74 protein-coding genes and 1 pseudogene (1 of these 75 running past the window's edge) are annotated in these 115,343 nt (G+C 41.5%); 25 read left to right on the top strand and 50 right to left on the bottom strand.

The genetic code is table 11. The features are described from left to right. On the top strand, positions 1-182 hold the 3' end of the coding sequence (locus tag ACW689_RS16145; RefSeq protein WP_476292977.1) for a lytic murein transglycosylase. It extends 835 nt beyond the left edge of the window; the window shows 182 of its 1,017 coding nt (coding positions 836-1,017); its start codon lies off the left edge, out of view; it ends in the stop codon at positions 180-182. A gap of 378 nt (positions 183-560) precedes the next feature. On the opposite strand, the gene ACW689_RS16140 is transcribed toward ACW689_RS16145, so the two are convergent. Further along, entirely contained in the window at positions 561-836 is a 276-nt protein-coding gene (locus ACW689_RS16140) for a hypothetical protein (protein ID WP_476292976.1), read from the bottom strand. Between the two features lie 135 nt (positions 837-971). On the opposite strand from ACW689_RS16140, the gene ACW689_RS16135 reads away from it, so the two are divergent. Both ACW689_RS16135 and ACW689_RS16130 read left to right on the top strand, forming a co-directional pair. Beyond that, on the top strand, positions 972-1,805 hold the full coding sequence (locus ACW689_RS16135) for a hypothetical protein (RefSeq protein WP_476292975.1): 834 nt from the start codon (positions 972-974) through the stop codon (positions 1,803-1,805). 71 nt (positions 1,806-1,876) lie between these two features. After that, positions 1,877-2,239 (top strand): annotated as a pseudogene (locus tag ACW689_RS16130) (transposase); the annotation flags it as partial. 126 nt (positions 2,240-2,365) lie between these two features. Here ACW689_RS16130 and ACW689_RS16125 read toward each other — a convergent pair. The 6 genes from ACW689_RS16125 to ACW689_RS16100 all read right to left on the bottom strand — a co-directional run bounded on the left by ACW689_RS16125 (position 2,366) and on the right by ACW689_RS16100 (position 9,184). After that, positions 2,366-3,703: a hypothetical protein gene (locus ACW689_RS16125; RefSeq protein ID WP_476292974.1), complete on the bottom strand. Its 1,338-nt coding sequence runs from the start codon at positions 3,701-3,703 to the stop codon at positions 2,366-2,368. A 255-nt stretch (positions 3,704-3,958) separates the two neighbouring features. Beyond that, positions 3,959-4,957, bottom strand: coding sequence for a cytochrome d ubiquinol oxidase subunit II (locus ACW689_RS16120; protein ID WP_476292973.1), 999 nt, complete (start codon positions 4,955-4,957; stop codon positions 3,959-3,961). Then, positions 4,950-6,293, bottom strand: a complete 1,344-nt coding sequence (locus ACW689_RS16115) for a cytochrome ubiquinol oxidase subunit I (protein WP_476292972.1) — start codon at positions 6,291-6,293, stop codon at positions 4,950-4,952. The genes ACW689_RS16120 and ACW689_RS16115 overlap by 8 nt, the downstream gene beginning before the upstream one ends. 15 nt (positions 6,294-6,308) lie before the next feature. After that, on the bottom strand, positions 6,309-6,854 hold the full coding sequence (locus tag ACW689_RS16110) for a GbsR/MarR family transcriptional regulator (RefSeq protein ID WP_476292971.1): 546 nt from the start codon (positions 6,852-6,854) through the stop codon (positions 6,309-6,311). A 110-nt stretch (positions 6,855-6,964) separates the two neighbouring features. Further along, positions 6,965-7,903: an acetoacetate decarboxylase family protein gene (locus ACW689_RS16105; protein ID WP_476292970.1), complete on the bottom strand. Its 939-nt coding sequence runs from the start codon at positions 7,901-7,903 to the stop codon at positions 6,965-6,967. 144 nt (positions 7,904-8,047) lie between these two features. Next, on the bottom strand, positions 8,048-9,184 hold the full coding sequence (locus ACW689_RS16100; protein WP_476292969.1) for a Na/Pi symporter: 1,137 nt from the start codon (positions 9,182-9,184) through the stop codon (positions 8,048-8,050). A 334-nt stretch (positions 9,185-9,518) separates the two neighbouring features. Between ACW689_RS16100 and ACW689_RS16095 the strand changes: the two genes are divergently transcribed. From ACW689_RS16095 to ACW689_RS16030, 14 genes are all read left to right on the top strand, one after another. After that, positions 9,519-11,465: a sensor histidine kinase gene (locus ACW689_RS16095; RefSeq protein ID WP_476292968.1), complete on the top strand. Its 1,947-nt coding sequence runs from the start codon at positions 9,519-9,521 to the stop codon at positions 11,463-11,465. Positions 11,466-11,529: 64 nt separating this feature from the next. Then, positions 11,530-12,036, top strand: coding sequence for a YcgN family cysteine cluster protein (locus tag ACW689_RS16090; protein ID WP_476292967.1), 507 nt, complete (start codon positions 11,530-11,532; stop codon positions 12,034-12,036). A 243-nt stretch (positions 12,037-12,279) separates the two neighbouring features. Continuing rightward, complete coding sequence (locus tag ACW689_RS16085) at positions 12,280-13,548, top strand: sugar MFS transporter (RefSeq protein WP_476292966.1); 1,269 nt, start codon at positions 12,280-12,282, stop codon at positions 13,546-13,548. Between the two features lie 389 nt (positions 13,549-13,937). Further along, entirely contained in the window at positions 13,938-15,827 is a 1,890-nt protein-coding gene (locus tag ACW689_RS16080; protein ID WP_476292965.1) for a methyl-accepting chemotaxis protein, read from the top strand. Positions 15,828-16,052: 225 nt separating this feature from the next. Continuing rightward, a complete protein-coding gene (locus ACW689_RS16075) occupies positions 16,053-16,805 on the top strand; it encodes a DUF3450 domain-containing protein (RefSeq protein WP_476292964.1) in 753 nt (250 codons plus the stop codon). 10 nt (positions 16,806-16,815) lie between these two features. Then, positions 16,816-18,183, top strand: a complete 1,368-nt coding sequence (locus ACW689_RS16070; RefSeq protein WP_476292963.1) for a MotA/TolQ/ExbB proton channel family protein — start codon at positions 16,816-16,818, stop codon at positions 18,181-18,183. A 2-nt stretch (positions 18,184-18,185) separates the two neighbouring features. Beyond that, positions 18,186-18,713, top strand: a complete 528-nt coding sequence (locus ACW689_RS16065; RefSeq protein ID WP_476292962.1) for a MotA/TolQ/ExbB proton channel family protein — start codon at positions 18,186-18,188, stop codon at positions 18,711-18,713. Positions 18,714-18,736: 23 nt separating this feature from the next. Next, positions 18,737-19,147, top strand: a complete 411-nt coding sequence (locus tag ACW689_RS16060) for an ExbD/TolR family protein (protein ID WP_152087685.1) — start codon at positions 18,737-18,739, stop codon at positions 19,145-19,147. A 9-nt stretch (positions 19,148-19,156) separates the two neighbouring features. Further along, entirely contained in the window at positions 19,157-19,762 is a 606-nt protein-coding gene (locus ACW689_RS16055; RefSeq protein WP_476292961.1) for an energy transducer TonB, read from the top strand. Positions 19,763-19,783: 21 nt separating this feature from the next. Further along, a complete protein-coding gene (locus ACW689_RS16050) occupies positions 19,784-21,088 on the top strand; it encodes a tetratricopeptide repeat protein (RefSeq protein WP_476292960.1) in 1,305 nt (434 codons plus the stop codon). 167 nt (positions 21,089-21,255) lie between these two features. Continuing rightward, positions 21,256-22,938, top strand: a complete 1,683-nt coding sequence (locus ACW689_RS16045; protein ID WP_476292959.1) for a hypothetical protein — start codon at positions 21,256-21,258, stop codon at positions 22,936-22,938. Between the two features lie 81 nt (positions 22,939-23,019). Then, positions 23,020-25,704: a TonB-dependent receptor domain-containing protein gene (locus tag ACW689_RS16040; RefSeq protein ID WP_476292958.1), complete on the top strand. Its 2,685-nt coding sequence runs from the start codon at positions 23,020-23,022 to the stop codon at positions 25,702-25,704. A 629-nt stretch (positions 25,705-26,333) separates the two neighbouring features. Then, positions 26,334-27,452: an aspartate-semialdehyde dehydrogenase gene (gene asd / locus ACW689_RS16035; protein WP_476292957.1), complete on the top strand. Its 1,119-nt coding sequence runs from the start codon at positions 26,334-26,336 to the stop codon at positions 27,450-27,452. A gap of 96 nt (positions 27,453-27,548) precedes the next feature. Beyond that, positions 27,549-27,905, top strand: coding sequence for a hypothetical protein (locus tag ACW689_RS16030; protein ID WP_476292956.1), 357 nt, complete (start codon positions 27,549-27,551; stop codon positions 27,903-27,905). A gap of 35 nt (positions 27,906-27,940) precedes the next feature. On the opposite strand, the gene ACW689_RS16025 is transcribed toward ACW689_RS16030, so the two are convergent. Beyond that, positions 27,941-28,447 carry a DUF4240 domain-containing protein gene (locus ACW689_RS16025; RefSeq protein ID WP_476292955.1) on the bottom strand — a complete coding sequence of 169 codons (507 nt, stop codon included), beginning with the start codon at positions 28,445-28,447 and terminating at the stop codon, positions 27,941-27,943. Between the two features lie 126 nt (positions 28,448-28,573). On the opposite strand from ACW689_RS16025, the gene ACW689_RS16020 reads away from it, so the two are divergent. Beyond that, the gene (locus ACW689_RS16020) at positions 28,574-29,098 is read left to right on the top strand and encodes an RNA methyltransferase (RefSeq protein WP_476292954.1); all 525 of its coding nucleotides are present in this window, start codon (positions 28,574-28,576) and stop codon (positions 29,096-29,098) included. A gap of 8 nt (positions 29,099-29,106) precedes the next feature. On the opposite strand, the gene ACW689_RS16015 is transcribed toward ACW689_RS16020, so the two are convergent. Further along, positions 29,107-30,015, bottom strand: coding sequence for a tetratricopeptide repeat protein (locus ACW689_RS16015; RefSeq protein ID WP_476292953.1), 909 nt, complete (start codon positions 30,013-30,015; stop codon positions 29,107-29,109). A gap of 377 nt (positions 30,016-30,392) precedes the next feature. Between ACW689_RS16015 and ACW689_RS16010 the strand changes: the two genes are divergently transcribed. Further along, positions 30,393-31,604, top strand: coding sequence for a tyrosine-type recombinase/integrase (locus tag ACW689_RS16010; protein ID WP_476292952.1), 1,212 nt, complete (start codon positions 30,393-30,395; stop codon positions 31,602-31,604). 91 nt (positions 31,605-31,695) lie between these two features. Here ACW689_RS16010 and ydiJ read toward each other — a convergent pair whose 3' ends face one another. After that, positions 31,696-34,743 (bottom strand): D-2-hydroxyglutarate dehydrogenase YdiJ, encoded by a 3,048-nt coding sequence (ydiJ, locus tag ACW689_RS16005; protein WP_476292951.1) that lies wholly within the window; start codon positions 34,741-34,743, stop codon positions 31,696-31,698. A gap of 106 nt (positions 34,744-34,849) precedes the next feature. Between ydiJ and ACW689_RS16000 the strand changes: the two genes are divergently transcribed. Further along, positions 34,850-35,104: a PGPGW domain-containing protein gene (locus tag ACW689_RS16000; RefSeq protein WP_476292950.1), complete on the top strand. Its 255-nt coding sequence runs from the start codon at positions 34,850-34,852 to the stop codon at positions 35,102-35,104. 123 nt (positions 35,105-35,227) lie between these two features. Here the strand turns inward: ACW689_RS16000 and ppsA are convergent, their stop codons facing one another. Then, entirely contained in the window at positions 35,228-37,603 is a 2,376-nt protein-coding gene (gene ppsA / locus ACW689_RS15995; RefSeq protein WP_476292949.1) for a phosphoenolpyruvate synthase, read from the bottom strand. Positions 37,604-37,747: 144 nt separating this feature from the next. On the opposite strand from ppsA, the gene ppsR reads away from it, so the two are divergent. Next, positions 37,748-38,557 (top strand): posphoenolpyruvate synthetase regulatory kinase/phosphorylase PpsR, encoded by an 810-nt coding sequence (gene ppsR, locus ACW689_RS15990; RefSeq protein ID WP_476292948.1) that lies wholly within the window; start codon positions 37,748-37,750, stop codon positions 38,555-38,557. Positions 38,558-38,585: 28 nt separating this feature from the next. Here ppsR and ACW689_RS15985 read toward each other — a convergent pair whose 3' ends face one another. The 14 genes from ACW689_RS15985 to ACW689_RS15920 form a co-directional block, all read right to left on the bottom strand. Beyond that, a complete protein-coding gene (locus ACW689_RS15985; RefSeq protein WP_476292947.1) occupies positions 38,586-39,941 on the bottom strand; it encodes a class II 3-deoxy-7-phosphoheptulonate synthase in 1,356 nt (451 codons plus the stop codon). A gap of 1,225 nt (positions 39,942-41,166) precedes the next feature. Next, a complete protein-coding gene (locus ACW689_RS15980; protein ID WP_476292946.1) occupies positions 41,167-41,946 on the bottom strand; it encodes an aldolase in 780 nt (259 codons plus the stop codon). Positions 41,947-41,964: 18 nt separating this feature from the next. After that, positions 41,965-42,678 (bottom strand): TenA family transcriptional regulator, encoded by a 714-nt coding sequence (locus ACW689_RS15975; RefSeq protein WP_476292945.1) that lies wholly within the window; start codon positions 42,676-42,678, stop codon positions 41,965-41,967. 140 nt (positions 42,679-42,818) lie between these two features. Continuing rightward, the gene (locus ACW689_RS15970) at positions 42,819-45,266 is read right to left on the bottom strand and encodes an AMP-binding protein (RefSeq protein ID WP_476292944.1); all 2,448 of its coding nucleotides are present in this window, start codon (positions 45,264-45,266) and stop codon (positions 42,819-42,821) included. Beyond that, complete coding sequence (pabB, locus tag ACW689_RS15965; protein ID WP_476292943.1) at positions 45,263-47,494, bottom strand: aminodeoxychorismate synthase component I; 2,232 nt, start codon at positions 47,492-47,494, stop codon at positions 45,263-45,265. The genes ACW689_RS15970 and pabB overlap by 4 nt, the downstream gene beginning before the upstream one ends. A gap of 69 nt (positions 47,495-47,563) precedes the next feature. Then, positions 47,564-50,221 (bottom strand): aminotransferase class III-fold pyridoxal phosphate-dependent enzyme, encoded by a 2,658-nt coding sequence (locus tag ACW689_RS15960; protein ID WP_476292942.1) that lies wholly within the window; start codon positions 50,219-50,221, stop codon positions 47,564-47,566. A gap of 123 nt (positions 50,222-50,344) precedes the next feature. Further along, positions 50,345-51,490, bottom strand: coding sequence for a hypothetical protein (locus ACW689_RS15955; RefSeq protein WP_476292941.1), 1,146 nt, complete (start codon positions 51,488-51,490; stop codon positions 50,345-50,347). 157 nt (positions 51,491-51,647) lie between these two features. Further along, complete coding sequence (locus ACW689_RS15950; protein ID WP_476292940.1) at positions 51,648-51,977, bottom strand: DMT family transporter; 330 nt, start codon at positions 51,975-51,977, stop codon at positions 51,648-51,650. Between the two features lie 60 nt (positions 51,978-52,037). After that, a complete protein-coding gene (locus tag ACW689_RS15945; RefSeq protein WP_476292939.1) occupies positions 52,038-53,414 on the bottom strand; it encodes a condensation domain-containing protein in 1,377 nt (458 codons plus the stop codon). 39 nt (positions 53,415-53,453) lie between these two features. Then, on the bottom strand, positions 53,454-55,130 hold the full coding sequence (locus ACW689_RS15940) for a class I adenylate-forming enzyme family protein (RefSeq protein ID WP_476292938.1): 1,677 nt from the start codon (positions 55,128-55,130) through the stop codon (positions 53,454-53,456). A 227-nt stretch (positions 55,131-55,357) separates the two neighbouring features. Continuing rightward, positions 55,358-56,173 carry an aminodeoxychorismate lyase gene (gene pabC / locus ACW689_RS15935; RefSeq protein ID WP_476292937.1) on the bottom strand — a complete coding sequence of 272 codons (816 nt, stop codon included), beginning with the start codon at positions 56,171-56,173 and terminating at the stop codon, positions 55,358-55,360. Between the two features lie 671 nt (positions 56,174-56,844). Beyond that, on the bottom strand, positions 56,845-57,645 hold the full coding sequence (locus tag ACW689_RS15930; RefSeq protein WP_476292936.1) for an outer membrane lipoprotein-sorting protein: 801 nt from the start codon (positions 57,643-57,645) through the stop codon (positions 56,845-56,847). A gap of 12 nt (positions 57,646-57,657) precedes the next feature. Further along, positions 57,658-59,991: an efflux RND transporter permease subunit gene (locus tag ACW689_RS15925; protein ID WP_476292935.1), complete on the bottom strand. Its 2,334-nt coding sequence runs from the start codon at positions 59,989-59,991 to the stop codon at positions 57,658-57,660. A 99-nt stretch (positions 59,992-60,090) separates the two neighbouring features. Next, the gene (locus tag ACW689_RS15920; RefSeq protein ID WP_476292934.1) at positions 60,091-60,528 is read right to left on the bottom strand and encodes a hypothetical protein; all 438 of its coding nucleotides are present in this window, start codon (positions 60,526-60,528) and stop codon (positions 60,091-60,093) included. A 673-nt stretch (positions 60,529-61,201) separates the two neighbouring features. Here ACW689_RS15920 and ACW689_RS15915 point away from each other — a divergent pair. Further along, positions 61,202-62,380 (top strand): hypothetical protein, encoded by a 1,179-nt coding sequence (locus ACW689_RS15915; protein ID WP_476292933.1) that lies wholly within the window; start codon positions 61,202-61,204, stop codon positions 62,378-62,380. A 205-nt stretch (positions 62,381-62,585) separates the two neighbouring features. Here the strand turns inward: ACW689_RS15915 and ACW689_RS15910 are convergent, their stop codons facing one another. After that, a complete protein-coding gene (locus ACW689_RS15910; RefSeq protein ID WP_476292932.1) occupies positions 62,586-62,831 on the bottom strand; it encodes a hypothetical protein in 246 nt (81 codons plus the stop codon). A 426-nt stretch (positions 62,832-63,257) separates the two neighbouring features. Here ACW689_RS15910 and ACW689_RS15905 point away from each other — a divergent pair, with 426 nt between their 5' ends. The 3 genes from ACW689_RS15905 (at position 63,258) to ACW689_RS15895 (ending at position 66,284) form a co-directional block, all read left to right on the top strand. Further along, on the top strand, positions 63,258-64,007 hold the full coding sequence (locus tag ACW689_RS15905; RefSeq protein ID WP_476292931.1) for a hypothetical protein: 750 nt from the start codon (positions 63,258-63,260) through the stop codon (positions 64,005-64,007). 185 nt (positions 64,008-64,192) lie between these two features. After that, positions 64,193-65,164, top strand: a complete 972-nt coding sequence (locus ACW689_RS15900) for a transposase (RefSeq protein WP_476292930.1) — start codon at positions 64,193-64,195, stop codon at positions 65,162-65,164. Between the two features lie 628 nt (positions 65,165-65,792). Then, on the top strand, positions 65,793-66,284 hold the full coding sequence (locus ACW689_RS15895) for a hypothetical protein (protein WP_476292929.1): 492 nt from the start codon (positions 65,793-65,795) through the stop codon (positions 66,282-66,284). A gap of 112 nt (positions 66,285-66,396) precedes the next feature. On the opposite strand, the gene rsgA is transcribed toward ACW689_RS15895, so the two are convergent. From rsgA to ACW689_RS15775, 24 genes are all read right to left on the bottom strand, one after another. Then, positions 66,397-67,437: a ribosome small subunit-dependent GTPase A gene (gene rsgA / locus ACW689_RS15890; RefSeq protein WP_476292928.1), complete on the bottom strand. Its 1,041-nt coding sequence runs from the start codon at positions 67,435-67,437 to the stop codon at positions 66,397-66,399. A gap of 392 nt (positions 67,438-67,829) precedes the next feature. Then, the gene (locus ACW689_RS15885) at positions 67,830-68,339 is read right to left on the bottom strand and encodes a GNAT family N-acetyltransferase (protein ID WP_476292927.1); all 510 of its coding nucleotides are present in this window, start codon (positions 68,337-68,339) and stop codon (positions 67,830-67,832) included. Between the two features lie 3 nt (positions 68,340-68,342). Next, complete coding sequence (locus ACW689_RS15880; RefSeq protein ID WP_476292926.1) at positions 68,343-69,515, bottom strand: MerR family transcriptional regulator; 1,173 nt, start codon at positions 69,513-69,515, stop codon at positions 68,343-68,345. A gap of 544 nt (positions 69,516-70,059) precedes the next feature. Beyond that, a complete protein-coding gene (locus ACW689_RS15875; protein WP_476292925.1) occupies positions 70,060-71,178 on the bottom strand; it encodes an alpha/beta hydrolase in 1,119 nt (372 codons plus the stop codon). A 199-nt stretch (positions 71,179-71,377) separates the two neighbouring features. Beyond that, positions 71,378-71,917 (bottom strand): hypothetical protein, encoded by a 540-nt coding sequence (locus tag ACW689_RS15870; protein WP_476292924.1) that lies wholly within the window; start codon positions 71,915-71,917, stop codon positions 71,378-71,380. A 101-nt stretch (positions 71,918-72,018) separates the two neighbouring features. Then, entirely contained in the window at positions 72,019-73,011 is a 993-nt protein-coding gene (locus ACW689_RS15865; RefSeq protein WP_476292923.1) for an AraC family transcriptional regulator, read from the bottom strand. Further along, on the bottom strand, positions 73,008-73,793 hold the full coding sequence (locus ACW689_RS15860; protein WP_476292922.1) for an SDR family NAD(P)-dependent oxidoreductase: 786 nt from the start codon (positions 73,791-73,793) through the stop codon (positions 73,008-73,010). Before ACW689_RS15860 ends, ACW689_RS15865 begins: the two co-directional genes overlap by 4 nt. Positions 73,794-74,043: 250 nt before the next feature. Then, the gene (locus ACW689_RS15855; protein WP_476292921.1) at positions 74,044-74,661 is read right to left on the bottom strand and encodes an acyl carrier protein phosphodiesterase; all 618 of its coding nucleotides are present in this window, start codon (positions 74,659-74,661) and stop codon (positions 74,044-74,046) included. 323 nt (positions 74,662-74,984) lie between these two features. Next, positions 74,985-75,722: a LytR/AlgR family response regulator transcription factor gene (locus ACW689_RS15850; RefSeq protein WP_476292920.1), complete on the bottom strand. Its 738-nt coding sequence runs from the start codon at positions 75,720-75,722 to the stop codon at positions 74,985-74,987. 2 nt (positions 75,723-75,724) lie between these two features. Next, on the bottom strand, positions 75,725-76,750 hold the full coding sequence (locus ACW689_RS15845; protein ID WP_476292919.1) for a sensor histidine kinase: 1,026 nt from the start codon (positions 76,748-76,750) through the stop codon (positions 75,725-75,727). Between the two features lie 78 nt (positions 76,751-76,828). Then, entirely contained in the window at positions 76,829-77,551 is a 723-nt protein-coding gene (locus ACW689_RS15840; protein WP_476292918.1) for a hypothetical protein, read from the bottom strand. A 290-nt stretch (positions 77,552-77,841) separates the two neighbouring features. Next, positions 77,842-79,593: an FAD-binding oxidoreductase gene (locus ACW689_RS15835; RefSeq protein ID WP_476292917.1), complete on the bottom strand. Its 1,752-nt coding sequence runs from the start codon at positions 79,591-79,593 to the stop codon at positions 77,842-77,844. 14 nt (positions 79,594-79,607) lie between these two features. Then, complete coding sequence (locus ACW689_RS15830; protein ID WP_476292916.1) at positions 79,608-81,365, bottom strand: alpha-keto acid decarboxylase family protein; 1,758 nt, start codon at positions 81,363-81,365, stop codon at positions 79,608-79,610. Next, complete coding sequence (locus ACW689_RS15825) at positions 81,352-83,208, bottom strand: flavin monoamine oxidase family protein (RefSeq protein ID WP_476292915.1); 1,857 nt, start codon at positions 83,206-83,208, stop codon at positions 81,352-81,354. Before ACW689_RS15825 ends, ACW689_RS15830 begins: the two co-directional genes overlap by 14 nt. Positions 83,209-83,605: 397 nt before the next feature. Further along, positions 83,606-86,035 (bottom strand): ABC transporter permease, encoded by a 2,430-nt coding sequence (locus tag ACW689_RS15820; RefSeq protein WP_476292914.1) that lies wholly within the window; start codon positions 86,033-86,035, stop codon positions 83,606-83,608. Between the two features lies 1 nt (position 86,036). After that, a complete protein-coding gene (locus ACW689_RS15815) occupies positions 86,037-86,786 on the bottom strand; it encodes an ABC transporter ATP-binding protein (protein WP_476292913.1) in 750 nt (249 codons plus the stop codon). 26 nt (positions 86,787-86,812) lie between these two features. Then, positions 86,813-88,069, bottom strand: coding sequence for an efflux RND transporter periplasmic adaptor subunit (locus tag ACW689_RS15810; RefSeq protein ID WP_476292912.1), 1,257 nt, complete (start codon positions 88,067-88,069; stop codon positions 86,813-86,815). Between the two features lie 69 nt (positions 88,070-88,138). Beyond that, a complete protein-coding gene (locus ACW689_RS15805; protein ID WP_476292911.1) occupies positions 88,139-89,353 on the bottom strand; it encodes an aminotransferase class V-fold PLP-dependent enzyme in 1,215 nt (404 codons plus the stop codon). After that, a complete protein-coding gene (locus ACW689_RS15800; RefSeq protein WP_476292910.1) occupies positions 89,347-90,603 on the bottom strand; it encodes a phenylacetate--CoA ligase family protein in 1,257 nt (418 codons plus the stop codon). The genes ACW689_RS15805 and ACW689_RS15800 overlap by 7 nt, the downstream gene beginning before the upstream one ends. Positions 90,604-90,627: 24 nt before the next feature. Further along, positions 90,628-91,599: a TauD/TfdA family dioxygenase gene (locus tag ACW689_RS15795; RefSeq protein ID WP_476292909.1), complete on the bottom strand. Its 972-nt coding sequence runs from the start codon at positions 91,597-91,599 to the stop codon at positions 90,628-90,630. Next, on the bottom strand, positions 91,583-103,234 hold the full coding sequence (locus ACW689_RS15790; protein ID WP_476292908.1) for an amino acid adenylation domain-containing protein: 11,652 nt from the start codon (positions 103,232-103,234) through the stop codon (positions 91,583-91,585). The genes ACW689_RS15795 and ACW689_RS15790 overlap by 17 nt, the downstream gene beginning before the upstream one ends. Further along, on the bottom strand, positions 103,234-106,722 hold the full coding sequence (locus tag ACW689_RS15785) for a non-ribosomal peptide synthetase (RefSeq protein WP_476292986.1): 3,489 nt from the start codon (positions 106,720-106,722) through the stop codon (positions 103,234-103,236). The genes ACW689_RS15790 and ACW689_RS15785 overlap by 1 nt, the downstream gene beginning before the upstream one ends. Continuing rightward, on the bottom strand, positions 106,722-113,369 hold the full coding sequence (locus ACW689_RS15780; protein WP_476292907.1) for an amino acid adenylation domain-containing protein: 6,648 nt from the start codon (positions 113,367-113,369) through the stop codon (positions 106,722-106,724). The genes ACW689_RS15785 and ACW689_RS15780 overlap by 1 nt, the downstream gene beginning before the upstream one ends. After that, a partial coding sequence (locus ACW689_RS15775; protein ID WP_476292906.1) for a non-ribosomal peptide synthetase occupies positions 113,366-115,343 on the bottom strand: 1,978 nt, incomplete at its 5' end. The genes ACW689_RS15775 and ACW689_RS15780, both read right to left, overlap by 4 nt.

Here is a 115,343-nt window from a genome sequence, read left to right as displayed (position 1 = left end):
CGGATGGCAGTGATCTACCTAAAGTGAATGTCACTGCGGCGCTCGTTATGCCTGATGATGAAAATGGCAGAATGTATTTAGCGTACGATAACTACAAAGCATTGATGCACTGGAACCGTTCATACTATTTTGCAACGAGCGTAGGCTATTTGTCTGATAGGATAGGGTATCCGAAGATTTAAATATTGCTGCGAATGCTTACAGCCAAATACAGTGAATTGGCAACATACTGAAGATAGCCCTTGCTTTTAGCTGGGCTATTTTTTTAGCTTCATTTTAGCTCTGTCACTTTTCAAGTTCTGATACCAGTGTAAATTACATTTTTTAGTTTTGGTGCATATCAATCTAACTATTCATGTCGACAAAGTTTAATTTGACTGAATGAAGTAATTAAGCTTGTAAGTCAGATAAATAGGGGCCCCATTGAGGAAAATCAGCTGGACACGGTGCTAGTTTATGGTGGAAGAGCAAACTCTAGGAGCAAAAGGCGTAAACAAGCACATAGTGTGTCAAGCCGCTCAACTACACATTGAATTCGCTAAAGTCGGCTACTGTGCAATTCAATTGAAGCTATTTTTATAGATATCCAACAGAACAGAATTGGTTTCGTTTGCAAAGTCATCTTCTTCTGGATGGCTGTCTTCTCTACTATCGCCTTTTGGTTCGGTTAAAAGGGTGATCACATTTTTCATATTGCTATTTAATGCCACATTCTCGGTATTCAATGCGATCCCTTCTTGTAAAAGTTGAATAGCTTCAACAGGTTGATCGTTAAGTATATAAGTGAGCGCTTTGGTAAACACATACAAATAGGCGTGGTTTGGTAGTTCTAGCAAAGGGCCGAAATAGTAGTTAAATGTATCAAAATCGTTATTGATTATTGCGAGGAAACAGAGTTGAAAACGTGCAATGTCAAACTGTGCGTTTAACTCAAGACAGGGTATTTAACGTGGACACCCACCTCAATTTGCATGGGTGAAGTGATTGGCGATACCACGCCAGCGATGCCTTATGTGCCACCCCCGCCACAGGCTGGGTGTAATGCGGTGGCGTCGATTGTGATGATAGCGGTTGCTGTGGTTGCAACAATTTATACAGCGGGTGCTGCGGCAAACTTGATGGTAGGAGCTGGTAGTTCGGGCTTAGGCTTTGGTGCTGCGATGTCGTCGGGTGTGACTGCTCTGGCTGGAGGCACAGTAGCTGGTGCCACTTTAGCAACGACAGCAATAGGTTCTATGGTAGCAGCAGGTGTTGGTGGCTTTGTTGGCTCTGTGGCATCACAAGTTGTGGGTAAAGCAATGGGCGCGGTTGATAGTTTCTCATTGAAAAATGCTTTTTCCTCAGGGTTAACAGCAGGTGCAACTGCGGGGATGGGCAGTGCACTAGGTGCAGCCAAAGAAGGAGCATCGGCTTGGAACCTGGCAGGGCGCGCAGCGATAAAAGGCGCAACGGCAGCAGGCAGCTCGGTGGTGGCAAACAAGCTTGTTGGTAACCAAGCAAGCTTTAGATGGGGCGATGTAGCTGCATCGGCACTGACTTCGGCGATTGCGCCGGGGGATTATGGCGCGATTGGTAAAGGGACATTGAATCCAATCAATGGTATTATTCAATCAGGTATCCGTTATGGTGCGGATAAGCTCTTTGGCAATGAGGCAAGCTGGGACTTTGGTAATGTCGCGGTTGATGCATTTGGCAATGCGTTAGGGAACTCGATTGTAAGTCATCATGTTGAATCAGCAGCCCGCCAGAAATACATCAATGAGACAGGCCAAAGACAACTTAGCTGGACAGTCACTCAAACTTGAAACTTTTGGTGGCTTGCCTAAGCTTTAGTTTCTTCAAAATCATTTCAAATTCTCAGTTCAAGGAGTGAACGATGGGATTAGCAAGGAAGCGGCAAATCAGTTTGTCGGATACACCATATTATCATTGTGTTTCACGCTGTGTTCGCCGCGCGTTTTTGTGCGGAGAAGATAAGCTAACGGGTAAGTCGTACGAGCATCGTCGAGGGTGGGTGGAAGAACGTTTACTGTTCTTAGCCCAAGTGTTTTGCATTGACGTGTGTGCTTATGCCGTAATGAGTAACCATACTCACGTTGTGCTGTATATTGATGATAAAAAAGCACAAAGACTAAGTGATAGAGCGGTATTAATACGCTGGTGCAAACTGTTTAAAGGCTCGCTATTTGCCAATATGTATTTAAAAGGCGAACGTCTCGATAATGGCCAGCGTTTCTTTTTAAGGGGAATTTAATACGGACAACTACGGGACAGTCACTCAAGCTTAATTCGTCACTCAAGCTTAATTTGATATTTTCTGGCCATACATTACTGCATGGCCATATATAGCTTAAAAAGGGCTTATTTAGTTCACATTAAAGTCTATCGTAAGCCTAGCGCCTCCATCATACAAGCCACTCGCTATTCGCTGTTCATAGCTCTGGCGCTTAAAGGTGTTCATAAAATCAATGTAACTACCTTCATGGTTGTAGTCGTAGATGCGAAATGACACGTGCATTGAGCTTTCATCCATTGTATCGTCAGTAAGAATGCTGCCAAACTCCAAGTCTGGAATGGTTGCCTTGGCTTCAGAGTTTATATACCACTCAACGCTACCATGTTTGAAGTCATTAAATGCCATCATATATTCCACTCTATCGGCGCTTGGTACAGCATTGGTATAGTCGTAAGACATTGTATTGCCATTTTGCGACATGAATGCATTAACAAAGCTATTTGAAAACTCATAGCCCACATCAAATGCTGATAAGTGCGTAGGTTGTGCAAAGTTGCCATTTTCATCAATGGTTTTATATGCAACAGACAAAGCTTCTAAGCTACCTTGATCAAGATTGATTCTTTCAAAATCAGCAAGTGATGCGTGGTTAGTTGTGGCCAATGTAGGGAATATATAAAGGTTATCAGGGGTCCTTCTTGATACTTGATGAAAAACATCACGGTTATCGATAGCGCCACGGATATTGACAGTCCCCATTAATTGCTCATCGATGTGAGAATAGTCCACTTTAACACCCTGATGCGTAAAGTCTGCATCTTTTAAGTAAACTTGCCCTGAGGACAAATCAACCTTTGCGGCTCTAACGTCACCTAAGGAATTATCCTTAATTGACAAGTATGCATGCTGATATTGGCTGCACATTTGCACTGTGTCTCCCGCAATGTAAAGCTCAATCGGCCGTGAATTTATGCCCTCTAAAGTGTAGAAGGGCGAGGCGTCTATCAACTCGGAAATATTGACTTGCGCTTCATATTTGCATGTACATGTGTCGTCATAATCATAAAAACTAAGGTTATCCAGAGCTAAACCATTTGCGACATCTAAATAGGTATCAACGAAGGTTGACTTGTTTCCGTTCTTATCGGTTGAAGACATAATCACAGAGATATGCTGAGTACCTTGAGGAATATTCGCGTCAATTTTACCTGAATTATCAGACTTTGTTGTGCTAACAACTTTGCCGTTTGCGTTGTGAAAAACGACATCCGATTGAGTTGAAACAATGTCACTACATGAACTTGTAACGCTTGTTACAGTAGTAAATTTAGGTAAAACGGTTCCTTTTCCTGCGCCCCCGCCACTATTTGCGTTCGTATTGTCACTTCCTTTACTACTGCCACCACAAGCTGTGAGTAACGAAATCATGGCGAATGATATTAGAGTGTGTTTTGTGTTTATATTCATTTATTTGATCCTTTATAAATTCGTAGAAATTTTACACTAAATCAGGAACAAATTGTAGAAGTGCAGGGCGCAAGGTTTGATTGTTTTCAGTTCAAAATATGAAAACCTGACCTTGAGTACCCCAAGATTTGAACGATGAAAGAGCACTTGAAAAATAAAAAAGGCAGCATTCCAACATGCTGCCTTTTTGGTTTGGGCTATATTGCCTACAAGTGTGTAATGAATTCTTAGCTATTGTTTTACTTAATTAAAATGTCAGTAGTATGAAAGAGGCTGTACTTTCCCCCAAAACACGCGATACGAAAATGCGGTATATGCCATAATTGTAGGTACAACCACTACAACGCCATAAAATAAAAAGCTGAGTGATTCAGGCGCTGCCAGCGCATCAAATATGGTGAGTTTTCCCGGCACTATGTATGGATAAAAGCTGTAAACAATGCCAAAAAAACACAATATAAATATGGTTGCGGCGATGACAAAAGGTAGCCACACTCCAGCATCTGGCTTCTTTTTTAAGTGAATGAGCACTCTGTCTAGTACCACAAATAGCGCAAAGCAAATAACTGGCAAAGGTAGTATCAATACAAAGATATTCGATTCGAACCAGCGCTCATAAACACTGTGGTTGATCAGCGGATTGATAGCAGATACTGCAATAACGCCTAAAAATGCTATTCGGGCAAATACTTGATTCCACGCTATCGCTTTTTGTTGCAGTTCGCCCTCGGTTTTTAACACAAGCCAAGCTGCGCCGATTAGGGCATAAGCCGCGCAAACTCCAATGCCACTTAAACACGCAAATAATATCGACGTTGCGCTGTGTTCAAACGACATAACGTACAACCCCAGCATATAACCTTGCATAAACGAGGTAATAATTGAACCGAGCTTAAATAACTTGTTCCACATCGACTTTCTGTTGGTTTTAACTTTGGCTCTAAAGTCAAAAGACACCCCTCGGATGATTAAGCCAACCAACATCAAAGTAATAGGAAGGTACAAAGCTTGTAATATCACACTATGTGCTACCGGAAAGGCGATTAACGCTAAGCCGACAGCTAATACCAGCCAAGTCTCATTGGCATCCCAAAAAGGACCAATGGAGGCTATCATGGTATCGGCGTGTTGTTCGTTATCAATTGGCAACAAAATGCCTACACCAAGATCATAGCCATCTAGTATGGCGTAAATGAGTACCGCTAACGCCATTAATGATGCGTAAACATAAGAGAGTGTGGTGGGTTCAAGCATGTGATAGTTCCTTCACTTTTAGCGGTTCAAACTCTTCCACTTCTACTGATTTGTTAGCGGTGTAAAACACAGTGCGTATGTAGGCAATTAAAAGCAGCACATAAACACAGAGGTAAATAGTCAAAGAGATGGCAACATTCTGCGGTGGCACGTTGGTAACCACGTCCGATACTTGCAACACACCTGAAACAATAAAGGGCTGTCGTCCAATTTCAGTCACGTACCAGCCAGCAAGCGTGGCTATCCATCCTGAAAAACTCATTGCAACAAGTACTTTTAATTGCCAGTCGGTAAGATAACTGTGACGCCACAAAGCAAATCTAAAATATACAGCGACAAAGATCATGAGTAGCCCCATACCAACCATTACCCTAAACCCGAAAAATACTGGTTTTACAGGAGGGTGCTCGTTTTTAAACGCGTTGAGTCCTTTTATTTCTCCCTCTTTTTCATGGGTTAGAATAATACTGGCGAGATTGGGAATAGCTATTTCGTAGTCGTTTGAACGCGTTTGTTCGTTAGGAATTGCAAACAATAAAAGCGGCACGCCTTTTTGCGTTTCCCATGCGCCTTCCATTGCTGCTACTTTTTGTGGCTGATGTTCTAAAGTATTTAGGCCATGCAAGTCGCCCACAAATATTTGCAGTGGCGCCAATATCGCTGCAACGGTTAACGCTACCTTGAGTGTGAGCTGTGGCGCACGTTTATCGTCTCCTTTCAACAGTCGATAGCTACTCACACCCGCAATTAGAAAAGCGGCTGTCAGTCCACTTGCCAGTAACATATGTGTTAGGCGATAGGGGAAAGAGGGATTAAAAATAACTTCAAACCAATTGGTTGGAAATACCACACCATCTCTTATTTCAAATCCAGTAGGTGTTTGCATCCATGAGTTTAACGATAAAATCCAAAATGCCGACAAGGTGGTGCCAATTGCTACTATCAGCGTTGCAGCAGTGTGGATCTTTGGTGGAACCCGCTTCATACCAAAAAGCATCACGCCTAGGAAGGTTGCTTCCATGAAAAAGGCCGTAAGCACCTCATAGCCTAATAAAGGCCCGGCAATATTACCGACCTTTTCCAAAAACCCTGGCCAGTTAGTGCCAAATTGAAAGGACATTGTGATGCCGCTAACGACACCGAGCGCGAATGTTAGCGCAAATATTTTAACCCAGAATCGATAGGCGCGAAGCCAAATTGGGTGTTCGGTTAAGTCATATTTTATTTTGAAGAACACTAAAAACCATGCCAGAGCAATGGTAATAGTAGGAAACAATATATGAAAACTAATGTTGGCAGCGAACTGAATTCGTGACAACAGCAAGGTATCAAGCATGACGCACCTCGACGACTATGACTTCTTCAATAATTTATCCTTCAAATCAATCACTTTGCTAACAGACGAACCTAATTTCATTAGTGTTTGCAATTGTTCTGGGGATAGGCGTTGTAACTCTGCAGACCATTTGGTTACGGTCTCTAATAAATCATGAATTGACTGGATTTGTTGAAGGGCATACTCCTCTTTTTTAGACTCTTCGCCGTCTAAAATTAAATCGCGCAGCAATGAGAGTGTTGGGTCAATTTCTCTTTTTCGACGTTCTTCAAAAACGCGATTAGCAAGATCCCAAATGCTACCACTTGGCGCGTAATATTCTTTTCTGTCACCTGGAATATGCGTTACCTTGACGAGCTGCCAGGATTGCAATTCTTTGATCCCCATGCTCACATTACCACGACTGATCTTCAAAGAATCTGCTATTTCATTGGCTGTGAGTGGTTGTTCGTGGATCACAAGTAAACCGACCATTTGGCCTATAGTACGGTTAAAGCCCCAGCGACTGCCCATTTCTCCGCAGTGGAGTACAAAGTTTTCAATTTTTGGTGAAAGAATCATAGTTATAAAGTTTCAATAATTACTGAAACTTTAATATATAGCGCTCTGAATTTGAGATCAAGCGCTATTTTTGCGCTCAAATATTGGCGTCTGAGAGTTCTGGCAAATATTTATTGCGTATATAAAGGTAATGCAACGCCCTTCACCTGTGTGTACTCTACAACAGCAACTGGCTCAAACTGCGTTTTGCGAAGTGCCAGCGAAGTTTTACTGGTTGATAGGCCGGCCCAAAAATAGCCAACAAATGGTTGTATCCAGCCTTTATCTGAGGTCAAAATACCTTTTAGTTGTGCTTGTGTGTTAGAACTTGGGTTGAGTTTTTGTGGTAGCACATTGTCGCCTTCACTATGTAAGGGCGTTTGTGTGCCAATTTTTCGCAAGTAGCTAAACTCCACTACAGGCGTGTAGCTGGGCAGGTCTCTAACTTGTAAATCAACATAATGTTCATCGACCCTGTAATTCATTTGGGCTTTTGATTTTGGGTAACCCCATATCTCTATACCCGCTTTTATGGCTCGGTCATTATTCAATTTGAGGTCTTGGTTGTACATGGCATAGTCTAAAGGTATACCTAATGAACTATTGTTGGTATTGGCCTGTGCCATTATCTGCTGCGCCGTAAGCAGGTATGTCATTTTTTCAAACTTTGTGGCGTATGGTGCTAAACAAGAGAGCTCTAAAGGCGGCGCCGATTTGCGTTTTACACCAATTGTGTTGATTGTCTCAACATAGGCGCCAACCGGATTGGTCACTATATCTTGAAAGTACAGTACGCCAATACCTTGATGGGTATTTTTACCATCACACATTATTTCAATCGGTTCGAAATCATTGTGATCTATAAATTGTGCTGCATGTTTGGTATTGATCACGGCTAAAAGTGCGGTTGTAAGGTTACCTGAAATATGGAATGGTATTGTCACAGTTGAGCCATCGCTTAACTGAACTTGTTCTACAATTGGAAAACGATCTTCAAGCATATTACCATGTGCTGATAGCGTGCATAGCGACAAAGTTACCGCGAGTGTAGAGCGACTAAATGCAAACATACATTTCCTTATTTGTTAGTATTTGTTCCTTTTTGTGGGATGTTTAAGCTAGCATGGTTTTTAACCACTTTTAAGTCACCATTTGTAATGAAAAACGCCGCGATGGTACGCGGCGTTTAATACAAATGAATGATGAGCTTGTAGCTATCGAACTGCCATCATGATTAATCCTGGTAGTATGAAGAATGAACCGAGTACATAACCAAGTGCAGCAGGTTTATTATTAGCACCAACTTGAGCTAGTTTTTCAGCACAGATGAGCGGTAATTCACGCAGCATTGGCAGTCCATATATTAATGTTACTGCTAATACATTAAACAATACATGAACGAGTGCAATCGTCAGCGCGACCTCCGCGGCTGGGCCTGTGATAGAGGTTGCAGCAAGCAATGCGGTAATGGTTGTACCAATGTTCGCGCCTAGTGTGAAAGGATAGATCTGTCTTGTTGTAAATACACCACTTCCTGCAAGTGGGATCATTAGGCTCGTTGTTGTTGACGATGATTGAACCATCACTGTCACTAATGCACCTGAGCCAATGCCAGCCAATGGACCTTTACCAAGAGCACTGTGAAGTACGTCTTTTGCTTTTCCTACAAGCGCCTTTTTAAGCAATTTGCCAAGTGCGGTTACTGCAAATAATATAAGCCCGATACCCGCTAGCACCATTGCGATACCAAGCGCTTTACCATCGAAGAAGCTCAACCCATCTTTAATTAAACCAACAGTTGGTTTTACCAGAGGTTTTATAAAGTTATAGCTTTTTAATGACAAATCGGCATCACCCACAAAAAGGTGTGACATGCTAGAAGCAACTTTCTCTAATAAACCAAACAGTAATTCTAGAGGTAAGAAAATAGCAACGGCAATAAGGTTAAAAAAGTCGTGTACTGTAGACGCTGCAAACGCGCGTTGAAACTCTTCTTTGGAACGGATGTGTCCAATTGAAACCAGTGTATTGGTGATAGTTGTGCCTATGTTTGCTCCCATTATCATGGGGATAGCGATACTGATTGGTAAACCACCCGCGACTAGGCCAACAATGACTGATGTAACTGTTGAAGAAGATTGTACCAGTGCTGTTGCTAAAGCTCCCAGTAAAAGCGCAACAAATGGATTAGTAGCAAAAGCAAAAATTTCTTTTGCACCTTCGCTTCCTCCTGAAGCAAGTTTAAAACCGCCACTAACGGTGCCTACGGCAACAAGTACCATATAAACTAATAGAGCAATAGCGGCCCAATTTAGAACTTTATTGAAAGGGGAAGTTGCGGTATCACGCATATACATTCTCTTATTTTCACTGATCAAATATGACAATTTGATGATGTTTTTATTTCAGGGGCGATGATTAGACCATTAGTTTATTACAGAAATATTTCAGTGATTCGCTTTTTTAACCGCTTGTTTGTTTATTGCGCACTTGGGGATAAAAATGATTTGTTAACGCCGAAAAAACCTAAGGTTTTCTTTGTAACGCTTCAACTCATCTAAGATAAAACTACAACTTTAGTGTTGTTTATCCGGGCGGGATTACGAAATAAATGTAATCTCTCCACAATTACTACATTTTCCTCTCATACAATTTTTGGCAATTGCTATTCGTTACTCATGCGGTATGAAACTACTTCAATATTTAATGCTATTTTTTTGTGTTTGCTATCATTCTTACAATGAAGCACGAACAATTGAACTATCAAATGATCAAGGCGTATATGAAGTAAATAGTCTTGGAGCGTTTTTTTTCGATTACGAGCGCGAAATATCAAGTCTGAGTCAATTACAAGCTTTACAGCATGTGCTTAAGCCATACACCGCTCAAAAGCCTAATGTTAAAGGATATTGGAAATGGGCCAAGTTAACGTTGAAAAACAATACACAACAGCCCAAATGGTATGTGTCTTTCGGTTTTGCAAGACTACCAATTTTAGAAATGTATTGGGGCGAAACAAGGCAAACCATACTTAAGTTAGACGAATCAAGTAACTTTTCCGATAGACCCATAATACACCCGCAAATGTATGTACCCCTTGAAATAGGAATAGGTGAGACTAAAACGCTCTATATCAAGTATCAAACGTTCGCCAACGCGCCTGCAAACATTCGTTTATACAACCAAGATAGATTCATTCAAGCGTCGCAAAATAGTTTAATAAACAATGCGGCAATAGCGGGTGTCGTGATAGCAATATTATTAATCGTACTCGTCAATTTATACTTCAACCCGAATTGGACGAATGCTTTATACGCTATTTGGACGAGCCTGTTTTTCTTAATTGTTATTGATATGGCTGGATTAACGTTTCAATACCTATGGCCTGACTCTGGTGACGTTTCAAATAACTTTTCAATTTTACTAATGGCAATAGTGCCTATTTTTCACCTTCTTTTTGTTAGGCGGTTTTTGCACTTACAACTCTTTCATGTTCGTTTAGACAGCATATATAAAGGCTGTATCGCGCTATACATTTGCTTGGTGCCAGTGGCTTTAACAATCGGGTCAGTTTTTTACAACCTGCTTGCAAGCTCTCTTATCATCCCAATTTTTCTTTATACTTGCCGTTGGTCTTTACAACAAAAAGCACCAGGTATAGGTGTGTTCTCAATCAGCCTGTTTAATCACGTTTTATTTGTAAACGTGCTCACAATTGTAGGGGCAAGTTTTGGTGATGCATTTGGCTTTTTCGATATAGCGACGTATATAAAAATAGGGTACTTGATAGAGGTATGTTTATTCACGGTTGCAATGGCTATCCAGCATAAATCAGTTCAAAGGCAATTGGTGTTCCATTTACAAAGTCAAGTTGACTCTTTGAATCAATCTGTTATCGAAGGACAAAACTACACAAAGGTGCAGTCTGAGCAAATCAAAAAGAATGAACAGCGTTTGTTTACTGACTTATCGCATGAATTAAGAACACCGCTGACAGTGATGAAGATACAGGTTGAGTCACTTGAGCATAATATTGTTGAAAACGTGCAAGACTCATATAAAAAGCTGCACGAAAAAATAGATGAGCTCAATGAGTTTATTAATGGCTTAATGCAGGTGAGTGATGCTGCCGACATCGGAAAAAATTTAAAAATTAGCGAAACCCAGCTTAAGCCCTATATCAACGAGGTGTATCATCAGTGTCTTCAGTTAATTGATTTAAAGAAGCAAAAACTGAACTTAAACTGTCAGCTATATGACGTGGATGCGATAAACATTGATACGCAAGCTATGACTAAGGTGATTAAAGAAATTGTGAGTAACTCTCTCAAATATGCTGGCAGTTGCGTTGAAATAGCGATGAGCTTTATAGAGAACGAAGAAAACTTAGTTATTCGCATTGAGGATAATGGTAAACCATTAACTTATGACGCGCATCAAATGTTGTTTGAGCCTCTTTATCGGGAAGAGCCGTCAAGAGTGCGTAACGGTAATGCGAAAGGCATGGGCTTAGCTATATGCAAAAAAATCATTTCGGCGCACGGTGGTCACATGACATCACACAATGGCTTATTAGGTGGGTTGTGTATTGATATTGTCATGCCCAAAACAAAAAGCCTTGAATACGCCTGATCTTTGCTTCATGCCCGGTATTTGAGTAGACTTTACTGCATTGAAGAGCCGTAAAGCAGTAAAAATGAACGAGCAACAGTTTTGGCAAACAAAAAGCCTAGAGCAGATGACCCAACAAGAATGGGAGGCAATTTGTGATGGATGTGGTAAATGCTGCTTGCATAGTTTTATCGATAGCGACTATGAAGAAGACGACGACTTTGCCAGTACCGATTTCCTTCGAGAGGGGGAAACTCTGATATACACGAGCTTAATTTGCCAGTATATCGATGAGCAGACGTGCGGTTGTACGCGTTATAGCGAGCGACAGCAGTTAGTGCCTTCATGTGTTAAGCTCACAAAGGAAAACCTGAAAGATATTTTCTTTATGCCACAAAGTTGCAGTTATAGACGACTGCATGAAGGCAGAGGCTTAGCAAGTTGGCACCCTTTACTTAATGACGGAAGTAAAGAAAAAATGCATCAATTAGGGATCAGCGTTAAAGGTCGGGTTACTAAAGATAATCAAGTATCTTTAGAGCAAGATTTTGAAGACTATGTTACCCAATGGCCGGAATTTGATTGCGATTAATCTCAATGCTGGATCACACTTAGCTAGACTATCGACAATACAGAGTTAGCCTAGCTACATACATTCGTTTATATCATCTCAGTTGCGCTTTATTTAGGGAACTAAGCACTGTTTGAAAACGGCTTTAAAAGGCCATTAAACACGCAAAAATTGAAAAAACAATAGGAACGTTCCATTTTGTGGGTCGTGTATTTCTTTTCATAGCATGTAAAATCATAAAACCCGAATATTGGAGATTTACTTGTGAGTGAGATCAACACAAATCAAAATTATGTTGCTCAAGGTGATGACGAAAATAAAAACTATCTATTACCTTTATCAGCAATGACGACCCTGTTCTTTCTATGGGGCTTTATTACCGTATTAAACGATGTATTAATTCCAAGACTCAAAAGTGTCTTTGACCTAAATTACACAGAAGCGATGATGATCCAGTTCTGTTTTTTTAGTGCATATTTTATCGTTTCATTACCTGCTGGCGCTTTGGTAAAAAGGCTAGGTTACAAAAATGGTATTCTTACCGGCTTGATAGTAGCGTCGATAGGCTGCCTTTTGTTTTACCCTGCGGTGGTTGTACACGAGTACTGGCTATTTTTAGGCGCGCTATTTGTATTAGCTTCGGGTATCACGGTGCTACAAGTTTCAGCTAACCCTTACGTTGCCGCGCTTGGTCCTGATAAAACGGCATCAAGTCGTTTAAACCTCGCACAAGCTCTAAATTCTCTAGGTACAACCGTGGGCCCTTATGTGGGTGGTCTATTGTTTTTTGGCACAGCAGGGGCTCTTGCTGCTGAAGCGGGCGCAGAGTCAGTTAAAGTGCCTTATCTTATGCTTGCTGGTGCACTACTGACTATTGCGATAGTTTTTGCATTCCTTAAGTTACCTACAATTGAATCTCATACTCAAGAGCAAGACTGTAAAGCGAAAGCGCATAACCTAGTTGAAGCGAAGCATCTTGTAATGGGGGTTGGAGCAATATTTTGTTATGTAGGCGCAGAAGTTGCGATAGGCAGCTTCTTAGTGAATTATTTTGCGCAACCAAATATCGCAGGATTGGAAGAGCATGCCGCAGCTAAATTGATTAGCTATTATTGGGGCGGTGCGATGGTAGGACGCTTTATTGGATCTGCGGTTTTACAAAAGATTGCACCTTCTAAGGCGCTGACCTTTAACGCACTTTGTATTGTTGCATTGCTGACTATTACCATGATATCCGAGGGCGCGGTAGCGATGTGGGCAGTTTTGGCCATTGGTCTATTCAACTCAATTATGTTCCCAACCATTTTCTCCGTAGCGATTGAAGGCCTAGGCTCACTAACAAGCAAGGGTTCAGGTTGGTTATGTCTAGCGATTGTTGGCGGCGCGCTAGTGCCGTTGCTGCAAGGCGTATTTGCTGATAACTTTAATATTCAAAACAGCTTCATTGTGCCACTGGTTTGTTATTTATATATTGCATGGTATGGGCTCAATGTCGTTAATTGGTCTGCGCTTTGGCAGAAAAAAGTGAAATAGACCTTTATTTCGAGCAAAAAAGGCAAGCCTTGGCTTGCTTTTTTTGTGCCTGTTGAAAATTAATTGGCCTGTGAATACGTATTCATACTTCTTAAAGTATGTAAATTTATAGAACGTTCCATTTTTATCTCGTTTACAAAGTTTTCTGACAAAAACAAACATGTCATTTTGCAGCTATACTATGGGTGAAATTAACATCTTGAAGTTTGTTCTTTTTTTATTCGATTAATCGTGTTTTTTCATTTTTTCCTAAAAAATCTCAGATACTGACCGATAGCAAAAGACAAACCTGTTTAATTTTGTTAAATATGAGTAAAGCCCATCGATGTCAGCGTGTATTGCAATAAACATAATGGGTAATGCAGAAAAGAAATAATAATAGGCGCAGAATGTTCAAATCGTTTAAGTTTACAACCAAGGTAACCATTGCAGCTTCATTAGTGCTGGTATTAGTGTTGGGGTTATTTACTGTTAATAACTTCACCGTCATGCGCAGTCAGACGCAACAGCAACTCACTCTTGTATTGCAAGAAATCTCCCAATCTGTTTCTCAAAACATCGCAAACTGGCTTAATGATAGACTGGCGATAGTCAGCTCGGTTGCCATAGGGCATCGCGCTTCCGATTCAAAAGAACAGATCTTAAGGCGCTTAACAACTGCTGATGCTGCTGGTGATTTTAAAAATGTATATATAGGTATGAAAGACGGTACCTTCATTTTGGATGATCCCAGTATCGTGCTACCAGCGGATTACGATGCAACCACTCGTCCTTGGTATCAACTAGCAAAAGAGAAAAACGGCACGGCATTTACCAATCCATATATAGATGTGACAACAAATGAGTTAACTATCTCCGCTGTTGTTCCTGTGTCAAATGGTAGCCAGTTAATGGGGGTTGCGGGTGGTGATATTGATATGGCCACTATTACTGAAATAATCAATGAGATGGATTTTTTGGGTTTTGGTTACGGTTTTTTGCTAGATTCGCAGGGGCGTATTCTTTCTCACCCAAACACGAAGTTAAATGATAAACCAATGTCTGATCTCTTTGGCAAGAACCTCGAACTCAAGGCGGACTTTGTTGAAGAAGAGATTGATGGCACAGAGCGTTTGATTTCATTTGTGAAAATGAAGGGGATCAAAAATGTGGATTGGTATCTGGGTGTGGTGATCAACGAGGAAATTGCTTACGCATCTGTGTCTTCATTTAGAAATATGGCGGCCATTTACATGTTAGTTGGTGTTGTGGTTATCGTATTTATGCTTCAATTTTTGCTTAAGTACCTTATGCGCCCAGTTGATCACCTGAATGAAGCAATTAAAGATATTGCACAAGGTGAGGGTGATTTAACGCGTCGTCTTCAGGTAGAAAATGATGATGAGTTTGGCGAATTGTCTAACTACTTCAACCTGTTTATCGAAAAAATACATGTGTCCATTGCACAGGTGAAAGATACAACAATCACCTTGGAACATTCAGTAGAAAGTTTAATTGCTCAAACTCAGTCAACTTTAAGCATGTATAGTGACCAAACTAAGCGCACTGATAATGTAGCAACGGCGATTAATGAATTGTCATCGAGTGCGGTAGAGATCTCTAATAATGCAACGCATGCATCAGAGCTTGCAACGGAAGCCAATCGCTTAAGTATAGATAGCCAAACTTCGCTCAATGCCAATATCTCAGAGATCGCATCACTGAGCGACAAAATGGCGCAGGCACAATCGACGGTTGATAGCTTAGATAAGCATTCAGCCAGTATCGGTCAGGTACTTGAAGTTATAAAAGGCGTCAGTGAGCAAACAAATTTGCTCGCGTTGAATGCAGCAATTGAAGCAGCACGTGCCGGAGAGGCTGGCAGAGGTTTCGCGGTAGTGGCAGACGAAGTAAGACAACTTGCACAAAGAACACAAGAGTCTACTCAAGAGATTCAAAATACCATCAGCGAATTACAACAAGGGTCGGCATCAGCTGTTGCTGTTATGAAGTCGTCTTTAGAAGATTCAGCAAAGAGCGCCTCACAAGCGAGCCAAGCAGGAGAGAAAATGCATGAAGTGAGCAACGCAATTGATTCAATCGATGGCGTCAACCATGCTGTGGCCAGTGCAACGCAAGAGCAAAATACAGTGATCCAATCATTGGACAGTGATATTCATCACATCAGTGACCTATCAGTTCAGGGATCTGAGAATTTAAATGCAACACTGGGTGAGTGTAGGCAGTTGCAAGCCCAATTTGATGAGTTAGAAAAGATGGTAATGAAATTTAAAGTGTAATATCAACCCACCTACTACCAAGAAAGGCCAGCAAAATTTAGCTGGTCTTTTTGTTTTTTAAATAGGTAAATTGTTGTTTCTTACGAAACAAAAGGCTTGCAACTTAGTTTATGTACCTTTTATGGCTATTGTCATCTTACTGTATTATTCGCGCAACACTTCTGTCATCAAACGCCCTTAAACTGCTCCCAATTTAATTACTAGCAAAAACTTAAGGTGTATGCGATGAAGTGCGTTAACCCCCTGTTGTTAGCAGGTTTGCTTGCAACTGCGTCAAGCGTTCAAGCGAGTGACTTAAATCAAGTCGTAGAAAAAAGTAGTGCGATTAATGAATCTGCACAAAAGACTCAAACTAAAATAGATTCTATTGCTGACACGATGCAATCGCGTTTGCAAAAGTTCAAAACACTCAATAAAGAAATTGATGGACTTGCAGTTTACAACGCGCAATTAGACAAACAAATTAAAAACCAACTTGATGAAATGAACGCAATCAACGCGTCAATGGATCAGGTGTCGGTTATCGAACGTCAAATTACACCTTTAATGCTTCGCATGATCACAGGCCTTGAACAGTTCGTTCAACTTGATGTGCCTTTTTTAGAGGAAGAGCGTAACGAGCGTATTGCAACGCTTAAAACAATGATGGATAGAGCGGATGTTACTTCAAGTGAAAAATTCCGCCGCGTTTTGGAAGCATATCAAGTAGAGGTTGATTACGGTCGCACAATCGAAGCGTACACAGCACTGCTGAATGTTGACGGACAAGAGCGTGAAGTAGACTTTTTACGTATAGGTCGTATGGAACTACTGTATGTAACAAAAGATGGCTCTCTTGCTGGAAGCTGGGATCAATCTGCAAAGAAATTTGTAGCGCTTGAAGATACAAGCATTAGCCAGATCAAAAAAGGCATACGCATAGCGCGTAAGCAACTTGCCCCAGATATGTTATCGCTTCCAGTTCACGCGTCAGAATAAGAGGTTCATCATGAAATTTATCAAGCAATTTAGCAAACACGCTGTTCTGGCAGCAACTCTAGCGCTTTCAACATCTGCGGTAGCAGAAGAAGCATTAAACTTAGACTCGCTGCTTAAAACACTTGAGCAAGGTCAAATTGCTCAGAGCCAGCAAAACCAAGCGCGTGAAGCAGAATTTAAAGCAAAGCAAGACCAGCAGGTTGCAATGCTTAACCAATTAACACAAAAGCGTAATGGTGAATTAGCTCGCTCTGAGCGTTTAGAAACGCAATTTGAAGAGAACGAGATTAAACTACAAAACTTGACTGATACCTTGTCTAAGCGCATGGGCTCTTTAAAAGAACTATTCGGTGTACTTCAGCAAGTTGCAGGTGACTCAAGTAATAAATTCCAAACTTCAGTGGTTTCAGCGCAAATACCTGGTCGTAGTGAGTTTATGGATGACATGGCGAAGAAGATGGGTTCTACATCTCGTCTAGCATCAATCGAAGACATCGAAAAAGTTTGGTTTGAATTACAACGTGAAATGACCGAACAAGGTAAAGTAACCCGTTTCAACAATGAAGTCATTGTTGCTGGTGGTGCTAAAGAGAACAAAGAGGTTATGCGTGTTGGTGCATTTAACCTTATCGCGGATGGTAAGTACCTAACTTATAATCCAGTGACGAACACTATTTCAGAGTTGACGCGTCAGCCGGTCGCGCGCTTCACTGAGACTGCGGCGGACTTGCAAGCAGCTAAATCAGGTGTTGTTGAGTTTGCACTTGACCCAACAGGCGGTTCAATCCTAGGGCTTCTAGTTCAAGCACCTAATACTGAGGAACAAGTACATCAAGGTGGCGCAGTGGGTTATGTCATTTTGGGTGTAGGCGTACTTGCGTTACTTATTGCTCTTGAACGTTTCATCTCATTAATGCTAATGGGTGCTAAAATCAACCGTCAGCTTAAAGACACGACGCCTCGTGATGATAACCCGCTGGGTCGCGTAATGAAGGTGAAAGACCAATACCCTGACGTTGCTTACGATACGCTTGAGCTTAAATTAAGCGAAGCAATTTTACGCGAGATGCCAAAAATTACACGTAACCTAACGCTGATTAAGATAATCTCTGTTGTTGCGCCACTACTAGGTCTACTTGGTACGGTTACGGGTATGATTAACACTTTCCAAGCAATCACATTGTTCGGTACAGGTGACCCGAAACTGATGGCAGGTGGTATCTCTCAAGCACTTGTTACAACAGTACTAGGTCTTGTTGTCGCAATTCCAACAGTATTCCTATACACGTTACTTAACACACGTTCACGTAACTTGCTTCTTATTCTTCAAGAGCAAAGTGCGGGGATCATTGCTGAGCGAAGCGAAAAAGGAGCGTAATCGTGGTCCTATTGGTTGAAGCAATCAATGCGCTACGAGAGTTTTTAGATACAGGTGGCCAGGTTCTCCTGGTCATCGGCCTAATCATCTTCGCCATGTGGTTGCTAATTTTAGAGCGCTTTATGTTTGTGTTCGGACGTTACAGAACATATAAGAATGAACTTCTTACAGCTTGGAAGTCACGTAGCGAGCGAAACAGCTGGAATGCAGAGCAAATTCGCCAAGCGCAAATTTCACGTGCAGGAATTCGCTTAAATGCCAACTTGCCGTACATCAACGTGATGGTTGCATTATGCCCGTTACTCGGTCTTTTAGGGACAGTGACTGGGATGATCGAAGTATTCGATGTCATGGCAATCACTGGCACAGGTAGTGCTCGTTCGATGGCATCGGGTGTTTCAAAAGCCACCATTCCAACAATGGCTGGGATGGTCGGCGCGCTATCTGGTGTATTTGCATCAACTTACTTACAGCGCAAAGCAAAACGTGAAGTTGAACTGTTAGAAGACAAAATGCTGCTTGACCACTAAACCGAGCAGCAAGAGGAAAAATTATGAGAGCTCCATTAGCTAAAGTATTTCAAGAAGAAGAAGCAGAAGAAATTAACATGACCCCTATGCTTGATGTTGTATTCATCATGCTTATTTTCTTCATTGTAACTGCGTCTTTTGTAAAAGAAGCGGGTATTGACGTAAACCGCCCAGAAGCGGCAACGGCTGTGAAAAAGCAACGTGCAAATATCCTAGTGGCTATTTCAGACAAAGGCGAGATTTGGATCAACAAACGCCAAGTAGATATTCGTGCGGTACAAGCAAACATTGAACGCCTAAAGGCCGAAAATCCACAGGGTAGTGTGGTAATTCAGGCTGATAAAAAGGCGACAACAGATATGTTAATCAAAGTAATGGATGCCTCTCGCGCTGCTGGTGCGTTTGACGTGTCGATTGCTGCACAGGAATCATAGGTTACGATTATGCGTTATTTAATAGCACTGATAATCGCAGGTGTTATTACGTTCTTCTTGTTCTTGGGTATGCAAGCGCTTATCCAAGGCGGAGAAGGCGCAATGACTGAGCCTGTAAAAGGAAATGTGCTTGATTTTGTTCGTTTGAAAAAAGAAGAAACGGTACAAAAGAAAGAGCGTAAACCACAAAAGCCACCAACACCAAAAGAGCCACCACCACCAATGGATGCACCGCAAATGCAAAGCAATGATCTCGATGCCGCGGGTGCTGACTTTGACTTTAGTGCAAATGTAGAAGCGGATGTGGATTTAGCTGGCGGCTTGGCGTTGGAGTCAAGTGATGGTGAGTACTTGCCAATCGTAAAAGTTGCGCCGGTATATCCGCGTCGCGCATTGTCTCGCGGGATAGAAGGATATGTGATTGTTGAGTTTGTGGTAACAAAACAAGGTACAGTACGTGACCCTAAAGTAGTAAGTGCAGAACCAGAAGCAATTTTCGACAGAGCAGCATTGGATGCGGCACTTAAGTTTAAGTACAAGCCACGCGTTGTAAACGGAGAAGCCGTTGAAGTTGCAGGTGTACAAAACAAAATTTCATTCCAGATCAATGGATAATGAAAGCTTAGAGGTGCGATTATGAAAAATTTTAAGCATTTAGCGTTATATAGTGCGCTATTTATTTCGGGTTCGTTTGGACCCTCACTTGTGTCAGTTTTTCCTGCATTTGATGTCAATACGGCGCATGCTGAAACCAAAACTAAACGAGTACCGGCACTAAGAGAAAAGGTTTACAGCCAATTAGCAAGAGCACAAAAACTGGCAGATGACGGCGATGTAAAAGCAGGTTTGGAAGCACTAGATAGTATCAAGGATAGAGCATCTAGTATGAACTCGTATGAAATTGCCATGATGTACAATTTTTATGGGTTTATTTATTACAACGAAAATCAACTTGATAAAGCAATCGCAGCTTTTGAAAAAGTGGTCGCTGAGGAAGGTATTCCCGAAACACTGAGATTATCGACGACCTTTAGTCTTGCGCAGTTAGCGATGGCGAACTCTGATTACGAAAAAGTAATTAAGTATTTAGACAAATGGGAAGCAATAAATACTAAGGTTACGCCAGATAATTATTATGTGTTACGTGCGCAAGCTAATTATCAAATAAAAGAATATGCAGAAGCTGTTAAGTATATTAATACAGCAATTGGTTTGTCTGAATCTAAAGGTGACGTGCCAAAAGAGAACTGGCTTGTTCTTCAACGTGCGCTTTATTATTCACTAAATCAGCCCAAAAAAGTGACCGAAGTACTTGAAAAAATGGTCAAGCTATATAATAAGCCAAACTATTGGGTTCAATTAGCTGGTATGTACGGTGAAATTGGTGATGAGAAAAAACAATTAGCGATTTTTGAAGCAGCCGAACAACAAGGATTTGTTAAATCTCGTTCAGAAATTATGCAGCTTGCGCAGGTTTATATGTACAACGGTTTATCGTTTAAAGCTGCTAAAGTGATGGAGCGTGGTATCGCATCGGGTGTAGTAGAAGATAATGCTAAAAATCAGGTGTTTATTGCTGAATCACTAGTTCAAGCTAAAGAAGACAGTAAAGCAATTCCTTATTTTGCTAAAGCAAGTACTCAAGTTGACCATGGCAACTATGATCAACGCATGGCAGAAATATACATTAACCTTGAAAAGTTTGATGAAGCTGCCGACTCTGCTAGAAAAGCATTAGATAAAGGACAGCTAACGTTCGAATCTAATGCATATGTAGCACTTGGTATGGCGCAATATAACTTAAAGAATTTTGATGCTTCAATATTGGCGTTTGAGCAGGCTGAGAAACATAAAAAGTCTGCAAATCTTGCCAAGCAGTGGATTAAGTACGTTAAAAAAGAAAAGCTACATAACGAATCACTTAAACAAGCATTGTTATGATTTTATAATCGCAACACCAAAGCCGCCTTCGGGCGGTTTTTTTATTTCTTAAATATGAATTGTCATTTTTGTTTCCATAAAGTGTAACTCTTTTGTAATACAGTGAATGTAATTTATGTCCAAGCTTTTTATGCGCTTATAATTATTACATTTTTTTGGAGATACAAATGAAAATTTCTGGGTTATTCAAAGTAAGCCTTGTTGCTTCTGCTTTAGTTCTAGCTGGTTGTGGTGGTGACATCGAAATTACACCAACGGTCAATGATACGAGTGTTACTAACTCTAATAATACAACCACTACTAATAATGGTGGCGACAACACTGGTGGTGATACAGGTGGCGACACTGGCGGCGATAAAGTTGAAAACCCATGTACGGCTCGCACTGTAGCTGGTAATGAAATTCAGGGTGAATTTCAAGCACCACACTGTGTATACAGCACTAGCTTTGCTGGTAAGACTTTAGAAATTGAAGAAGACATTACATTTAAAGCGCTTGAAAATGGTGGTGCACACGTATTTGATGGTGCTATCCAAATGGGTAAAAACTGTAACACTACTTTAGGCTGTACAGTTGAAGCAAATGGCCCAACACTGAACGTTGAAGCGGGCGCAACCTTAGCATTCAAATCGGGTGAAGCTATCATCCGTATCGGCCGAGGCGCTAAAATCAACGCTATCGGTACAGCTGAAGCACCAATTACATTTACTTCAGCAAATGTATTCCCAGAGTTTGATATTGCAGAAACAGGCCCACAGTTCGCAGACTGGGGCGGTATCATCATTAACGGCTTCGGTTTAACTAACCAATGTACCAATGCCGAGCGTGCAGCAAATACTTGTAATGCTGAGTCTGAAGGTATTACTAGCCACTTTGGCGGTAACAACAATGCAGACAGCAGCGGTAACATTAAGTTCGCTAACATCTGGTACGCAGGTTCAGGCCCTCGTGAAGGTGGTGACGGTGATGACTTGAACTCACTAACACTTAACGCGGTTGGTTCAGGTTCTACTTTCGATTACTTACACATTCACCAAGGTTTCGATGACGGTATCGAGTTCTTTGGTGGTGCTGCTAACATCAAGCACATTGTTGTAACTGATACTCAGGATGATGCTATCGATATCGATGCTGGTTGGAAAGGTAATGCACAGTTTATCTACGTACAGCACGGTACAATCACGACTAAGAAAGACGTTACTTACTCTGATGAAGGTGAGCAGAAGACAATTCCTGCTGGTTCAGTAGGTTATATGGGTAATAACGGTTTTGAGACCGATGGTGAAAAGAACAAAGGTGACGATTACTCAGAAGTACCTGCTTCAAACCCAACTATTGCTAACGTGACTGTTGTAACTACTGACGGTAAATCAATTCGTGATAACAGTGCATCACAAGGTGCTAAATTCGACGACGCTATCAGAGGCATGTACTACAACGCGCTCTTCGTTAAGACAGAAGGTGCAAATGGTACAGATTGTTTAGAGTTTAAAGATGCTGATGCAGCAGCAAATGCAGAAGCTGATTTACTTAACTTCAACAACTCAGTGCTTGCATGTGTGAATAACTTCAAAAACGATGGTGAAACATTACCTGGCGGTGAAGTCAAAGAAGAATGGTTCCGTAATGGTGGTTCTAGCCTAGTCCTAAACACAGGTGAAGGTGTTTTGGCTGCGAATGGCTTTGCAACTAATACAGGTGCAGACGCGATTACTATCGAAGCAAACAACCTAACTGGTTTAGATAGCTTCTTCGAGCAAGTAGATTACATTGGTGCTGTATCTGATAAAGATACAAGCAGCGACTGGTACAAATGGGTACAAAAATCTCTAGCTGCAATTGCTAACTAATAATCTTTTGAGATTTTAATTGTTATCTCGAAGTAGGCGCAGCTAACTGCGCCTTTTTTATGATTTTTGGCAGGATTGCAAATGAATACTCAAATGAAATTAAAAAAAATTGCTTTAGCAGTCAGTTCCGCGATGGTAGTAGGGGTGTCAATGCCAAGCATCGCAGCGGAAGAGCAAGCAATTGAAGAAGTTGTAGCGGTAGGCACGCGCTTACAAGGCAGTGCAGCCGCTGTAATTGAAGAGCGTAAGAATCAGGCCTTCGTTGCAGATATTATGGGTGCTGAACAATTGTCACGCACCGGTGATAGTGATGCGGCCTCAGCTTTACGTCGTGTTACAGGTTTGACATTGGTTGATGGCAAATTCGTTTATGTACGTGGTTTAGGTGAGCGTTACTCAAGTGCGCGACTTAATGGTGCATCTGTACCGAGCCCTGACTTGACTCGTAATGTTGTGCCACTGGATATATTCCCATCAAGTATTATTGAAAGCTTGGCTGTACAAAAAGCTTATTCACCTTCAATGCCTGCGGCATTTGGTGGTGGTAACATCGATATTCGCACCAAATCTGTTCCAACTGAATTCACAGCTGGAATAGAAGTAGGTGTTGGTATGAATTCAAATTCTGATGAAGGCTATACTTACAGTCGTCCAAAATCAGGTCATCCGCAATCACTGCGCACCGCCGTACTTCGTTATAAAGGCGACTTTGGATTGAGTTCAATTGTTGATAGAGACTTTATTCAGAGCACTGAAACGCAAACACGAGCGGAGCAAGCCGCGCAAATCAATAAGGCATTGACGCTTTCTTTACCAAGAGACCTTAAGGTAACTAAAGAATCACTTGACCCGAATTACGATATCAAAGCGAATATTGGTAACAGCTTTGATGAAGATTACTTTGGTGGCACCATCGGGTTTATGCTTGCTGGATCGTATGACAGTGATTGGAACTATTCTGAGCGTAAAACAGCGGTGACCGATGACCAGCCAGCTGAAGGGTGCACAACCTCTCTTGCAACAGCTGAAGATTCTTTAAATAACTGCTATATCACGGTTAAAGATTCTAAAGTGACGACCGAGAACGAGCGTATTAGCGGTGTGTTTAACCTAGGTTACAAGCTTGACCAACATAGTGTTAGTTATTCGAAGATTTATTTGGAAGATAACGAAGACGAAGTGAGTTTGTCGGTATTGCAGAGCCCAAATGGCAGTACGGTTAGAACAATCGCGGGAACAGGACAAGCGCAGCGAACGCATAATTTCAACTATGAAGAGCGCTCGCTAGATGTCGACCAATTTATAGGTCAGCACACATTCCTTGATTACTGGGGAATTGGCGCAGATTGGCAGTATACTGAGTCAACAGCTGAAACTCGCATTCCAACTAATATCGATTATAAATTTATCGATACATTTAAAGACGGCATTTACGATACATCAGTTGTTACAGGTGATGATAACCGTGCTACATATTCATTTACGGATATGGTAGACAGCGTAAAGTCTTATAATGGCAACGTTACTTTACCGCTTAGTTTCGATGGCGTCGAAGTGACGCTTAAAGCCGGTTACGACTTTTTAGACAGAGCGCGTGTTTATAATACTTCTAGCTTTGCCGTGAACAACGATACGGGCATTCCAATCCCGATTAACAGTGACGTAAATAGCGTATTGAATTTAACTAGCTACTTAACCGATAGTTTTGTTAATGACAACGACTTTTTCCTTACGTTCAATGAACCAACAGCACCGAGTGCTGATGATTACATCGCGGCACAAAAAATAGATGCTGGTTACTTTGAGTTCGATGCATTTTTTAACAATGAATGGCGTATAAGTGGCGGTTTACGTTACGAAGATTTCAAACAAGTCACTATTGGTACATCTAGCTTAATCTTCGATAAGATCACTCAGGGTATTTACTACTCAGAAGAGAGAATTCAAGAAGGTACAGTCAATCAGGACGATGTTTTCAGTTCATTGGCGTTAACTTATCTGGCTGAAAACAACTATCAGGTTCGCTTTAGTTATGGTGAAACCACTGTTAGGCCAGACTTACGTGAACTTGTCGCTGTGGCCTACTTTGACCCACTAACTGACATCAAAACATTTGGTACACCGGGCTTGAAGAGCAGTGATTTGAAAAACTATGATGCTCGTTTCGAATACTATATGGATAATGGAGATAATTTCTCTGTAGGTGCGTTCTACAAAGACATTGAAAATCCAATTGAAACGGTGCTTCGTGTTGGTGATGAAGATTACAGTGCGTCTTTCGTTAACGGTATCGATGGTGAAGTCTACGGTATTGAAGCTGAATGGTTGTATGACCTATCTTCGCTAGTAAGTGGTACATTTACTTCTGGTAACATCACGCTCAGCGACTCGGAAGTATCAATTGATCCGGCATTCGCAGGTAACTTGACTAATCCGACTAAACGTATGACAGGCCACTCCAAGTATGTTGTTAACTTGCAAATGGGCTTTGACTCTGCGGATGGTCAACACAGTGGTTCATTAGTGTATAACGTATTCGGTGAACGCATTTTGGCATCAGGTATCGGTGGTCGACAAGATGCTTTCGAACAGCCGTTCCACTCACTAGACCTTGTATACACCTGGTACCCTGACTTTAACTCAAAGGTTAAGTTTAAAGTTAAAAACTTACTAGATGAGGAGCAAGAAGTAACACAGTCGGACTTGATTGTTAGACAAAAAGAAGTTGGTACTTCTGTAAGTGTTAGTTATAGCTACGAATTTTAAGTTTTAACAAATCTCATAACTAAAAAGCCAAGATGAAAATCTTGGCTTTTTAGTATCTAATAAAAAATGACTAGCTAACATTGCGAATTCATGACATCTAGCGTACTATTACCTCACTGAACTTATTGAGTTTTGTATTTAGTTGCCAAATAAAAGTATAAATCTCATGACTTTAATATATTTGTCATTTTTATACTCTAAAGTTACACGCATTCAAACGGCTATAACTAATAAGTATAAGCAAGCCTAAACCGAGTTCTGAATTGATGTCGTGAACATCAGATTAGGACAACCTTTACATGTTGTATCCAAACCCCGCATTGCGGGGTTTTTTATTTATATGCCGATTTTTCAATAAGTTATATATCAAAATTGAAACTGTCTGAATCAATGTTTTTGATGCCATGTCTGTTGGCTTTTCTATAACCTAACCTTTCTAATCAAAATCTACTACCTATTAGGACTTAAATTGTAAACCGAGATTTATCTTGTGCGCCTTGTTCAACATGCATGAATCATATTTATCAGAAATTTCCGTAATTTCTCTAGTAGGAACAAATGATATTTGTTATTTTGGACGTCTAGACTCACGCAATGTCTATTTTAAATTAACTGTAAGGTATAAGCATATGAAAAAAGTAGGACTCGTAGGTTGGCGTGGTATGGTGGGCTCTGTATTGATGCAGAGAATGACGGAAGAAAATGATTTTGCACACATAGATGCCTATTTCTTTACCACCTCACAAACTGGTCAGTTAGGACCTGAATTAGCGGGCACCGCTAAGCCTCTACTAGATGCTACGAATATAGACGCGTTATCTGACATGGATATTGTTATCTCATGTCAAGGTGGCGATTACACAAAGTCTGTTTATCCAGCATTGCGTGATTCAGGTTGGAGTGGATATTGGATAGATGCAGCTTCAGCATTAAGAATGAACTCTGACAGCATCATAGTTCTAGACCCTGTTAATAGCAATGTGATCACGCAAGGGATAGAGCAGGGCGTAAAGACATTTGTTGGCGGAAATTGTACTGTTTCTCTTATGCTATTAGCGCTCGGCGGGTTGTTTGAAAAAGATTTGGTTGAATGGGTAAGCCCTATGACTTACCAAGCTGCATCAGGTGCTGGAGCCCGTAATATGCGTGAGCTTATTACGCAAATGGGTGAGATTCATTCATCGGTTGCGCAACAGCTTGATAAACCAGGTTCAGCTATTTTAGAAATTGATAAGATAGTTGCTGATAAAATTAAATCTGATTCGCTGCCTACAGACCAATTTGGCGTACCTTTAGCTGGGAGTTTAATTCCTTGGATCGATGTACCTATGGAGTCAGGACAATCAAAAGAGGAATGGAAAGCGCAAGTTGAAGCAAATAAAATTCTAGGCTCATCGAAAACGCCGGTCCCCATCGACGGGCTGTGTGTAAGAATTGGCGCAATGCGCTGCCACTCACAAGCGATGACGATTAAACTAAAAGCTGATTTACCTATTGACGAAATAGAGCGAATCATCGCCTCACACAATGATTGGGTAAAAGTTATTCCTAATGATAGAGAGTTAACAGCCAGAGAACTAACACCGGTTAATGTGACAGGTACATTGGATATTCCTGTTGGCCGTATTAGAAAACTGAGTATGGGCCCTGAATACATCAGTGCTTTTACTGTTGGAGATCAACTTCTTTGGGGAGCTGCTGAGCCACTTCGTCGCATTTTACGAATAATTCTTACTAACCAAAAATAAAGATTTAATAAAATTAGAGCTAATTTGTCACTTTTATATTTTAGATTAAATCGTCCCCAATAAAGGGGCGATTTAATCTAATTTTAAGGAAGATAAATGATGAATTTTATGAAAGCTATTGGTGTAATCGCGCTATTATTCGCTGCACAATCTCAAGCGTCTGTCATATTTGGCTGTTCTGGTTATCTAAAAGACGTTTATGCGATAGGAAACAACTCCTACGAGGTCCGTTATGATAGATATTCAGACGGCGGTTTTGACTTGGAGCCAGTGATTATCTATCCGGAGCATGTGCATTTACTAGGGCCAGTTTTAAACGCAATACGTGACAGTAAGTTAAACCAAACAAAATATACACTTGTTGTTGAAAATAGGCACGGCGGCAATACCAAATGCCATGATGGCGAAAGCAATAACGCACTATTGTCTATACATGTTTCTAAGTACCAATAGATTTTTATAAGTTAAAAGGCGCATCAAGCGCCTTTTTAGTTTTGTTGCCAATATCTACCAAACAACTTTGGATATTTTTGCTTTAATAACTTAGGCTTATTTTTAAACTTTTTTCCTTGAGGTGGGAAATTGACCACATTGTGGTAGGGGAGTTCTTGGCCTTCCTTTTCTTCATAGAGCAAACCAGCAACAAGATCTAATTCATCACAATAAGGAGCAGGTAAGCTGTCTTTGAAAGGCATATATTCGTAGTCAAATAGTATTTCAGGGTCGGCTAGTATCTCAGTAAGATTTTTATTACCTTGAGTTATCAGCCAGTTACAGAAGTCTAAAAAGTCATATTCGCTATTGCAACCACAAATGATATAAGCAAATTCCCAATTATCCCAATGCCAAAGGTGGCGCAATTGAGATGTAAATAGTTTATCGAATTCGGCAATTTCAACCAGTTCTTTTGTTGCTAGAATTTCTCGTAATGCACTGTTTTTGTCATTGCTATCTTTAATATTTTCAATTATTTGCCAAAAAGCTTGTTCATTCATTGCTTATTGTCTTTTGACTTAAGTAAATTTCAATAATACCACATCATGTTTCTTCTATGTAACACCCTAGACGACGTCCGCCGATTACTGTACATTCTCGTCTTGATTTTTGATTAGGGTAGTAAAATGTTCGATAAAGGTTTTGCTTGTATTGGCCTGACTAATCCAAAGAGCCCAAGCAATGTTGGTGCTGTAATGCGTGCGGCAGGATGCTATGGAGTCAATTCAGTTTTTTATACAGGTAAACGATTTGAAAACGCGCGCAAGTTTACTACGGATACAAAAAAAGTTTATCAGAATATACCGTTGATTGGCGCCGACTCACTATCGTCTGTTATTCCGTTAGGTGCAACGCCCGTGGCAATTGAATTGATAGAAGGAGCCAAGCCTCTTACCGAGTATAAGCATCCCAAAAGTGCATTTTATCTTTTTGGTCCTGAAGACGGTTCTTTAGATAAAGAAACACTAAAACAATGCCAGGATGTTATTTACGTACCAACACAAGGTTGCATGAACTTAGCTGCAACAGTGAATGTCGTTCTATATGATAGGTTACTCAAATCTGGTCTTAAATTTGATAATGACGAAATTATCAGAACTAGCCGAGACAACAACAATAATATTATCTTGTCAGATCTACTGGACAAATAACTTAGATGTTACCAATTGCAACTTAGTACTTTTTCATACCATACATGTTTTGCGAGTTGTTTAGTGGGGGCAGGGTCGATGTTTTTTACATCAACTCCCATGGGATCAGCCAAGTATTTTTTGATGAGTAACTGGAGCTGAGGCCCTGCCAACTCCTCAAATGCACTGGTTAGCTCTTTTCGCGCAGCAGCATCTAGCTTAGCGCCTTGGAAGTGATAATAACCAGCATTCACCCAAAGTAGATATGCTTTTTTAGAAGCATCTGAGTATTCTTCTGACAGCTCTGATATACGCGGATATAACCTTTGATAATTGACATATTGCTCTTGAATCACAAAGGTGAGAAGTAGGTTGATACCTGAGTTAATGTGTCCTGAATGATTGTTTGATACTTGAAAGCCTGCAAGTGCAGAGCGGAAATATTCATTCGCTTGTGAAAAGTTTGCTTGATCTATGGCAATGGTACCTAAATTGTTATCAACCGTTGCCATTGCTCGTCGGTTAGACACACGAAGTGCAACTTCTTTTGCTTCTTTATATGTAGAAATAGCCAATTTGTAGTCGTGCTGATAGCGAGCAACGATAGCACTACTAATGAGTAAAGATACTCGTTGAGAAGCTGTACTTGCATGTTTTAAAGCGCAAGAGAAGGTGTGGCGCGCTGAATCTAAATCGTTAATCTTACGAAGCCAAATCCCAACACCACTTAAGATAGCTACAAGCTGTTCTCTAAACTCGGGTTTATTATCTAGTTTGAACAATGCTTCGACAATAGGTTCAACATTATCTAGTTTGTTCAAGGTAAGCGACAAGCGCATTTTTAAAATATGATATGAAACTTTTTGTTCGTCATTAAGTAAACTCAAATCGTAGATCCCAGCCAAGGTATTTTCAGCTAACACTGGATTTGAGCGCATAAAGTATTGTGCACGATCAAGTTTGTAAGCGTAATCTTTATTGGATGCGAAACCGGATTTGCTGACCAAAAAAAGAAGTAACGATATGATTATATGAACAAACTTATACGACAAAATGACTCGAGAACAAGAACTGCTACATATTTAATATTATAGAATGCGCAATAATTAGTTCAAGCGAAAACCATGCCGTGAATATATTCTCAATATTCCAAACACGCTTATACCTATAATTTATATTATGTTAAATATGATGGGCTGTTATTTTAAATAATTGTAAGTCGCTTTTGTTATTTAAGTGTAAGGAATTCTTTACTTTCTATTACTTGAAATCGCTGTATAATGTCCAATACTAGACAATATCGGACATAGTAAGCATGTTAGTGCCATTGGCAGATACCCTCAAGCAGTTTCGTTATCAAATCGCACATATTGAAGATAATACACTGAGTCAGGAATACCCAGAATTAAATAAATTCTTAAATAAACTGATGAATCCCTCCCTGAATGTTAAAGCCGATGTGTCGTTTTTATATCAATTTCTTTATGTATACGGTCGAAAATCGGAAGCGACTTATAATCGCTTTCGAAACGAATTAGAACGCTTTTATTTATGGTCTTGGCTTATCAAAGAGCAATCTGTATTTGATCTCAAGCGCGATGATATTGAAGCATATGTTGATTTTATGGTTGAGCCAGAAGCTAATTGGTGTTCTTCGTCTGTACAGTGGCGGTATAAAGATAACAATGGTGTGCGATCTGTAAATCCCAAGTGGCGCCCTTTTGTTGCAAAAGAATCGAGCGTGAGTCAACAAACTCTTGCTGCTATGTTTACCGCCTTAAATGTGTTCTATAAGTTTGCAATTTTGGAAGAAAAAACAACCACTAACTTTGTACCAGTAGTTAAAAAGAACAGTCCTTACCTTGTCGTTCAGTCACAAATAAAATTACCGGATACGCTCAGTAACTTACAGTGGGAATATGTATTTGGTGTTACTAAAGATAAATGCGAGCACCACCCTGAATTAGAGCGCAATTTGTTTACTTTAGCTTGTTTAAAGGGGTTATATTTGAGAATTTCAGAGCTATCAGATAGACCTCAATGGTCACCTGTTATGAGCCATTTTTGGCAAGACCCTGATGGCTTTTGGTATCTGCGTATTATGGGCAAAGGTAATAAACTACGTGATGTTACATTAAGTGAAGACTTTGTTGGGTATTTAAAAAGGTATCGTACTTATCGTGGCCTTTCTCCCCTTCCCCGTGTTGACGAGCCCCATCCTTTAGTCCATAAATTGCGCGGTCAAGGGGGTATGAACGTTCGCCAATTACGCCGTATTGTTCAGCAAAGTTTCGATTTGGCCATTGAATCACTAAACAAAGATGGCTTTAGCGACGAAGCTGAGCAGTTAAAAGCTGCGACAACACATTGGTTAAGGCATACCGGCGCAACTCATGATGCACAACACCGCCCGCTCAAACATCTATCCGAAGATTTGGGACATGCAAAAATAGCAACCACGGACCAAATTTACATTCAGACTAATATTAAAGATAGGGCTAAGTCTGGTTCGAAAAGAAGGCTTTAGACTTTTGTGCGTTTTTATAACTACCTTTTACTAACGATTAGTTATGTTAAATTGGCTTGTAAATATATTTTACAAGCCAAAGGGACGTAAATCATATCGATCTAGCAATAAACTCTATTGGGTGTAAAGGTTTTTGATTTTCAAACCGTTTAACCTGGCTTCTACATGAGAAACCCGTTGCTAATAACTTTCCAGATTCTGTCGCCTTAACATGACTTTGCCATGATATTTCATAAAGTGATTTGGAGTTTTCTTGGTTTTGAACTTCGTGACCGTACGTGCCCGCCATGCCACAACACCCCGTTGCAGGCGTATTCAATTTTAAACCAAGCTGTGCGAAAATATTTTTCCAAACATTTGTTGTGCTCGGCAAAGCGGTGCTTTCCGTACAATGTGACAACAATGTATATTCTTCAGCGTGCTTGACGTTTAACACAACTTTTGACCAATCTTGATCTTTAAGCCATTCGTGGGCCAAATCGACATAAAAACCAAGTTCATCAGTGTTTAAGATTTGCTTGTACTCGTCGCGATAGACCATGACAAGTGAAGCATCTACGCCAATCATTGGAATGTCGTATTGTGCAACATTGGATAAGAATTCGCTGGCGTGCTTGGCCGTTTTCGAAAATTCTTTTAGAAAACCTTTTACGTGCTGAGCCTTACCATTAGGTACAAAAGGTAGCAAGATTGGGTTTTTACCTAAAGCCTGAACTACATCAACCAAAGAAGCAACGAGTTCTGCTTCATAATAAGTCGTAAATGGGTCTTGAACTATAAACACACTATTAGCGCGTTCATCATCACTCATTTTACTTATTCTTGATTCATCAAAATCAAACTCTGATTTAAGTCTTGCTTGTAGGCTTGGCACACTTAGCCGCGGGGTATCGACGTAGCCAAACACTTTTTCAATGATGCCTGCAACCAGCTTATTATTGGTAACAGGATTGATGATTGATGCAAATCGAGACAATAACGGCGCCATTGACTCAACATTGGCGACTAAATAGTCTTTTAAAGGTCGATTGTAACGGCTGTGATAATAGTTTAAAAAACGAGCTCTAAAGCTAGGCACGTCAACTTTTATAGGACAAGCGGTCGTACATGCTTTACATGCTAAGCATTCGTCCATTGATGCTTTCACTTCATGAGAAAAATCATACTCACCTTTGTTCTTAGCTTGAGTATTACGAAAGCGCTCCCACCACGTTGTGTCATTTTCAGCTTTGACCAATTGCTTTTCGGTTGCCAGTAGATCCGTACCAGCATTATTTTGTAGCCTTAACCATTCTCTGATTAAACTTGCTCTACCTTTAGGTGAGTGCCGTCTATCTTTTGTAACTTTGTAAGATGGACACATTGGTGATGATTCATCGTAATTAAAACACAGTCCATTGCCGTTGCAGTTCATTGCATTTTCAAAACTGTCTTTAACCTGAATATCAATAGCTTTGTCGAACCAAGCGCGTTTTTGGTCATCGACTGATACTAAGCTCGCTTCACTTTCAAGTGGTGTGCAGATTTTACCGGGGTTGAGTCGATTATCTCTATCAAACACAGATTTAATTTTGCGAAGTTCAGTGAACAGTTTATCGCCAAAAAACTCAGGCCCATACTCACTTCGGTAACCCTTACCATGCTCACCCCACATCAATCCACCATATTTAGCTGTTAATGCAACGACTTGATCCGAAATTTTTCTAAGCAGTTTTTCCTGTTCAGGATCACACATGTCTAATGCTGGTCGAACGTGTAACACGCCAGCGTCAACGTGGCCAAACATACCGTAATGTAATTCATGTGAATCTAGCAATTTTCTAAACTCAGCAATAAAGTCGGCTAGGTTTTCCGGTGGGACGGCGGTATCTTCTGCAAATGCAAGTGGCTTTTGCTTACCCTTTGTATTGCCGAGCAAGCCAACCGATTTCTTACGCATAGCGTAAATTTTGAGAATATCTTCTTTGTTATTGGTTAGCTGATACCCTATCACACCTGCCTGTTTATTTTTTATTAAGTCATCTAGCTTGTTGCAAAGCGTCGTTATTTTGTCGTCCATTTCATCGGCGGTTTCACCGTTGAACTCGACCATGTTGAGACCCTGCATATCAATTCCAGGCACGTCGGCTATTAAGTCCGATACTGAATGCCAAATGATATCTTCTTTTGCAAGGTTAAGTACTTTGCTGTCTACCGTTTCTACTGAGGTTGCTTGCGCTTCTACTAAAAATGGAGAGTTTCTAAGTGCAGAATCAAAGCTATCATATTTGATATTGATTAACGTTTTGAATGGCGCAATAGGCGTAATATTTAATTTTGCTTCAGCGACCACACCTAGAGAGCCTTCAGACCCTGTGATAACCCGCGATAGATCAAAGTGTTTAAGGTCATTATCGAAAACATTTTCTAGATCATACCCGGTTAAAAAACGGTTTAAACGTGGGAATTTCTCTAGGATTAGTGTGCGATTGCTTTCGCATGACTCAAGTACTTGCTTATAAATATGTGCAGTTCTGTTGTCTTGTTCCGCAACTAATCTTGCCTTTTCAGTTGCAATTTTACTGGTGTTTAACTCAGTACCGTCTACTAGATAAGTTTTTAAGCCTAAAACATGATCACTTGTTTTGCCGTAAACTAAAGAGCCTTGCCCTGAAGCATCGGTATTTACCATACCGCCAATGGTTGCTCGGTTACTGGTCGATAAATCAGGCGCAAAGAAAAAGCCATATGATTTTAAAAAATCATTAAGTTGGTCTTTAATAACACCAGCTTGTACTCTCACCCATTTCTCTTCAACATTTATTTCAATGATTTCTCGCATGTAGCGAGACAAATCGATAACAATACCAGGTGTGAGCGACTGACCGTTAGTCCCTGTACCGCCACCTCGCGGTCCAAAGCTCAAAGATAAAAATGGATCTTGAGAAGCGCACTGTAAAGCAGTTTGAATATCTTTATTATTCTTTGGAAAAATCACTGCTTGTGGGACTTCTTGGTAAACGCTGTTGTCCGTTGCTGTGACTAAGCGAGTTGCATAGCTTGCATCGGTATCACCGAGAAACCCCGCATCTTTAATTGTTGTTAGATAATCATTGATTAGTTGATTTGCTGTATCTTGCTGACTTATTTTGGCAATCATGACGGTTTACTATTTTTGCTTTGTGCATATTGTAACATGCTGTGCAATTTAAAAAATTGAGAAATTTAATCTTTGTTACATATTAAACAAGTTTTGACATACCCTTTTGTCTATAGTTAAAAGTATTCGAAATATCTATGGATATAAAGCGTTGAAAAAACTACTTACACTCCTCGTTGGCGTCATTTTTATCTTACTGGCCATGGTGTTTTTTGTAATACCGGGACCGTCAATTGTATTTCTTTTGGCAGCGCTAGTATGCTTTTCTATTTACTACCCTAAAGCGCGCAACCTTTTAAGAAAGGTGCAAAAAATTTTTACAAAAGCGTGCTACAAGCTTGATGGTATAAAGCATCGATAAAGTAATATTGAGGGAGGAATTTACATTATTGATTGAGTGTTTGTGACCGAGCTAAACGTTTTTGAGCGTTGTTGAAATTAAAAAAAGCCGGCTACTGCCGGCTTTATTATTTAACTAGTCAACTCAGTTTTTTAGTTTATCAGCTAAGTACAACCAAGTTTCTAGCACAGTATCCGGGTTTAGCGATACAGAATCAATACCTTGCTCTACTAGCCAAGCTGCAAAGTCTTCGTGGTCAGATGGACCTTGACCACAAATACCTACGTACTTACCTTTTGCTTTCGCTGTTTGAATTGCCATTGAAAGTAACTTCTTGATTGCTGGGTTACGTTCGTCGAACAAGTGCGCGATTAGGCCTGAGTCACGGTCAAGACCAAGGGTAAGCTGAGTTAAGTCGTTTGAACCGATAGAGAAACCATCGAAATACTCTAGGAATTCGTCAGCTAAAAGTGCGTTTGAAGGTAATTCACACATCATAATCACTTTAAGACCATTTTCGCCACGTTTAAGACCGTGCTGTTCAAGAAGTTCAATAACCTGAGCTGCTTCTTCAAGTGTACGAACAAATGGGATCATGATCTCAACGTTGGTTAAGCCCATGCCATTTCTTACGCGCTTTATTGCTTCACACTCTAGAGCAAAGCACTCGCGGAAATCTTCCGAAATGTAGCGAGACGCGCCGCGGAAACCAATCATTGGATTTTCTTCTTCCGGCTCATACTGCTGGCCACCAACTAGGTTAGCGTATTCATTCGATTTGAAGTCTGACATACGTACGATCACACGCTCAGGTGCAAATGCACATCCTAGTGTAGAGATACCTTCTACTAATTTCTCAATGTAGAATTCTACTGGTGACTCGTAACCCGCGATGATGTCTTTAATTTCAGCTTGCAAATCAGCTGGTTGAGCATCAAAGTTAATAAGTGCTTTAGGGTGTACACCAATCATACGGTTGATGATGAACTCTAAACGCGCAAGGCCAATACCTGCATGAGGTAATCTTGCAAAGTCAAATGCTCTGTCAGGGTTGCCAACGTTCATCATTATCTTCATTGGCAAGTCAGGCATTTCGTCAACACGTGATGAAATTACTTCGTATTCTAACTCACCTTCGTAAATGTAACCTGTGTCACCTTCTGCGCAAGAAACCGTTACACTTTGGTTATTGGTAATTAAATCGGTTGCGTTACCACAGCCAACAACCGCTGGAATACCTAGCTCACGAGCAATGATAGCTGCGTGGCAAGTACGGCCGCCACGGTTAGTTACGATTGCAGCAGCACGTTTCATGATAGGTTCCCAATCAGGGTCAGTCATGTCAGTTACAAGCACGTCACCTTGCTGTACTTTATCCATCTCATCAATAGAGTTAAGAACACGTACGACACCCGAGCCAATTTTGTGACCAATCGCACGACCTTTGGCAACAACATTTGATTGTGCTTTTAATTGGAAACGCTCCATTACATTCGCATCTTCATTTGAGCGAACTGTCTCAGGGCGTGCTTGTACAATATAAAGCTTGCCATCGTTACCGTCTTTAGCCCACTCGATGTCCATTGGACGACCGTAGTGCTTTTCAATAATAACTGCTTGCTTAGCAAGTTCTTGAACTTCAGCATCTGTGATGGAAAACTGTGCTGACTTAGCTGGGTCCATATCAACAATTTCAACCTGCTTACCGTGCGACTCATCGCTTGAGTAAATCATTTGAATTGCTTTAGAACCGATGTTGCGACGAACAACAGATGGTAAGCCTTTTGCTAATGTTGGCTTGTGTACATAAAATTCGTCAGGGTTTACGGCTCCCTGAACAACCATCTCACCAAGACCATAGCTTGATGTGACAAACACGACGTCTTCAAAGCCTGATTCAGTATCAATACTGAACATTACACCAGAAGAGGCTTTATCTGAACGAACCATGCGCTGGATACCAGCTGACAATGCAACGCCTCTGTGGTCATACCCTTGGTGAACGCGATATGAAATAGCTCGGTCGTTAAATAGCGAAGCAAATACATGCTTAATTGCGACCATTACTGCGTCAATGCCACGTACGTTTAAGAATGTTTCTTGTTGACCTGCGAAAGAGGCATCTGGCATATCTTCAGCAGTTGCTGATGAACGTACAGCGAAAGAAACATCAGAATTGGTGTCACCGTGGAGAGTGTTGTAAGCGTCGCGAATTGCTTTGTCGAGGGCTGGTTGGAATGGAGTATCAATGATCCATTGTCTTATATCGGCGCCAACCTTGGCTAGTGTGTTGACGTCATCGACATCAAGGGTATCTAAAATGGTGTGGATTTTTTCGTTTAAACCAGATTGGTCAAGAAATTCATTGAAAGCTTCAGCAGTAGTTGCGAATCCTCCTGGCACTTGCACACCAGCGTTTGATAGATTAGATATCATTTCCCCAAGTGATGCATTTTTGCCACCAACTCGAGGCACGTCTTGCATACCTAACTCTTGATACCAGAGAACGTAGTCTTGCACGGAACTGTCTCCAAAAACAAATTGTATTAAATGTGAGAGATTGTTTGACCTTTAGTAAAGGTCGAGGGCATTCTACACTGGTATACGCACCTACGTAAACCGCGATAGGGAAAATTCGTCTAATTTATCAGTACAAAGGTAACCATGAGAACGGCATTTTATATTTCAGACGGCACAGCAATTACTTCCGAGGTTTTTGGTCATGCAACATTATCGATGTTTCCCGTTGAATTTAATCATCAGACGATTCCTTTTGTTGAAACAACTCAAAAAGCTCAAGAAATCAAAGCATTAATAGATCTAACGGCAGAAAACAGTGGAGAGAAACCTTTGGTGTTTTTCACGTTCGTTAATCATGAATTGTCCGATATTATTTTGTCTTCACAGGGCGTATGCTACGACTTTTTAGCGCTGGCCAGCAAAGTGGTTAAGAAGGAGCTTAATGTTGACCCTGTACCTAAAATTCACCGTACCCACTCCATTCATGAAGCAAGTTATGACTTTCGTATTGAAGCTGTTAACTATGCGTTGGCAAATGATGACGGTGCAAACATCAAAGATTATGAACAAGCGGACATTATACTTGTAGGTGTTAGTCGAAGCGGCAAAACGCCTACAAGTTTGTATTTGGCACTTCAATACGGGATCAAAGCGGCTAACTATCCGATGACTGAGGATGATTTAGAAAAAGGAAATTACCCTAAATGCCTCATCCCATACAAACACAAGCTATTCGGCTTAACAATTAACCCTGAGCGTTTAGCCGCAATACGCGAAGGAAGAATGGCAAATTCTAAATATGCATCGTTACGTCAATGTCGTATCGAAGTACGTGAAGTGGAAATGCTATTTAAGAAGCACAGAACCCCTTACTTGAATTCAACAAGTCATTCGGTTGAAGAAATCTCGGCAAAGATTATTTCCGAAACCGGCCTAAAGCGCCGTAAGTATTAAAAAAGGCCGCGAGTGCGGCCTTAATTATTTATGCTTGTGAGCGAGAATCTTTTAGTAGATCAGCTACAAGGAAGCCAAGCTCAAGTACTTGGTCTGCATTTAAGCGTGGGTCGCACTGGGTGCGGTAACGTTGTGCTAAGTCTTCATCAGATAGACCATATGCACCGCCAGTACACTCAGTTACGTGTTGACCTGTCATTTCAAAATGTACACCGCCTGCGTATGAGCCTTCAGCCTTATGTACTGCGAAGAACTGACTGATTTCTCGTAGAATATCATTAAAGCTACGGGTTTTATAACCCGTACTGGCTTTAACTGTATTGCCGTGCATTGGGTCTGATGACCAAATAACTTTCCGACCTTCTTCTTGTACTTTTCGAACTAGTGCTGGTAATTTTTCAGGTAGAACATCGGCACCCATACGCGTGATTAGGGTCAAACGCCCTGGAATGTTATCTGGGTTTAGCGCGTCAATGAGTTCAATCAATTCGTCTGGCTTCATACCTGGACCAACTTTTACGCCGATCGGGTTTTTGATGCCTCGGAAAAACTCTATGTGTGCATGGTCTAGTTGACGAGTACGCTCTCCAATCCAGACAAAGTGTGCTGAACAGTCGTACCAGTCGCCACTTAAGTGATCACGGCGCGTTAGGGCCTCTTCATAGCCGAGCAAAAGCGCCTCGTGTGAAGTATACAGGTCTGTTTCTTTAAGACTAGGCGCTACTGCTGAGTTGATCCCACAAACTTCCATAAACTCAAGAGCATCTTGGATCTTGTCTGCAAGTTGTTGATACTTGTCACGCAGTGGGTTTGCCGCAACAAAGCTCATATTCCAACGGTTTACTTTATGTAAATCAGCTAAACCGCCTTGTGAGAATGCTCTTAGTAGGTTAAGCGTCGCCGCACTGTGGTGGTAAGCCGTCATTAAGCGGTTTGGATCTGGAATACGAGCTTCTTCTGTGAATTCAAAGCTGTTGATAATATCGCCACGGTAAGATGGCAATGATAAACCATCGATGGTTTCAAAGTCAGAAGAGCGTGGTTTTGCGTATTGGCCAGCCATACGGGCTATTTTAACCACTGGGCATTTGCCGCCGTAGGTTAAGACAACTGCCATTTGTAACAGTGTTTTAAATGTGTCTCTTATGTTTGCTGCGTTGAAGTCTGCGAATGACTCTGCGCAGTCGCCGCCTTGTAATAAGAAAGCCTTACCTTCGCACACGTCAGCAAGCTGTTTATATAAACTTCTCGTTTCTTCAGCAAAAACAAGTGGCGGAGCACTATTTAATTGTTTTTCGACAAGCTTTAATTCAGCTTGATTCGGGTATTCAGGTTGCTGAACAATTGGGAGATCTCTCCAACTGTCAGGGTTCCATGGTTTCATTGTTTTTCCTCATTCCAAGTAGTATTACTTCAAGGGCCAAATTAACGTATAGCGTTGCTCGCATCAAGGGAAATTTATTTTTATTATCCAGAACACATCATACAAAAGTAAATACACGGGCAAATAACCTCAGCAATTGTTTATTATTAAGCCTGATATATCCAAGTCGTCGGTTATTCTCAATATTTCATCTAATGCGTTTATACAAAAACCAATAGTACTTTCCGCAAACATGTGATGGACTTATGTAACAGTCATTCAGACAACTTTTGTTAATCATACAAAGAACACATCTTACATTTAGCTTACCTATAGTAACTCAGCATCCACATATAATTTAAACAAAAATCGCCAGCACGAACTCGTAATATGTACCCAAATAAAAACATACAAGCCACATTAAAAGTTCATGGTTTTAAGTTAAAGGTATTGTCACCTAAAAGAATAATTCAACATCACAATTTGCTAATGCTTACTTCAGATTATTGCTGTAGAGACTTTGTTACCAAAAAATCTCTTTGTCTCAAATTATCAATCTCTCCGGTATTTTACTGAATTACTCATTTTCTAAGTTCAAAAGATGCATTTCTGAGTTTTACACAAACGGAAGCAACACCGCCTAATATCTAGCTTTTGAAAACATAAATTGCCTAAATGATCCGGGCCATACTCACTCTAACTCTTACATGCCCTCGCGGAATCGAACCACCGTAATTGGATGTTAATATAACGACTTGGTGATATTTTTCTTTAAAAAAGATTTTCTCGCTCTTGAACATACATGTTCAAAGCTGATCGTAAGTACACCGACATTTATAATGATTATCTAAAAGACAAAACCGATTTTGACCTGCCCTTTTCAATATTATTTACTTAAAGGAGGGTTAGTTGGTATTATAAAGAAAGAACACATCATACTAGAATAAATTATATAAATTCAACGTAGCAAATGTAGTAATAATCATAAATTTATAACAAACACCATCTTGGTAGTTAGTACTAACTTATATTTTTACTAACTACCTTATATTTATACTGTAAGATGTGTTCTTACAGTATAAATATAACGATATTTGTCCCAAAGTCTCTCTGTTTTCTTTAACTGATACTTTCACGCAGATAGGGAGTATTAACATAAAAGTATAAAAGCCACCTATTTAACATAATATTTAAGATGCTAACCATATGACTTTTATACTTATTTTATACCGTTTCTTAAAGATAATTACACTGTAAATTTGTAGTCTCTTTGCGTCCTTCTAGCATAGTAAGCAAAGCCAGCTTTAGAGCGCTTATCCTGTAAGATCCAGTCATGGGCTTCTCTTGCTAATTCAGGACTCACTTCTTTTATTTCACCAGCGGCTTCCGCTAACAGTTGTAGTTTTGCTGCACGTTCACATTGAATTGCCAACATACATGCCTCTTCAATCGTACGACCTGCAATCACTAATCCATGATGACATAAAAGAGCAGCTCTTTTATCTCCCAATACACCAGAGATAATTTCACCTTCTTCATTACCAACTGGAACACCTGGCCATTTGGCTAAAAACGCAACATCTTCATACAACAAGCAAGCATCCATATGAGAGATTTTTAATGGGCGTTCCAACATAGACAAAGCCGAAACATGAGGTGGATGGGTATGTATAATACACCGCACATCAGGCCTTGCTCTATAAATCCAAGAGTGAAAACGGTTTGCAGGATTGGGCATGCCCTCTCCTTCAATCACTTCCAAATCTTCATTCACTTTAAGCAAGTTATCTGAAGTTATCTCATCAAAGCCATAACCAAATGGTTGAGTATAATATTCGCCAGCGCTTTCACCTCGTGCGGTTATTTGACCAGCCAAACCAGAGTCATGTCCTTGAGCAAAAAGTATTCGGCATGTTAACGCAACTTTCTGCTGCTCACTCCATTCACCTTCAGGTAGTTTTTGAGCAATCTCCTCACGACTCTTAGCCATGATTGATTGCTTATCCATTGTTAGTGTTGTGCTCATACTTACTTCCATATTTTTTTACGAGAACTCGATACTAGCACTTTCTAGTTTAGCTGTGTGACGAACTTGATTTTCAATCGCGTCAAAAAACGCCATGCGAGCATCTATCATCTCCTCACCGGCTTTAATCATATTGTCGAGCTGGAATTCATTTGAGCCAGCTATTTCTAACATGATGTCGTTCAATGTTTCAGCGTGCCCATCATCACATTCGATATGTAATAATAAGAAATGAATTTGTTCATCTGGTACACCATGATGTCTAAACCCAGCAACCAAGCTTGTGTAAAGATCTGGCACTATCGCCTCAGCCCCAATACATAGTGCACCGAGCCCAAACGCAGGATTCAACTCTCGACAGTATTTAAACATGCAATCTATAAGTGCCTGAGTTTCATGAGTAATTTTGCTTGAATCGAGTTCGATACCAAAGCTATCCAGCATGTTTCTATAAATGATATGGTGCGGTGTCGGGCTTCCTGGTTCTAAGCCCAATTCTTCAAATAAGTTTTCAGCCAATTCCATTACCTGATCATTCGATGGCAAGTTTGCCATCATTGCACAAAGGTAGCGCGTAAAGTAAGCACTGTATAAGCCTTGTTGTAACAAAAATGCTTTTAGTTCATCTAATGAGATTGAGCCTTCTCTACATCTTACCAAAAACGAATGCTCATTTAGTTTTGCTGAAAGCGCGGCAATGTTGTTCTCAAGCTTACTTATACTCTGTGTCATTTTCTGTCTCCATCACTAATTTATTTTTACTTCTATCCTTTGAAAGAATAGCGATATATTAAAAGTAATTATTCACTTACGTTAAATGTGCGGCTCCTAATTTCGTTTCAACCGAAGCAGTCGCCGCTATTTATTCATGATTACATCACTGATTCTGGTAGCACATGCTTTAAACGATAGCGCTGCAATTTGCCTGTAACCGTTTTTGGTAATGTGTTTACATACTGAAACAAGTGAGGATATTTCCATCTCTCTAGATTCTGTTTCGCATATTCCTTCAACTCTTTAGTGAGTCGGTCATGGTCTTGGCGATGTGTGACAACAAATGCTTTCGGTCTCGTTGTTGTCTCATGATCACCAACAGCAACAACCGCTATTTCTGCAACATCAGGGTGACCAAGAAGCACATCTTCAATATCCTGAGGAGATACCCATTGACCCGACACCTTAATCACATCGTCTGCACGGCCGATGTAACGGAAATAGCCATCTTTATCACACTTGAACATGTCATTTGTACAATACCAACCGTCTTTAAATCTCGCGTCTGTTTCAGCGGCATTGTTCTCATAGCGACTTGGTAATGTTGGACCCTTTAGCCAAAGTGTTCCCACATCACCGTGCGAGCAGATGATGCCTCGATCATTCATGATCTTTGCATCAAAACCTGGGACTATTTTTCCAGTATCACCAAACGCTCGGTTTGTGCCAGGAATATTGGTTAGATAAGTACTAAACGCCTCTGTTGAGCCCAAACTATCGAGGATCACAGCATTGAACTGTTTCTGCCATTTACGATTAAGCTCGATCGGCATCCGGTCACCCGCTGATACAAAACAACGCACCCTAATAAAGTCATTTGTACTCAGATTTTCGTGAGTCAACAAGAACTGATAGACCGTTGGTACGGCATAAAAAATGGTCGGCTTATAGCGCTTAATTGCATCAACAATGTCATCAATAGACAAATTATGAGGCGACAGTATTGCCGTGGCTCGATTGTACAAAGCGTTAAAGCAGTTATGTAAACCAAACGCAAAGCTCATTCTTGAAACGGAGAAAGTTCGGTCACTACTGTTAATATTCAACACTTGTGCGGCGTAACGTTCAGCAGCCACCACAAAGTCCTGATGACGGTGTAAAATAAGCTTTGGAACACCAGTCGTGCCCGATGTGAACATGCCTATTGCGTAGTCAAACGGACGTGTTCTTGCCGGAGCCCAATTTTTCAACTCTTTTTCATTGGCATCCGTGCAGATTGGCGCGATTTCCATGGTGTTCGCGAGCAATGAAATCATATCTGAATGTAAGTGTTCACTTTCACTCACTACATTGAAAAAATCGTCATCTCCAAACACGATATCAACATGAGCCGACTTCAATGCTTGAGCAATCGTCTGTGCTTTTAGCAAAGGATTAATAATGATGGCTGTGCAGCCTGAGTACATTAATGATAACACTGCGATGGTAAAATAAGCGCTATCGTTTGCAACAATACCTACACGCGTACCCGGTTTTATACCCAAATCAACGATATTAGAAACACAGTTTTGGATTGAATAGTTAAAGTCACCATAGCGCATGTCACTCAGAGAATGATGAATAGCAACTTTATCTTGCTTAACTGTATCCGCGATCTTTAAAAGCTTGTCGGTAAAATTCAGCGATTCGGTATGCTTTTTTTCATGCGCAAACAATATGGCATCAACCGTTATATCATCCTTCCATATCTTTGCATCTCGTACTTGTGTTTCAAGGCTGGCTAGGAATGAATGCACTAAGGTGTCATCTTTTTCTGCACCATCAAACGTTGATAAAGCTAACTCTTCTCGCTCAATAAACTCGATAAGATCAACATCCTGATCGCTACGTGAGCTTACAAAAGTCAGCTCGAGTCCAAGTGCTCTCGCGAGTCGTGTTACTAACTCTTTAACTAGTACCTTGATCCCTTTTGCCGACGACTCTAAAGGTGTTTTTTCGTCCACAATGTGAGCTAAATAGTTTTCAAAAGGCATAAACTGCAACGACAAATTGTCAGGAATATGCACTTTAACTAAACGACCTTTCATTTCACCTGAGTAGTCCAGCATGCTAAAAATAAAGCGATTTAGTGGCGTATCTAATTCATCTTGATAATGCCCAACGGAACCCGACACATTATCTATTTTAATTTCACGCACAACGCGACTGTCGGCATCACCCGGTAAATATTTTAGTACCCTCGCATAGTACTCTTTGTTCTCAGCAGGTTTGTGTAGCGTTTCAACTTCCCAATGTACCGTTTCGTGATGGTATATCCCAAGCGTGGTCAGCCGTTGCTCTATTTCCACCAGCGCTTCATTTACTCCCGTGTTACTGTCATGATTGTAAACGGTTAGCTTTTCGAGCTCTTCGGTACACAGCAACATATTATTTTTAGTTGCAATCTCATTTAGGCTTTTAAATACAACATTTTTACATGCTACTTCATTCGAATTTTGCCGAATGATGAGTGAAATACGTTCACTTGTTTTGTCTGTTGCTAAGGTTAAAATCAAGCGAGCCATCGCATAATTTAACTCACCAAATACTATATGATGTTTGTTCACGCCTCTAACCCTTCTTCCTCTGTGCAAAGCTGCTCTTCAAAACTTTGCGTGTTAATTCCTTTTGATGTTGCATCTGAGTGCTCGTCAGAAGTGACCCCGATCACTTGATAGCGATTCTCGTCACCTGTTGCATATTTTGTTATCGCCCTCATCAAGGCTCGACCTTTAATCAAGATCTCTTCAAACTCTTCTTCTGGGTCAGACAACCAGGTAATCGCACCACCCACACCAATCTCTAGCCCATGCTCGCTAGCAACCAATGTTCGTATCGCAACATTCAATTCTGAGGCGCCATTTAAAGACATATAACCAATTGACCCCGAATAGATACCACGAGCGGATGATTCAAGATGATCTATTATTTCAAGCGTTCTCGTCTTCGGGGCACCGGTCATTGATCCCGGTGGGAAAGCGGCACCGAACAAGCTTGCCAACGTTTCTTGATCCTTCAATCGGCCTCGTACGGTTGACACCAATTGATGCACAGACGCATAGGTCTCAATTTGCATTGGTTTTGGAACCCAAACGGAACCCGCCTCACATACTCGATTTAAATCATTGCGCAACAAATCAACAATCATCAAATTCTCAGCGTGGTCTTTTTCGCTTTCAGCCAAGTCCTTAATAAGTTCTGCGTCTTCTTGCTCCGTAGCACCACGCTTTCGCGTACCTTTGATGGGTTTTGCTTCAACAACTGCATTTCTGCCAACACTCACAAATTTTTCAGGCGATGAGCACAACACTGAAAACTCAGGGCAGTGTAAGTAAGCCGAACGTGGCGCAGGATTCACTTGCCTTAGCACATTGTATAGGGCAAATGGCTCTACCTTCAGATTTGAACGAATTCGATTCGTTAAACATATTTCGTAGCTTTCACCCTGTAAGATGTATTCCTTACAATGCGCAATTTTTTCAATATATTCTTTATCGCCATCTTCTAAAACAAATTCGATATTCTGCTCAGATTGAGTACATTTTTCCGGTGAGTTACTAGTACTCGCTGGTGCGCTAACCTCCTCTTTTTCAACATTTTTAATCGTACTACATGTTGACTTTATCCAGCTCTGTGCCTCACTCTGCGCGTTTTCATTACATGGTTCTTTTTCAATTGCGACAACATAAACAAGCCCGGTTTTGTGATCAAAAGCGATAAATCGGTCTACAAAAATACCCGATGCATCTGGCTGTTTTGAGCTGTATTTGTTGTCTACCGATTCTGTTTCAACCTTCAACTCATAGCCTTGAAAACCAACCAAGCCGCCGCAAAAATCAAATGGTAAGTCCTCTGCGCCAACAATGGTCGTAGCCAAAGTTTCATTCACAAACTCTTGATATGGCTTGGTAAATTCGTTTTTTTTGCCATGAGCATCTACAGTAATATTTTTTGTTTCAACATCATAGGCAAACCAAAATGATTCCAAGCCACCAGCATCACCCATGAACGAAAAACGCGCTTCGGCATTATTTATCGAACTTGAGTCTAACCAAAAGCTGTACTTTGATTTCTCGTAAAATGTTCTGAATATATCAACCGTTTTCACATCAACATCAAGTATATCGAAATGACATTGCCACTGTGTTTTATGCATTTGCCCTTCATTACCAGCCATTTGCGAGACTTTCTCAGCAAGTAATGCCGGCTTTTTACATTGTGCATAGTGTTTGTCGACCAGTTTTTTGAAGTTTTCAACTATTTGTCGACCACAGTTGGTATATACAGATTCAGGGTGGAACTGCACACCCCACATAGGCCGAGTTCGATGCTCAACACCCATGATCATGCCATCTTCCGTAAATGCCGTTGCGATCAGTTCCTCTGGCAAGGGTTGATATGCTATTAAAGAGTGATAACGTACAATTTCCAATGGATTTGGTAAGTTCGCAAAAACACCACTACCACCATGTACGATATCACTTGCTCTACCATGGTACGGTACACCTGAGATCTCAACTTCGCCGCCCATGCAAGCCACAATTGATTGATGACCCAAACAAATACCCAACAAAGGTTTATCTGTTGTTTTTATTATTTCTTGGCAGATCCCAATGTCGCTTTCTCTGTATGGGGTACCAGGACCCGGCGAGATAACGATGGCATCAAATTCTTCAACATTAACTGATTCATCGTTGTTCTTTACAACCACTGGCAGTACACCAAATACTTCACTAATGTACTGATACAGGTTAAACGTAAAACTATCGTAGTTATCTACAATTAAAATTTTCACAGTCTTTCCTTAAACCAAAACACAACCTGAAAAAGGAAGGTTATTTAAAAAAATGAGATGAGGCGCTCTTTATACGAGCGCTTCTGCTTTGCCCTCGATCTCCGCCGATTCAATTGTGTCAGCGTAGTCATTACCAGATGGAGTTGACGAGTAACCTAAAGGCTTAAAGCCTTGATTTCTTGCCACATCAAGAACATAACGAGCTTGTGAATATGCAATAGATTTGCCTTTGCTAAATTGTCCTTCACATCCTTCCATTGCCAAAGCAACAGTTTCCGATAAGCAAGCTAAATTAATGCCCGGAGGTAGACCGACCATATTGATGTCACCATAGCGCACAGCTTCAGGTTGAATAACTAGGCCGCCTTCTAGCACTTCTGCTTTTTGCCCAGGCGTAACAATAAAGTCGAACGGACGTGCTGTATCTACAGCTATCGCACCTTCTTTGAGAAATTCAGTACTTAAGAATGCTTTACCTTCGCTAGTCGCAGATACTACGAAATCAGATTGTTCTAATGTTGACTGATAGTTCTCGCTCGTTCTCAGTCCCGTAGAAAGAATTAGATCGTCAGCCAAAAGCGCGTCTGCCACTTGTGTAACAGCCTCTTCTGGCGCTTCGTTTAACGCGCCAATGTAGCTCGCTAATTCAGGCTTGGATGCGTTTATGTATTCTTGAATATTATCGATAACAGAGCCCGGTTGCGCATTTTGTTCCGCACTAAACGCTAACTTACATAAAATAGGCACCAACTCGACCAGTAAGCGCTTTTCTGTACCTGGGCGCCCCATCAAGATGATACTGTCACACCAATGGGCCAGTTCACTTACCATTAATTTACCAACAGCACCTCGGGCACCGATAATACTAATCGTCGATCCAATTAAATTATGCTTTGCCGCTTCTATGACCGTTTCTGTGGTTGCCAATGCAGTGAGACTATTGCCTGTGGTAAATGATAACCCATCGATACCTTCGAGGTTCTGTTCACCGCCGCGCGTAATAACCGAGGTATACGCCCCTAATCCAAAGAACTCCACACCTTCACGTCTTGCAACAGCAACAAAGTCTTTCATCAAATTTACTTTTTCAGCGGTCGTAAGATTCATCATATCGCGCGCTTGGATAGGGCTCATTATCATTAAGCCATCAGCGTAGGTATGCTCATCTGTGACTGTAAACTCAAGCGCAATTTCGGGCGCATAATCTACCGCGCCAACCTCTAAAATAAGCTCACCTAGCTCTCGGATCTCTTCTTCACTGTAGTTACTGTGTATACTCTTCGGCATCATGCGTATGCAATCTTCAACCACAGTAAAGTGCATAAAGAAAGCAAACTTTTTACCACGCTTTTTGTCACTACCTGCATAATGAGTAGGCGCCGCTTGACCCGCTCGTGCGACCGGATAATACTCGTCAACACTCGGTAATTCAGATAATGGTTTACCAACCAAACCAGCTAATAGAATGTCGTAGCGACCATTTTTCACGATATCACATACGTTTTGTACCGCTTTGAAGAAGTCTTTAATATCTTGCTCACTGGTATTCAATGGTGGTTCAAAACGGATCGAACACTTGTCCGATAACAGCGGCATGACCATCATATTGTGTTCGTTTAACAAGTAACTACAGAACAACCAAGCCAATGAGCCACTATTTTGCATATAGGTAACAAAGTAGTTGGTATCACTTTGCGTGTCTTTAAACTGCAACGCTCTCATTAATCCTGCGCCACGGCAATTAAAAATACCAGGGTATTGTTTAGCTAAACGATCACACGCTTCATCAACTAAGTTGGAGATTTTTCTAACATGGGCAAGTGCTGCGCCATTATCTTTTTGCAACTTTTGGATAACAGCTCTACCAACAGCAGTCGCTAAACCATTGTTTGCGAACGTTGAGCTATGCTTTCTATCAAACTCAGGTGTTGAAACCCAATTAGAATATAGTGCAGCGCCTGTTGGGATCAATCCACCACTTAGCGATTTTGCGAGTAGCAGAATATCTGGTGTAATGCCTAAGTCCATTGCCGCACACATATTGCCTGTACGCCCAAGGCCCGTTTGCACTTCATCAAAAATAAGTGCGGTTCGTGTTTTCGAACATAACTCTCTGGCACGTTCAAGCCAAAGTGGATCTGCAACATTCATGCCTCCTTCACCTTGAATAGGCTCTACAATAAATGCTGCATATTCTTGAGATTTAAGTTCTTTTTCTAATGCTTCAAAATCATTTAGTGTGATTTTGAAGAACGAGTCATCAGCTGCTCGTAAGTGATCAATATTGTGGCGACGAGAGTTTGTCGCCAATAAAGCCGAATAGGTTTTACCGTGAAATGAACGATCTACCGATAGAATTTTCTTCCTGCCCGTTTTAATACGCGCTATTTTAAAACCCACTTCGACGGTTTCGGCACCACTGTTGGCAAAAGTAACATTTTTAGCCCAACCACCGAGTGCATCAACCAGCTCTTGAGCAAACATCTCTGTTTCCTCTTGAAAGATTGGTTGGGTGAATACTGGCGATTTATTCTGCAAATGTTCAGTAACCGCTTTTACGCAAAAATCTGGGTTGTGACCGAAAGGCAATGCGCCGTATTGTGACAAGTAATCACGCACCACTCGACCATCTTGGGTGTAGACCTTATTGTCTTCACACTTGGCGATAGGTATATCCAGTTCAAGTTTGCCCGTTAAAAATTTTCGATAACTGTTAATTAGTGACACTTTTTTTTCCCTTTGCCTATATTAAAATTTAAACGACGATTTGGCATGTGCACTGACGCATATAAGCATGCCTGCTCACCTTTGAACGAGTAACGTAAAGTTACTGAACGTCCACACAGTCACTTATAAGTGACTGTGGCATAATGCTTGGCGAATAAAATCAATACGCTCACCACGAGATAATGGGTGGAAGTTCAGACAATTGGCTACTTGAAGAAGATATCGAACGTCTTCATTACCCAAATACTTCATGCCACCTAAGCTCATCACGGAGAGTTGATTCGCACGTTCAATGCACTGTGACACCATAGTGCGTACTGCCAATGATGAAACAACTAAGGCTTCACTTGGAGTTTGCGTATCAATTTGTGCCGCCATACCTTCAAGTGCTAGTGCTGCAGTTTCAAGCTCGATAGCAATCTGGCTGACGTCTGTTGAATTTGCAGGATTAGCTTCAAAACACAGCGCAGCTAAGCGTGACGCAGCGCCTAGATAAGAGGCAGCAACAATCAACTGGAAACTACTTAAGCCTACTAGCTCAGTTACTTCAATTGCTTGCTTGGTTTTCTCAGGCTCCGCACCAGTTTCCATCAACGCAACGTTCTCTTTGCTCACCTCAAGGCCTCTAAACGCAAGCTCGTTACTACTTGTTGCCGTCAAAATTGAAGCTGGCCAAAAAGGCACTTTCTCGATGTTTTGTGCGTTCATATTATCAACGATGAGTAGGCCTCTTGATTCTGGCTCTTTACCGTTTGGATTTGCGATCCCCACCAATGCTAGATCCGCAAAATCAGTCATAGTGCAAGGTTTTTTGCTCCCCGTGATCACAAATTTATCACCGCTTGTATTTGGCTCGCACATCACTGATGAACTTAAAATATTTGCCCCAGGACGCGCTTCAGCAAAGCCCGAACAAAATACCAAACGGTCACTAGCGACATCGCTTAGTGTCTTTTTTGCCACTGCCAGTGAAGAGTCCATAGCTTTGTTTAATGCATAGGTTGTGTGGTTATGCATCGTCATCATGATTGCCAGCGATGGACTTAAGCTACCAACATAACGGTGCACACGAACCGAAGATACTAAATCCGCTCCCGAGCCTCCCAGGTTTTTATCTATCATCAGACCGGGGTTCGCACAGTTTTTTAAGATTTGATAAAGCTCACGACCATCACTTGCTTCAAACTCAGCCATTGATTTTTGTTCTAACGCGGCTGCCAGCTCAGGAACGAGTTGATCAGCAACAGCTTTTTCCCTATTTAAAAACATAATTTATCCTTACCCATAAGTATTTATTGACCCATTAACGGCTAATTCATGACACAAAAAGCCCCTAGGGTTTTATTTATAAAACCAGTTTTCTTGTTTAAGTTGCATACCGAACAGGACATTCGGTATGCATAATCGTATCTTTTACGACCTAATATTAGTGAGAAGCTGTTTTTGAGAAGAAATGGATAACCATAACTCCAATGATGATCATTAACAGGCCAAGCATCGCCGGAAGATCTGGGATCTCTTTAAAGAACACAGCACCGATAATAGTGATCAATACGATACCAAGACCAGCCCACACACCATAAGCTACACCAACTTGAATCGAAGAAAGCGCAACAGACAGAAAGTAAAATGCAGCGCCATAGCCAAGCACGACCACAATAGATGGACCTAGTTTGGTAAACTCTTCAGACATTTTTAATGCAGAAGTTCCAATTACTTCTGACAAAATTGCAAGACCTAGAAATAAATACGGCATAAGTTTGTTCCTATATTAAGTTTTAAAAGTTTAAGTGAAATCTATCTGGGTAATGGGTACTCACACCGCATCAACCACTTCTGCTTTATTAGAGGATCCCGTCACACTCTTTGGTGGTTCTACTACGCTGCAGATCTCATTCAAAATATCTGTAAATGGCTCTACAACCGCCTCTTTCATCGATTGTGTAAAGCAACGAGAATCGTACACTAACGTCAATTTCAAGCGGTTTCTAAACGTACAGAAGAAAAATCCAAGCCTTAGTGGCCCGCCGACGTTTGGAAAGCTAAAGAAGTCCGTCACTTCTGAATTTCCAAAGTCATATGAGTCAAAGTTGAAAACGCCTAAGTTTGAGATCAACATGTTACTTCTGAGCTTATCGTCTAACACCGTGGTCACGTACTTAGTGCGTAAGAAAGGCGGTAACATCAAGAAAGCGCCAACCCAAAGTTTTTGCTGATACCAGTCCTCAAAGATCTTTCCATTTTTAAGGCCCGTTATGTAATTTGTGACGTCTCTGATAATCTCAGTTTCAGGTTTGTTGGTGTCAAAGTCTTTAAAATGGTTGATACTAAACGCATCGTAAGACATAGATACGGAGGCTTCGTCCGAAAATTGACGCATGGTTAGCACATCTAATAACTGAAACCCTAAGCGCTCAGTGTCATTGTTAAACCTATGCTGATATTTGATCATGCCTAATACAAACAACACATGAACAGACGTGTTGTAATGCTTGGCCGCCTTTTTCAGCTTATCTAACATATCATCAGGTAAAGCATCCGAGTATATCGAACGAGTCGCTTCTTCCTTCGGGTTTGGTAAGTTCAGCCCTGTTACCTTAAAACCAGGTTTAGAAAGAAATGCTTTAATGCCTCGGCAGAATATCTTCACCCTTTCGCTAAACGGCAATTTGTTTAGGTACACGCGACCGACATCACGGCGATTAACAACGTACTCGCTTCTATCTATTGGTTGTGAGTGCGTTAAAGCCGTATAGATTTTGGCAATATCCTTAAACAGGTTATAACCCGATTGCGCATCCGCTGATGCATGATGAGATACACTTTGTAAGTAGTATTTATCATCGCCCGTATAAATCAGGTAAAAGCGTACCAAACGTTCCGCAGTAAAGTCTGCCTTGCGACACCAAGTATGCTCTGCAATTTTATCTTTTATTTCTAATTCGCTAAGGTGGCTATAATCACACCGCTCGATTGATATAGGCGTGCCTTCTGGAAGTGGGACCCAATCAAACCCAAATAGCCTTGGCTTGATGCAGCACTTCAGGATTGGCTGCTTATCGATAGCGATTGCGATCGCTTCTTTTAAACGTGCAAAATCTATGTCTCCAGTGATCTGGATTATCTCTGCTGAGTGGGAATTCATTAACTTCCCCCAAAGCAAATAGTTTATGTTTAAATGAGTGAGTTTCATTTTATTACCTTACTCTAATTATGAGCGAGAAATGCGTCATCAAACCACGCTGATCTCTTTAATTCCCTGGTCTTTATTCTTATCAAAGTGCTCACTGACGTGACTTTTTAAGCTTCTTTTTAATACTTTACCTGTTAAGCCACGCGGGAACTCATTCAAGGTAAATACGAAGTGTTTGATTTCCTTTGCCAAATCAAACTGCTTTATCGCCGTTACAATAGAGTCGTACTCTTCTTCTTTTACATCTGAATGGATCACACATGCCACACTTGGGTTATCATCACCATTGAGATTAAGACCCAATACACATGCATTCAAAACACCATCGGCTTTGATAACTTGCTCTTCCATAGCCAGTGTTGAGATTGGTCCACTATTGGTTTCGATTAAGTTGACTCCCCTATCCATGTGATAAAAGCGGCCACGACGATCTTTGTACACAATGTCTCCGGTCCACCACCAGTCATTGTGGAACACTCCTAACTCTTTCTCGCTATTGTTCCAATAGCCTTTAAACATAGTTGGACCGCTTACCACCAGTCGCCCAGGCTGATTCACAGGCACCTCATTCCCATACTCATCGACAACATTTACTTTTAAACTATTGTTGACTGGGCGACCTAGGTAGCGGCCAAAACGGTTACTATATGACGAAATACTTCTCATCAATGCCGGAACGCCCGTTTCTGATGAACCAAGTAAATCGATAAATAAAGATTTCATGACAACTTTGCCGAATACGCGTAACAATGCTCCTTTTTGTACAAATGCGCGTTGGTGGACTTCGTAACTTACATCGGCAACAGACACCCACATCTTGATGGTATCTAGGCTGTAGTTATCCAAGCCTTCGTTATACATTTTTGCGTAGTTACCTGCAAAAGCGATGAAGTTATTGGTTTTGTGCTTATCAATATTCTCAAGGATAAATTTTGCTGAGAAGTCTTTCACCATCCATCTTGTGGTATCACACGACACTAAGGTCACTAAGAAAGCACAATGCGAAATCCAATGATTGCATGGCATTACGAGCATTGCTTGTTCATCTTTTGATGTAAAGATAGCCTTAGAGTTTGACAGTAAAACCGCTACTAAAGTCGAGTCTGTGTGTGTAACTGGCTTAGGTATGCCTGTTGTGCCTGATGTATGTGGAATAAGAACAACATCATCAGGGCTAAGCTTAATACCATTAAATTCGTCTGATTGCTCTTGCACCTCGTCTTCAACATAACAACCGCGCGCATCTAGATTTTTGTCATCTAAACTAATGTAGTGCTCTACTTGTTGTGTTGGGTAGCTGTCACCCCATATACAAGACTCAGTAACGAGAATTTTCACGCCTGTTTGCGTTAAATACTCATCTAGTTCTGTCTTATCAAAACCACCATTCATTGGCACCGCTATGCCACCGGCTCGCACAATGGCCAAGAACCATATGTGGTATTCCATGCTGTTATCCAGCAAAATACCCACCCTATCGTAGCGATTTATACGGTATTTGTTTTTTAAGATGTTGCTATAAATGTTAGCTCTCTTTCTCAAGTATTGTGCCGATAGTCCTTTACTGTTGTCAGTAGAAGTCTCCGACATTTGAAAAAATATACTCTTGTCGCCGTGCAGTTCACTCGCTACATCAATTAGATTAGAGACACTAAGTCTTTCCCCTTTTTGTGCAAGCATCCTTTTTATCGATGATAAATTGCCATGATAAGACATTTTCGCTCCAAAATATCAACAATGATTGTTTGTGGTTAATTACAGTTAATATCACTAGAGGATGTACCTGACAGGTAGATCAATTAGGTAAGTTTGAGTTGCCCTTCCCTAATCCGTGCAAATACCTATTCCTTTTTGTATTCATCTCTAGTTAAAAATATGATCCATTTAATCTTTTACTCCGTATTTCACGTAAGCATAAAATACACACCAAGTTTTTTGGTTTGTTAGTTACAATCGTGGAGATTTTGGCTAACAATTTCTTTTATCAACGGGCTAACGGTGAACACTTTATCGTCGATTTGTGACAAGGGCATTATGCCCATTAGCGAATTACAAATCACGACAGAATCAGCGCACAATAGCTCATCTTTAGTGATGTTCTTAACGCAAACAGGATTTTTAGCCGCTTCTTGCGCTTCTATTAGCTTGCGCCTAACAACACCACTAACGCCTGATTTATCTAAGTTTGGTGTATATAGCACACCGCCCTTTTCAATAAACAAGTTCGACATTGTCCCTTCAATAACAAAGCCATCACAATCCAACACAATGCCTTCTTTTATCTGAGGGTCGTTCCACTCAGCTCTCGCTATAACCTGCTCTAATCGATTTAAATGCTTCAACCCCGCCAGATTGTGATTATGCGACAACCGAGTTTGGCAAAAAATAGCTTTCACACCATCAATGTAATCATGTTCGTTGGCAACATACTCAGGGCCTGACATAACAATAACCGTTGGTTTTTCATTGCCGCTAAACGCATAGCCCCTATTGCCGATCCCTCGTGTGACGATGATTTTTAAGACTAAATTTGGGCCCGTATTTTCTATTGTTTCGACTACATCCGCTTGTAAACGTTTGAGATCGGGCAACACAATCTTCAACTTATTACAGCTATGGATCAGTCTATCCATATGCATAGCCCATAGCTTTGGCGTACCACCGCTAACCTTGATTGTTTCGAAAACTCCGTCTCCATAAAAAAGCCCTCGATCTTTAACACTGATCTCGTCTTTTTGTCGTCCATTTACAATAATCACAATCTGCTCTACTTAATTATTTTTACGAATGATTACCACTGCACAAAAGCAACTAACATGTAAAAAACTCTTCGCGTTTATGAAATAAAAAGCACTTTACTTACCATAATGCGTTTTGCCGTTATTTGGATCTACAAGATAGTGTTTCAGCTTTAATATTCAATAACTACTAGGAATAGTATATTACATACAACAACTTATTGTATTTTTGCTTTCTTTTTGTTCTAGGTGGACCATACTAGCTAATAAAATAAAGAAGTCAACATTCAAACGAACAAAAAGTTAACAATTCACTTACTTTTAATATTTGTAACTAAACAAAGCTGAGCACTCATGCCGTGAACTTCTTGCTGCACTCAAATTTGAATTTTCATAAGTATGAGACCTACTTTACTACACTCTCAACTCACCTAAAATACCTGTTTTATAGACATTAGTATAATAACTCCGATTATTTAAATTTGTTTGTCTCACGTGTGAGACAAAAGTCTATTGCAAAATACTCGCTTAACACTTTACATTTTGCGTGACTCACGCGTGAGACAAATCATTTGTACACTTTATGCACACATTCATGGGAGGACATGTTAGACAGGAATAACTGCTATCGTCATTTTGTAGCAATAAAAAAGCGCCCAAATGTAGGCGCTTTAGCTGATTAGAAAAGTGAACTATCGCACACGCTTCAACGTATTTTGACTGAAGTCTTGTTCATCTAGTCCAGTTTTAAAGCGGTAATTAGCCATCAACAAAACCGTGCTTTTGCCATTAAGATGATTCGTCATCTCTAATTTATCTGGGCGCCAAAATTTACCCTGATATTTTTTGTAATCGCTTGCTATTAATGTTTTCAATAAGCTGTCTTTACGGTCGTAGTACTCAGTTTTTATCGGCTGATACATCTCTTTATCTAGCCATACAACTTGGCGAGGGTAGCCCGAGTATTTATCTACTGGATAGTACTCTAAAACAAAGCAGGCACGATCATTGACCGTTTCGTCACGCAAATACTTGTACTTGTATTTCTCAACTTCAAACGGAGACATATCTTCGTACGAAAACTCACTGCCCATGAATGGACCAGATTTATTACGTGACGAAATACGCTTAATGCGTTTTAGCGCTGGTAAGTATAACCATTGGTCGTCAGGTTCAATTGGGTGAGAAAAGTTCAAAAAGGCCGTGCCTTTCACATCGCGTGGCTCATCAAAGATGATCAGGCTTTTATCACCTTCACTCTTCACCTCTAAATTTTTGCTACGTATTGCTCGGCGGCTTTCTTGGCCATGCTTATTACGCAAGATCATTTCTACTTCTGACTGAGAATCACCCCAGCCACTGTCTAACTCTTTCGCTTTTTTAGCGATAGTCAAACCTTTTTCTCTCGCGGCGACATCATCGCTTTGTGCGCTGATAGCCTGTCCACTTAAGAGCAATGTAGCGACGAGGACTCGAGATAATATTCTTAGCATGTTTGCTTCTCCTTAATTTTGCGCAACGACGTTGTTAGCTTCTTCCACTGGCTGTGGATCTTTTTTGGTTTTATCTGCGACTATCAATAATGAAGGTAGCAATAAGAAATCAACCACCAAAGCAATCGTGATGGTAATTGCCGTCATGATTCCCATGTCTGCGTTCACACGATAGGTTGATAACGCCATAATCAAGAAACCAGCCACTAAAATCAGCGTTGTGAACCAAAGCGCTGGCCCCACACTTTGGAAAGTGTAGTGAACAGCTTGTTCCGGTGTCATGTTTTTCTCTCTGCGCGCTGTGAGGTACTTACTCATAAAGTGCACCGTATCGTCAACCACAATACCCAACGTCATACCAATAACCACCGATAAGCCAAGGCCAACTTCCGCTGACAACAGGGCCCAAATACCAAATGCAATGCCCGCAGGGACTAAGTTAGGCAATAAGCTAATTGCACCATATTTAAATGACCCCATCACAATGCCTAAGATAGGTGAAATCAGCATCAGTGCTAACACCGATCCTAACAACATGCTATTGATGTTTTTCTTACTGACATGTGCAAACATCAATGAAATACTCGCTGCTTCTAGCTTCAACTCGGGATAGTTTGATGAAAACCAAGCTGTTGTGAGTTCTTCGAGTTCAAGTAGTTCATATGTGGGCATGTTTTTAAGTGTAGCAACAACACGAGTAGCTGACTTATCCACATTGATTTGGTTATTGAGATCTAGGCCAACTGGCAACGACATTTCATACAATAACAAGTATTGCGCTGCCAGTTCTTTATCTTCAGGTAGTTTGTAATAAGCAGGATCATCCCCATGCATATTTTTATTCAAACGCTTGAAAATATCACTGAGCGTGTTGACATGATCTACTTCAGGCAATGTTCTTAACCACTCACTAAAGTGGTCAATCGCCGCAATCACTTTCGGGTCGTTAATACCATTTTCTGTGCCTGTTTCAATTGAGAACTCGATGGTATCTACACCACTGAGCTCATTCCCCATTAATTCGGTTGCCATTCTAAACGGTACTGACTCGTCAAAAAACTCCACGTATCTATCGTTTAATTCATTACGTGGGATCAGTAACAACATCACGAGCATAACAAATAATGTACCCGGTAATAGAATACGGTAGTTCTTAACTACAAAATGGCTAATACTGGCCATAAAATCTGAATGCTCTTTAACGTCTTCTTTAAATGGCTTTATGGGTAAAATCGCAAGTAGTGCGGGGAATAAAGTAACAGAGAACAAGAAGGCCATCATGACCCCAAATGCCACCATATTACCTAAATCTTGAAATGGCGGTACATCGGAGAAGTTCATGCTCAAAAAGCCCAACGCAGTCGTCGCACTGGTTAAAAAAATTGGCTTAAGGTTATGCTCTAGGCTGTTATAAATTGCTTGTCGTTTATCAAACCCTTTTCGCATTTCGTGGAACATATTTGCCAAAATATGCACACAATCAGCCACCACAACCGTTAAGATCATTATAGGTGCTGCGGCAGATGGCGGTGTTAAATAAATGCCCATCCACCCTGTCACACCTAAGGTAACCACAATTGCGACAATCGCTATCAAAAGCGTAGAAATAGTCCCTGTGATAGTGCGTAGAAGTATGCCTATCGCTATCATCACCACTACAAACATCAGTGGTACCAAGGTGTTATTGTCTTCTAACGCTGCTTCAGCAAAAGCCACATCCATCATCACCAAACCAGTTAAATGGATCTCAACATTTGGATACTTTGCTAGCAAGTCATCGCGAATTTGACGCACAAAGGTACTGACATCTGTCAGCGCCTGTTCGGCATTTGTGCTCGGCATTTGCACAGTGATATTCACTAAACTCACATGACCTTCAGTTGAAATTAAACGCTTAACCAGCAAGGGTTCATTCACCGCAATGTGACGAATTTCTTCCATCCGTTGTTTATCAAGAGCTTCAGGGTCAAGGACCAAATCTTCTACAATAAGATCGTCGCCCGTTGCGAAGGTATGCTGATAGTTAGTAATAGAATCAACACGACTTGAATAGGGTGTTTGCCATGCTTGCTCAGTCAAATCGTAAATTAGCGAAAGGTTTTCTTTGGTAAATACATCTGCGTTTTTTGGTACTATTAAAAACGCGACGTTATCGCTTTGAGAATAAACAGCTTCCATTTGGTCGAATGCTTGTAGCTGAAGGTTGTCTTCTCTAAAAAAAACCCGGCTATCACTTTTAAATGTTAAATAGCCGGCTCCCCAGCTAGCAGCAATAATAAACACCAAGCTGGCTAGCAATGTTAAAAAAGGCCGATGGACCCCACTTTTCAGTATTAAGTCGCGCATTGTTACTCTACTCCGTTTAGAATATTACCTTGCGATTTCAAAGTTAAAAAATACAGCGACACAAATAATTAATTGAACTAATTACTTAAATTGAACTAATTACTTATAAAGTGCATTTTCGAATTTTTTAAAGTGTTCATTTTTTTCGACATTGAATGCGACATGAAAAGGACGCATGGTGTTACCAAAAATACCTCTATCGGCCATTAAATGTATCCATGGGGCCAATAACACATAGTCGAAGCCGTAAAAATAAACCCAAGCAACAGTGAACACGATCCAAGTCAGATAGCTGTGTGAAGTGTTATAAATCACATAAAATATTTTGGGTACATTTTTATTCACATACTTGTAATACATCATGCCAGGGTAAAAACCAAAGAGATCAATCCCCCAGAATAGTGCGTTGAATAAGTACCAATTTATGCTTTCGTAATTAATCGCTGCGAGCCCAGCCATAACAATCAGTAATGCGGTGTGCTCCATCCGAACAAGGTTATGAGTTCCGACCGTCTCATATTTATTATTAATATCCATGTAACTTTTCCTTAAACCATTAGTTACTTTTAAATGTTACATCAGTCCCAAGTTGGTTGTAAATACTACAATCTTGCCAACCGGCTGCAAGTCATACCAAAGTCGAACAAGTAAATTTAAAAATAAATTCAATGTGATAGGGCTAGGCATATATCAGTTCATTGCATTTTCTTGCGTACCTATATAAACACAAGCCAGCATTCATGCTTGTTTACTCCGTGACCCATAAATCTATCATGACGAAATAGTCATTGATGATGTGTCCAAGCTACTTACTCCAAAAAGTAAACTCGTGCACATTTAGGCTCTGTTATATCAGTACGATATTGCAGCACTATGAATGAGCAGAGCATTTACTTTAGCAACCCACCTACCCTATCGACCTGACAACCATAGCCTGAAAATACACTAGCACTATGTTCACATAAAAAATTATAATTTTGTGCATTTTTTATGAACTTATTGACAGTTACGTGTGTAACTCTTTATAGCCATTGGGGTAATTGACTCGACTGAGAAAAGGTGCAAAAATCTCGCTGCGTTTTACATCATGATTAAAAAACCAACTAGCAAAAGCTCTGTATTGGCATACAAGCTAAAGGATTGGCTAGTTACATTTTCAATGCGTGAACAAGCTAATAGCTTAACCACTTCAAGGATGTAACATACACATATGAACACGTTAAAAAAAATTTGCATTTGCTCATTACTCGTACTTCCGAGTTTAGCGCAAGCACTTGAAATTTCAGGTAAAGTAGGCGCACAAAGCCGTTTATTTACAGACGATGATAAGCTTCAAAGTTCAGTACTTGCAGAACCAGAGCTTTATTGGAGCGATGAGGACCGGTACAACAGTTTCACGTTCAAATTGTTTGCACGCTATGATGATTTAGACGACGAGCGTACTCACCTTGATATTCGTGAAGCCTTATGGCTACACGTGGGTGATGAATGGGAATTCCGTGCAGGTATAGGTAAAGTATTTTGGGGTGTCACGGAATCAAATCACCTTGTTGATATCATCAACCAAACCGATTTAGTTGAATCGATTGATGGTGAGGAAAAACTCGGCCAGCCCATGTTACAAGGCACTATTTTAAGAGACTGGGGAGTGCTCAGTGCATTTGTACTTCCCGGCTTTCGTGAACGAACTTTTCCCGGTGTTGATGGCCGTTTGAGAGGCCTTTTAGTCGTTGATGCAGACGATGCATTTTATGAAAGCAGCGACAAAAAAGACCATTTCGACTATGCCCTAAGATATAACAATTCAATCGATGTGTTTGACGTAGGCTTGAGCTGGTTTAAAGGCACCAACCGCGATCCGCATATGGTACTAACAGCGCTGCAAGCCGATGCGCGTCTGCCAAATGCCATGCCTTTATATGATCAAATGCAACAATTTGGCGTTGATATACAAGCCACAATTGGCGACTGGTTATGGAAATTAGAAGCCATCCATCGAGATGATTCAACGGGTGACTTTGGTGCATTTAGCGCCGGGTTTGAATACACCATGGTCGGATTTTGGGGCGCAACAGACTTGGGGCTCCTTATAGAATACAACCGCGACTCTCGCAATGAGCGCTCGTCTTCACTATTGCAAGACGATATTTTTGTGGGCGCTCGATTTGCCCTAAACGATGTACAAAGCTCAGAGCTGCTACTGGGTTACACCCAAGATTTAACGGAGTCTAGCTCTCGAACCGCGTTTATTGAAGGTAGCCGCCGCCTTGGCGAGTCATGGAAACTCACCTTAGACGTACGCCTGTTTACCACCGACGACATCACCATGCCACTGTACGGTATTCGCAATGACGACTACGGCTCAGTCACACTTGAGTATTATTTCTAAGCTGTGATTTGGCATCAAGTGTTTGAAATTTTAGCAAATTAAATGAATAAACCAGCCCCAAAGCTGGGTTTGTTTTTTACGATATATGCTGTAAAGCACCTTTACAGCATATACCCGATAGTAGGCACGCTATGTTGGGCCTCCTTACGTAGATAGTTACCCAATACTTTGGGCCATTGCTATCGTACTCAAATTGCTATCGTACTCAATTAGTTAAGGTTGGCTCACTGATATCGTCACTAAGTGCCTTGTTGTTTTGTTTAATTTTTTCTTTTATCGATTCCTGTTTTTTCTCATCAGGCTTTTGAAACACAACATGGGTCTTTTCACTTTCAAGTTGACTCTTTCTTGATTCCGCTTCTGCTTTAGTGAATGGGCCTTCGATTACCTTACTATCCACACATACACTGTAAGTGTCGTCTTCGTTCTTTTTAATTGTTACTACTGACATAATATTCCTATTTTTGAGTGTTATTCCAATGTATTGATTGTTAACCTATATCTATATAGAAGAGACATAAATCTACTAAAAAACCGCCCAAGAAAGCAAACACAAAATTAACCTTTACAACAAAAAAATTAACACATAATCTATAACCTAGAAATTACACAAACAATTAATTCGAATATATTTATTTCAAGCGATATTGACCTGATGGTTTGCCATAATGATTTCAGAAATCGTGGTCGGCAAGCTCATGGAGTTCCTTATAGGGTAGGTTGAGTTAAAAGCAAAGATTTTGAATTCTGGCGGTCTACACAAGCTGGCTTTAATTAGGCAGTCTTTTGCAAGGATCCTTTTGAAGGCAAGTTCTTTTCTTGTGACCCTAACAACTCTCAATTATCGCGCTATTTTAAGGAAAGAGGAGAAAATAAAATGAGATTAAATGGAGTTATTGTTGGCACTTGCTTAGCATTATCGGTATCAGTAAGCGCAAAACCAACGAATACAGTTGAAGGATTTAAAACACAACTGGATAAAGTGGCAGAGGAAATAGGTGTAGAGTCGGACAAATATTTACATGCCGCACAAATTTATCAGAAGCTTAATTCTGGTGCTCTAGAAAGAAAATACAAGCAGCTTAATGAAATGGAATCAATCATTGAATATCAATGGTATCTAAACTCAGGCCAAACAGCCCCACCCGAGCTTAAAGCTAGGTACCTTGAAGAACGTAATTTACAGCAAATGCACTATGCCAATCAGCTTGGTCTTGATGTTACTAAACTAGATAATTTTTTTGAAGTGCACAACAAATTGTCTGGAACAGGCAAGTTTGTAGGGCTTGACTCTCCCTCAGCGTTAAACACCGAAATAAATAATGAATTTTCCACTCTAAATGTGTCAACAGAATATGAGCGTATATTGATTCGCTGTGACGCTGACTGTGCTTCAGGGGGTAAATCATCTGGTATACCTTTCTCACTGGCGATTGCAATTAAGGCAAGCCAAGCAGGTATTCCTGATTCCATCCGTTATGTAAGAGCGAACCCGTTTCCTGTTGAGTTTCAAAACTCCAGTGGCGATACGGTGAAAATGGAGAGTTGGATGCACAATAGCTTCTCTGGAGCTTGGAAAGATAGCAATTTACCTTGCTCCAAGTGCCGAGTCACTAAACCTCAATAGTGCTCTGAACTGACTTGAAAACCCCTAGGGAGTTGGATTACTTTGACTAACTCCCCCCTTTTTCCACTAAATTAAATCACTGACACCCACTAAATTAAATCACTGACACCCACCACAAATTTGTGCAAACCCAAGGCATCGTCTACCATTTAGTTCTGCACTCAAAGGATTGAGGAAAGCAAACTATGGCAACAGCTCGCAAAAGACAAATCAGTTTAACCGATACCAAATACTACCACTGTGTCTCCCGTTGTGTAAGGCGTGCGTTTCTCTGCGGTGAAGATAAATTTACTGGAAAATCATACGAACATCGCCGCGATTGGGTTGAAAAAAAGCTCCTGATGTTGGGGTCTGTGTTTTGTATCGATGTCTGTGCTTATGCTGTGATGAGCAATCATACTCACATTGTTTTATATGTTGACGATAAAAAAGCTAAACGTCTGTCGGATAAAGCGATTGTGTTGCGATGGCATAAATTGTTTAAAGGTAATTGGCTTAGCCATAAACTTATTGGTGGTGAGCCACTCAGTCAATCAGAGCAGTTGATACTTGATGTGCATATTGCCAAGTACAGAGAAAGACTGGCTGACATTAGCTGGTTTATGCGAGTGCTCAACGAAGACATCGCCCGCCGAGCAAATAAAGAAGATAATTGTACTGGCCGATTTTGGGAAGGGCGGTTTAAATCTCAAGCCCTACTAGATGAAGCGGCGCTGGCTGCTTGTTTGGTATATGTAGACTTAAACCCGATTAGAGCCAAAATCGCCGCAACGCCTGAAACCTCAGACTACACCAGCATCAAGAAGCGTATTGACCACGCAAAGCTAGGAAAACAATCAAAGAGCCTACTACGCTTTGCTGGCAGCCCTCGAAAACAGATGCCAAAAGGACTGCCTTTTGAGCTCAAATCCTATATTGAATTGATTGAATTAACAGGCAAAATCATTCGTGCCGATAAATGCGGTTACATCAACGAAGCGCAACCCATTCTCACTCGGCTAAATATAGAGCCAGAAAACTGGATAAAACTCACCACGCAATTTTCCCGGGTATTTCACGGTGCTGTTGGCCGAGAGCGAAAATTAACTGCTTACTGCCAAACGCTTCAAAAACGACGACGGACAAATCTAGCAAACTGCGAACGTTTATTAGCTTAGTAAACAGAACAATCTCAACTCTACATTTCTAACTATTTTATTTACTGTGCGTTGTCATGCGCGATAAACCCGTTTTAGTGATGAGAAAGGCTTAAACTCCAAGACTTATCCGTTTATGCGCACTTTTGATCCTAATGATTGGGTGTTTCCACACTTTTTAAAGCTCATTCTCCCAGCATGTATTCAATGGTGGGTGTCTTTGATTTCGTCATTAGCATGTTGTAGTCATAAGGCATCGCTAGATTGGCGCGATCTACACTGTCACTAAACCACGTGGACTTATCCTTTGTATGTGGATTGCTCGACTTGTCGGCCAGTTACACATTTTAATGCCAATATATGTCAGTTTAGATTTTATCTAAATTTTCTCAGCTTACCTATTGTTTTATCTAAGCTATTAGAGTTATGCTTTAGTATATTGTCTGAGCGTTTGCATTTAGTTTTTGGCTTTTATGATTCCGTTCTTTACGTCATTAGTAATAGTGCGCTGCTCATTACTTTAAGTGTAGGCCCTGTATAATTAAAGGAAAAACCCACCCCGCAATCATTTACATTTAATCACCCAAAAAACTCTGTGAGTAAGTACATAATCGATTAAAACCTAATAAAAGTATAAGGATAATTAATAATGTTTGGTAAAATATTAGCACACCCGTATTGGGTTGGGATCGGCGTTATAGTAGCCATTATTTTCGGAGTGCTTAATTGGCCTCCCGCCCCAACACCTAGACCACCTGAATTCAGAGTGTTAAATTTAACGTATCACATAGAAAATAAAGGCTTTGAAAGAAAAGAAATAACTCTGAGTAATGCTAGTGAGTGGATTAGCCCAGAAAAAGGAAGCGAAGAGCGGCATGTGAAAGTAATAGTTGATAATGTGGGAAATTATCACGCATTCACTTCTTCAAAACATACAGATTACAAATGGTCAAACCAAGTCACGAAAAATGGTTCTGTATCCTCTTCTAGATGCGGTACCGCATTTGCTGATACTTCTGAAGTACAAATAGAGATTACGCCTGCTGATCGGTCTGTATTTTGTAGCGAGCCCTCAATCAAAAGCAAGCTTTTGGCTGGTTTGAACTCATTTATTTCTTACTTTAATCAGCTGTTATCATAGATAACATATTGAAGTACCAGCTTAATATTAAAAAATGTAAATTCTCTTGAAGTGCGTTTTAGCAGAAAACCGTCTGAATAAAGCCGGATGCAATATCCGGCTTTATTACTCGTTACCTTCCTTTATTTAGTTGTCTTTGTTTTATTGCCTGTTTAACCACTTTACCAAACTGTTTGTCTTTATCTCGTTGCTGTTTCAAGCTGGCGTTGTTATGTGCTTGCTCTTTTAACAACTTTTGATAATTAACAAGACGGCGAGCGTCTAGTTGCCCTTCTTCTAGCGCGTGATGAACAGCACAATTGGGTTCATTTTGGTGATGGCAGTCTTTAAATCGACAGTGCTGTGCAAGCATTTCAATATCTGCAAACGTGGTTTGCAGGCTTTGCTCGCTCCCAGCCAATTGCAGTTCACGCATACCTGGGGTATCCATCACCGCCCCATTTTGCTCGCTAATATACAAACAGCGTGCCGTTGTGGTGTGCTTACCCTTGTCATCATCTTCACGTATAACATTGGTTTGGCTGACTTCTTCTCCTAACAAGCGATTGATTAGCGTTGACTTGCCCACGCCTGACGAGCCCATAAACGACACTGTTTTACCACTACCACACCAAGGCGCGAGTAATTGAGCTGCTTGTGTTTGTAAGCCGTTTAGCGCGACAACCATCAATAATGGGTCTAGCGCTTGTACTTGCGCTACTTTGCTTTGCACGTCACCGCAAAGATCACGCTTGCTCAGTACCACCACAGGCTCAACGTCTGCGTCGTGTGCAAGCGTCAAATATCGCTCTAAACGGTTTAAATTAAAGTCTTGATTTAAAGACATCACAATAAACAGCGTATCAACGTTGGCCGCGATCATTTGCTGCTTTACCTCTGAGCCAGCGCTCTTTCTTGCAAATAAAGATTTTCGCTGCAACAGTCGCACAAATTGCAGTTCTTTATCGAGTAAGATCCAATCTCCTACCACCATATTGGGCAAATTATGATTAATGGCTAAGGCAATACTGTGTGTTTCAAGCTGCACAATATACTCACTGCGATGATGCGCCATAATTCGGCCACACACAGTATGTTCATACTCTTCTAAAGATAGTTGTTGTTGAAAAAATGGTTGCCAACCTAATTGGCGTAATGAATAACTTAGATTCATTGAAATATCCCTTCGTCTGTGTGACGTGCACACAATGGAGGATCAATAGGGATAATGGGACACATTAACCCCGTGTTAAAGCAACACCGGGCAGAATTGACAAATTAAGGTTGAGAAGTTTATTAAAACCTAGCGTTGACTCTCTGCCGGGTGGGTTGGTAATACAATCATCAAATACTCCTACTTTCTATTAGTTCGTTATTAGTTAAATACTACACATTTTGCGACGGACTACAAGCCTCTCTTGAAATAAAAACATTATTTACAATGTATTACAGCTCATATTGCTTGGCTTCATTTAAATCCAACTGCCTTATATTTATCAGCGCCATCTCGTAACACTATTTAAACGTTAAATGACGCTGCCTTTATCTCTACCTGCCGCTCAACATTTAGCTGTCGAGAAACGCCCTGTGATAACTCACTTCACCACTGGGCATATGGTTCGTTAACGACAGCGCGAGGAAATACTCAGGCGGAACATTTGGAAATGTCAGGTTTGACTGTGACTCAAAACCAAATCGACCATAATATTCAGGCTCACCGAGCAATACGACCCCCTCAATACCTTGTGTTTTTAGTTGTGATAGCGCTTCGCGGATCAGTGCGCTACCAACCCCTTCTCCTTGACGCTCGGGTTTGACTGATAACGGGCCTAACCCATACCAAGCAGTCTCCTCACCATTTACACAAATCGGTGAAAATGCAATATGACCAATAATGCCCGTTTGGTCTTCAAACACCAACGATAGCAATAGTGCTTTTGCGTCACGCAGTTTATTTACTATCCAATGTTCCGCCGGTTTAGCGCCCGATTCATGATGTGGGTGGTTCTCAAACGCTCGATAAATCAGAATTTCAATTTCTCTGGTGTCTGAAGGGTTTTCAGTTCTAATACTCATTGTTTAACCTATCTTTTTCAGTACAAATACTTGATAGCCATATTGACCTAAGTATTGCTCGTGCATGTGAACTTCTTGACGCAAGTCATTGAGTGCACTGGTAGTAAAATGTTTATCTTCGAGCAGCTTTATCTTTTGCTTTAATGGCTCTAGATAGTTGCACCATGACTGCTCACTTTGCGTAAAACTATTTATGACTTCATAGCCTGCTTCCATCATTGTTTGAATTCTCTGCTCGATCGTCGTCATATCAGGATAGTTTTGTTGCCAAAACTCGATGACTTTGGCATCGGGGTTTTTGCTCAACCAAACTAAGTCGCTGATCACCAAGTAACCATTGCGTTTAAGAAACGGTTGCCAACTAGTCAGTGCATTCATGACGCCCATAATATAAGCACTGCCTTGTGACCAAAGCACATCAAACTGCTTTTGCTCAAATGGCATTGCCGTCATACTCGCGCAAATCGATACAACTTGATGCTCAAGCCCGCTTTCTTTCACCTTCACTTTTAGGCAGCTTAAGTTATATTCATCATTATCGAGTGCAGTCACACTAAAAGCAGAGTGCTTTGCCAAACAAAGCGTGGTAGTGCCTTTTCCACAACCAATCTCAAGTACATTGCCCAACTTAAATGGTAAGACGCTTAGCGCTTTGAGGGTGTCCCCCTCATCTGCAGGTCCCAAGTACTCTAAATCTTGAAAGATCGCTTCAAATTCAGCCATGTATTGCTCATGTTCATTCATCTCTTTTGATAACCATTTAAGCCGCAGAGCCTGTTTTTCACTAAAGCCCTGTTTTATTAACCAATCTAAGTGTGCCGTTGGCGCTTCCTGCTCCATTGCCTGATGCCAGTCTCTCATCGAATCCATACCAAGCATGGAACAAAGAAGCGCCCTTGCTGTTTGTTTTCGCGCAATTTCTTCGTCTAACACCTCCAGCCTATGCACAAGCAACGCTCTGTCAATTTGCGCCTCCAAACAAGCTTGGCACTCTTTTAAAGTAAGCCCTGCAGCCTGTAATTGCTGCAACAGTTTTAGTCGCTGAACATCTTTTTCTGAATAGTAGCGATAGCCATTTGTTTGCCGTTTAGCGCAAATAAGTTTGAGCTTTTCGTAATAAAGTATGGTTGAACGACTCAACCCCACCTTTTGTGCCAACTCAGAAATACGGTACATGCGCTTTCCTCTCATTCATGAGCAAACTATAAACTGTGAAGCTTTAGACAGGTCAATATCTATTGTGGCAGAAACTTACAAATAGTCTTGTTGTCGATGTGATTTTGAATGTTTGGTAGGGGGCTAATATTAGTTTAGATGTTTATGAAATTGGTGTTATTTACGTGTCTTGCATGGGTGGCTTGCAAAGAAAGTTATTTAACCTCAGCTGCGGATAAGAGTTTTGATAGCTTAGAAGAGAGACATTGCAACCCCTTCAATATCCAATGACGATATTTTGTTCAATATCAAGGCATTTTCGTGAAGTAATAGCGAGCTATTACAAATGAAAATAACGAAGAGAGTGAGCGAAATAGCTTTATTGGGCAAGCTCTCTTATGTGCAGCTGAGGTTATTTAATAACATGCTGAAAAACCAATGGTCAGCGTTCAGGCATACTAAAAATGTCAGTACATTGAACCTACAATAACGAACAGCCACCTAGTTAAACACAAGATGCCTAAGCACCTCTGACTGAGGCGCACTTTTTAGGCGTCAACGTTTGTTACTCGTTACTTTTATCTGTCAGTGTTTTAAGTGCTGATTGCAGCAAACCAAGATATTGGTCATTTTGTTCCTCAGCTATTTTTACCGCCTTTTTCATGTATGAAATAGCACTGGACATATCGCCTTTTAATGCGAGCGCATCTGCTTTTGATTTATAAGCCCATTGCGATTGAGGAAACATCTTAAAATGCACATCACTGGCAACTAAAGCTTTGTCTATATCCTTTAACTCATTAATAATATGCTGTGTTGGCTGGCCAATTTCCCACTCTTTTCCCTGTACGTTTGTGCCATATTGATTGTTGAGCTTCTGGTAATGAGAAATAAATACCTGTGGATTTTTAACGACATCGTCGAATGCGAGTAACCAGTGGGAAAATTGCGCACGAAATGCGCTAATTTGTGATATCAAAGGTGTCGTCATATGATCTTCATTGGGAAATTCTTGATAAATGGCAAGAGGATAAGCCACTGAAAGCTTGTTTTTATAATGCTCATAAGCGGCTCTTTGTTTGCCCTGCTCGTTCGCAATGCTGACATACACAAAAGGCATTTTTATATTTGGCTTTGCATCCATTTGGCTAATTAGCGTTTCATTATCCCACCACATAGATGGACTAAACATGTAGTATGCATCAAATAAGTTAGGCTCTGACTGTAAAATATAAGCGGCCAATAACCCCCCTAATGAATGTCCTGCAATCATGTTGAAGCCAGATACTCTATAGCTGTTGTTTATTTGGGGCATGAGCTCAGACTTTAAAAACTGCACATAAAGGTCTGCTTTTCCTGATTCACGCCCATTATGCTCCACCAATGTTGGCGTGAAAAACTTATATCGATTCACATTGGATATAGCCACTACAATGATTTCAGGCATAACATCGGTTGAATTGAGAAAAGCGGCGTTAGCAACAGTATGACTTGCATGCTGGGGGCCGTCTAAAACATAAATCACAGGATATTTTGTTTGATTTACTTCATTGTAAGAGCTTGGTTTATAAATTTTAACTTCTATCTGCTCGCCAAGCGCTTTTGATTTAATGTTTAAAACTGACTCCAATGCACTTGAAGCAAAAGACATGATAAATAAAAAAATAATGATAAAATTTTTCACAAAACCCTCTTGTAATCGCTTAACAGCTTACCGCTTTATTATTGTTATTAAAAAGTAGCTATCATAATTCCATCAATAACACTGTTTTTAAACAGATTATTGAGCTCGCTATAAAAACTCCTAACCCAATACTGCAAAAACCACTCTATTTTTTAAAACTTCCAGACTTTTTAAAGAGTACGTAGTGCTATTTTCATGGCTACTTTTTATTCTTTCGTTTTAGCTCTTCTAATCGTTCTCGCTCTGCAAGTATTGCCTTAATCATCAAAACCCGTGTTTCTCCCTCTTTTTGTTTGAGCTCATTTAGCTGCTTTTCCAACCCCTCAATCTCATCAATTTTTGAATAATCACGATACTTTTTACTACCATGGTGTTCAACGGTTACGCCGTCTTCAGCAGGCTGTTGCTCTGGTTGTGGCTCAATTTTCAAAAAACGCTGCTCTTGAGACTGCATTAACTTGTTGATACGTGCTTGTAGCTTTTTAATTTGTGCTTGAAGAAGATCCATGACCTTTTCTAGGTTTTCATACTCCTCTTTAAATACGGCATTGTCTTCTTTGTACTTTGCGGCTTCTTCGTCGAGTTCTTTAGAAAGCATAAACTGCGGCAGCTTCTTGTCGTCAGGCTCGCTCTCACCCTGAGCGCGAAGATGCAGCTTAGCCAAATTATCAGACTTTCGAGACTGAGCTAATATCGAAACGCTCACAAACAAGTTGTTTTGATGTATTTGAATATTCATGTTCAATCCTTGAAATACCAGTATCCAAGCTATTTATCGGTTTGATCATGAGAAACTGAATGGCTAAATAAAATAAAGTCGTGTTTTTAAGGCTGTAAAAGTTAAACGGTGCTTCTCTTTTGAGCAGGCGTGCTCCCCGTCCACCCATTGTAAGCACGAATAAACGAATTAGATTCTTGGAACCCCAGTAGGAAGGAGATCTCTATGATTGGTAAATCGGTTTGTGTTAGGTAGTGCTCCGCCAGTTGTTCACGTACCTGTTGTAATACCAGCTGGTAGCTCTGCTGTTCAGCCGTCAGTTTTCGCTGTAATGAACGTTTGCTCATTGCCAGTTGACCTGCTACATACTCAATACTACTTTGTCCTTGTGGCAAAGATTTAAGCAAAATAGCTGCCACTCTATCAGTCAGAGTTTCATCGTTAAAGAGCACTTGAAGTTGGCTTTGCAGTTCTCCTTCAAAGAAACTCAACATACTTTGATTACTCGTTATAAAAGGCATTTTTGCGTCATCAGCAGTAAAGCGGATCTTGCCTTTATCACCGCATGTCAGCTTACAGCCAAAGTAATCTTCATACGCTTGCCGGTTTTTTGGAAGCTCAGGCACAACCACTTCAATAGGCTCTATGTGATTTCTAGTTGCCAGCCGAGTAAGCTGAGTAAAAAAGACCAACTCAGCAAGGATAAAACATTTTGGTAAAGCATCTTCATAACCATAGCAGTCAATTTCAGCTGTGGTGCCAGATTCTGATATCTCAAGGTCAAGCAACATAGGACCAATGAGTGGCTTGTATTGCGCTAACCGACTAAACGCAGCGTTGAGATTAGGACTACAGATAGCCGCAAAAATCGGCACATCAAATGATTCCAACCGCATTACCTTTGCTAGTTTAAGTGGAATTTCAGTATCTCCAGAGGCTGCTTCAATTCCTTGCCAAAGCGCAAAATATTGACTAGGTGTTAAGTAAACTTTCTGTTGCTTAAATAGCGCACTGGGTAATTCCGCGTAGGCAAGTGCCGTACTCAGGTCAATACCTAAGTCATGCAACAGTACTTGCCAGTTGGATGGAATCAGAAATTTATTTGCTCTGTTCATTTATCACTTTTTTCCATAAATTGGCGAGATATTTTCAGCACCAACTTTCTTGGTAGCAAAGGTATAACCCAATTTAACATAAACGACAGCGATGCCTCGTTGAATACTACCAATTCCCCATTTTGCATCGCTTTATAACCACACTGTGCAACAGATTGTGCAGATTTGGCGTTTTTCCAAGCATCTACACCTTGTAAATCGCCAGCTTCAATAAAACCTGTCGCCACAGTGCCTGGGCACAGCGCGGTAACAGTCACGTTATGTGCTTTGACTTCTTCAGCAACTGCTTGGCTAAACGAGGTCACGTAAGCTTTTGTCGCATAGTAAACGGCTTGCAAAGGTCCTGGTATAAATGAAGCCGTTGATGAAACATTGAGAATCTTACCCCGATTGCGTTCCACCATACCCGGTAAGTAATAATGGGTTAAATTGGTTAGGGTTACCATATTCAGTTGCATCATGGCTTGATCATCAACCAAATTTCGCTCATGGAATTTACCGTGTCCACCAAAACCTGCATTGTTTATCAACACATCTATGATCAACCCCTTTGATTGTGTGTAGTCAAATACCTGCTGCGCCGAATCAGGCTGAGTTAGATCCATAACAACAACATCAGCTCTTACAGCATAATCTGTTTCAAGTTCTTGTTTTAATGCATTGAGCTTATATTCTGAGCGTGCCACAAGTACTACGTTTCCGCCTTGTTGTGCATGAGTTCTTGCAAGCTCTAACCCGATACCATTTGATGCGCCCGTAATTAATGCCGTATTGGCCATCATATTCTCCTATTGACTGTATGTTTAAAAAAGATATGTACAGTTTAATCCAGCATATAACGCCAAGAGCAATCGGATCATGACAACACACATTCCAATCACGCCAATCCATCGTCTTAGATGTAATTGCACTATGGCGTCATCAAAAGGGGCGTTCATCAAAAGACTGGCACTTTAAAACGAAAGGTTTAGACGAACTCCATAACTTCTAAGTTAGATGGCCTGCCCCACTGGCACCACCAGCAAGCAGCTTTTAATCGTGGTGTCTAACAATCCTTCTTACCTTGCTGCCCTCAATCGCATTTTGATTTACATGATCAATTAATTGTGGAAAGAACTCTAAAAAAAGCACTTCTAATTCGTTGTAGTGACACTGAATATCTTCAATTGCGCCATAAAAATGATTAGGAAAACGGATACGCTTTGCAATATTGTCAAGAGCTACGCCTATGCCAGTTATCGTTTCATACTCTTTAAACCAATCATTTTGGGTCATATTACTGATAACTTTTTGCATTCTACTAGGCATATCAGCAAGACGTTGATTCAAAAGTTGATAACTGTTTTGCTTAAAGTCAGCTAATGGTTCGTGATTAAACTGCGCCCAATGTTGAATTAGAAAGTGATCAAATACGACATCAATGGCAATACTTGCGAATCGTTTACGTTGCTGAGAAAAATACCGCTTAGCGTCTTTAATTGCCGCATGGTTATCTGTAAATTTATCGACTAAATAATGATTATCCAATGCCTTTTTCACTGTGATTGGCAAATTTTTTACCTGCCTTGTTCCACCAAAATCGCCAAGCAGATTTCCAAAATGAGAATCTGCATTGGGCTGTGCTAAGTACAGGTGTGCTAAATAATTCAAAGTGGCTACCGTTAAATTTGATGGGACTCTGACCAAATCCTGAGTTCATCTACAATACTCTACACGGTAAGTAAGGTTGTATCTAAGTAAACTCATCATTTTTTCCGGATGGTTGCGCTGCGCGCCTTGTTCCGGCCTACGTCAAAGGATGGGATGGGTTGGTTAAGCTGATGGCCTCAAGATTCACGCCTTGACGGCCTGTTTGGCAATTAGCTGACGTGATCCACTGAATTTAGTTATGTCACCAGCGGTGATGAGCAAAGAGATGATTACCGATCATGCCATCGGTATGTCATGAAACAAGTGACTTGACCTCTTTGTTTTTAGAGAGATTGAAGTGACGCTATAACTTGTTTTTTAAAACGGCGACTAACTCTTAAAGTATCACCCGATCGCATATAAGCCAAAGCATCACCAAAACTCGCGTTTTCCAGACGCTCCATCATCAACATGTTAATAGCAAACGAACGATGGATCTGTACCACACCATGAATCGATAACTTAGAAATAAATGCTTTTAAAGTGCTTCGTGTCAGCAGTTCTTGGTCATGCAACTTTACACATACAAAATCACCTACAGCTTGAAAGTAGATTATATCCTTTATCAATATCAGTTGAAGCCCTTGATCTGTATTGACTTTAATACTTGGCATCTGGTTATTTGATAATAGTGACTTTGTAATCGTGCTACACAACCTCTGTTCACTTAACCGTGCCTTTAATCGATTAATAACATCTTCAAAACGAGTATCATCAATAGGCTTCAGTAAATAATCAAAAACATGATTTTCAAAAGCTTGTAATGCATATTGCTGGTATGCAGTGACCAAAACAACAATGGGTTTTCTGCCTCGCCATTTTTCAAATAATGTAAACCCATTTGCCCTTGGCATTTGTACATCCAAAAAAATAACATCAATTTCAGAAGCACAATTCTTAGGCACTTGATCTATAGAATAGAAATGCTGAGTTATAGTGAACTCATTATAAGGCCTGAGCGCAATTTCAATACCTTTGTGGGCGGCAACTTCATCGTCTATTACCCAACACGTGTAAGCCACAACTATTCTCCTTTCTCGAGTGGGAGCACTAGTTTAACGATAAAAAACCCAGTCTTTTGATAAACACTCAGGCTAGCATCATTTTCATACATAATTTGAAGTCTCTGCTGCACATTCTTTAAACCTGATCGTGTACCAACAGTAACCTCAGCCCCATAATTATCAGGATTACTTACACATATGTTTAAATGAGTATCGGTTTTTGAAATACGAAGCGTAATTTGTCTTTTTTGCTTTGCGTGCCAAGTAAACTTGAGCGCATTTTCTATCAGAGGCTGTAAGATCAAAGAAGGTAACAAATAGAAATTACAATCCTCATTAATTGCTTTTATATAGTCAATTTCATGCGCATACCGCTGTTGTTCTATCGTGATCAAGTCTTCTAATATCGATAGTTCTTGTTCAACGGTCACCTTTCGATCCGCACTGCTTTCCAATGTAACACGTAATAAACGACTTAACTTTTGTATCATATTATGAGCGCCCGTATTGTCATTTTCTAAAACGGCCACATCAATACTATTAAGCACGTTAAACAAAAAGTGTGGGTTAAGCTGGTATCGCAAACTTTGCAATTGCGCCTCTTTAGCTAGGGTTTGAAACTTCAGTACCGCTTTTTGCTGCCGCAGTTTCTGTACATAGATAGAGATACCAAAATACAACCCAAACCAAGCGCAAAATAACAATACTGAATACGAAGCACCGCTAAAAAACACAGCCCCTTCACCGTTTAACAACTCATAGATAGAATTTCTATGGTGTGCTACTCGGGTAATATTGTGCCAAAGTACCGCACAAAGAAAAGTAGCTAATATAACTCCACACACTTTAGTACTGTTTACGAAACGACGACTTAACCACTTATGCAAACCAGCTAAAAACAAAGTTAAAATATATCCAAATACGGCCCCCAATAAGCTGCCGAACCAATGGTTTTCTCCATAAATAACGTGACTTAGGTGCTCAATGCTTCCATAAACAGTCCACGTGATTGCGTTCAAAACTAATAATTGTTTGTTAAGTAACAAGTTGGGATCCCGTGTTTTAGAAGTTGCTACTAATATATTATGTTTAGCGCTTTGTGCATCAAGTAAAATTACACATACTTAATAGCTAACCTCTGGAATATATCTGGCAATGCTGATGTCATATTTTTCAACGCCCTGATAAACCTCTTCGGGCAATAAGCGTAAAGGGTCAATTTTCCCTTTTTGTTGTAGCATTTTATAAAATTCAACTATCGAATCGCAATGAAATACCATGTACATCGTAGGTAAGTTTCGTCCATATTGTTTGGAGTATACAGAAAACCGTAATGCACTTTCCTGCTTACTAAGCTGTTTAATCCAATTAACTATTGTTTGACGTACTGGTTTTCTATGAAGCTGCAACTCCATCCAAATAAGATGACTACTTGGGTTTTCTTTTGAAATGTCAAAGTCAAATGATAAGTCTTTCAGGTACCTTACCAAGAAAAAGTCCTGATTTGTGATGGTCTGTTTGTATACTTCATTGTTTGTCGACAAAAAGCCTTTTGGAAACTTTTTTTCTACTTGTTGCCATTGAGCACCATCTGAACTTTCGTAGTCATGACTTTCTTTCGCACTAAATGCAACATGTCGGCCATTGTCGAATTCGTAAAAAAGCCAACTTCCTTGATAGTTCACTTTATCAGCCTGCTGCTTGAATTCGACCAATGCTTTTTCATGTACTTGTGTAAGGTGAGGAGCAATATAATCATCTGCAACCACATAATATTGACGTGGTGAGAGTGCATGAACATCAAGGGCCAGCAAACTCAAAAATAACGAATAATAAACACGTGTCATAATTTTTTACCTAGTTATGATTAATGGGCATAACAAACATAAATGAGCGCGTTTAATTTTAAAATAAGTGATACGTTAAGTGGCTTTATCAATCAGTTAAGAGGCACAAAATCCAACCTCCTTTTATGAGCGTGGAAAATTCATTGCACCACTCTAAGTATGTCGATCTTTGGGTCAGGTTTTGTCTTTTTCCTTACCCTACCTCACCTGTATAGTTATTCGTGACCAGAACAACTGTCAGACTCGCGACCGCTCGACAACCAATCTGACAGTTCAAACAACTAGGACTTTTAAATAATCGTTTTACGCGTTCTTAAGCGGTTGAAGTTAATGTAAACCCCCTTTCCACCACCGCAGTCTAACGGAGCTTCAAAGCCTGAGTATTTCTCTTTTATTTTGATCAATTTCTCATAACTTTCCTGAAAGTAAGTTTTGGTTGGAATGGAGGCATCTTTGAAACTGATAAATGCGCCATAGGCACCGTCAATAGAGGTGTCACGACTGACTTCAATCCAGTCGAGCGCTCTATTTACAAAGCGGTATACCGGGTTCTCTTGGCCCAACATTTTGCTGTCATCTTGCCCGTCATACTTCAACTCAGTATTCCACCAAGTTTGATATTGAATGGTGTACTGTGCTTTAGAATACGGGAATGCAACTCGACGTAAGGCATCAACACTCGATTCGTCGGCGTAGAATTTGCCGGCAATTGCGCCTAAGGTCACATAACTAAATAAACCCAATGGCGCATTTTCATCAAACAACAAAGACGAGGCTAACGAGCGCAACAACTGCCTCTTTCCCAGCTCAGTGAGACCGCTTTCTCGGACAACTTTTGAGGTAATTTTATGCGGCGCTGGCGCGTCAAAATCTGGCGTAAATGGCGTACCATTGGCATTGGCAACTAAGCCTTGTTTAACACCCGCAACCGGTAAGTTAGCCAGCGTATTTCGCGACCAGTCAGACATCAACGCCGCACTGTAATTGTCTTTGGTATCTTTACCCGTTACCACTATTTTTGATGTTGGAAAGTACTTTTTACCAAACGCAATCAACTCACTTTCAGTGCCCTGCCAATAGCCATACATAGTACTTGGATGTTCTAAGTCCTTTTCACAGGCTACTGATTTATCCGCAATGGCGTTAATTTTAAGGTTAGTACCGACTAGCTGTTCCGTACTTGGGTCATTAATGGCATTTTCCCATTGCGTCAGCAAGTCCCATGTTTTCAGATCTGTGGAGTCACCTGTCGGGTTGTTCCAGTGAATTTCAAAACGATGTATTTCTTCAGGTAGTTCAAACGCCTTCACTCTAAATTCAGTAACAATGCCATAGCTTAATGCACCACCACCACGTAGCGCCCAGAGTATGTCACTGCGCTCCGTTTCCGACACATTCACTATAGAGCCATCTTGCAAAATGACCGTGGCTCCCACAAGCGATTCGCAACACATGCCATGTGCTCTCGTCCACGGTCCCCAGCCACCGCCCTGAATGTAACCGGCTAAACCAACCGTTGCACAGGTTCCATGGGGGATGGTCAAAGGCGGGATATTCTTATCTGGTTTAGCAAGCTTAGGAACAAGCTGGTAAAAACGATAACCGGAACCGATATGCGCAATATAGTCATTCCCTTCTTTTTTAATAGAAAAGTCTTTTAGCCCACTTAAATCGAGCAAGACCACATCGGTTCCCGTGCACTCGCCTTCGTGATCGTGACCACCCGAGCGTACGCGAATTGGTAAGTTATGCTTAATTGCTTCTTGGTAAGCATGCATAACATCATCGGTGCTCTTACACATAACAATGACCGATGGAGAAAACTGCAAGCGCGTGTTGAAGATTAAGGCTTTCATTTGATAGTTGTTAAAGCGCTCGATACTGGTATCGCCGCCAGGCAGCAAAGTCAGCAACTGGTCGGCTTTAAACTTGGACTTAAGCGCATCTATGTAGTTTTGCGTTGCTTGCCAGTAATGTGCGATGCGCTTTTGCGCTTCTTCCAGCTGGCACTCTGGAATGGGTTTATTACATTGTTCAGTCATAATCATGTCCTTGTTTACATAGTCTTTTGGCACGTGCAGCCGCTCACCGTAGTACCCGTGATTGCTTCTGCTAAATCTTTTATTGCCGGAGCTAAGTCTTTTTCAGCTATTTTTACTTCAACTAAATAAGGCGATGTTGGGTTTTGCTTAATGGTTGAAAAAACACCGTCCAGGTGGCTGATTTTTTCTACATTCCTGTAATTGACGCCATACGCTTGTGCCAATGGCTCATAGTTCCAGTGATGAAGTTTATCGAACGGCGCAAATTCAGCCGCAGAGGTAAAGGCGCAGATATCGACAAACGATTGCTCTATGGCATATACCTGATTGTTCATCACAAACACCACGGTATTGCGGTTATAGCGTTTAATGGAAGAGAGGGATTGGCACATCATCATAAAGCCCCCATCACCGGCAACCACTACGCTACGTGCATCATCGGCAAGGCCGGTGCCCAACGAGCAGCCGGTTTCATGGCCCAAAGAGCCCCAAGCCGCATCACTCACAAAGCGGTTTTTTTCTAAGCCAGTTAAACGAGCAGCCATATACAAGGACGAACTTTCGCCTAATACCAGGTTATAATTGCGAACCGTTTCACAGGTTTGTAATTGCTTTTGATACACGCGGAAAAATTTGTCGTAGGTTATTTTTGCCTTGTTATCTGCATCCTTGTTATCGACATCCTCGGTGAAGTAAAGATTGCGGATGGTTGGCAGCTGGCTATTTAGTTCCGGCTGGTGACAGTGAATATAACGGGTCAATTCATCAATAAACTGTGCCAGATTGATGCCGCTAAATTGCTCACTTTTGCCCACCCGAGCGACATTCATATTGACTCTGATCAGGTCATTGCCTTGTTTTTTTAACATGGTGAGATAGTCATCAGTGAAAATCGCCCCCAGTGCCAAAATACAATCGCAACCACTCACAAAATCAAACGTATCCTTCCAGGACGCTTCGCCTGCGTAAGTGCCGACAAAGAGCTCTTGGCCAACACCTTGGGCTTCACTAATGACCGATTTTGCCAGCGTCGTTGTGGTGTAGGGGATGTTGAGTTTGCTTAAAAGCGTAACGACCTGCTCCTGCAAACCGAGCCTCGCCAGCTCAATACCCAGCAGCACAACTGGGCTATTTGCGGCTTTGAGTCGGCTTATTACTTTGTCTAACAGTGACGTCATCATAGCAGGATTAGCACCCAGAGATGGAATAACTAAATCACCTTCAGGCTTAGGGCATTCTGCTCCCCATACGTTTTGCCACGCTTCTAAATAGATGGGTCTTTTCTCACTCATTGCCAATTGCAGGGCATTATCGATAATAGCGGGGGCTGATTGCGCGTCAGCCAGTATCTCGCTGGCAACTGTCACATTTTCAAATACCTTTTTATCGGCACTGTAATCTCCGGTTGAGTGATGAAACAGTACACCTGTTTCTTCAATGTCTACACGATTCTCTGCCGAAGGGCTCGCGGAAATAACAACAACCGGATTACGTTCTACATAAGCGCCCGCAATGGCGTTTAACACACTGAATGTGCCCACGCCATATTGCACAGACACCGCACCAATGCCTTTGTATCTGGCATAGCCTTCCGCCGCATATCCAGCCCCCAATTCAGTCACATCTCCAACCGCGTCAATACCATCAAAGTTATCCAACGTAGTCATAAACTCTTGAACATAATCACCTGGTACTTGGAATACTTTTTCGAGCCCAAACTGCTTGAGGCGACGAAGCAAGTGATATGCAACGGTGTAATTATTGGTATTCATGATTGATCCCCCTGTAAGCAAATTCAGTGACCTCGTCAAGCGTTTTGGGATCGGCATTGGGTTGTTCATTTTGAGCCGTACTTACATTGCAGCCATTAGTGCAACCCACAGGGAGGTAGTTGTGATGAGTTTTCAGCCATTCCTTGTATTGTGCCTCGTCTTTGGTTAACCATTGCGGTGTAGACAAATCAAAAAACTGCGCCAATGTCGATTCCGCGGTATTAAGCGCGCCTTCAACCCAGCCCTGCTCATAAGAATACGCTTCACCAATAATGTAAATTTCTTCATTTTCAACAGGGTGACGCATCCTGCACATTATTTCATCTAAGCGGTAATTTGCTTTCCATTCATGCCAGCCGCCACCATACGGATCGTCGCCCCATTCTTGGTAAATAGCAGAGTAAGGCATGGGCAATGCTTTTTGATTATGTAAAGCTTCGATTTGACGGTGCGCCGCTTCAACCATACCTGTTGTGATCTGATACTGATTTTTAGGCACAATTTCATCAGCGCTATACCCTTCACTGCCATATGCAGGCACAAAACCTTGGTAGTGCTCGCCCTTTTCTAGCCCTTTCCAGTATGGGATAGTGCCAATATCATTGTATGAAGCCATTAATAAAGAATTAGTATTTGGCTGACCATAGGTTTTTTGTGATTTACATACTTGCTCGCCTTGCTCATTTACCTCAAACTCCACACATTCTTGTTGGTCACATTCTGTGCCCATATAGTAAGTTTGGCGAATAGGTAAATCGGTCACTGAACGACCAGCCACCAACCCTAGGCTGCGCCACCAAGGCTGCTCGTACGCCATAAACATTTTGATCGCTTTTTGGATCAAGACCGACGGGATGTTTTCTTTTAACCAGGGGTTTTCAAAAAACTCTGACTCAATGAGTTCAAGGGAGCGTCTTGGCATCGCAAGGATGAGCTGTTTTGCTTTGACACGTTGAGTTGACTCACTTGAATCGACCACCTGACCACTGTCAGTTTCCATCATGGGTTGAAAAATAAGCTCGTAGCGATAGTCACACCCTTTATGAATTTCTATCTTAACCAAACGTTTAAGCATATGAACGCAGCCGTTGGCTGCTTCAAACTCTTCGCATAACTTAAGTGGCAATGCCTGAAAACCTTTTTTCAGGGTTTTAAACACCGTATCATCGCTGTACTCTGTTGCAGGCAGCTGTGTGACCGCGCTTGCATTGGCCACGTTGGCATCGTAACCCCCCGCTTCTTTCATAAACAGGTAGGCTTCGTTGCTTAGCACATGCTCAAGCAGGTTCCAAAAGCCGAATTTCCATATTTCTTTACCAAATACTTTTACTTTCATCTGCTCAGATAAAGACATGTCAGCAAAGCCCGGGCAAATTAAGTTCATGACTTTAACTTGCAAGTCTTCCGGGCCATAGCCGCGCTCAGTTTCTTCTAAGTTATAGGGAATTTTGTCTGGACACTCGGCAAAATCACGGTATCTGAAGTACTGTCCGCGCAGGTAAAATAAATTGTTTTCGCTGCCAGCCTCAACAGAGCTTGTTTTGTCAGAAGGGTATAACGGCAATTTAGAGCCCATGGGGAAATCTTTGGTTTCTAACTTCAACTCATCTACCAAAGTGCTCACCATAATGTGATCCTCTGGGATAAAGCGCATCCCGCCAAGCTCTGCAACAACGTTCGGTAATCCCGGTAATGTACGGCTGTATAGTCGACCTCCTATTCGGTTACTATACTCAAACAGTTCTATTTTCTTCGTGTTTCCGTACTTTTCTTGTAGACGCCAAGCACTATACACACCTGACACTCCACCACCCACAATGGCAATATCTATTTCGCTGTTCATTCTATATGCTCCTTTACGCTTTTGCTCTAAAAGCATATTTCAGGGCCTGAGTTTTATCTATTACACCAAGTTACAAAGAATTACAGCACATTACGTCGATGTGGTGAGCTCTGCTAGCAGTTAAAGTAACAGGGTTCATGTGGGTGATAGGCGGTCTTTTGAAGATATACGGCGACTTAGGTGGGTATCTAGCACATGTGTACATGTGTAAACGACAAAGTGTTAGATACCCATTCTTATAACGTAAAACAGTAGTTTGTGATGCAGCATGTTCTATTTAATATTTGCAGCGCGCCTTGTAAATATGAAAACTAACAAACTGCACAACTTCCTTAGTTACACTCCCACAAACTACTTTGCTATTATGCTTACCTCGTTTTACTCGCTACACACAAAATTACTCATAGCGTAACGCATCGATAGGTTGCTTTTTCAAGCTAGCCATCAGAGGGGTAATAATCGCGACAACAACAATGGCTGCGATCATTATTGGCATGAGTGAGAGCACGGCGACCCCTGATACGGTTTCTGTTATGTGAAACTCATCAACAGTGTTGAGCAACGCAAGCCCTGCTGGAATACCTAAAACCAAACCAACCAATAGCTGTCCCATCCCCCTTTTGGTGTAATGAGAAACAACCTTTCGATCGTCTGCACCAAGCGCCCGTCGGACGCCAATCTCTTGTGTACGTTGTACGATCGTATTCGCCATCACACCATAAATACCACTAAATGCCACCACCATAGAGACAATCGCAAAGCACATAAAAACACTGCCCATGAAGTTTCTATATGCGAAGACGCGTTCCTTTAAACGAGTAATAGATCGGAATCTAACTGGCGCCAGATCGGGGTCGACTCGATATGCTGCATCTCTAAAAACTTGTTCCATCTGACTGCTATTTAAGTCTGTTTTGACAATAAATGATCCCCAAATAAATGGGGTCTGCTCATTAGAAACAAAAACATTACCTTTAAATTCGTTGCCCGCACCAAACACGACATTACGTACAACACCCACCACGGTATACCATTGCTCATCATTAATATCATAAGTGGCAAAATCTTCCGTTTTGTTGAGTTTAAATTGTTTACCAATTGCAGAACCTGATTCTACAAATTGCTGAGCAAAACGCTCAGTAACAACGGCTGTCATTGGTGTATTGAGTTTATCTCGAGAATCAAACAAACGCCCTTCGATGAGTTCAATATCCATGCTATTAAAGAAATCATGACCTACATTAATCAATCCTGCTCTTGGATAAACTGGATTTGCGCCATATTCAACACCTTGCATATTGATCCCTGCATAGTAGGCACGATAAATAGGTAATGCATTGGAAAAGGATGCGGAATGTATGCCAGGGTGCGCTTCAAGACTGCGTTTAAGTTCTCTGTTGTAGAGCACTTTTTTTTCAGGAGTGTCGTGTTTTGAACGGCTGAAGCTCATAGTCACCGCATGATAGCCATCAATCGAGGCACCATAATCCATATTACTATCCATAAAAACAGAATACACAGTACCGACGGATGGGAATAACAGTGCACAAGAAAGCATAATTTCAACTATCACGATACCCTTACTTATTCTGCTCGATGACTGGCTTTGTGCACCTCTGGTACCGTCTTTAAGTACCGTGTTAAAGTCCTTACCCGTTGCGCTCAAAGCAGGAACAATACCCATGATCAACGCACTCACAAAGGTCGTCGATAAACCTAATACAGCAATGTCCCAAGTAATATGAAACTTCCACCAAAATGGTGCAAGTGCGCCATAGTAAGAAGCTGCAAGCATTTTCAAACTGACATTAATGAGCCAATTGCCGATAACCAGCGCTAACGCACCGGAGATCAAACAGATGATAATAACTTCAAGCAACATCTGAACCACTAACTTTGCTCTAGGAGCTCCTAAAGCAGTACGTATAGCTGTTTCTTTTCCCTTTTCAATTGTGCGAGATAAGATCAAATTACCTGTATTAATACAAGCCAGTAATAGAATTAAAGCAACACATAATTGCATCGGCCCAATTAATGATTTGTCCAAGGTAAGTGCTTTTTCTTGAAAAGTGATCACCTCGACTTTGTTTTTTCTAAACAGTTTCGGGTAACGCTGCTTGATGTTTTTTACGATTTCACCAATATCTCTATTAGCCTGCTGGTTTGTTACACCAGGCTTCAACACACCATAAACCAGTACATCTTGACCATCCTCGCGCGCAACCCCTTTAGCGGTGCGCTTATTTGGCAAGTACATTTTAAATACGGCTTCAGGAAATTTAAATGACGCTGGCATCACGCCAACAATGGTATGTCGAATGCCATTCACTTGGATCTTTTGCCCCACGGCATCTTCATTACCCGCATATACGCTGCGCCAAAACCCTTCACTCAGTACCGTGACAGGTTCAGCCCCGGGTTTGTAGTCATCCTCAATCAAGGTCCTGCCCAGCATCGCCTCACCGTCTGATAACTCAAAGAAAACTGGCGTAACCTCGAGTATACGCTCTCTCCTAAAACGGTCAGTCGTTTTAATATTACGGATCCCAAAAGCGTAATGATCCAATACTTCGAACGAATTTTGGCTCTGTCGTATATCCTCCAAGTCGTGAACTTTGATCGAATCCCAGATCCCATCCGTCTTTAGAAAACGTAACCTTTCTCCCTGTTTAAAATCAATTGGTGTCCACAAAGTGCTATTGAGAAAGCCGAACATAAAAATAAATAATGAAAGGCCTAGCGTCATGACAGATATAGTCAAAGCACTATATTTAGGGTTAAGTCGTATTGATCGAAATGCGTAATTGATATCAGCGAAAGTAATCATATCAAGCCTCAACTCCCGCTACCTGCTCATGCCCACTATGAACAGTGCTTGCTTTAACTTGCGGAGAGTTTTTAACATCTGAGACTATCTTACCATCTGAAATTGAAATAACTCGGTCAGTCCTTTTAGCTCCGCGGGGGTCGTGTGTAACCATGCAGATAGTCGCACCATCCATATGTAGCTGATCAAGTAATGCCATCACTTGCTCCGCATTCTTTGAATCAAGGTTACCTGTCGGTTCATCCGCTAAAATTAGCGCGGGGTTACCAACAATTGCTCGTGCTACAGCCACACGCTGCTGCTGTCCACCAGATAGCTGTGCTGGAAAGTGCTTGGCACGATGCGACATATCGACCTTTGACAATGCATTTTCAACCTGCTTCTTACGCTCTTCTTTTGTAAGGTCATCACGATAGGTCAAAGGCAATTCAACATTTTCTTCAACACTTAAATCACTAATGAGGTTAAAAGACTGAAATACAAAGCCTATGTGCCTGTTGCGGATTTGCGCTCGTTGCTGATTATTAAGCGTAGCAATTTCTTGACCATTAAGTTGGTATGACCCTTCTGAGCTCGCGTCTAGCAAGCCTAAAATGGATAACAAGGTTGACTTTCCACACCCAGACGGTCCAGAAATAGAGACATATTCGCCTTTATGAATTTCGAAACTAATATCGCTCAAAGCATGTGTTTCTAACTCTTCAGTCGCAAAAATTTTCTTTATATTTGATAGTTTTATTATTGTATTCATTTTTAATTCCTTGAAATAATCACTGCTTAATTGAGTAATATCGACTTTTTATTTGCAAACTCTTCAATCTCAGAAACAATCAGTACATCGCCCTCATTCGCGCCACTCAAGATTTCAATATCCATACTGGATGACATACCAAACTGCACATTTATTTGATGTGCATACTTGTCTTCTTTGTCTAGCCGGTAGGTGGACATAGTTTGGCTCGCCTGAGAGTAAATCGGTCTTCTTACATACAGCGTGTCCATCTTCTCGCTGATCAAGATTTCCCCATCAACCGACAATTCAGAGCGTACACTGATTGGTAATTCAGAGGTCAGTTCTACATCCACTTGAACAGTACCGTCCACCACTGCAGGGTCAACCCTAATGACACGGCCCTTAATTTTGCTGGTGCGTGTATCTATCATCACGTTCTGCCCAAGTCCTATGTTAAAGGCGTCGAATTCTGGCACTTTCAACTCAGCAATCAGGTCATCTTGTCGGGCAATTTTGGCAATGTTGTCACCAATCGCAACCCGTTCACCTAAATCCAGTGGCAACGCTTGAAGAACCCCAGAAATAGGCGCCTTAACTTGTAAGGATTGAAATTGAAACTCAGCTCTTTCTAATTGTTTTTGCAACAAATTTAACTGTGAATTTTGCGATTCAAATTCAGCTTTAAGTGTTTTCTGTAGCTGATCTTTGCGCAATTCGTTCATTGATATTTTTTTGGCTAGCTGTTCCACTGCGAGTTTGCGAGTCTCGAAATCCAATTTTGAAACCGTCGCGTTCCCCTCTTTAATCAACCTTTGTTCTGCATCCAATCGCATTCTTTCTTGCTCATAGTGCAGCTTGGTATCTAACAATTCTGCTTTTAGCTCAAGCAAACGCGTTTTTCTGCGCTCTTCTAATGCTCGACTTTCAGCTTTGAGTCCTTCTAATTCCCAGGTTAACTCGTTTACTCGCTGCTCTAATTCAAAGTTATTCATTTCCACTAGCAGCTGACCGGCTTCAACTTCTGCACCCGGACGAACTAATATACGGTCAACTTTACCTTCAACGATACTAGCCACCCAGCGGTCATCTCTTGAAGCTAAAACCCCTGGCGCTGCAACGGTCACTGCCATAGGACCACGTTTGATTGTGGCCGTCACTATGCTGCTGCTATCCACTTCGTATTGATTTAATTTAAAAAAAGTACTGTATATTAAGGCACCAACAAAAATGACAGCACCCAAGCCAAACTTGGCATATTTAGTCTTATAAAAAGGTGTCTTTTTCTTTTTTACGACATCCATTTGCGTCTCCTTCGACATAGAACAGAGCAAACGTACTGGCTAGTTAGCAACACCAGCACGCCTCTCGTTTCAATAAAACATGTATTGGCTGACTTCATCCAACGCATCAAAGAAACGAGTTACCTCGTCAGGTGTGTTGTAAATATATGCAGATACACGTAATACTTGGCTACCAGCCTGCTCCGTAACATACGGCTGCGCGCACAAATGACCATTGCGACACATAATGCCGTAGGAATCACTTAATACTCGAGCAATGTCATCTAGGTTTGACGCCGCGGGTATTTTGAAACTCAACACAGCACCACGATCAGCATTAGGATCAGCGCCAATTACCTCGAGGTAATCACGTTTTGATGCGCTTTCCAGTAGAAGTTTGCCCATGTACGAGTCATGCTCTTCTAACAGGTCAAAGCCTATTTTATTTAAGTAATCGATGCTCGCCGCTATCCCGTAGGCTCCTGCAATATGAGGCGTACCAGCTTCCAGTCGGTGTGGGATCTTGCGCAAGCGATAACTCGAACTCTCTACCCAATCAACCATACCACCGCCCAGTAAACTCGGCTTCAGTTGTTCAAGCGCTGTACTGGTGCCATATAACACGCCAAGTCCTGTTGGGCCTGCCATTTTATGTGCAGAGAAAGTCAAAAAGTCGATGTCCAACGCTTTCACATTAATGCGTCGATGAGGTACCGATTGTGCGGCATCCACTACCACTATCGCCCCGGCCTGCTTAGCTGCACTGGCCATTTCAGCCAATGGACAATAGATCCCAGTTACGTTAGAGCTGTGCACAATGGCCACAACTTTTGGCGATAGTTTTAGCAGCTCGGCATAATGGACCATATCAATCATGCCATATGAGTTGGTGCGTACGACCCGAACATCTGCATTTTCCATCCAAGGTAAAAAATTTGAATGGTGTGCATCTGAAAAAACAACGACTAGGTCACTTTTATTCAGACCTAACCCGTTCGCCACTAAGTTGAGACTTTCCGTTGTATTGCGAGTGAATACTATTTCATTTCCAGAGCAGCAAAGTAGTTCAGCGACTTTATATCTAGCTTGCTCATAGCGATTAGAAACGGCTTCTAAGCTAAAATTCTTGCCACGATGCACATTGGATGAAATACCACCATAATATTCATTAATGGCATCAATCATACATTGCGGTTTTAAAGTCGTTGCTGCGTTATCTAGATAGGTGATCGGCATCCCATCTAAAGTTGTTTTTAAACCGGGGAAGTCCCCTCTTATCTGCTGTAAAGCGACATCATTTAGCATTGGTTCATTCCTTTTACTGCTTGAAATTTTCCGGAGCGCTCAGAAGGGATATAATCCACAACTTGGCTACGCACGTTAATGGTATTTGTAAATAGCGCTTTAAATTGCGCGATAATAGGGTCTTCATCACCAACTTGGTAATGGTCGTTAACAACCAGCTTAAACACAAAATCATGCTCTGATACTTGCTCTACTTGATACAAGTCCAACCAAATTGGAGCACCAATTGTCTTATCGACCTGTTTAGGAGATAACAGTTCTCCATTTTCTTGAACGATAAAATGTGTTTCACGACCTTCTAGCGTAACCACCTGACGGTCACTGCCACAACTGCATGGCGCTTCAACTCTCACCATGTCTCCAGTACGGTAACGTAAGTGAGGTACAGCCCCGTTATCTAGGCTAGTAATGCATATTTCAGCTCTTTCACCCACCTTCGCTAATTGGTTTTGGCTATTTACTAACTCAAAGAAAAAGCTATCGTCATTCAAATGAAACTTCCCGTGAGCACATTGCATACCCACCCATCCCATTTCGGAAGAGGATAACAACTCAGTAAAATGTGACCCAGTTGGATAAAATTCTTCAATTTGTCTTCGACTCACCGCAGTCACCGCCGAGTAAGAAGTGATCACTGGTACTTTGGGTGGTGTAAGGCCACGTTTTTTAAACTCTCTAAGCAAAAAAGCAAAGTGGGTTGGGTCGACATAAAATAAGTCTGGCTGATAGCTAAGCACTTCCTCGATTGCTCTATCGATCAAAGTCTGTGAGGTCGTCATTAGATCATGATATACGGGTAATACCAAAGTACCGTCAGGAAGAAGTCTATCCTCCATCATACTATTTGGGTTCGCACATTCTACATCCGAGCAATTTGGCGCTGCATATCGGCATATTTTTCTGCTTGCCTGAAGAAATATGCTTTGCGCTGGGGTAAAGGTGGCCAAACAGCTATTCGCCCTTTGAAGTAAGTTCATGCCAATCTCGAAGGTGATCAACCGCTCACCTGTTGTGCCTGAACTTTGGCTTTTATTTAGCATCGGGTGGTTAAGTGTAAACCCTTCAGCTAAAACGCCTTTCGGAAAGTTTTTCCTATAGTCACGCTTTTGTGTAAATGGGAGTATATTGAAATACGATGACTCAGTAATATCATTACGCGTAATGGCTAAATCACTTAGCAACTTCCCATAAAAAGGCACGTTGTCCATCGCATAGTGAATTTCAGCAATAAATTTCTTAATATTCTTCATTATTATTTTTTCTCTCTCAATTGCTTATACAAGCGTATATCCGCGCGCCATACCGGTTAAAACTCGACGCTCACCTTCGAAAGGTTCGCGGCCATGGCTAAATAACATGTTGTCCAACAACATCACATCACCCTTTTGCCAATCAAATTTAATCTTGCACTTTTGATAAATTGAGAGCAGCGTTTGAATCACGTCGCTCTCAATCTCACTGCCATCACCATAAAAGGTATTTCGCGGTAAATTGTCTTTGCCCACAGAATTCACCAATGCATCGTGCAATTCATCGCCTAATGTAGAAGAGTGAAATAAATGAGCTTGATTGAACCACAACTCTTCATGTGTATCGGGGTGAGTATGAATAGCTGGTAAGTGTTGCTGCGTTCTTAATGCCCCATCGGCTTGCCATTGAAACTGGATGTTGTTTGCCTCACAGTATGCTTCCACCACCTTGGGGTCGTCTGTGCCGTATACTTCTGTCCAAGGCAGATCAATTTGAGAAAAGTTACGCACATAGAGAATGCCTTTTTCCCTAAACTTTGCTTTTATTTCTTCAGGCACTCGTTTAAAAACTTCTCGGCTGTCTGCAATAGGCGTTTGTCCACCAGCCACAGAAGGCAACATACAGTAAAACCCTATTCTCAGTGGCCAGCTATTGGTATAGGCCTGCTCGTTATGCTGCACTATCAGCTGATTGGCATGGTACTCTGTCGCTGTATACACATTGCCTTTTAGCTCAGTGCGTGGTGTCGACCTATGTTCATAATTCAATAACTCAGAGCCGAACACGGTACTCATAAATTTGCCAAACTGCTTACTGCTAGTAATGTTCAGTCCACGCAACAACAATGCGCCATGTGTACTTAGCCAAGACTCAATGTTGTCACGGTTTTGCTCTGCCCAGTCAATTAGTTTAGTTCCTTGATGGTCGACATTAAGTAGCAATTTGCAACCACCTATCGACTCAATCTCCTTATCCATTTCAGTTAGCTGGCTCATTCGATATTTCCTTATTTAATTGTTGTTTTATTTCATTTACCAGTGGTAACACGTGGGGGTTACTCATGATCGAAAAGTGACTACCTTCAAATACCTGCGTCAAAATACGGCCCTGACAATAGCGATCCCAATTCAATTGTTCAGAGAGCCTATTGTCATCTCGCTCTTTTAGCGGCGATGACACTTTGTATAAGTGCAGATCAAGCTCAGAATGTCGATGTTGATGCGCTTCCATCAACTGCCGTTTAGAGATGAAGTACTTCAGGTATGGACGAATAATTTGTCCGCTTCCGCCGTCTAAATTGATGTCACTATCAAGCAAAGCAGCTTCTAAAATATCCAAGCCATGCTCTTGCCCAACGTTATCAAGCTCACTCCAATCAAAATCAAAATCAAGGTTGATGTAGTGCTCAATCGCGGTCTTTATTGGCCGGTACCACGCCCAATCCGATGAGGAAGTTAACGAGTCAAATGGAGCAGCATCAATTAAACCAAGATATGTGACATGCTCACCTTGTGCCTGAAGTTGCACTGCAATTTCATACGCTAATCCAGCACCTTGTGAATAACCAAGCAAGCGATATGGTCCCTTAGGCTGAACACCTTTGATCAACTTGATGTAATAACAGGCCATTTCGTCAACCGAAGACATCTCAATATCTTCGTATACTTGAGGAGGCTGTAAACCGTAACAGGGGCTGGTATCTTCAAGCCCAACGGCCAAACTCAAGTACACCATTGCATTACCCGAACCTGGCGGTAGGCAAAATAATGGTTTCGCTTGTTCAGTCGCACTGTTTAGTTTAACGATGCATTGCCCACGATATTCATCAGATGATGTAGTCGCCTTTGACTGACTCAGCAGGTCGGCGTGTTTAGCTACTGTACAATGTGTAAACAATGTTCGCATGTCAAAATCAACCGCGAACTTTTCTCTGAACATAGCAACCAAGCGCATCAGCAACATAGAATGTCCACCAAGTTCAAAGAAATTGTCGTCAATACTGATTTCATTCGCAGGTATGTTTAGTAGCTCAGACCAAATCGCTATGATCTCAGTCTGCACTTCTGTTTGCGCTGCGACGTATTCCCTTACATTGGCTGAGATTTCGCTCGCAAGGGCTTTTCGATCTATTTTACCACTGCTAGTCAGCGGCCATTGCTCAACTTTAATCGTCTGAGCAGGCCACATGTACCCAGGTAAATGCATTGCTAGCTGCGCTTTAATTTGAGCATCTAAATCATCATGGGCTGAGTTACTAAGTACAAAAGCAACCAATTGTGGATCACCAGCGGCAGTGTTGTGGACTAGGACCTGAGCACCTTCAACCAAGTCACATTGTGCGAGTTGGGCTTCTATTTCACTCAGTTCAATTCGGTAACCACGAATTTTAACCTGATGATCAACTCGCCCCATAAAGGCCAAAGAACCACTTTCAAGTACTCTCACTAAATCGCCTGTGCGATATAAGCGTACCTTGTCACCAGATGGCAGTGTATGTAACTTAAACCTTTCTGCGTTGAGCTCATTTCGATTGACATAGCCTCTCGCTAGACTTGGCCCTGAAATGAATAACTCTCCCACGCCGCCAACAGGCGTTAAACAATCGTGCGGCCCAACTACGTAGTGCCCATAATTTTCCAACGGGCCTTTCAGGGTAATTTCACCACAACGAAGTTCTTCATCTGTTACTTCTGCAACTAAAGACCAAATGGTCGCTTCCGTTGGACCATAACAATTAATCAACCTAAGTGTCTTAGTCTGTAGTGCACGAGCTAAATTGAGTGGTAGCGCTTCTCCCCCACACAGAGCAATCAGCTCGGCTTTGCCTTGCCAATTTGCATCCATCATAACTTGCCACATACCAGGTGTTGCCTGCATATATTCAATATCATGAGATTCAAGCAAACCGATAACTCGCTGCGGCTCCAATAAATCATTTGAAGAAGCCAATATCACTTTACCCCCACTAATCAGCGGCCCAAAGAGCTCTAAGCCAGCGATATCAAACGTCAGTGCCGTCACAGCCAACATAGATGAGATAGCATTTTCAGTATTACCAACTGTTGCCAACATCCCCCGCAAAAAGTTACAAATCGCCTGATGTTCCACCATAACCCCTTTGGGTACTCCGGTAGAGCCAGAAGTAAACAGAATATAGGCTAAATGGTCGTTCGCAATGTCATGCTCCAAGCAAGGAGAACCTGTACTGAAATGCTGTATCTCACAGAGTGTGTCGGTATCATCTAAGCAAATAGCGCGCGTACCTTTTGTACATGGTGGTATCGACTTTTGCCCATCAGTTAATATCAGTACAATATTGGTCTCTTCCAATATGTGCGCCAATCGAGCCTGAGGAATGCCTGGATCCAGCGGCACATAACAACCACCGGCTTTGAGTACCGCAAGCAAAGCAACCACCATGTCGACTGAACGTTCGAGCCACACCCCTACAGGCATTTGAGCAGTTATTCCTTGACTGATTAGGTAATTAGCTAGTTGGTTTGCTCGACTATTAAGCATTTCATAGCTGACTTGCTCATTACCAAAAATCAAAGCAGTATCCTGCGGTGTTTTATGAGACTGCGCCTCAAATAAAGTATGCAGCGTAGCGTATGTATTAGATGAACCTTGGCAATCACACAATAGACTCTGTGCTTGGTCGATAACCGGCGTTAGGTCACTCAATAAATTCAATTGCGGCTGCATTGCAAGCTGAGTCAACAAGCTTTCGAAGTAAGCTTTAAGACCTTCTATATAATCAAGCTCAAATAAGGCGCTATCGTAGCACCAAGATATGTTTAATCCCTGTTCATGTTGCTGCACACTAATGGTCAAGTCATACTTAGCCGTATAGTCATGAGTATCAAGCAGCTCAGCTTTCAAATGTGGTAAATCAAGCTGCGCTTGCTCATTGTCATTAAAAGAGAACATGATTTGAAATAATGGGTTATGTGACGTTGAGCGCGTGACTTTTAATAGTTCAACCAAGAACTCAAATGGCATATCTTGGTGAGCGAGCGCTTGTGTATTCACTTGCTTCACGTGTTGTAGGTAGTCAGATAAATTCTGATATCGCGTATCGACTCGCAGCACCAACATATTCAAAAATAGACCAATGATTTGCGCTGTTTTTTCATTCCCCCGATTCGCGACAGGTGTTCCTATTACAATATCATGGCTATTACTAAAACGACTCAATGTCAGCGAGAGTAACGCATGCAACAATGTAAAGCGCGTCATACCATACTGCATTGCGAGGTTATCTAAACTATCCATAACCTGTGCAGGTAAATCGCTTGTGACCATTCCTCCATGATAGCCCTTGTTTGCAGGTCTCGGCATACACGTTGTTAGTCCGTGCAATACAGGTGCACCTTCAAGATGTTTGCTCCAGTAGTCTGTTAGGGAAGCTAAGTAATCGCCTTGCAGCATATTGCGTTGCCACACTGCATAGTCATGGTACGTCACCGAAGGTACTTCTATGGCACATGTTTGCCCAGCAAACAGCGCGCTATATTCATCAACAAACTCTTTAATGAAGATGCCCATAGACCAGCCATCAAAAGCGATATGATGCACGTTCAGAACCAGCATACCAGAGGGTTGTTCAGTGGTACCCGTGTGGATGAAAAGCGCTCGAATTGAAAGTTCATTTTTCAGATCAAATACACGTTGAGAGTCTTGGTTGATAAGATATGACGTGCGAGCAGCCTGCTCAGCGTCATTGAGCGCACTTAGGTCATACTCTTGTATTGCAAATTGCAAATCACTATTTATAAACTGATAGCTATGTTCACCTTCTTGGCGATAATTGGTTTTTAAGATGGGGTGACGTTCAATGATATTGGCAACAACTTGTTCGGCAATGCTCAAATTAAACTCACCATCGAGCTTAAGCACTTTTTGCATGTTGTACTCAGCACTACCTTGCTGCATTTGATCGATAAACCACAGCCGTTGCTGGGCAAACGACAACAAGCAAGGTTCGTCACTTTGCACAGTAGGCACAAGCTCAGTATCAACATCTTCGGTAGCTGGAGAAACTGTGTGACGCGCCTCAACAAACTCAATTTGAGAAGACAAAGTTAAGTGAGAAAACAAATCCCTTACTTCAAAAGTTACCCCAAATTGACGATCAATTGCGTGCATTAATTTGAGCGATAGTAACGAATTACCTCCCAACTTGAAAAAGTCATCACCAGCTTCAACTTGCTCAACAGACAATGTGTCGCACCAAATTGCCATCATCCGTGTTGCGATATCACTATTTTGTGTATTCGTTGCAGCTTCAACTTGCGGTTCCCACCCCTCACGCGGCTGCGGCAACGCATTAACATCAATCTTACCATTGGCATTAACAGGCAAGACCTCCAACAACATTATCGTTGAAGGCAGCATGTACTGCGGTAAAACTTGTGACAACGCAGCTTGCAATTGCTTTTCCTGTGCACTCTCATCTGCGACTACATAGGCCAGTATATTCGTCTCTTTAATAAGCACGTGTGCTTGTGACACATTAGGCAATGCCGTTAACGCTCGTGTAATCTCGTCAAGCTCGATTCGATAACCTCTTAATTTAACTTGAGAGTCAACACGTCCAACAAACTCAATACACCCTTTTTCGCTAAAACGGCACATATCCCCTGTTTTAAACATTCTGAGCCCCGGTACATGGGGATCTGCCATAAAGCTCTGAGCTGTCGCCTCAAAATCATTCATATATCCAGCGGCTATTCCATGACCACTTAAATACAGCTCACCTGTCACTCCATGTGGTACAGGTCTTTGGTATTTATCTAATATATATGCATTACAGCCTGCCATAGGTTGCCCAATAGAGTATGGATAACCCGCATCTAGCTGCCCATAAGTTGCGTTTACCGTGGCTTCTGTTGGACCATAGGCATTAACTGCGCGTGTACCATACGATTGACAGTACTTTATCATCTGGTTGACTAAACCACGTTCAACCTTGTCACCACTGACAATTAAGCTGACACCACAATTTTGTTTTTCTAGCTCAGACAGCACATAGCCCATCAAGATAGGCTGAGCATTAAAGACTTCAATGTCATTGTTTCCTAAAATCTCAACCAATTGGGAAGGAGATCTCATCTCTTCTTCAGTCGGGACCACCAGTGTACGACCTGCACAAAGCGCTACAATTCCTTTCACTGAAGCATCAAAAGCATGGGAGGCATTCCATAACCAAGCACTTTGCTCATTGACACCGAGTTCACTGAGCTGATTTTCAAAACCTCGAGCAAAATAAGACATATTTCCATATGTATTTAAAACCCCCTTCGGCTTCCCAGTCGAACCAGATGTAAAAATTATATAGGCTAGTTGCTGTGCGTCGTGCGCACCCACTCGCAGTACTTCGTCACCACTGTACTGATGCAATGTATAATCTACTTGCGAGTCATCCAAGCCAACGCAGTTAACCACCTCTGACAACTGGTATTGATTAATCAAGTTGTTCGTCGAGAGTACACAGCAAATATCAGCCAATGTGATCATAGCTTGGATACGAGCAGTAGGGTTTGACACATCCATTGGCACATAAGTTATGCCAGCTTTAAGGGCTGCTAGAATGGCGATGACAGACTCAACTGATTTTTCTAGCAAGATGCCTATTTTAGGCTCATTCTGTTCTGCAACTTGTTCACATAAATACGAGGCAAGACGGTTACTTGTGTAATTTAACTCACCAAAAGTGAGCGTTGTGTTACCAAAACGCACGGCTACTGAGTCAGGTCGACATTGCGCTTGCTTTTCAAAATTTTGATGTAAAAGGATAAGGTTTGACTGTTCTTCACAAGGTTCCGTATTGCCAAGCACTAACTTAGCAACCTCTGTATCACTGTACATGTTCAGCTCACAGAGTTTTGCTTCTGGCTTTTTAACAATTTCAGCCAGCAAATTACTCAAATGTGTGCTGATGGATTCGATGGTATTTCGTTTAAAAATAGATTTGTCGAACCCAAATGTAATACTGAGATGATCTTCAATCTCAGTCGCAATGATATGAAGGTCAAACTTTACAAACGAAGTTGTGCCACTTACTGCAGACACATTCACTCCAGGTAGCGCCAGCGTGGTTTTCTCATTTGTTCCCATGTTGAAAATAATTTGGAAAGCAGGCGATACCGAGGTATCTCTCGGTAGATTCAACCTCTCAACCAAATTATCAAAAGGCACATCTTGGTTATCTTGCGCATCAATGCTGACTTGCCTCACATGACGAAGCAGCTCTACAAAGTATTCGTGATCTGTGTTTGCACGCAGTACCAATGTATTAATGAAAAAGCCAATGAGAGGTTCAAGCTCTATTTGACGACGATTGGCCATAGGAGTGCCGATAACAATATCATCTGAGTTGCTATGTCTCGACAAGACCAAACTGATCGCCGCATGCAGTAACATAAATAAAGTTACATCATGCCGTGCAGCCAACTCCTTTAATTTACCTAGTTGAGATGGTTCTAGCTTAACATTAAACCATTCACCTTCATGGGCCTTGACCTCTGGCCTTGGGTAGTCAAGTCGAAGTCCATGTTCGTGCGGTAATCCCGCTAATTGGCGGTCCCAGTATGCCAACTGCTCTTGTAAAACATCTCCTTGCAACCAATTACGCTGCCAATATGCATAATCCGAATACTGCACCTCAAGCGCAAGAAGAGGATCGGGCTGACCATCTATCACAGACTGATATTGTGTAATAAACTCTTTAGTCAGCAAGTTCATTGACCAGCCATCTGAGGCGATATGATGAATATTAAACATCAATACACCTCGCTCATCGCTAAGCTGAGCGTAAGACACACGTAACATTAGGTCTGATTTTAGATCAAATTCGCGCTGAGTTTCTTCGTCGATAAGCGCTGTGATCTGTTTATTTTGTTCGTCTTCTGTTAGCTTTGTGAGGTCTGAAACAGTAATTAAAACATCTGTTGGATCTTGGACAACCTGAACGGGTACACCGCTGTCTGTCACATAGTTTGTTCGCAAAATCTCATGACGGGAAACAATACGCGTAAGCGCCGATTCGCAAGCTTTAAGGTCAAATCGACCTTCTACATTCAGCGCTATCAAATTATTGTACTGAGTTTTATTGTCTACCATCTGGTCAATAATCCACAGTCGCTGCTGCGCAAAAGACAAAGGAATGATGTCTTTATTTTCCCGTGCGACAATTGGCATAATCTGGATTTTTCGATTTGCATCCATTCTTTCAAAACCAAATGACTCAGCAAGTTCCCACGTATAATCGCTTAGAAAATCGCGAGACACTCTAGACTTCCATGCATCTCTAACCAGAGAGTCTATCTTTGCGTGGGTGTGAAATTTCACATCTCCCAGCATTCTAGAGTCATCGCCGACACCGTCCGTCATACGTTTATTGTCTGAGTCATACGGGTTTAATAGTGCAGGGTCGTATTTAACACCCAGGAATTCACATAACTTACGTCCTTCAACTTCTGGCTGGGATAACAAATCTTCAAAATACAAACGATGTTGACGCGATTGAGGGATTTCAGATAAAAACTCTAAGATATTAGTATGAGAGTTTGCCCAGACCATTTCACCTAATTGACGCTGAGTGTAATCATGCTTATCGATGTACAAAACTTGGTCCATTTGCGCTTTTTCAAACGACGAGATCATACCGTGCGGATGTCGAACCAAATGGATGAATAGAGCATCGTCAAAGTTTAACTCTGCTTGACGTAAAATATCAGGATGGTATGAGTAATATGGCGTTTTATCCAATACCACGGCCGGACTAACAGCATCTTGAAGTAACCCATAGAAGTCCTTTACAGACATACCTGACGCTTCATATTCAGCAATAAGCTGCTCTGCGGTATCCGCATCAATGTGCTTAGCTTCCATCAGGGCCCTCACTGTTCCCTCTAAGCGAAACTTATAACGACCAGAGAAGGCTTCCTTACGTTCTTCTAAAGAGTTGAAGTGCAATAACTCAAGCTCTGGAGGCGCAAACAATTGGGGGTGGCCGGCAAGCATGACGCGTAATAAAGTAGAACCAGAGCGTGGCGGTGATAGGATAAAAATCGCCTTTGGGTTTTTAGCGTTATGTGCTTCTTGCAGAGCAGGTACTTTGGGTATCAGAGCTTTAAACTGCGCGAGTTCATTGTCATCAATCTCAAGCTTTTGTAACACCTCTTCAACGGCAAATTCATCGGCGCTAAGCAATCCAGTTTTAATCAATGCCTCTGTGTAACTTGTGGTTAAGAATTGACAAAATTCAGCGAGACTCGGGTGATCAAATATCACGGCTAGATGAATAATTTCGCCTATGTGTTGCTGAACCTTATTGATTGCTCTAATTGCAAGTAATGAGTGTCCGCCTAAGTCGAAAAAGTTATCATGTACTGCAACCGTGTCGACATTTAGAATGTCTTGCCATATGTTGGCTACAAATAGCTCTAATTGACTCGTTGGCAATACATGGTTATTAACATTTTTAGGGGCAGCTGAAATAGCAGGTAAAGCCTTTCTATTAATCTTGCCATTTGCATTTAAAGGCAGTGATGTTAATAACTCGAAGTGTGAGGGGATCATATAATCCGGCAATAAATCCGTTAAATACAGCTTCAGTTTGCCTGCTAAATCATCCGTTTGCTCTTTAACACTCTCTTCAAGTACAACATAGGCCACCAACTGTTCTAGTTGCGCTTTATTATCTTGCACAGCCACAACCGCAGATTGAATAGCTGGGTAAGAGGAAATTACCTGAGCAATTTCACCTAGTTCAACCCTAAAGCCGCGCAATTTGACTTGCTCATCTCGTCTGCCTGAAAATACAAGTTGTCCATGAGGGTTGAGGTACACTCTGTCACCACTTGCGTACAAACGCGATGCAAAATCACAGCTAAACGGGTTCTCAATAAATTTTTCTTCAGTCAGGGCAGGCAGATTGATATAACCCCTAGCAACACCCAAACCTCCAATAAATAACTCACCTGGCGCTCCCCATGGCACAAGCTGCATATTTTCATCAAGCACATATAACGCTGTGTTATCCATCGGCTGACCAATTGGCGTAGCAGATTGAAGCATTGTCAAGTTTTGCGAAACATTAAAAATAGCGCAACCGACAACCGTTTCTGATGGTCCATAATGATTATAAATGACGCTGTTAGGGAAACGCGCTTGTAGCTTTTTAGCTAGCTCTGGAGCAAATGCCTCCCCCCCAATTACAAAGCAATGCGCTTGTTCGTATAACGGTTCAGTTAATAACTCAAGCACAGCCTGTACATGCATAGGCGTCATTCTTAATAGTGACGCTTCGGTGCACTCATCATTCATGGCATTAGCCAAATGCTGTAAGGCTGGTTGAACACCACAAAGATTGACGGTTCCACCTTGCAACAAAGGCACAAATAAAGATGGAATAGAAATGTCAAACGCATACTGTGTGACTAACACCGAACCACTCAGCTTTTGGTAGTATGCGTTTTGTGCATATTGACAATAATCGAGCAGCCCCAAGTGCGTGATTTCTACCCCTTTAGGTTTACCTGTAGAGCCGGACGTATAAATGATGTAAGCCAAGTCATGCATATCAACACTGGAACACACCTCAAGATCATCATATTCACAAAGCCATTGAGGGTCACTCAAAGCCTTATCAACCATCACAACTTCAACCCCTTTCAGAGGGACTTCGTGCACTAAATCAGAATTGGTAATGACGAAATTAATACCGGCATCATCGACAATCTTTTCAATTCGCTCTTTGCCTTGACCACTCAGCAGTGGTACATAAGTGACACCACTTGCAAGCACACCAAGCAAGGAAACAATCAACTCACAGTTTGCAGGTAACAAGATGCCAACCCTATCGGTCGGCACTGTTTCACTTTTCAAAAAGCCAGCGAGTCGCAAAGATAAAGTTGCCAGTTGAGAAAAAGTAAGAGAATGTTTAGGACATACCGCTGCAATATTGTCTTTATGTGTAAAAGCACCTTCAATAATTAGCTCCTGCAGCGTTTTAGTATTTCGAGCCACTGCAGGTCCATGATTCATATTAAGTAGCTCTCTTTGCTGCGCTGCAGGTAAGCGACAAATCTCAGCCTTTGAAGTGACATCTGCACATGTAGCGGCATCAGCCATATTAGCTAATACGGAGAACAAATAGTCGCGTATTTTTTCCACTTTAAACTTACTAAATATTGAGCTGTCATAGACGAAATCAAAAGTAAGCGCCTGCTCACCATGAGCACAGTGTACTCTTAAATCGGATTTGGCATGGCCAAGTGCAGACTCTATTGGCGCAAATGTAAGCCCTGAAATATGTAGAGTTTGTTTCTCAGTTGTGTTCATGGCAAATGCAACTTGGGACAATGGGTTGCCAATTTCGCTTCCTGATAACCCCAACTTTTCAATCACGCGCTCAAATGGTACATCTTGATTAGATTGCGCTTGTAAATTCACTTCTCGAACATGTAAAAGGTAACTTTTCAAATCATTAAAATCGGTGTTCACACGCAATGCTAACGTATTAACAAAACAACCAATCATAGGTGAAAGAACTTGGTTTCTGCGGTTCGCAACTGCCGTGCTGACCACCACATCATCATCACCACTGTATTTTGCCAAGACGATACTCAAAGCCGCATGCACTAACATGTACATGGTTAAGTTGTTGCTTTGAGCAAGCGCTTCAAGGCTATTTGTAAGCTCAGCAGGAACTGAACCTCTGACCACCTCTGCTACCTTGTCAGCTGAACCCGAACGAGGGGAATCCAACGCAATAGAATGCGTAGCCGGCGCGCCCTCAAGCTGTTTCAGCCAATAGTTTTCTTGTTCCTTGAGCTTTGCCCCTTCCAACCAATCGTTTTGCCACCTTGCGTAATCGGAGTATTGAATCGAAAGCGGTGACAGCTGTACTTCTTGTTGCTCATGTATGGCACTGTAAAGCGAGAGAAATTCTTTAACAAAAACACCCATAGACCAGGCATCAGACGCGATATGATGCATATTAAAAAGGATGATCCCAGCACCTTCACCCAAGCGCATGTAGCCCGCTTTAAGCATGAGATCTCGCGATAAGTCGAACACCTGACTGTTAAAGCTTTCAATTGCTTCTGTAATATATTGGTCACGATGACTTTCATCAGCGCTTTTTAGCTGTAATACGTCAAGCCTAAAGTCAACATTATCTCTAACAACTTGCTTGAGCTCGTCACCACTCTCTTGGTAGACAGTTCGGATGATTTCATGTCGTTCTATGATTACATTTATGGCTTTTTGCACCGCATCCAGATCCAGTTCACCTTTCACTTCTAATGCGTAATGCATGTTATATTCTGGGCTACCGCCACGCATTCGATCAGCAAGCCACAAGCGTCGCTGCGAAAAAGATAAAGCTTCTTCGAACGCACCTGCTTTGTCTATTTGAACCGATTCAATATCATCACCAGTTTCTATCGTGGTTAATGTGTTAGTCAAAAACGAAATTATAGAATCTTTATTATTCCCGATAAGCTTCTTCAGCTCATCAGTCAGTGCACCACTTTGGGCCTTAAACTTTAGCTTGTTAGATTCAACGTATAGATGAACGCCATGCTCAGATGCAATTGTTATTATCGTTTTAGCATCCATTAAAATTCTCCTTCTTCAATACTCTCTAACCGCGCAAGCGCAGATTCGTTTTCAGCTTGCTGTCGTTTTAACTGACAAAGCTCTATATGACTTGCCAAAGTCTTTAATTCGGGGTGTTCAAATACTTGTTGAATATTGAATTTGACATCTCCAAGCGCAAATTCACTTTTGATCGCACTTGCAAGATTGACGGCCAGTAATGAGTGACCACCCAGCTCAAAGAAACTATCTTCTTGACTGATCTCGCTGACCTCTATACCTAATAACTGTGACCATATCTGAACCAAAGCTAGCTCCACTTGGGAGACTGGGGCGATATATTCTCTATGGTTGAATTTGACTCGATTTAACAATGAGCTTCGATCAACTTTACCGCTACTCGTCAGTGGCCATTCAGACAAGGGGATTAACTGACTGGGTAACATGTAGGCTGGCAGAACGTGTGCAAGCCGTTCTTTGATAGCATCGAGTACATTTTGTTTCTCCCCGCCATCCAGTTGTATAAATGCAATGAGGTGGTTGCCTCTAGCGTTATCACTGTGAGCTAATAGCAGTGCTTTTCTTACCGGTTGTATTTGCTCTAGTTGACTTTCAATGTCAGCTAATTCAATTCGATAACCGCGAATTTTCACCTGATGATCGGCACGACCAATAAATGAATAGGAGCCATTCGCCATCACTCGAACTAGATCTCCCGTGCGATATAGTTTTTCTACTCGCTTACTCGCTACTGTATGATTTGCAAACCGCTCTCGACTTAGCTCATCTCTGTTGAGGTAGCCACGAGCAAGACTCTCTCCTCCAATGTACAGCTCGCCCACCCCACCTACGGGCGTAAGGCTATGATGAGGCCCGAATACATAATGTTGGTAATTCCCAAGCGATCCATCGAGAAAGATCTCTCCGGCATCCAAACTCGCAGCATCTATTTCATTGACCATTGACCAGATTGTGGCTTCTGTCGGCCCATAGCAATTTAATAAGCGAGCGCATTTATCGAATAGTTGCTTTGCTAAGCTTAAGGGTAACGCTTCACCACCAGACAACACGGTAAGATCACGCTTACCACGCCAATTCGCATCAACCAGAAGCTGCCAAACCGCTGGCGTTGCTTGCATACACTGAATATCATATTGACTAAGCAACGATGTCATGCGCTCTGGGTCAAGTACATCGTTTTGGCTGGCTAATACCACTGTACCGCCACTCAGTAATGGTCCAAATAGTTCCAGACCCGCGATATCAAATGTCAACGCCGTCACTGCAAGCCACGTTTTACCTATACCTACTTCTGTGTTTAGCTTTTCAAGCATCGCGTGCAAGAAATTGACAATTGCTTTGTGCTCTATCAACACGCCTTTAGGCACACCGGTAGAACCCGAGGTGAATAGCATGTATGCTAAGTTATTCATATTCACCAGCATACCTTGCGCAGGTTCAGCATTTGATTGACGTGCCAATTCACTCAAGGTCTCTTCGTCATCTAACAAAACTGCACACACGGTGTCCGATAAAGCGCATGATTGGTATTTGGCGCTATCCGTCGTAAGTAAATATTGGATCTGAGCTTCTTGAAGAACCTGCTCACAACGAGCTAGCGGCGCATTTGTATCCAAAGGCACATAACAACCACCGGCTTTAAGTACCGCAAGAACTGCAATGACCATTTCGCAAGAGCGTTCACACCATACACCTACAGCCATCTGAGGTTTTAACCCTTGTGCGACCAGATACTGCGCCAACTGATTCGCACGTAAGTTCAATTGTCGATAGCTTAATGTCTGCCCTTCAAAGCACAGCGCCGTTTGCTCAGGCGTGAGCTTAGCCTGCTTGGTAAACAGGGCCGCGAGGTTTTCCGTATTCCGATAATTTTGCTGTGTTTGGCTATGAGCCAGTAGTAAGACCTGTTCCTCACGTTCGTCAAGCATCGATATTTCTTCAAGACGTGAATCACCCGCTTGAGCAAGTCCATTTAACACATTACAAAGGTGTCGGTTCAATTGGTCTACAACATGCGTATCAAACAATTCTTGATTAAATAACCAGCTCAACTCAGTGCCTTGCTCAGAGAATGCAGCGTGTATTTCGAGATCAAACTTTACTTGCTGGACACCACTATCAAGCGCACTGATTGTCAGTTCATCTAAGTTCAAGTGTTTGTGTTGAGTGTCGCTTGGGTGTCCAAAATCAGTGTTTGTTGACAGCAAAATTTGAAAAACAGGGGAAAAATCAGCAACTGGTAACGCTAACGCTTCAATTATCTTTTCAAAGGGCACGTCTTGATACTTTTGAGCATTCAAATGAACATCTCGTAAATGCGAAAAGTAGCTATTTAAATCGGCGTGATCTGTATTCACTCGCAGCGCTAGTGTATTAACGAAAAAGCCTATCAATGGCTCAAGCTGTGCTTGTGCTCTATTGGTTGCATAGGTACCGATCACAGTATCCGTTGTATTACTGTGGCGTGATAAAACAATGGCCAACGCACCATGAATAAGCATGAACGGAGTCAATTGATAGCGTCTAGCAACATCTCTAAGCTTATCGCTTAACACCTTATCGAGTGTGCCGGACAAAATTTTTCCAACATTAGAACTGACGTTTTGTCTTGATTGCTTAAGCTTTAATCCATGCTGCTCGGGGGCATCGGCTAAATTCGCTTGCCAATAAGCGAGTTGTTCTTGCAACCTATTGCCTTCCAACCACTGGCGCTGCCAATGGGCATAATCGACATACTGAATAGACAACTCGGGTAAATCTGCACCAACACCTGTTAATTGGGCTCGATAAAGCAAAATAAATTCCCGAAATAAAATCTCCATAGACCATCCATCGCACGCAATATGATGGATGTTGAAAAACAATACTGATTGCTCACAATTGCTATCCAGCTTGAATAAGGTGACTCGCACCATCAAATCACAGGATAAGTCAAAAGGCCTACTCGCTTCTTGCTTGAGCAACTCACATATGTTTTGTTCAGGGTCAAACCCATCTAGGTTGGTATTTTCGATGATGTTAATTTTGAAGTCAGACACATCTAGACATTGCTGTACAATGCCTGATTCGGTTTCTTTATATACCGATTGAAGCACCTTATGTCGCGCAAGCAGCTGTAATATAGCGCGCTGCGCGGCTTCTATATCAAATTTGCCTGCCAAACGGTAGGCTCGGGGCATGTTGTACTCAGGGCTACCGCCTTGAAGTTGATCAATCAACCACAAACGTTGCTGACCAAAAGAAAGGACACCATTAGAAGCTTCACTTCGAGATAACTTCGCGATTTTTTCATCTACAGGCGCAATTACGCTGTCTGAGTGAGCGCATGCTTCCAAGTACGCAATAATTTCGGCTTTATGCTCTTTTAGCAACATCACAATTTCAGCAGACATGGCCTGTTTTGCCGCTTTTACTTTTAACTCACCGTTTTTCACGGTGAGTGAAATATTATTTTTAAGCGCAATATCAATAACCTCAGTAAAGTGCATCACAATGAAAACTCCTCTACTTCAGATTCGTCCAGTTGCTCAACGAATTGATTCGCTGAGTTAAGGTTTGTCTGACGAGTTAACATGTCGCCCAACTCTACAATAGTGGGATATTGATAAACGGCTTTTAACTCTAAGGTCAGCCCAAGCTGCTGCTTGACTTTAAACACCATGCGCGTTGCTAGCAATGAATTGCCTCGAATTTCGAAAAAGTCTGAACTTGTACTGATTTGTGAAGCAGGGGAGCCCAATAAATCAGACCATATAGCAACTAATTCACGCTCTACATCATTTTTCGGTGCCGTGTAGTCATCACATTGAAGTGATAGTTCCGGTGCTGGCAGCGCTTTATGATCGACTTTGCCATTTGCGGTAAGAGGCCAAGAATGAATAACGACAATGACGTCAGGGACCATATAAGATGGTAACGCTTGTTTCAATTCAGCTTTGAGTAAGGTGCGTATAGTTGTTTCATCATGCTGTGTACTCTGAGGCACAACATAGGCAACTAAGTACTTTTGTTTTTGCTCAGTCACATGCACCTTAACCAAACAAGTGTTCACAGAATCACTGGCGTTTAACTTTTGTTCTATTTCACCTAGTTCGATTCTGAAGCCATTGATTTTGATCTGAGCATCAATTCTGCCGATAAATTCGATGTTACCATCGGGCATGTAGCGGCCAAGATCACCCGTTCTATAAAGTCTTTGTTGTAAACCTGGGTGATATACAAAACGCGCTTCGGTTTTTTCACAATCGCCAAAATAACAACGCGCAACCCCCTCTCCAGCAATACACAGCTCTCCAGTTACCCCTGGTGGAACTAATGCCATATGTTCATTAACGATATAAAATCTTTGATTAGCCAGTGGTTTACCATAAGGTACAGATTTCAGCTCACTGGTATCGACCGTTATTGGGTGGTAAATAGACCAAATGGAACCTTCAGTCGCGCCACCTAAACTATACAGATCAGCTACAGGAAACGCTTGGTTTAACTTCTTAGGTAAGGCTGGGTCTATCCAATCTCCACTCATTAGAATATTACGGATCGGCGAACTACATGGTCGCCCAAGAAAATCAAGTTGCTCGGTCAACAAGCTTGCTGACGCTGGTACAGTGTCCCAAAAAGTAACTTGATATTGCTCAACCATTTCCAACCAATGAGCTGGATCAGATGCCTTATCATCATGCGGAAAAACGATACTTCCACCCGCCGCCAGTAAACCAAATAAATCATAAACAGATAAATCAAAGCTCAGCGCCGATACGGCGAGCACTTTGTCATGTTCTTTAACTTTAAACTTATCGTTGATATCTAATATTGTATTTACAGCAGAGCGGTGTTCAATCGCGACCCCTTTTGGCTCACCTGTAGAGCCGGAAGTAAAAATGACATACGCTAGATCACTTGGCTTAGCTTTGTTTTCAAAATGACTCAGTGCGTGACTGATGTTTAGCGCAGGCTTTTTCAGCTCAGATATAGACAACGCTTGCAGGTTTGAAATCTGATGCTGTTGGTCAGCGACAAAAACAAATCTACACCCGGCTTTTTGTGCAATTTTTTCACATCGACTATCAGGCCACTTCAACTCTACAGGTAAATAAGCGGCGCCAGACATCATAATTCCTAATGTCGCGATTACCTGATCTCGACCTTTAGCTAATCGAACAGCGACAAGCTCTTCTTTTTGAATGCCTAGCTGTTCAAGTAACTGACAAACCGCATAAGCCTCGGTGAATAACTCGATATAGCTCATGCTACCATTGAGGTCATACAGAGCAATTGCATCCGGTTTGGCTTTTACCTGCTCTATGAAGGGTTCGTACAAACATTGCTCGTAAGGCAGATCAACATCCGTGTCATTCACATCATTCAATAAATATTGCGTTTCTTGTGCACTGAGCATAGGCATAGCTCGCAGATCACTAATATGCGATTGTTCAAGCGTATCCGCAAACCAGTTCAATACACTGAGCATATGCGTGTTGAGCTGCTCAATATGCGATGAGGTGAATAGACTGGTATCGAAAACCCATTCCAACTTGCCACCTTGTTCATCGAAATGTGCATGAACCTGAATGTCGAACTTTACTGTTTGCGCGCTAGCATGAAGCGGCTTGAGCGTGACATCAGGTAAACCCAACTCATTATCTGGGGTATTAGCAAGTGCATAGTCAGTTTGTGTAGTTAACATGATTTGGAACAAAGGGGTGTGTGAGGCGCTTCGTGGAACCTGAAGGTATTCCACCAATTGCTCAAATGGTACATCCTGATGGTCTTGAGCACCTAGGTTCACTTCACGCACATGAGCAAGGTAAGCGTCTAAGTGTTCATGAGAGGTATTGACCCTAAGTACCAAAGTATTAACAAAAAAACCTATCATAGGCTCTAACGCTGGCTGCAAACGATTCGCAACCGGCGTACCAATCACAATATCAGATGTATTGCTATGTCGGGCCAACACCAATGCCAATGCGGCATGCATTAACATAAACGGAGTTAAGTTGTAAGTGGCTAATAATTGTTGTAATTGCGCAGAGACTTGCGCTGATAAACAGCTCTCTACTTTTGCACCATAGTGTTGTTTTTGTTCCGGTCTTGGTTTATCAAGCTGTAAACTATGTACAGGCGGCACATTGTCGAGTGCTTTATGCCAATATTCCAATTGCGCCTGTAATACATCTCCGCTTAACCATTTACGTTGCCATACCGCATAATCAGCATATTGCAGTGTTAACGGTTCGATCTCTATCGGCTTATTATCGACAATTTGCCTATATAGTTGCACAAACTCTCTCACCAACACATTTAAAGACCAACCATCAGATGAAATATGGTGCATATTGAATAATAATGCCCCGTGTTCATGGGAAAGAGATACGAAGCTCGCCCGAACCATAAGGTCTTTCTTTAAGTCAAATACGTACGCTGCTTCTGAGTTCATTTGCATCAATAGGGATTGCCGCTGGGTAGCGCCTTGTAAATGGCTCAAATCATGAACGGAAATAACGAAAGGTACGGGGGCACACACATGTTGAATTGCGCCATCCTCATCATTTTTATATACCGTACGCAGAATTTCATGCCTTGCAACAATTACACTTAAAGCCTCTTGAGCAGCCTCTAAACTAAAAGTACCGTGCACTTCAAACGCAATGGGTATGTTGTACTGAGCACTGCCTTCATTTAGCTGATCAATAAACCACAGCCTTTGCTGCGCGAAAGATAGGGGCTCGTCAACTTTAGGTGCCTGACGCGGCAGAATTTCCGGTCTTAGGTTTGTTAAGTTACTAGCGTTGATCAACTCGGCCAATTGGCCTAATTTAGGCGCATCAAATACATTTTTTACCGTAATTTCTACATCAAAGTTTTGACGCAATAAGCCAACAAGACGAATCGCTAATAATGAGTTGCCACCCAGTTCAAAGAAACTACTCGCTAGGCCTATTTTTTCTATGTCGATATTTAATAGATTGGCCCAAAGTTGCGCTAACCGCTTTTCCATTTCCGATACAGGTAGCTCGACTTTTTTATCTTGTTGCGTATTGCCCATGTTTGGTAGTGCACTTTTGTCAATTTTACCGTTTTCATTTAACGGCCACTGAGATAAAACACAGAAGTGACTTGGCACCATATAATCAGGCAAAACCTGACTTAAAGTTGTACGCAGTTTTTCATTAAGGTCCTGATACGCTCGGTCTGAACTTACATCACTATCAGTCTGATAAAAGGCGACTAACTCCCGCTCGTGGGCCGCCGTTAACTGCGCCACCACAAGACAGCTTGTCACTTCTTTAACCTGAGACAAATGATATTGAATTTCACTCGGCTCAATTCGGTAGCCGCGTATCTTGACTTGTTCATCCATACGTCCACGGAATTCAAGTTCACCTTTGCTATTCCAGCATGTACGATCACCAGTTTTATACATACGACCCTCACCAAACGGATTAGGTAAGAAGCACTGCGCTGTTAGCTCGGCATTATTTAAGTAGCCTTTCGCTATGCCTGCGCCGGCAATGTATAGCTCACCTTCAATACCGATTGGCACTGGCCGCAATTGCGCATCCAACACATACAAGCACTGATCATGCATCGGTAAGCCTATTGGGATTTCTTCACGAAGTTGGTGAATATGTTCGCTCACATCAAACATACAACAACCCACAACCGTTTCTGTTGGGCCATAGTGGTTATAAATTTTGCTTTTTTCGAATGAGTTTTGCAGTTTGCGTGCTAGGTCAACAGAAAAGCTATCGCCTCCAATGACAAAAACATGCGGTGTCGCGGTCTTAAATGAGTTACCCAAAAGTGCTAGTAAGCCTTCCGCATGCTTAGGCGTCATGCGCAACAAATTTGGTTCGCTTTGCTTAAGGTGCTCGGCTAAGCCTTCAAGGCTTATCTCATGTGTTGAAAATGTCACACAATCACCGCTCATTAAAGGTACAAACAATGAGGGAATACCAATATCAAAGGCATGAGAGGTAACAAAATAAGAACCAACAAGATATGCTTGGTAGTATGTGTCTATTGCGTATAAACAATAGTTTAAGAGCCCACTTTGGCTAATTTCCACGCCTTTAGGTTGACCAGTCGAACCTGACGTATAGATCACATATGCTGAGTCATCTCCAGCAAGCGAATCTTCCGGGTTTTCGTCAGCATACTCTTCTAACCATTCAGCTTGTGTCCAGCCATCCAACGTTGCAATATCAAAGCCTCCAGCTGGAAAGTCTCCCACCAAAGACTCGATTGTTAATACTTGGTCAACATCAGCATCATCTAAAATGTGAACTGTTCTGTTTGAGCTATTGGCAGGATCTAAAGGTATGTAACAAGCGCCTGCTTTCATAACTCCAAGCAATGCCACCATCAATAATGGACTCGGGGGCAAGTACACAGCAACTCTGACTCCTTGCTCTATATCTTGCTCTAGTAACATGTCTGCAAGACGGTTAGCTTTTTGATTGAGCTGTTGATAAGGAATGCGCTCATTCCCCATTGCCAATGCCGTTTTTTGCGGATGCTTTGCAACTTGTTCCTCAAATAACCTTACTAGAGAGTGTGTTTGTTCAGTACTCACCTCCCCACACCCCATCTCTATTAGGGCTTGAGACTCCACAGAGTCAGTCAAAGTCAATGAGGCTAGCGTCGCGCTTGAGTCTGTTAAAATTCCATCCAATAGATTGAGATAGTGCTGCGCCATTCTCTCTATCGTCGCTTCACTAAACAATTCGGTTTTAAAGTGCCAGCAAAGTGTCAATTCTTCTGCATGTTCTGTTACGGATAAATCAAGGTCAAAGCGAACGGTACTGTTGTCATGCTCAATTTCGCTAATGCTTAACCCAGGCATAAGTGTTTCGGCTTCCTGTGCTTGAGTTAGCATAAACTTGATTTGGCATAAGGGATTAAAGGCGGACGTTCTGCGCGGTTTTAGTTCATCAACAATTAATTCAAACGGCACATTTTGATTTGAAAAAACAGACAAAATATTGTCTTTTGCCTCAGCCAACAATGCATCAAAACTGACTTGCGGGTCGATCTTAGTTCTGATGGCTAATGTATTAACAAAAAAGCCAATGAGCGAATCTAGCTCACTTCTATTTCGACCTGCGACGGGCACACCCATAACAACATCTAACTCATCACTATGACGGCTTACTAAGAAAGCAAACACAGTTTGCAGCAATGTAAACATCGACACATTACGTGCCTGAGCAAAACTCTTTAACGCTTGATATTTGCTTTTGCCCACCTTTTGGATTAAGCGCGTTGCAGAAAAGTTTTGCTTTTTCGGTCTAGGGAAATCAAGCGGTAAATTATGTAGTTCTGGCATATCCAATAAATATTGACGCCAAAAATCTAACGATTCGCTCAGCTCAGAGCCGTTGAAATAAGCCTGTTGCCATAACGCATAATCACCGTATTGAACCGGTAGTGATGGCAAACTATGTGCTTTTTGCTGAGCATAAGCACCATAGATCTCGATAAACTCAGAAGAAATAATGCCTAAAGACCAACCATCGGACACAATATGGTGCATATTTACTATTAAAATAGACTGCTCATCACCATGCTCGACAAATTGAACGCGAATAGGCAAATCAGTGTCTAATTTAAAGCTATATTCAGATTCTTTTCTAATTAACTCTTTAACTTTAAGCTCGTATTCAGCCTGTTCTAAGCTGCTAAAATCGTGCTTTATGAGATTAAATTCCCAGTCTTTTAGAGGGGTTTGCTCAGCGCCGTGCTCTGAACTTTTCAATATTGTTCTTAAGATCTCATGACGAGTAATAATCTCTTTGAATGAGCGATCGACTAGTTCCGCTTTACAGCATCCGTCTATTCTAAATGCGCCAAGCACGTTGTAATGTTCCGTGCTGTGCTCAATTTGGTCTATGATCCACAGCCGCTGTTGAGAGTAGGACAATGGGATCACAGTATCATGGTCACTTCTAGGCAGGATCCTTTTTGCTTGCTGAGACTTTAACCACTCAATTAACTCTGCTTTTTTAGCTTTTAATTGTCCAATTACCTCATCGGTCAATGCTCCAGGCTCCGCATTAACTTTTAAGTCATTCCCAGCCAGCGAAAAGCTTATGGAACGTTCAATACACCAATCAATAAACTGCTCCATTTTCATATTATTATTTCCTCTATTTGTGATTCTTTCTTGACCGATACAGCTCTTAACTTGTCTTCGGCAATCGTTTTTTCAACTTCTTGATCGATGAGACAAGCCAATGCAGACAGCGACGGCACACTGAATAAAACTTTGATTTCTAGCTCAACCGAGAACTTGTCTAGAATTTGCGAGAGTAGTTTGATAACCAACAATGAATGTCCGCCAGCTTCAAAGAAGCTAACGCCTGTACTAATTTTATCCGCATCAATTTTCAACAACACAGAACATATCTCTATCAATGTCTTTTCGGTGTCTGTTACCGGTTCAATGTAGTCACTTTGCGTTGAGTAATTGCTTGCTTGCATTAACGCTTTTTTGTTGAGTTTGCCATTAGCCGTAAACGGCCATTCATTTACAACAACAAAATTAGCTGGGATCATATAAGACGGTAATTGCGCAGCTATCATGGTTTTTACCTGCGACAAAAAACCGACCTGTTGCTCTTCGTCCAAGGATACGTTCGGTTTTAGGTATGCAATGAGCTGCTGAGTAACCCCAACTTCCCTAGCCATTACAACAGACGACTCTACCTGTTCGAATGCCGAGATCTGTGACTCAATCTCACCTAGCTCAATTCTAAAACCTCGTATCTTCACTTGATCATCAACACGACCCACGAACTGGAAATTACCATCAGGTAAATAACGTACTAAGTCACCAGTTCTATACAACCGCGCTGCGCTATTGAGACCATTTTTGTCATAAAATGGATTGTCAATAAAACGCTCGGCTGTCAGTTCTGGTCGGTTCAAATATCCGCGGGCGAGGCCATCTCCACCAATGTAAAGCTCACCGATACAGCCAAATGGCATAAGACGCTGCTTTTTGTCGAGTATGTAGGTAACAACATTGTGTAAGTTAGTACCTATGTGAATGTGTCCACTTTGCTGCAAACCAACAGTAGTACAAACAGATGCTTCAGATGGCCCATAAGCATTAAATAATGGATAACTTTTGCCCCAACTATCGAGAACAGCACTCGGACATTGCTCCCCTGCAACAAGCAACGCTTTCAAGGACAAATCATCTGTGAACTGACAGTTATTGAGCAATGCAGGAGGCAAGGTGGCATGGGTTATTTTTTGTTCACCCAAATAGTTAATCAACTCATCGCTATTTCCACGGATAGTTTGGTTGGCAATAACTAATGTGCTGCCACTGCTAAATGCCATTAACCACTCTGAAGTTGCCGCATCAAAGCTAATTGAAGCGAAATGCAATACCCTGCTGTTCTGTCGTATGTCATATCTAGCTATCTGGTTAAAGGACAGGTTGGTCGCGCCTTGATGCTGTAATAGCACACCTTTTGGTTTACCTGTCGAACCGGATGTGTAAATCACATACGCTAAATTTTCAGAGGTCAATTGCACAGATGATTTCGCTATATTTTGTGTGCTAAAACCACACAGAGCGCTCTCATCTCTCAGATCAACGAGTTGACCAGTAAACGCTTTCAACACCGAGTGAGTTTGCGCGTGACTGACTATCGTTGTTAGCGCAGCATCTTCAATCATAAAGTTGAGTCTGTTTTGCGGATAGCTTGGATCTAGGGGCACGTAAGCACCTCCAGCTTTAAGGATCCCCAAAATGCCAACCATCATGTCAATTGAGCGCTCAACACATAACCCCACTAAGGTGTCAGGTTTTATATCGTGTATGTCTATCAAGTAATGCGCTAGCGCATTTGCTTTTTCATTGAGCTGTGAATAAGTAAGCTGCTTATCTTCAAAAACAACCGCCACATTATCGGGGTTTAGAGCAGCCTGATGCTCAAAAAGCTCATGAATACAGGTATCTTTTGCATACTCCTTGTGCGTGTTATTAAACTCAGTCACTAGTTGGAACTGCTCATCTTCACAGAGCATAGGGAGTGTATTCAATGACGTCCCTTCTCCCTGCGCCAAGGCGCTTAATACCCGCATAAAATGCGCA

This window comes from Pseudoalteromonas sp. ABE4_541, assembly GCF_056312285.1.
This window is presented reverse-complemented; position numbering and strand designations above follow the sequence as displayed.

Excerpts from the sequence above, each read along its gene's own strand:
- ACW689_RS15805 (WP_476292911.1), bottom strand. The coding sequence starts at position 89,353 with ATGCTAAATGATGTCGCTTTACAGCAGATAAGAGGGGACTTCCCCGGT.
- ACW689_RS15880 (WP_476292926.1), bottom strand. The coding sequence starts at position 69,515 with ATGTACCGTATTTCTGAGTTGGCACAAAAGGTGGGGTTGAGTCGTTCA.
- ACW689_RS16100 (WP_476292969.1), bottom strand. The coding sequence starts at position 9,184 with ATGCGTGATACCGCAACTTCCCCTTTCAATAAAGTTCTAAATTGGGCC.
- ACW689_RS16020 (WP_476292954.1), top strand. The coding sequence starts at position 28,574 with ATGTTCGATAAAGGTTTTGCTTGTATTGGCCTGACTAATCCAAAGAGC.
- ACW689_RS16030 (WP_476292956.1), top strand. The coding sequence starts at position 27,549 with ATGATGAATTTTATGAAAGCTATTGGTGTAATCGCGCTATTATTCGCT.
- asd (WP_476292957.1), top strand. The coding sequence starts at position 26,334 with ATGAAAAAAGTAGGACTCGTAGGTTGGCGTGGTATGGTGGGCTCTGTA.
- ACW689_RS15790 (WP_476292908.1), bottom strand. The coding sequence starts at position 103,234 with ATGGATGCTAAAACGATAATAACAATTGCATCTGAGCATGGCGTTCAT.
- ACW689_RS15810 (WP_476292912.1), bottom strand. The coding sequence starts at position 88,069 with ATGGATGTCGTAAAAAAGAAAAAGACACCTTTTTATAAGACTAAATAT.
- ACW689_RS15895 (WP_476292929.1), top strand. The coding sequence starts at position 65,793 with ATGTTTGGTAAAATATTAGCACACCCGTATTGGGTTGGGATCGGCGTT.
- ACW689_RS15920 (WP_476292934.1), bottom strand. The coding sequence starts at position 60,528 with ATGGATATTAATAATAAATATGAGACGGTCGGAACTCATAACCTTGTT.
- ACW689_RS15980 (WP_476292946.1), bottom strand. The coding sequence starts at position 41,946 with ATGAGCACAACACTAACAATGGATAAGCAATCAATCATGGCTAAGAGT.
- ACW689_RS15985 (WP_476292947.1), bottom strand. The coding sequence starts at position 39,941 with ATGAAACCATGGAACCCTGACAGTTGGAGAGATCTCCCAATTGTTCAG.
- ACW689_RS16105 (WP_476292970.1), bottom strand. The coding sequence starts at position 7,903 with ATGTTTGCATTTAGTCGCTCTACACTCGCGGTAACTTTGTCGCTATGC.
- ACW689_RS15885 (WP_476292927.1), bottom strand. The coding sequence starts at position 68,339 with ATGAGTATTAGAACTGAAAACCCTTCAGACACCAGAGAAATTGAAATT.
- ACW689_RS16050 (WP_476292960.1), top strand. The coding sequence starts at position 19,784 with ATGAAAAATTTTAAGCATTTAGCGTTATATAGTGCGCTATTTATTTCG.
- ACW689_RS15930 (WP_476292936.1), bottom strand. The coding sequence starts at position 57,645 with ATGCTAAGAATATTATCTCGAGTCCTCGTCGCTACATTGCTCTTAAGT.
- ACW689_RS16095 (WP_476292968.1), top strand. The coding sequence starts at position 9,519 with ATGAAACTACTTCAATATTTAATGCTATTTTTTTGTGTTTGCTATCAT.
- ACW689_RS15910 (WP_476292932.1), bottom strand. The coding sequence starts at position 62,831 with ATGTCAGTAGTAACAATTAAAAAGAACGAAGACGACACTTACAGTGTA.
- ACW689_RS15785 (WP_476292986.1), bottom strand. The coding sequence starts at position 106,722 with ATGCACTTTACTGAGGTTATTGATATTGCGCTTAAAAATAATATTTCA.
- rsgA (WP_476292928.1), bottom strand. The coding sequence starts at position 67,437 with ATGAATCTAAGTTATTCATTACGCCAATTAGGTTGGCAACCATTTTTT.
- ACW689_RS15800 (WP_476292910.1), bottom strand. The coding sequence starts at position 90,603 with ATGAAGAATATTAAGAAATTTATTGCTGAAATTCACTATGCGATGGAC.
- ACW689_RS16060 (WP_152087685.1), top strand. The coding sequence starts at position 18,737 with ATGAGAGCTCCATTAGCTAAAGTATTTCAAGAAGAAGAAGCAGAAGAA.
- ACW689_RS16025 (WP_476292955.1), bottom strand. The coding sequence starts at position 28,447 with ATGAATGAACAAGCTTTTTGGCAAATAATTGAAAATATTAAAGATAGC.
- ACW689_RS15835 (WP_476292917.1), bottom strand. The coding sequence starts at position 79,593 with ATGACTGAACAATGTAATAAACCCATTCCAGAGTGCCAGCTGGAAGAA.
- ACW689_RS16070 (WP_476292963.1), top strand. The coding sequence starts at position 16,816 with ATGAAATTTATCAAGCAATTTAGCAAACACGCTGTTCTGGCAGCAACT.
- ACW689_RS15820 (WP_476292914.1), bottom strand. The coding sequence starts at position 86,035 with ATGATTACTTTCGCTGATATCAATTACGCATTTCGATCAATACGACTT.
- ACW689_RS16090 (WP_476292967.1), top strand. The coding sequence starts at position 11,530 with ATGAACGAGCAACAGTTTTGGCAAACAAAAAGCCTAGAGCAGATGACC.
- ACW689_RS15870 (WP_476292924.1), bottom strand. The coding sequence starts at position 71,917 with ATGAATATTCAAATACATCAAAACAACTTGTTTGTGAGCGTTTCGATA.
- ACW689_RS15865 (WP_476292923.1), bottom strand. The coding sequence starts at position 73,011 with ATGAACAGAGCAAATAAATTTCTGATTCCATCCAACTGGCAAGTACTG.
- ACW689_RS15950 (WP_476292940.1), bottom strand. The coding sequence starts at position 51,977 with ATGCCGTATTTATTTCTAGGTCTTGCAATTTTGTCAGAAGTAATTGGA.
- ACW689_RS15780 (WP_476292907.1), bottom strand. The coding sequence starts at position 113,369 with ATGAAAATGGAGCAGTTTATTGATTGGTGTATTGAACGTTCCATAAGC.
- ACW689_RS16045 (WP_476292959.1), top strand. The coding sequence starts at position 21,256 with ATGAAAATTTCTGGGTTATTCAAAGTAAGCCTTGTTGCTTCTGCTTTA.
- ACW689_RS16120 (WP_476292973.1), bottom strand. The coding sequence starts at position 4,957 with ATGCTTGAACCCACCACACTCTCTTATGTTTACGCATCATTAATGGCG.
- ACW689_RS15940 (WP_476292938.1), bottom strand. The coding sequence starts at position 55,130 with ATGTCTTATCATGGCAATTTATCATCGATAAAAAGGATGCTTGCACAA.
- ACW689_RS15815 (WP_476292913.1), bottom strand. The coding sequence starts at position 86,786 with ATGAATACAATAATAAAACTATCAAATATAAAGAAAATTTTTGCGACT.
- ACW689_RS15915 (WP_476292933.1), top strand. The coding sequence starts at position 61,202 with ATGAACACGTTAAAAAAAATTTGCATTTGCTCATTACTCGTACTTCCG.
- ACW689_RS15860 (WP_476292922.1), bottom strand. The coding sequence starts at position 73,793 with ATGATGGCCAATACGGCATTAATTACGGGCGCATCAAATGGTATCGGG.
- ACW689_RS16015 (WP_476292953.1), bottom strand. The coding sequence starts at position 30,015 with ATGCGCTCAAATCCAGTGTTAGCTGAAAATACCTTGGCTGGGATCTAC.
- ACW689_RS16080 (WP_476292965.1), top strand. The coding sequence starts at position 13,938 with ATGTTCAAATCGTTTAAGTTTACAACCAAGGTAACCATTGCAGCTTCA.
- ACW689_RS16115 (WP_476292972.1), bottom strand. The coding sequence starts at position 6,293 with ATGCTTGATACCTTGCTGTTGTCACGAATTCAGTTCGCTGCCAACATT.
- ACW689_RS16040 (WP_476292958.1), top strand. The coding sequence starts at position 23,020 with ATGAATACTCAAATGAAATTAAAAAAAATTGCTTTAGCAGTCAGTTCC.
- ACW689_RS15955 (WP_476292941.1), bottom strand. The coding sequence starts at position 51,490 with ATGTTTTTAAATAGGGAAAAAGCTGTTGCTGATCAACTCGTTCCTGAG.
- ppsR (WP_476292948.1), top strand. The coding sequence starts at position 37,748 with ATGAGAACGGCATTTTATATTTCAGACGGCACAGCAATTACTTCCGAG.
- ACW689_RS16055 (WP_476292961.1), top strand. The coding sequence starts at position 19,157 with ATGCGTTATTTAATAGCACTGATAATCGCAGGTGTTATTACGTTCTTC.
- ACW689_RS15840 (WP_476292918.1), bottom strand. The coding sequence starts at position 77,551 with ATGACACGTGTTTATTATTCGTTATTTTTGAGTTTGCTGGCCCTTGAT.
- ACW689_RS15830 (WP_476292916.1), bottom strand. The coding sequence starts at position 81,365 with ATGAATACCAATAATTACACCGTTGCATATCACTTGCTTCGTCGCCTC.
- ydiJ (WP_476292951.1), bottom strand. The coding sequence starts at position 34,743 with ATGATTGCCAAAATAAGTCAGCAAGATACAGCAAATCAACTAATCAAT.
- ACW689_RS16125 (WP_476292974.1), bottom strand. The coding sequence starts at position 3,703 with ATGAATATAAACACAAAACACACTCTAATATCATTCGCCATGATTTCG.
- ACW689_RS16110 (WP_476292971.1), bottom strand. The coding sequence starts at position 6,854 with ATGATTCTTTCACCAAAAATTGAAAACTTTGTACTCCACTGCGGAGAA.
- ACW689_RS15905 (WP_476292931.1), top strand. The coding sequence starts at position 63,258 with ATGAGATTAAATGGAGTTATTGTTGGCACTTGCTTAGCATTATCGGTA.
- ACW689_RS15975 (WP_476292945.1), bottom strand. The coding sequence starts at position 42,678 with ATGACACAGAGTATAAGTAAGCTTGAGAACAACATTGCCGCGCTTTCA.
- ACW689_RS16010 (WP_476292952.1), top strand. The coding sequence starts at position 30,393 with ATGTTAGTGCCATTGGCAGATACCCTCAAGCAGTTTCGTTATCAAATC.
- ACW689_RS15795 (WP_476292909.1), bottom strand. The coding sequence starts at position 91,599 with ATGAGCCAGCTAACTGAAATGGATAAGGAGATTGAGTCGATAGGTGGT.
- ACW689_RS15900 (WP_476292930.1), top strand. The coding sequence starts at position 64,193 with ATGGCAACAGCTCGCAAAAGACAAATCAGTTTAACCGATACCAAATAC.
- ACW689_RS15945 (WP_476292939.1), bottom strand. The coding sequence starts at position 53,414 with ATGAAACTCACTCATTTAAACATAAACTATTTGCTTTGGGGGAAGTTA.
- ACW689_RS16075 (WP_476292964.1), top strand. The coding sequence starts at position 16,053 with ATGAAGTGCGTTAACCCCCTGTTGTTAGCAGGTTTGCTTGCAACTGCG.
- ACW689_RS16135 (WP_476292975.1), top strand. The coding sequence starts at position 972 with ATGGGTGAAGTGATTGGCGATACCACGCCAGCGATGCCTTATGTGCCA.
- ACW689_RS15825 (WP_476292915.1), bottom strand. The coding sequence starts at position 83,208 with ATGAACAGCGAAATAGATATTGCCATTGTGGGTGGTGGAGTGTCAGGT.
- ACW689_RS15925 (WP_476292935.1), bottom strand. The coding sequence starts at position 59,991 with ATGCGCGACTTAATACTGAAAAGTGGGGTCCATCGGCCTTTTTTAACA.